The sequence below is a fragment of the Pseudomonas sp. NPDC087626 genome (assembly GCF_044743405.1).
GTDB lineage: Bacteria > Pseudomonadota > Gammaproteobacteria > Pseudomonadales > Pseudomonadaceae > Aquipseudomonas.
This window is the reverse complement of record NZ_JBIUWJ010000006.1, coordinates 114,614-198,041: the sequence shown is the minus strand read 5'-3', so window position 1 is coordinate 198,041 and position 83,428 is coordinate 114,614. Positions and strand designations below refer to the sequence as shown.

75 protein-coding genes (1 of these 75 only partly in view) are annotated in these 83,428 nt (G+C 63.6%); 32 read left to right on the top strand and 43 right to left on the bottom strand.

Features of this window, described 5'->3' with window-relative positions; genetic code table 11:
- Nucleotides 1–369 precede the first annotated feature (369 nt).
- The 8 genes from ACIOVD_RS07780 to ACIOVD_RS07745 form a co-directional block, all read right to left on the bottom strand.
- Complete coding sequence (locus ACIOVD_RS07780; RefSeq protein WP_095169932.1) at nucleotides 370–1,638, bottom strand: OprD family porin; 1,269 nt, start codon at nucleotides 1,636–1,638, stop codon at nucleotides 370–372.
- Between the two features lie 86 nt (nucleotides 1,639–1,724).
- Complete coding sequence (locus ACIOVD_RS07775; protein WP_095169931.1) at nucleotides 1,725–2,729, bottom strand: branched-chain amino acid ABC transporter permease; 1,005 nt, start codon at nucleotides 2,727–2,729, stop codon at nucleotides 1,725–1,727.
- Nucleotides 2,730–2,731: 2 nt separating this feature from the next.
- Nucleotides 2,732–3,619 (bottom strand): branched-chain amino acid ABC transporter permease, encoded by an 888-nt coding sequence (locus tag ACIOVD_RS07770; protein WP_095169930.1) that lies wholly within the window; start codon nucleotides 3,617–3,619, stop codon nucleotides 2,732–2,734.
- A 73-nt stretch (nucleotides 3,620–3,692) separates the two neighbouring features.
- Complete coding sequence (locus ACIOVD_RS07765; RefSeq protein ID WP_095169929.1) at nucleotides 3,693–4,907, bottom strand: ABC transporter substrate-binding protein; 1,215 nt, start codon at nucleotides 4,905–4,907, stop codon at nucleotides 3,693–3,695.
- Nucleotides 4,908–5,015: 108 nt separating this feature from the next.
- Nucleotides 5,016–5,738, bottom strand: coding sequence for an ABC transporter ATP-binding protein (locus tag ACIOVD_RS07760; protein ID WP_401126996.1), 723 nt, complete (start codon nucleotides 5,736–5,738; stop codon nucleotides 5,016–5,018).
- The gene (locus tag ACIOVD_RS07755) at nucleotides 5,735–6,511 is read right to left on the bottom strand and encodes an ABC transporter ATP-binding protein (protein WP_159995314.1); all 777 of its coding nucleotides are present in this window, start codon (nucleotides 6,509–6,511) and stop codon (nucleotides 5,735–5,737) included. Before ACIOVD_RS07755 ends, ACIOVD_RS07760 begins: the two co-directional genes overlap by 4 nt.
- Before the next feature lie 230 nt (nucleotides 6,512–6,741).
- Entirely contained in the window at nucleotides 6,742–7,338 is a 597-nt protein-coding gene (locus ACIOVD_RS07750) for a peroxidase-related enzyme (protein ID WP_401126994.1), read from the bottom strand.
- Between the two features lie 140 nt (nucleotides 7,339–7,478).
- Nucleotides 7,479–8,552 carry a sigma-54 interaction domain-containing protein gene (locus tag ACIOVD_RS07745; RefSeq protein WP_401126992.1) on the bottom strand — a complete coding sequence of 358 codons (1,074 nt, stop codon included), beginning with the start codon at nucleotides 8,550–8,552 and terminating at the stop codon, nucleotides 7,479–7,481.
- A gap of 332 nt (nucleotides 8,553–8,884) precedes the next feature.
- Between ACIOVD_RS07745 and ACIOVD_RS07740 the strand changes: the two genes are divergently transcribed.
- The 6 genes from ACIOVD_RS07740 (at nucleotide 8,885) to ACIOVD_RS07715 (ending at nucleotide 17,927) form a co-directional block, all read left to right on the top strand.
- Nucleotides 8,885–9,958, top strand: a complete 1,074-nt coding sequence (locus ACIOVD_RS07740) for an ABC transporter substrate-binding protein (RefSeq protein WP_095169923.1) — start codon at nucleotides 8,885–8,887, stop codon at nucleotides 9,956–9,958.
- 21 nt (nucleotides 9,959–9,979) lie between these two features.
- The gene (locus tag ACIOVD_RS07735) at nucleotides 9,980–11,203 is read left to right on the top strand and encodes a lipase family protein (RefSeq protein WP_401126990.1); all 1,224 of its coding nucleotides are present in this window, start codon (nucleotides 9,980–9,982) and stop codon (nucleotides 11,201–11,203) included.
- Between the two features lie 15 nt (nucleotides 11,204–11,218).
- A complete protein-coding gene (locus tag ACIOVD_RS07730) occupies nucleotides 11,219–12,427 on the top strand; it encodes an LLM class flavin-dependent oxidoreductase (RefSeq protein ID WP_401126988.1) in 1,209 nt (402 codons plus the stop codon).
- Nucleotides 12,428–12,431: 4 nt separating this feature from the next.
- Entirely contained in the window at nucleotides 12,432–14,015 is a 1,584-nt protein-coding gene (locus ACIOVD_RS07725; RefSeq protein WP_401126986.1) for an ABC transporter substrate-binding protein, read from the top strand.
- Nucleotides 14,016–14,232: 217 nt separating this feature from the next.
- The gene (locus ACIOVD_RS07720) at nucleotides 14,233–16,815 is read left to right on the top strand and encodes a TonB-dependent receptor (protein WP_401126984.1); all 2,583 of its coding nucleotides are present in this window, start codon (nucleotides 14,233–14,235) and stop codon (nucleotides 16,813–16,815) included.
- Nucleotides 16,816–16,835: 20 nt separating this feature from the next.
- Nucleotides 16,836–17,927 carry an LLM class flavin-dependent oxidoreductase gene (locus ACIOVD_RS07715; protein ID WP_401126982.1) on the top strand — a complete coding sequence of 364 codons (1,092 nt, stop codon included), beginning with the start codon at nucleotides 16,836–16,838 and terminating at the stop codon, nucleotides 17,925–17,927.
- Nucleotides 17,928–18,392: 465 nt separating this feature from the next.
- Here ACIOVD_RS07715 and ACIOVD_RS07710 read toward each other — a convergent pair whose 3' ends face one another.
- The 4 genes from ACIOVD_RS07710 to ACIOVD_RS07695 are packed head-to-tail and all read right to left on the bottom strand — an operon-like array spanning nucleotide 18,393 to nucleotide 21,386.
- Nucleotides 18,393–18,572, bottom strand: a complete 180-nt coding sequence (locus tag ACIOVD_RS07710) for a DUF1289 domain-containing protein (protein WP_095169917.1) — start codon at nucleotides 18,570–18,572, stop codon at nucleotides 18,393–18,395.
- A 3-nt stretch (nucleotides 18,573–18,575) separates the two neighbouring features.
- Nucleotides 18,576–18,890: a hypothetical protein gene (locus ACIOVD_RS07705; protein WP_401126980.1), complete on the bottom strand. Its 315-nt coding sequence runs from the start codon at nucleotides 18,888–18,890 to the stop codon at nucleotides 18,576–18,578.
- Nucleotides 18,891–18,947: 57 nt separating this feature from the next.
- Nucleotides 18,948–20,036 carry a polyamine ABC transporter substrate-binding protein gene (locus ACIOVD_RS07700; protein ID WP_095169915.1) on the bottom strand — a complete coding sequence of 363 codons (1,089 nt, stop codon included), beginning with the start codon at nucleotides 20,034–20,036 and terminating at the stop codon, nucleotides 18,948–18,950.
- 45 nt (nucleotides 20,037–20,081) lie between these two features.
- Nucleotides 20,082–21,386 carry an NAD(P)/FAD-dependent oxidoreductase gene (locus tag ACIOVD_RS07695; protein ID WP_401126978.1) on the bottom strand — a complete coding sequence of 435 codons (1,305 nt, stop codon included), beginning with the start codon at nucleotides 21,384–21,386 and terminating at the stop codon, nucleotides 20,082–20,084.
- 154 nt (nucleotides 21,387–21,540) lie between these two features.
- On the opposite strand from ACIOVD_RS07695, the gene ACIOVD_RS07690 reads away from it, so the two are divergent.
- Nucleotides 21,541–22,425 (top strand): LysR substrate-binding domain-containing protein, encoded by an 885-nt coding sequence (locus ACIOVD_RS07690; RefSeq protein WP_401126976.1) that lies wholly within the window; start codon nucleotides 21,541–21,543, stop codon nucleotides 22,423–22,425.
- A gap of 94 nt (nucleotides 22,426–22,519) precedes the next feature.
- Here the strand turns inward: ACIOVD_RS07690 and mqo are convergent, their stop codons facing one another.
- The gene (gene mqo, locus ACIOVD_RS07685; RefSeq protein WP_095169912.1) at nucleotides 22,520–24,166 is read right to left on the bottom strand and encodes a malate dehydrogenase (quinone); all 1,647 of its coding nucleotides are present in this window, start codon (nucleotides 24,164–24,166) and stop codon (nucleotides 22,520–22,522) included.
- 455 nt (nucleotides 24,167–24,621) lie between these two features.
- Nucleotides 24,622–25,245: a cell wall hydrolase gene (locus ACIOVD_RS07680; RefSeq protein ID WP_159996515.1), complete on the bottom strand. Its 624-nt coding sequence runs from the start codon at nucleotides 25,243–25,245 to the stop codon at nucleotides 24,622–24,624.
- 152 nt (nucleotides 25,246–25,397) lie between these two features.
- Here ACIOVD_RS07680 and ACIOVD_RS07675 point away from each other — a divergent pair, with 152 nt between their 5' ends.
- The gene (locus ACIOVD_RS07675) at nucleotides 25,398–26,252 is read left to right on the top strand and encodes a CAP domain-containing protein (protein ID WP_401126973.1); all 855 of its coding nucleotides are present in this window, start codon (nucleotides 25,398–25,400) and stop codon (nucleotides 26,250–26,252) included.
- A 10-nt stretch (nucleotides 26,253–26,262) separates the two neighbouring features.
- Here ACIOVD_RS07675 and ACIOVD_RS07670 read toward each other — a convergent pair whose 3' ends face one another.
- Together ACIOVD_RS07670 and ACIOVD_RS07665 are read right to left on the bottom strand one after the other, a co-directional pair.
- A complete protein-coding gene (locus ACIOVD_RS07670) occupies nucleotides 26,263–26,472 on the bottom strand; it encodes a hypothetical protein (protein ID WP_401126971.1) in 210 nt (69 codons plus the stop codon).
- A gap of 75 nt (nucleotides 26,473–26,547) precedes the next feature.
- Nucleotides 26,548–26,751, bottom strand: a complete 204-nt coding sequence (locus ACIOVD_RS07665; RefSeq protein WP_095169908.1) for a hypothetical protein — start codon at nucleotides 26,749–26,751, stop codon at nucleotides 26,548–26,550.
- Between the two features lie 171 nt (nucleotides 26,752–26,922).
- Between ACIOVD_RS07665 and ACIOVD_RS07660 the strand changes: the two genes are divergently transcribed.
- The gene (locus ACIOVD_RS07660) at nucleotides 26,923–27,576 is read left to right on the top strand and encodes a peroxiredoxin (RefSeq protein WP_095169907.1); all 654 of its coding nucleotides are present in this window, start codon (nucleotides 26,923–26,925) and stop codon (nucleotides 27,574–27,576) included.
- A gap of 48 nt (nucleotides 27,577–27,624) precedes the next feature.
- On the opposite strand, the gene ACIOVD_RS07655 is transcribed toward ACIOVD_RS07660, so the two are convergent.
- The 4 genes from ACIOVD_RS07655 to ACIOVD_RS07640 all read right to left on the bottom strand — a co-directional run bounded on the left by ACIOVD_RS07655 (nucleotide 27,625) and on the right by ACIOVD_RS07640 (nucleotide 31,434).
- Nucleotides 27,625–28,983 (bottom strand): MATE family efflux transporter, encoded by a 1,359-nt coding sequence (locus ACIOVD_RS07655; RefSeq protein WP_320332446.1) that lies wholly within the window; start codon nucleotides 28,981–28,983, stop codon nucleotides 27,625–27,627.
- Nucleotides 28,984–29,836: 853 nt separating this feature from the next.
- Complete coding sequence (locus ACIOVD_RS07650) at nucleotides 29,837–30,289, bottom strand: GNAT family N-acetyltransferase (RefSeq protein ID WP_401126969.1); 453 nt, start codon at nucleotides 30,287–30,289, stop codon at nucleotides 29,837–29,839.
- A 90-nt stretch (nucleotides 30,290–30,379) separates the two neighbouring features.
- Nucleotides 30,380–31,171 (bottom strand): type I methionyl aminopeptidase, encoded by a 792-nt coding sequence (gene map / locus ACIOVD_RS07645; protein WP_159996525.1) that lies wholly within the window; start codon nucleotides 31,169–31,171, stop codon nucleotides 30,380–30,382.
- Complete coding sequence (locus ACIOVD_RS07640; RefSeq protein ID WP_095169903.1) at nucleotides 31,168–31,434, bottom strand: ParD-like family protein; 267 nt, start codon at nucleotides 31,432–31,434, stop codon at nucleotides 31,168–31,170. Before ACIOVD_RS07640 ends, map begins: the two co-directional genes overlap by 4 nt.
- A gap of 221 nt (nucleotides 31,435–31,655) precedes the next feature.
- On the opposite strand from ACIOVD_RS07640, the gene ACIOVD_RS07635 reads away from it, so the two are divergent.
- Nucleotides 31,656–33,365: an amidase gene (locus ACIOVD_RS07635; protein WP_401126967.1), complete on the top strand. Its 1,710-nt coding sequence runs from the start codon at nucleotides 31,656–31,658 to the stop codon at nucleotides 33,363–33,365.
- A gap of 48 nt (nucleotides 33,366–33,413) precedes the next feature.
- On the opposite strand, the gene ACIOVD_RS07630 is transcribed toward ACIOVD_RS07635, so the two are convergent.
- From ACIOVD_RS07630 to ACIOVD_RS07610, 5 genes are all read right to left on the bottom strand, one after another.
- Nucleotides 33,414–34,235 (bottom strand): energy transducer TonB, encoded by an 822-nt coding sequence (locus tag ACIOVD_RS07630; RefSeq protein WP_401126965.1) that lies wholly within the window; start codon nucleotides 34,233–34,235, stop codon nucleotides 33,414–33,416.
- Nucleotides 34,232–34,678 carry a protein TolR gene (gene tolR, locus ACIOVD_RS07625; protein ID WP_095169900.1) on the bottom strand — a complete coding sequence of 149 codons (447 nt, stop codon included), beginning with the start codon at nucleotides 34,676–34,678 and terminating at the stop codon, nucleotides 34,232–34,234. Before tolR ends, ACIOVD_RS07630 begins: the two co-directional genes overlap by 4 nt.
- Before the next feature lie 14 nt (nucleotides 34,679–34,692).
- Nucleotides 34,693–35,403, bottom strand: coding sequence for a protein TolQ (tolQ, locus tag ACIOVD_RS07620; protein WP_095169899.1), 711 nt, complete (start codon nucleotides 35,401–35,403; stop codon nucleotides 34,693–34,695).
- 96 nt (nucleotides 35,404–35,499) lie between these two features.
- The gene (locus tag ACIOVD_RS07615; RefSeq protein WP_401126963.1) at nucleotides 35,500–37,413 is read right to left on the bottom strand and encodes a phytase; all 1,914 of its coding nucleotides are present in this window, start codon (nucleotides 37,411–37,413) and stop codon (nucleotides 35,500–35,502) included.
- Between the two features lie 46 nt (nucleotides 37,414–37,459).
- Nucleotides 37,460–40,003, bottom strand: coding sequence for a TonB-dependent receptor (locus tag ACIOVD_RS07610; RefSeq protein WP_320332451.1), 2,544 nt, complete (start codon nucleotides 40,001–40,003; stop codon nucleotides 37,460–37,462).
- Nucleotides 40,004–40,460: 457 nt separating this feature from the next.
- On the opposite strand from ACIOVD_RS07610, the gene ACIOVD_RS07605 reads away from it, so the two are divergent.
- The 4 genes from ACIOVD_RS07605 (at nucleotide 40,461) to ACIOVD_RS07590 (ending at nucleotide 44,137) form a co-directional block, all read left to right on the top strand.
- Entirely contained in the window at nucleotides 40,461–41,375 is a 915-nt protein-coding gene (locus tag ACIOVD_RS07605; protein WP_401126961.1) for a GGDEF domain-containing protein, read from the top strand.
- Between the two features lie 9 nt (nucleotides 41,376–41,384).
- Nucleotides 41,385–42,422, top strand: coding sequence for an AraC family transcriptional regulator (locus ACIOVD_RS07600; RefSeq protein WP_095169895.1), 1,038 nt, complete (start codon nucleotides 41,385–41,387; stop codon nucleotides 42,420–42,422).
- Between the two features lie 78 nt (nucleotides 42,423–42,500).
- Nucleotides 42,501–43,706 (top strand): chromate efflux transporter, encoded by a 1,206-nt coding sequence (gene chrA / locus ACIOVD_RS07595; RefSeq protein WP_401126959.1) that lies wholly within the window; start codon nucleotides 42,501–42,503, stop codon nucleotides 43,704–43,706.
- Nucleotides 43,707–43,738: 32 nt separating this feature from the next.
- Nucleotides 43,739–44,137 (top strand): GFA family protein, encoded by a 399-nt coding sequence (locus ACIOVD_RS07590; RefSeq protein WP_401126957.1) that lies wholly within the window; start codon nucleotides 43,739–43,741, stop codon nucleotides 44,135–44,137.
- On the opposite strand, the gene ACIOVD_RS07585 is transcribed toward ACIOVD_RS07590, so the two are convergent.
- Both ACIOVD_RS07585 and ACIOVD_RS07580 read right to left on the bottom strand, forming a co-directional pair.
- On the bottom strand, nucleotides 44,107–45,099 hold the full coding sequence (locus ACIOVD_RS07585; protein ID WP_401126955.1) for an NAD-dependent epimerase/dehydratase family protein: 993 nt from the start codon (nucleotides 45,097–45,099) through the stop codon (nucleotides 44,107–44,109). The genes ACIOVD_RS07590 and ACIOVD_RS07585 overlap by 31 nt on opposite strands.
- Nucleotides 45,100–45,220: 121 nt before the next feature.
- Nucleotides 45,221–46,666: a SulP family inorganic anion transporter gene (locus ACIOVD_RS07580; protein WP_095169891.1), complete on the bottom strand. Its 1,446-nt coding sequence runs from the start codon at nucleotides 46,664–46,666 to the stop codon at nucleotides 45,221–45,223.
- A gap of 203 nt (nucleotides 46,667–46,869) precedes the next feature.
- Here ACIOVD_RS07580 and ACIOVD_RS07575 point away from each other — a divergent pair, with 203 nt between their 5' ends.
- From ACIOVD_RS07575 to ACIOVD_RS07555, 5 genes are all read left to right on the top strand, one after another.
- Nucleotides 46,870–47,769: a bile acid:sodium symporter family protein gene (locus ACIOVD_RS07575; protein ID WP_095169890.1), complete on the top strand. Its 900-nt coding sequence runs from the start codon at nucleotides 46,870–46,872 to the stop codon at nucleotides 47,767–47,769.
- Between the two features lie 212 nt (nucleotides 47,770–47,981).
- Nucleotides 47,982–48,494 (top strand): sigma-70 family RNA polymerase sigma factor, encoded by a 513-nt coding sequence (locus ACIOVD_RS07570; RefSeq protein ID WP_095169889.1) that lies wholly within the window; start codon nucleotides 47,982–47,984, stop codon nucleotides 48,492–48,494.
- The gene (locus tag ACIOVD_RS07565; protein ID WP_401126952.1) at nucleotides 48,491–49,459 is read left to right on the top strand and encodes a FecR domain-containing protein; all 969 of its coding nucleotides are present in this window, start codon (nucleotides 48,491–48,493) and stop codon (nucleotides 49,457–49,459) included. The genes ACIOVD_RS07570 and ACIOVD_RS07565 overlap by 4 nt, the downstream gene beginning before the upstream one ends.
- 97 nt (nucleotides 49,460–49,556) lie before the next feature.
- Nucleotides 49,557–51,980, top strand: a complete 2,424-nt coding sequence (locus ACIOVD_RS07560; RefSeq protein ID WP_401126950.1) for a TonB-dependent siderophore receptor — start codon at nucleotides 49,557–49,559, stop codon at nucleotides 51,978–51,980.
- Nucleotides 51,981–52,586: 606 nt separating this feature from the next.
- Nucleotides 52,587–53,033 (top strand): NUDIX hydrolase, encoded by a 447-nt coding sequence (locus ACIOVD_RS07555; RefSeq protein ID WP_095169886.1) that lies wholly within the window; start codon nucleotides 52,587–52,589, stop codon nucleotides 53,031–53,033.
- Between the two features lie 88 nt (nucleotides 53,034–53,121).
- On the opposite strand, the gene ACIOVD_RS07550 is transcribed toward ACIOVD_RS07555, so the two are convergent.
- Nucleotides 53,122–55,278, bottom strand: coding sequence for an LTA synthase family protein (locus ACIOVD_RS07550; protein ID WP_401127010.1), 2,157 nt, complete (start codon nucleotides 55,276–55,278; stop codon nucleotides 53,122–53,124).
- A 396-nt stretch (nucleotides 55,279–55,674) separates the two neighbouring features.
- Here ACIOVD_RS07550 and ACIOVD_RS07545 point away from each other — a divergent pair, with 396 nt between their 5' ends.
- From ACIOVD_RS07545 to ACIOVD_RS07525, 5 genes are all read left to right on the top strand, one after another.
- Nucleotides 55,675–56,217: a DUF3455 domain-containing protein gene (locus ACIOVD_RS07545; protein ID WP_401126948.1), complete on the top strand. Its 543-nt coding sequence runs from the start codon at nucleotides 55,675–55,677 to the stop codon at nucleotides 56,215–56,217.
- 93 nt (nucleotides 56,218–56,310) lie between these two features.
- Entirely contained in the window at nucleotides 56,311–56,850 is a 540-nt protein-coding gene (locus ACIOVD_RS07540; RefSeq protein ID WP_401127008.1) for a sigma-70 family RNA polymerase sigma factor, read from the top strand.
- A complete protein-coding gene (locus tag ACIOVD_RS07535; RefSeq protein ID WP_401126946.1) occupies nucleotides 56,847–57,563 on the top strand; it encodes an anti-sigma factor domain-containing protein in 717 nt (238 codons plus the stop codon). The genes ACIOVD_RS07540 and ACIOVD_RS07535 overlap by 4 nt, the downstream gene beginning before the upstream one ends.
- A 121-nt stretch (nucleotides 57,564–57,684) precedes the next feature.
- Nucleotides 57,685–58,080 (top strand): hypothetical protein, encoded by a 396-nt coding sequence (locus tag ACIOVD_RS07530; RefSeq protein WP_095169881.1) that lies wholly within the window; start codon nucleotides 57,685–57,687, stop codon nucleotides 58,078–58,080.
- 236 nt (nucleotides 58,081–58,316) lie between these two features.
- The gene (locus tag ACIOVD_RS07525) at nucleotides 58,317–58,991 is read left to right on the top strand and encodes a DUF3313 domain-containing protein (RefSeq protein WP_095169880.1); all 675 of its coding nucleotides are present in this window, start codon (nucleotides 58,317–58,319) and stop codon (nucleotides 58,989–58,991) included.
- A 46-nt stretch (nucleotides 58,992–59,037) separates the two neighbouring features.
- On the opposite strand, the gene ACIOVD_RS07520 is transcribed toward ACIOVD_RS07525, so the two are convergent.
- On the bottom strand, nucleotides 59,038–59,943 hold the full coding sequence (locus tag ACIOVD_RS07520) for an alpha/beta fold hydrolase (protein WP_401127006.1): 906 nt from the start codon (nucleotides 59,941–59,943) through the stop codon (nucleotides 59,038–59,040).
- Nucleotides 59,944–59,945: 2 nt separating this feature from the next.
- Complete coding sequence (locus tag ACIOVD_RS07515; protein ID WP_401126944.1) at nucleotides 59,946–61,025, bottom strand: sugar phosphate isomerase/epimerase family protein; 1,080 nt, start codon at nucleotides 61,023–61,025, stop codon at nucleotides 59,946–59,948.
- Between the two features lie 140 nt (nucleotides 61,026–61,165).
- Here ACIOVD_RS07515 and ACIOVD_RS07510 point away from each other — a divergent pair, with 140 nt between their 5' ends.
- From ACIOVD_RS07510 to ACIOVD_RS07485, 6 genes are all read left to right on the top strand, one after another.
- Nucleotides 61,166–61,774, top strand: a complete 609-nt coding sequence (locus ACIOVD_RS07510) for a TetR/AcrR family transcriptional regulator (RefSeq protein ID WP_401126942.1) — start codon at nucleotides 61,166–61,168, stop codon at nucleotides 61,772–61,774.
- 218 nt (nucleotides 61,775–61,992) lie between these two features.
- The gene (locus tag ACIOVD_RS07505) at nucleotides 61,993–62,535 is read left to right on the top strand and encodes a cysteine hydrolase family protein (RefSeq protein ID WP_401126940.1); all 543 of its coding nucleotides are present in this window, start codon (nucleotides 61,993–61,995) and stop codon (nucleotides 62,533–62,535) included.
- Complete coding sequence (locus ACIOVD_RS07500) at nucleotides 62,532–62,984, top strand: GNAT family N-acetyltransferase (protein WP_401126938.1); 453 nt, start codon at nucleotides 62,532–62,534, stop codon at nucleotides 62,982–62,984. The genes ACIOVD_RS07505 and ACIOVD_RS07500 overlap by 4 nt, the downstream gene beginning before the upstream one ends.
- 109 nt (nucleotides 62,985–63,093) lie before the next feature.
- Nucleotides 63,094–63,609 (top strand): sigma-70 family RNA polymerase sigma factor, encoded by a 516-nt coding sequence (locus tag ACIOVD_RS07495; protein ID WP_320332466.1) that lies wholly within the window; start codon nucleotides 63,094–63,096, stop codon nucleotides 63,607–63,609.
- Nucleotides 63,606–64,562: a FecR family protein gene (locus tag ACIOVD_RS07490; RefSeq protein WP_401126935.1), complete on the top strand. Its 957-nt coding sequence runs from the start codon at nucleotides 63,606–63,608 to the stop codon at nucleotides 64,560–64,562. The genes ACIOVD_RS07495 and ACIOVD_RS07490 overlap by 4 nt, the downstream gene beginning before the upstream one ends.
- 76 nt (nucleotides 64,563–64,638) lie before the next feature.
- Nucleotides 64,639–67,044 carry a TonB-dependent siderophore receptor gene (locus ACIOVD_RS07485; RefSeq protein ID WP_401126933.1) on the top strand — a complete coding sequence of 802 codons (2,406 nt, stop codon included), beginning with the start codon at nucleotides 64,639–64,641 and terminating at the stop codon, nucleotides 67,042–67,044.
- Between the two features lie 73 nt (nucleotides 67,045–67,117).
- On the opposite strand, the gene ACIOVD_RS07480 is transcribed toward ACIOVD_RS07485, so the two are convergent.
- A complete protein-coding gene (locus tag ACIOVD_RS07480; protein WP_095169871.1) occupies nucleotides 67,118–67,714 on the bottom strand; it encodes a DJ-1/PfpI family protein in 597 nt (198 codons plus the stop codon).
- 110 nt (nucleotides 67,715–67,824) lie between these two features.
- Between ACIOVD_RS07480 and ACIOVD_RS07475 the strand changes: the two genes are divergently transcribed.
- A complete protein-coding gene (locus ACIOVD_RS07475; protein ID WP_401126931.1) occupies nucleotides 67,825–69,159 on the top strand; it encodes a PLP-dependent aminotransferase family protein in 1,335 nt (444 codons plus the stop codon).
- Here ACIOVD_RS07475 and ACIOVD_RS07470 read toward each other — a convergent pair.
- Nucleotides 69,156–70,052, bottom strand: a complete 897-nt coding sequence (locus tag ACIOVD_RS07470; protein WP_401126929.1) for a LysR substrate-binding domain-containing protein — start codon at nucleotides 70,050–70,052, stop codon at nucleotides 69,156–69,158. The genes ACIOVD_RS07475 and ACIOVD_RS07470 overlap by 4 nt on opposite strands.
- Before the next feature lie 100 nt (nucleotides 70,053–70,152).
- Between ACIOVD_RS07470 and ACIOVD_RS07465 the strand changes: the two genes are divergently transcribed.
- Nucleotides 70,153–71,544: an aldehyde dehydrogenase family protein gene (locus ACIOVD_RS07465; RefSeq protein ID WP_401126927.1), complete on the top strand. Its 1,392-nt coding sequence runs from the start codon at nucleotides 70,153–70,155 to the stop codon at nucleotides 71,542–71,544.
- 62 nt (nucleotides 71,545–71,606) lie between these two features.
- On the opposite strand, the gene ACIOVD_RS07460 is transcribed toward ACIOVD_RS07465, so the two are convergent.
- From ACIOVD_RS07460 to thrC, 11 genes are all read right to left on the bottom strand, one after another.
- Nucleotides 71,607–73,958 carry a trypsin-like serine peptidase gene (locus ACIOVD_RS07460; RefSeq protein WP_401126925.1) on the bottom strand — a complete coding sequence of 784 codons (2,352 nt, stop codon included), beginning with the start codon at nucleotides 73,956–73,958 and terminating at the stop codon, nucleotides 71,607–71,609.
- A gap of 149 nt (nucleotides 73,959–74,107) precedes the next feature.
- A complete protein-coding gene (locus ACIOVD_RS07455) occupies nucleotides 74,108–74,431 on the bottom strand; it encodes a helix-turn-helix transcriptional regulator (RefSeq protein ID WP_095169866.1) in 324 nt (107 codons plus the stop codon).
- A 492-nt stretch (nucleotides 74,432–74,923) separates the two neighbouring features.
- The gene (locus ACIOVD_RS07450) at nucleotides 74,924–75,652 is read right to left on the bottom strand and encodes an amino acid ABC transporter ATP-binding protein (protein ID WP_095169864.1); all 729 of its coding nucleotides are present in this window, start codon (nucleotides 75,650–75,652) and stop codon (nucleotides 74,924–74,926) included.
- The gene (locus ACIOVD_RS07445; RefSeq protein WP_095169863.1) at nucleotides 75,649–76,335 is read right to left on the bottom strand and encodes an amino acid ABC transporter permease; all 687 of its coding nucleotides are present in this window, start codon (nucleotides 76,333–76,335) and stop codon (nucleotides 75,649–75,651) included. Before ACIOVD_RS07445 ends, ACIOVD_RS07450 begins: the two co-directional genes overlap by 4 nt.
- A 2-nt stretch (nucleotides 76,336–76,337) precedes the next feature.
- Nucleotides 76,338–77,066: an amino acid ABC transporter permease gene (locus tag ACIOVD_RS07440; RefSeq protein ID WP_159996577.1), complete on the bottom strand. Its 729-nt coding sequence runs from the start codon at nucleotides 77,064–77,066 to the stop codon at nucleotides 76,338–76,340.
- Nucleotides 77,067–77,188: 122 nt separating this feature from the next.
- Entirely contained in the window at nucleotides 77,189–78,088 is a 900-nt protein-coding gene (locus ACIOVD_RS07435; protein ID WP_401126923.1) for a transporter substrate-binding domain-containing protein, read from the bottom strand.
- A gap of 55 nt (nucleotides 78,089–78,143) precedes the next feature.
- Nucleotides 78,144–79,346: a pyridoxal phosphate-dependent aminotransferase gene (locus ACIOVD_RS07430; RefSeq protein WP_401126921.1), complete on the bottom strand. Its 1,203-nt coding sequence runs from the start codon at nucleotides 79,344–79,346 to the stop codon at nucleotides 78,144–78,146.
- A gap of 317 nt (nucleotides 79,347–79,663) precedes the next feature.
- Nucleotides 79,664–81,076 carry an aldehyde dehydrogenase family protein gene (locus tag ACIOVD_RS07425; RefSeq protein ID WP_159996581.1) on the bottom strand — a complete coding sequence of 471 codons (1,413 nt, stop codon included), beginning with the start codon at nucleotides 81,074–81,076 and terminating at the stop codon, nucleotides 79,664–79,666.
- A 10-nt stretch (nucleotides 81,077–81,086) separates the two neighbouring features.
- Complete coding sequence (locus tag ACIOVD_RS07420) at nucleotides 81,087–82,130, bottom strand: homoserine dehydrogenase (RefSeq protein ID WP_401126919.1); 1,044 nt, start codon at nucleotides 82,128–82,130, stop codon at nucleotides 81,087–81,089.
- A 635-nt stretch (nucleotides 82,131–82,765) separates the two neighbouring features.
- Nucleotides 82,766–83,203 (bottom strand): Lrp/AsnC family transcriptional regulator, encoded by a 438-nt coding sequence (locus tag ACIOVD_RS07415; protein ID WP_095169858.1) that lies wholly within the window; start codon nucleotides 83,201–83,203, stop codon nucleotides 82,766–82,768.
- A protein-coding gene (gene thrC, locus ACIOVD_RS07410) for a threonine synthase (protein WP_401126917.1) crosses the window boundary here: on the bottom strand, nucleotides 83,200–83,428 show its final stretch. It continues 1,166 nt past the right edge of the window; the window shows 229 of its 1,395 coding nt (coding positions 1,167–1,395); its start codon lies off the right edge, out of view; the stop codon is at nucleotides 83,200–83,202. The genes ACIOVD_RS07415 and thrC overlap by 4 nt, the downstream gene beginning before the upstream one ends.

Below are 83,428 nucleotides of genomic sequence, written 5' to 3'. Positions count from 1 at the left end.
ATCCTGAGCGCCCCGTTAACCACGCTGGCCGGAGTCCGATATTGATTTGGGGGGTAAACCGGCAGGACGCCGGTTTAGCCGCACTGGGCCAGGGATGGCCCATTGCGGCGACCCCCCAAATCAATTTCGGAGTACGGGCATGCCGAGCCTAAGCGAGGCACCGAGTGGTGGGGGTAGAGCCTTTTGCTTACTTTTGGGCTCCTCCAAAAGTGAGCCGCTGTAAAAGCGGAACCATAGGTGGCCGTTACCGCAGAAATGGATATGTACGCGGTCTAATCCAACACCCCAGAGGCCCAGAGGCCGCCACGCGAGCAAGCTTTGCTCCTACAGGGCCAAATATACGCAAGGCCCTGCAGGCGCCAGCCTCTGTTACCAAAGCGCCAGGGTATAACTGACGATCAACCGGTTCTCGTCGATGTCGCTGGCAAAGCTGGACCGGTAAGTCGCGTTACGCCATTTGAGCCCGACGTTCTTCAGCGCGCCACTCTGGATCACATAACCGATGTCGGTGTTGCGCTCCCACTCCTTGCCTTGCCCTGGGGCGGCGCCCAGGTTGATTTCATCACCCTTGACGTAACGGGTCATGAAGGTCAGGCCGGGAATGCCGAGGCCGGCGAAGTTGAAGTCATAACGCGCCTGCCACGACTGTTCGTCCTGGTTGGCGAAGTCGTTGATCTGCAGCAGGTTGACCAGGTAAGGGTCAGTACCGTTGACGTTGGCAAAGCCGGTGTCGCCGCTCATGTCCTGATAGGAGAGGCCAAACGCATGGGCCCCCAGCGAGTAGGTGAACATGGCACCCAGCATGCGGTTGTCGACGTTGCTGTTGCCGTCATCGGTGGCGCTGGACCAGCGCAGGTCGGACTTCAACGACTGCCCCTCCGTCACCGGCAAGGTGTGGGTCAGCGTCAGGTAGTGCTGTTTGTACAAATCGTCCAGGTGCGCATAGTGGTACCCGGTGGTCAGCGCGCTGTTCCATTTGTAGTCGGCGCCGATGAAGTCGAACTGGTCGGTAAAGGGGTTGGCACCGGTGATGATGTTGCGCCGCGGCCCCTTCATCAGCGTCATGTCTTCGCGGTTGCTGGAGTTGCGCTGGCTGACCTGGGTCAGGCGGCCGCCGTTGAACGACAGGTTCTCCACGTCCAGCGAGCTCAACTGCCCGCCCTGGAAGGTCTGGGGCAACAAGCGCGATTCGTTGGGTACCAGCACCGGCAACTTGGGCATCAGGGTGCCCAGCTTGAGGGTGGTTTTCGAAACCTTGAGTTTGCCGGTCAGACCCAGCTCGCTGTAATCATCCGGGGCCCGCTTGGACACCGGTCCCTGGGGCAGCAGCCCGGTGACCCCGGCACGATCCGGGCTGGAATCGAGCTTGATCCCCAACTGCCCAAGGGCATCGATCCCGACGCCCACCGGCCCTTCGGTGTACCCCGACTCCATGCGCAGGATAAACCCCTGGGCCCACTCCTCGCCCTTGCTTTGCGGAGCGCCGGACTGGCGGAAATCCCGGTTCATGTAGAAGTTGCGGGTTTCCACGCTGGCCTTGCTGTCGTCGACAAAGGCCGCCGACGCTGGCGCGCACACCCCGATGACCCCAGCAATACCAGACAACTGAACGATACGGACAGAACGTTTGACGTACATAAGGCTCTCTTTTTTATTGTTGTTGTGAAGCGCACCCGCGCACCCTGCGCGGGCTCCAGACAGCAATCGCGGCGAATCAGCTACTACTAGAAGTTGCGGCGGCTGAGCTTGAGTACCCAGCCGACAATGCCGACCCGGAACAGCAGCACGCAGATGACAAAAATCAGCCCCAGGATCACGTGCACCCATTCCCCCAGCGGGCCGTTGGACAGATAGCTCTGCAGCGTCACCACCACAGTGGCGCCCACCAGCGGCCCGAGCACCGTGCCGACACCGCCCAGCAAGGTCATCAGGATCACCTCGCCGGACATGTGCCAGTGCGCATCGGTCAACGACGCCAGCTGGAACACCACCGTCTTGGTCGAGCCAGCCAGGCCGGTCAGCGCCGCCGAGATGACGAACGCCAGCAGCTTGTGGGCATCGACGTTGTAGCCCAGGGAAATCGCCCGTGGCTCGTTCTCGCGGATCGCCTTGAGCACCTGGCCGTAGGGCGAATGAATGGTGCGCTGGATCACCGCGTAGCCGAACACGAACACCGCCAGCACGAAGTAGTACAGGGTCAGGTTGTTGTTCAGGTCGAACAGCCCGAACAACTGGCCGCGCGGTACCCCGTGCAGGCCGTTCTCGCCGCCGGTGAACGGCGCCTGGACGTAGATGAAGAACACCAACTGGGCCAATGCCAGGGTGATCATCGCGAAGTAGATCCCCTGTCGGCGGATCGCCAGCAAGCCGAACAGCAGCCCCAGCACCGCCGAGGTCAGGGTGCCGGCGAGAATCCCCAGCTCGGTGCCCAGGCCACTGTAGTGACTGAGCAAAAAGCCGGTGACATAGCCACCCGTGGCGAGAAACGCCGCATGCCCGAACGACAGCAGGCCGGCATAGCCCAGCAGCAGGTTGAAGGCACAGGCGAACAGGGCAAAACACAGCAGTTTCATCAGGAACACCGGGTAGATCGCCATCGGCGCCACCAGTGCCACGGCGAACAGGGCCAGGTAGAACCAGCGCTTACGGCGAGTCGCCGCCTGCTGCCGCTCCAGTACCACCTGGGGTTGCAGGCGCGTTGCGCCCGTCTTGATCTGCAGACTCGTCATCTTCACGCCTCCTTACCGAACAGTCCTGCCGGACGTACCAGCAGCACCAGCACCATCACCAGGAACACCACGGTGTTGGCCGCCTCTGGATAAAACACCTTGGTCAGCCCTTCGATCAGGCCCATCGCCAGGCCCGTGACGATGGCGCCCATGATCGAGCCCATCCCGCCGATCACCACCACCGCAAACACCACGATCAACAGGTTGGCGCCCATGGTCGGGGTCACCGAATAGATTGGCGCCGCCAGCACTCCGGCGAAGGCCGCCAGGGCCGCACCGTAGCCATAGGTCAGGGTGATCAGCAGCGGCACGTTGATGCCGAAGGCCTGCATCAGCTTGGGGTTCTCGGTGCCGGCGCGCAGGTAGGAACCCAAACGCGTGCGCTCGATCATGAACCAGGTCACCAGGCACACCGCCAGCGCCGCGACAATCACCCACGCGCGGTAAGTCGGCAGGAACATGAAGCCCAGGTTGTAGCCGCCCTTGAGTTGCTCCGGCATCGGGTAGGACGAACCGGACACCCCGAACAGCTTGACGAAAGAACCTTCGAGGATCAGCGCCAGGCCGAAGGTCAGCAGCAAGCCGTACAGGTGATCCTCCCCGGCGATGCGCCGCAGCAGGAAGCGCTCGATCAGCACCCCGACCACCCCCACCAGCAACGGCGCCAGTACCAGCGCCATCCAATAGTTGACGCCCAGGTAGTTGAGCCCCATCACCGCGGCGAAGGCGCCGAGCATGTACTGCGCGCCGTGGGCGAAGTTGATGATGCGCAGCAGGCCAAAAATGATCGCCAGGCCAAGGCTGAGCAAGGCGTAGAACGCACCGTTGATCAGCCCCAGGAGCAACTGCCCGGACATGACGCTCAGGGGGATACCAAAAATCAAAGTCATGATTCACCACTCGCAGGAAATCCGTGACACCCGGCTGCCAGCAGCCGGGCAACAAGCGTGTGCAGCGCCGCGGTCAACCTTTGGTCAGCAGCTTGCACTTGCTTTCGGATTCCGGGCGATAGGCCTCATCGCCAGGAATGGTGCGCACGATCTTGTACAGGTCCCACTCGCCCTTGGACTCGGCCGGGGTCTTGACCTGGGCCAGGTACATGTCGTGGACCATGCGGCCATCGGCGCGGACCTTGCCGTTCTTGGCGAACATGTCGTTGACCGGCGTCGCCATCATTTGCTTGCGTACAGCCTGGGCTTCGTCGGTGCCGGTGGCCTTGATCGCATTGAGGTAGTTGGTGGTGGCCGAATAGATGCCCGCCGGTACCATGCCCGGCATTTTGCCGAAGCGTTTGTGGTAGCGCTGCGCCCAGGCACGGCTATCGTCGTTCATGTCCCAGTACCAGCCGGTGGTCAGCATCAGGCCCTTGGTGACATCCAGGCCCATGGCATGGATATCGTTGAGAAACACCACCATGCCGGCCAGCTTCTGCCCAGACTGCGCGACGCCGAATTGGCTGGCGGTCATCAGCGAGTTGACGGTATCGGAGCCGGCGTTGGCGAAGGCGATCACGTCCGCACCGGAGCCCTGGGCCTGGAGAATGTAGGAGGAAAAATCGCTGCTTGGGAACGGGTGGCGGACCTTGCCGACCACCTGGCCGCCATCGGCTTCGACCACCTTGGTGATGTCCGCTTCCATCGCATGGCCGAAGGCATAGTCGGCGGTGAGGATGAACCACTTCTTGCCACCTTCGGCCAGCACCGACTTGGCCGTACCGTTGGCCAGCGCGTAGGAGTCATAGGTCCAGTGGATGTGGTTCGGCGAGCAGTACTCATTGGTCAGGCTCGAAGCCGCTGCGCCGGAAATCAGCGCCAGCTTGCCGGACTGCTCGACCACCTTGCTGGCAGCCAGCACCACCGAGGACGCCACCATGCCGGTGACCATGTCGACGTTGCGCTCATCGACCCACTGGCGCACGGTGTTGGCGCCGACGTCCGGCTTGTTCAGGTCATCGGCGCTGAACACCACGATCTTCTTGCCGTTGACCTGCCCACCGAAATCCTCGATGGCCATGTTCAGGGCTTCCAGGCCACCGGGGCCGGACAGGTCGCGATAGGTGCCTGACATGTCCGCCAGGTAACCGATGCGAATTTCGTCGTCACTGATCTGCGCCTGCGCCGCACCGGCGATCAGGCTGGAAACCAGGATGGCGCTTGCTGTGTGCTGAAAAACCTTCATGTAGTTCACCCACTGTCCGAAGTTATTTTTATTGTTCCAGGCAAAGCGGCCCCGTGCCGTCGAGCCGTGAGACTCGGCGGCCTGCGTGATGCGCGGGGTAAAACGGGTTCAGACGCCCAGGCAGCGGTGCAGCAGTTCCTGCTTGGTGTCCAGTTCAGCGGCACTGATCTGCTCGATGATCTGACCGTGCTCCATCAAGTAATGGCGGTCAGCCAACGGCGCAGCAAAACGGAAATTCTGTTCCACCAGGACGATGGTCAGGCCCTTGTTCTTGAGCTTGATCAACACCTCGGCGAGTTTCTGCACGATCACCGGGGCCAGGCCTTCGGTGATCTCGTCCAACAGCAACAGGTTGGCGCCGGTGCGCAGGATCCGCGCCATGGCCAGCATCTGCTGCTCGCCGCCAGACAGGCGCGTGCCCTGGCTGAAACGGCGCTCATAGAGGTTGGGGAACATCTCGTAGATTTCATCGAGGCTCATGCCGTCGCTGCGCACGTTCGGCGGCAACAGCAGGTTTTCCTCGACATTGAGACTGGCGAAAATGCCCCGTTCCTCCGGGCAGAAACCGACACCCAGGCGCGGGATCAAGTGGGCCGACAGGCCGATGGTTTCGGTGCCGTTGACCACGATGGAACCGGTACGGCGCCCGACCATGTTCATGATCGCCCGCAGCGTGGTCGAGCGGCCGGAGCCGTTGCGCCCCAGCAGCGTGACCAACTCGCCACGGCGCACTTGCAGGTCGATGCCATGCAGGATGTGCGACTCGCCGTAGAAAGCATGCAGGTCATTGACCCGCAGTTGTTCGAACTCAGGACTGTGCAGCGCGTTCATGCTTGCGCCCCTTCAACCGCCACCGCCTCGCTGCCCAGGTACGCCTCGCGCACCTGCGGGTTGGCGGAGACACTGGCGTAGTCGCCCTCGGCCAGAATCGCGCCACGGGCCAGCACGGTAATGCGGTCGGACAGTTCACTGACCACGCTCAGGTTGTGCTCGACCATCAACACCGTACGCCCCACCGCTGCGCGCCGCACCAGCTCAATCACCATGTTCACATCCTCGTGCCCCATGCCCTGGGTCGGTTCGTCGAGCAACAGCACACTGGGGTCCAGCGCCAGGGTGGTGGCCAGTTCCAGCGCGCGTTTACGGCCATAAGGCAGTTCGATGGTCTGGGTGTGGGCGTAGTCGAGCAGGCCCACCTCGTCGAGCATTTGCATGGCCCGTTCATTGAGGGAGTCGAGGCTGCTTTCGGCTTTCCAGAAATGGTAGGAGTCGCCGCGCTTGCGTTGCAGGGCCACGCGCACGTTTTCCACCACACTCATGTGGCCGAACACCGCGGAGATCTGGAACGAGCGCACCAGGCCCAGGCGCGCAATCTCGTTGGGCTTGAGGCGGGTGATGGGTTGGCCCAGGTAGAGGATCTCACCGCGAGTCGGCGGGAGAAACTTGGTGAGCAGATTAAACACTGTGGTTTTACCGGCCCCGTTAGGACCGATCAAGGCGTGGATGTGGCCCTTCTGCACACGCAGATCAACTGAGTCTACGGCGGTAAAACCGCGAAACTCCTTGGTCAGGCCGCGTGTTTCCAAGACAAACTCTGGTGACATGTGGAGCCCTCTAACCTTGATTGTTTTTATTGGTTATGGCGCTGCTGGCACACTCTACTGCTTGTTTACGCTTACGTAAACGTTACGGAATATACAAAAGTCCTACAGGGACTACAGAAACAACTTGTGAGCAAATGTATCAGCGCTCCAACAGGTACTGGCCAGAGGCTCAAGCGCGGGCCTCAGCGGGCTGATCGAGGCCCTATAAACGCGTTTATAAAGGCCTTGTACTACGTGCATTTCGCACTTCTTGGCACACGGCCCATCAGGTAGAACTCCGGGTTGGGTGGCGTTCCGGCCAAGGACACCAGGCGGTTGGAAAGGCTGAAAAAGGCCGTCACCGCGCCGATGTCCCAGATGTCCTCGTCACTGAAGCCCACTGCCTGCAGGCGCTCGCGCCAGCTATCGTCGAGCGCGCCGCCAGCGGCGCCGAGGTGAAAGGCAAAATCGAGCATCAGCCGCTGGCGCTCGCCAATCGGCGCGGTGCGATGGTTGATCGCCAACTGATCGGCCAACAGCGGGTCCTTGCTGTAGATGCGCAGGATCGCGCCATGGGCCACCACGCAATACAGGCAACCGTGGCGCGCGCTGGTGGCGACCACGATCATCTCCTTCTCCGCCGCCGTGAGGCTCTCGGACTCACGATCCATCAGGGCATCGTGGTAGGCAAAAAACGCGCGAAATTCCGCCGGCCGGTGGGCCAGCATCAGGAACACGTTTGGCACAAAACCGGCTTTCTCCTGCACCGCGAGAATACGCTCGCGCAGGTCGGCGGGGAGTTGCTCGAGGGTATGTGGAACCGGGAAATGACTGATGCCAGAAGACATGGGACGTCCTTGATCGATGACCACGATGAGCGAAAGACTCAGGCGCACAACGAACATCAGAACCCGAGCCGGGTGTTACGCGACATTTACGTTAACGTAAAGGTAACGCAGCCACAACCGGCTTTTTCTTCGGCGCAGGGTTACTCCTCCAAGGTCACCGGCTTGTTCAGTTCGCCGATCTTCTCCAGCCGCGCGCGCACGATGTTGCGGCTGATGTTCAGCAGGCGTCCGGTCTGCAACTGGTTGCCGTGGCAGTAACGGTAAGCGGCGCGAAAGATGGTCTCTTCGATGTGCTCGTAAAGATCAGGGATGTTCTGCTCGAACAGCGCCTGCAAGGCCGACTCCAGGTCCACCGGGCCGCTGAGCGCAGAGTGGGCATGGCTCGCCTGCTCCTGGCGAATGCCCGAAGAGCGCATGTCCACCAGGTGCAGGTCGGCCGGCGCCACGCGCTGGTTGCGGCACACCAGCAAGGCATGGTGGATGGAGTTTTCCAGCTCGCGGATGTTGCCAGGCCAACTGTGATCCAGCAGCTTGCGTTCGGCCTCGATACTCAGGGTCGCGCGGTTGTAGCCCAGGCGCTGGCAGTGCTCCTCGAGGAAAAACTCGGCCAGCGGCAGGATGTCGCCGGGACGTTCGCGCAGCGGTGGCAGGCGGATGGTCGCCACGTGCAACCGGTAGAACAGGTCTTCGCGAAAGTGCCCCGCCACCACCGCGTCCGCGAGGTTGACGTTGGTCGCTGCCACCAGGCGCACATTGATCGGTATCGGTGTGCGCGAACCCAGGCGCACCACTTCGCGCTCCTGCAATACCCGCAGCAATTTCACCTGCATGTTCAGCGGCAAGTCACCAATCTCGTCGAGAAACAGCGTGCCGCCGTTGGCCGCTTCGAACCAACCTGCCTTGTTGCTGGTGGCGCCGGTGAACGCGCCCTTTTCATGGCCGAACAGTTCGCTCTCCACCAGGGTTTCGGCAAAGGCACCGCAGTTCACCGCCACGAACGGTTCGCGGCCACGGCGGCTGAGGTTATGGATGTGGCGGGCGACCAACTCCTTGCCGGTGCCGGTCTCGCCGATGATCAGCGTGTTGGCTTCACTGGGCGCCAGGCGCTCGATGCGGCTGAGCAACTCCTGGGAGCGCGGGTCCTTGAAGACCAGCACGGTGGCGCGCACCGACTTGGTCAATTCGCGTGCGTGGGGATGAGTGATCAGCGACATGGTGCATTCCTGGCAGTAAAAGCGCGGGTTCAATAGTGCACGAAGATAGTTAGACTAAAAAATTATTAATTAATCTTTATATATTCCATAAAAACATATACCGCAGCATTGCTCCTACCCTGCTGCTGGAGCAGCAACAGGCACGCACCGACCTGTTGGTGCATCAGCAACGCGCCGGCGCCCGAACCTTTCGCCAAACCGCGAAAGCCTTGCCCAGCAAGGGCTGCAGAGCATTTCTCCGACAGTGGCATGCTATCTGCTCTGTCCCTCCAGACATCCGGCCAGCAACCGCCAGGCGCTGTTGCTGGCGCGGTCATTCAGGGGGAAATTCAATGAAACGTTTATGGCGCAACAGCCTGGTCGCCTTGACCGGATTACTACTCACCGCCACGGCCTTGGCCGAACAGGCGCCGGCTTCGGTGAAGATCGCCATCGTCGCGTTCACCCAGGGTGGCAAGCCGGTGTTCGGTGGCATCGCCGGGCGAGTCATCGAGGACGGCTGGCTTGAGCAGCAGCTGAGCCAACGCGGGATCAAGCTGGAGTGGATCGCCCTGCCCCACGCCGGCGCCGGCCCGCAGATCAACGAAGGCTTCAGCAACAACAGCATCGACTTCGCCGTGCGCGGTGACCTGCCCTCGGTGATCGCCGGTGCGGGCGGCGTGCCGGGCAAATTGATCGTGCCCGGCGGCAGCGGCAACAACATCTACCTGGTGGTGCCGGCCAACTCGCCCGCCAAGAGCATCGAGGACCTCAAGGGCAAGCGCCTGGCCCTGCATCGTGGCCGTCCGTGGGAGTTCGCCTTCAGCAACTTCCTCGCCAGCCAGGACCTCAAGCTCAACGACTTCAAGATCGCCAACCTCAACCCGCAAGTCGGCGCGGCCGCGGTCTCCGCCGGCAAAGTGGATGCGGCGGTCCTGCTCAGCGAAGCCTATGCCCTGGAAGACAAGGGCGTCGGCAGGATTCTCTGGTCGAGCAAACAAGGCGCCAACGACTGGCGGCTGATCTCCGACCTCTGGGGCACCGAACTGTTCGTGCAGCAGCACCCGGACCTCACCCAACTGCTCGCCACCGCCTGGGTCAAGGCCGCTTGGTGGATCTCCCAGACCCAGAACCAGGACGCCTACTACCAGCTCTCGTCCCGCGCCGGCACTGCCGAAAGTGTGTTGCGCCGCGACGACCAGGACGACCCGGTGGCCTGGAAAGAGCGCTGGGCGCCGAAAAGCGACCAGCAACTCAAGGCCCACTACCAGGCCCTCACCGCCTACGCCCTGGCCAACCAGCTGATTCGCGACAACTACGACATCAGCTCATCGCTGGCCACCGGCTTCACCAACCAGGCGCTGATCGACCTGCAACTCACCGACTACTGGCCAGCGCTGCGCGGCCAGGTCACCCGTAATCCTTGAACCTTCGATAAGGACATCCCGATGAAACTCAGCCACCGCTTCACCTTCGGCCTCAGCGTCCTGGCGCTGTCCATGAGCGCCCTCGCCGCCGGCACCCATGTGCCCAAGCCCGATCCACTGCAAGGCGACGGCCGCGTCTCGGCGTTCTACACCTGGCAGGAAGTGATCCCGGCCACGCCCGGCAAGTTACTGCGCAGCGAGCCGCTGGAAAAAACCCTGAGCCTGCCCAATGCCGCCAGCGCCCAGCGCATTCTCTACAGCTCCACCGACGGTATCGACAACAAGACCCCGATCGTGGTCTCCGGCACCCTGTTCCTGCCCAAGGGCAAGGCCCCGGCCGGTGGTTGGCCGGTGGCCAGTTGGGGCCACGGCACCGTGGGCATCGCCGATGTCTGCGCGCCGTCCTGGCAGGGCCGTTCCTACCGCGACGTGCAATACCTGAGCCGCTGGCTGGATGAGGGCTACGCGATTGTCGCCACCGACTATCAGGGCCTCGGCGTGCCTGGCGGGCATCCGCTGCTGAACAACCGCATGGCCGCCTACGGCATCCTCGACGCCGCCAAAGCGGTGGTCGCCGGCGTGCCGGGGCTGGCCAACAAGGTGTTGATCGTCGGCCAATCCCAGGGTGGCGCCGGGGCCTTTGCCTCGGCCGCCTATGCGCCGACCTACGCCCCGGACCTGGGGGTCAAGGGCAGCATCGGTACCGGGGTGATCTACACCGTCGGCGCGAAAAACGTCGGCGAGCAGGACCTCAACAAAGTCGATGCGTCCCTGGCCTACGGCTTCTACACCCTGCTGGCGGCCCAGCAATACGACCCGACCATCAACCCCAAGGACTTCTACACCGACAAGGCCCTGCCGCTGTTCGAACAGGCGCGCACCAGTTGCCTGGCGTCCCTGGTCAGCGACGTGGTCGGCGTCGGCCTGACCCCGGCCAATGCGAAGAAGGACTACCAGGGCGATCAACTCGCCGCCTGGCAAAAGCAAGTGTCCTACCCGACCTTGAAACTGGCCCAGCCGATCTTCATTGGCACCGGCGCCGAGGACAAGACCCCGGCAGCCGCGACCCAGGTGGCACTGATGCAAGACGCCTGCAAGACCGGCTCGGTAGTCGAGGGCCATCTGTACAAGGGCCTGGGCCACAGCGAAACAGTCAACGCGTCGCTCAAGGACTCGGTGCCCTTCGCCCACAAGGTGATCAACGACCAGCCTGTCACCCCGATCTGCAACCCCAGCGTGCAGTAAGCCGGAGCCTTCGTCATGAGCATTGAATTCTTCACCCGCCTGCCCCTGCATGGCGAAACCCAATACCTCCCCGGCGACCCGCGCAACCGTGGCGACTGGCATCGCGGCGGTCCGAGCACCGGTGCCGTGTCGGCGTTCAGCGTCGGTGATCACTTCACCTACATCGACTACCTCGGGCAGATCGCCAAGGCCGCCGAGATCAACGGCTTTGGCGGCGCACTGATGGTCAACGCACCGTCCGGCGAAGAGCCATGGACAGTCTGCTCGCTGCTGGCCCGCGAGACCCGTACGTTGAAATTCGTCACCGCGTTCCAGCCCTATCACTACACGCCCTGGGTCGCGGTGCAGCAGGCCGCGACCTACCAGCGCGCCACCGGCAATCGCCTGGTGTGGAACATCATCAATGGCGGCTCGGATGCGATCCAGCGCCAGGTCGGCGACTTCAGCGATCACGATGAGCGTTATGCACGGGCCATCGAGTTCATGGACGTGGTCAAGGGCTATTGGCACAACGAGAACTTCCACTACGACGGGCGCTTCTACAAGGCCGAGGGTGGTGGCCTGCGCGGACCTTTGAAGAAAGCCGAACTGCCGCTGATCTGCACCGCCGGCTCGTCGATTGCCGCGCGGGAATTTGCCGCCAAACACGCGGACTTCTACCTGATGCGGGCCGAGCATCCGGATGAAATCGCCGCGCTGATCGCCGACATTCGCCAGCGCGCACTGCAGTACGGACGCAGCGACATTCGCTTCGGCTTGTCGATCGACGTGATCACCCGCGAAACCGAGGAACTGGCGCGCACCGAGGCCAAGCGCTTCTTCGACGAAGGCCTGGCCAAGGGTGCGGTCAAGGCCGTGGCCGCCCATGCCGGGCTGCGCACCGCGCGCAAGCTGAGCTATGAAAGTGACTTCGCAGAGAAAGCCCAGACCCAGGACTTCGAGGACTTCTTCATTCACCCCAACGTCTGGACCGGCTTTGGCTACATCGGCATCCCGCCGGGCTGCGCGCTGGTCGGCAGCTACGAAAACGTGGTGGCGCGGATCCGCGAGTACCACGCGCTGGGCATCGACCTGTTCTTCCTCGCAGGCTACCCGCACCTGGAAGAAACCTATCGCCTGGGCGAGCACATCCTTCCGCACTTTCGCAACGAACGCGCCGCCCTGAGCCGCACGCCCGAACCACTGCTGCAACTGCGCTCGGCCAACGGCCCGACGGGAGCCTGAGGCCATGGACAACGATCATGCATGGCTCAGCCGCCGCGACTTTCTCGGCCACAGCGCCCTGCTCGGCGGCGGTCTGCTGCTGGGCGGTGGCCTGCTGAGCGGCTGCGGCCCGGACAGTCAACCCGCCGCCACAACCACCGCCAGTGACCAACCGCGCTATGGCGGTCGCCTGCGCCTGGGCATTCTCGACGGCAACCAGAGCGGCAATCTCGACGCCCATAAACCCATCGGCAGCGGCATCGTTCGCGGCTTTGCCCTGTACAGCAAGTTGTGGGAGTGGGACGAACAGATGCAGCCACGCCTGGCCCTGGCCGAGTTCGCCGAACCGAATGCCGACGCCAGCAGCTGGACCCTGCGCCTGCGCCCGGGCCTGGAGTTCCACCACGGCAAGACCATCGATGCCGACGACCTGATCTTCTCCATCCGCCGCCTCACCGATCCGCAGCTGGCGTCGCCCTACGCCGCGCTGCTGCACTGGGTCGACCGCGACAACCTGGTCAAGCTCGACCAGCGCACCGTGCGCCTGAATTTTCGTGAAGGCCGCAGCTACATGCCGTTGGCCGAAACCTGGGTCAACTTCGGCGGCATCGTGCCCGTGGACTATCACCCGGTCAGCAACCCGGTGGGCGCCGGCCCCTACAAACTGAAAAGCTTCACCCCCGGCCAGCGCTCGTTGTTCACCCGCTTCGAGAACTACTACAAGGAGGGCAAGCCCTACGCCGACGAACTGGAGATCATCGACTTCAAGGACCAGGTCTCACGCCTGGCGGCCCTGCGATCCGGGCAGATCGACATGGCCAACGTGATGCCCACCGAACAGTTGCAAGTGCTGCAGCGCGACCCGCGACTCAGGGTGCTGAAATCGGTGACCGGCAACTGGTTGTCGTTCGACATGAACCTCGACAAGCCGCCGTTCAACGACCCCAGGGTGCGCGAGGCGTTTCGCCTGCTGGCCGATCGCGAAGAACTGGTGCGCCGCGCCCTCAACGGACAGGGCCGGGTGGCCAACGACCTGTACGCGCCGAGCGATCCGACCTTCAACCACAGCCTCGGCCCGCGCCCCTACGACCCGCAACGCGCGGCGCAATTGCTCAAGGAAGCCGGCCATGAACACCTGGAACTGGAACTGGTGACCACCCCGGGACCGGGGCTGACCTCGGCACTGGTGCTGGCCGAACAGGCCAAGCGCATAGGCGTCACCTTGAAGGTCAGGCAGGTCGACCTGGCCACCTTCCAGGGGCCCCAGCGCAGCGACTGGACCCTGAGCACCGGCGGCAGCATCGGCGCGCCGTTCCTGGCCAGCGCGATCCACACCGACGCGCCCTTTGCCGTGGGGAACAAGACCCACTTCAACGACCCGCAGTTCAGCGCGCTGTTCCTGCAGGCCATGGCCCAGCCCGACCTGGAGAAGCGCAAGGTCCTGGTGCACCAGGTCCAGCAGATCCAGTACGAGCGTGGCGGCATGCTGATCTGGGGTTATGCCGACCTGCTCGACAGCGTCTCGACCCGGGTCGGTGGCGCCACGCCGGAAGAGTCACTGTTCAGCACCTGGCGCTTTGAACGGCTGTGGTTGAACGACACGGCCTGACCCCCAGTGTAGGAGCCGGCTTGCCGGCGATGGAATTGATGCGGTGTGGCTGATGGCCTCATCGCTAGCAAGCTAGCTAGCTCCCACAGGGTTCTGCAGCCACCACAGAATTTGTGACCAACACGAAACCTGTGGGAGCCAGCCTGCTGGCGATGGCGGTAGTTCAGTCACCCCAGGTTTTTCCCTATTCCCGATTACCTTTCGAGGCCCATGCCCTATGCCCTCTATCGCCTTTCGTTTGCCCTTGAAACCCTCCGCACTGGCCGTGGCGGTGGTGTCCGCATTGGCCCTGCCCGCCTTCGCCGCCGACACCCAGTTGCAAACCGTCACCGTGCAGGCCAGCGCCAGTGACCCCGAGGACGATGCCCTGCCCACCCGGCCGTCGACCTCGGTGTACGGTGGCACCGAAACCAAAATCATCGACACCCCGCGCTCGGTCACCCAGATCAACCCCGAGCAACTGGCCAACGACCCGATCCGCAGCGCCGACGACCTGGTCAAGTACGCCCCGGGCATCACCCGCGGTGGCGGGCAGAACGCCGGGATCGCCCCGCAGTTCCGAGCCCAGGGCTCCGAGGTATTCCAGGACGGCCAGCGCGCCTACGGCGTGCGCCACCCAGCCAACTTCAACGCCTACGAAGGTGCCGACATCGTTGCCGGGCCCTCCTCGGTGACCTACGGCTCGGTGTCCGGCAGCGGGGGCTACGTCAACTACCTGAGCAAAAAACCCAACTTCAACGAATTCAAGACCCGCCTCAGTGGTGAACTGGGCAGTTGGGTGCCGGACGGCGAGTCCCGCGACTCAAGCAAGTTCAGCGTCGACAACACCGGCCCCCTCGCCGACAACCTGGCCTACCGGCTGAGTATCACCAAACAGCGCCAGGAAGATTTCTACGACAACGTCGACAACAATTTCGACGCCTTCTATGGCGCCCTCGCCTGGCGCAACGACAACGTGCGGGTGGACTGGAACGCCAGCTACGACGACTACTACGACTACAACATCACCCACGGCTGGAACCGCGCCAACCAGGCCCTGGTGGACCACGGCAAGTACTCTGCCGGCCGGGCGACGCCGATCATCCAGAACGGCAGCAATTTGTGGTCGCCGGTGCTGGCGTCCGGCGCGGCCGATGCGCCGACCCTCGGCTGGGTCAAGCGCCAGCGTAACGCCCAAGGGCAGTACAACGTGGTCGACGGCAGCTTCCAGGCTGCCTCGCCCAACACCCAGGCCAACCCCGGCAGCCTGCGCGGCTGGGTCTATGACCCGAACCTGGCGGGCAACGGCCGCCAGTCGCTGTCGTCGCAGACCGGACAACGCGACGAAGACCAAAGCAGCTCGCGACGCTTCACCACCCAGTTGCATGTCGAGGCCGACCTGTCGCCGACCGTGACCCTGGCCAACAGCAGCTTCTATCAGCGCTCGCGGGACAATACCGATGCCGTCGGCGCGTTCCAGGTGCAATCCAAGGACAACCTGTTCGACAACCGCTTCGAGTTACGCTCGCGCAACGAGCTCAGCCTCGGTGGCTGGACCCTCAGCGACGAGAGCAACAGCGGGCTGATCTACCGCCGCGAGTTCAACCAGTCGATCGCCGCCAACAACAGCTTCGGCTCGACCATCAACGCCTTCGACCTGACCCAGGACCCCTCCGGGAAAAACCCCGGCGACCTGCTCGGCCTGGACAACCGCAACCCCGCCGGCGGCAACGCAGCGTGGATCGGCCAGCCGGGGGTAGCGCAGTTCTCCAACTACTACGGCTGGCTCAACCTGCCGCCGATGTACCCGGCCGGGCATGGCCTGTACGCAGAATCGGTGGCGCCCTACACCGCCGAAAGCACCTGGACCACCCAGACCCTGTTCAGCCAGCACAACCTGCGCTTGGGCGACCGTGTGGGCTTGAACATCGGTGCCAGCCGTAGCTGGATCGACGCCGAGATCGACAACCCCTTCGTCCTCGCCGGCGGCAACTCGCGCAAGGACAGCGACAACTACCGGCTGTTCTCGTTCCAGGTCAGCCCCTACGTCAAGCCCACTGAAAACAGCACCCTGTACTACACCTTCGACCGCTCGCTGGCAGTCAACACCGGGTTCTTCTCCAACGGCCTGGGCTGGGGCAGTGGCACCGGGGCCAACCAGCTCAATCCGCTGGCGTTCGAAAGCCTCAGCGTGCTGCATGAAGTGGGGCTGAAAGTCGAGGCTGTGCCCGACCAACTGTTCGTGACCCTGGCGGCCTTCAAGCAGGAACGTGACCAGTCCCCCGACAGCAACAACAACATCGCGCGACTGGTGATCAAGGGCGTCGAGTCGACCCTGCGCTACCAGCCGGACGATCACCTGCGCAGCGCCTTGAACCTGACCAAGCTCACCGCCTACAACGAGTTCACCACCCAGACCGGCTTCGCCTCGGCCGGTTTCGTGGCCGACAACGGCACCGTATTCGGCGACAACAACAGCCTCAACCAGCGGCCGTCCGGGCGTTTCGATGCGGTGCAGATTCCCGAGTACACCGCCAGCGGCTATCTCGACTACCGCTTCGATTCCGGCTTCGGCGCCGAACTGTCCGGCTGGTGGACCAGCAGTTGGTACCTGAACCTGAGCAAGACCGTAAAGATCCCCGACGAATACAACCTCGACCTCGCGGTGTATTACCGCCAGCCGCAATGGAGCACCACGCTACGGGTGCTCAACCTCACCGACGAGCTGAATTTTGTCAGTGGCCTGGCCGGCTCCACCAACACCTTCCTGCAACCGATGCCTGGCCGCACCCTGCTGGCCCAGGTCGACTACCAGTTCTGACCTCACCTTGGAGTAACCCTATGTCCATTGAATTTGTCGGCATGATTTTCCCCCGCCAGTGGTCCGAGACCCGCGGTGTGCGCAGTGCCGATTTCGACCTGGAATTCATCCGCCATCACGCCCGTGCCCACGAACACGCGGGGTTTGACCGGGTACTGATCGCCAGCGGACCCGGCAGCGCCGACAGCCTGCAGATCGCCGCCTACGCTGCCGCCCACACTGAGCGCCTGGGGTTCATGATCGCCCACCGCCCCGCCCTGAGCGCCCCCACGGTGGCGGCGCGCGCGTTTGCCACCCTCGACCACACCACCGGTGGCGGGCGCATCCGCCTGCACGCGATCACCGGCATCACCGCCGAGCCCCAGGAAGGCGACACCCTGCTGGACAAGACCGCGCGCTACCGGCGCACCGATGAGTACCTGGAGATTGTGCGGCGCACCTGGACCTCGCAAGAGCCCTTCGACTTCGTTGGCGAGTACTTCAACATCCAGGGTGCGTTCTCGCCGGTCAAACCGCTGCAACAGCCACACATTCCGATTTCCTTTGGCGGCTCTTCCGATATCGCCTACCAGATCGCGGTCAAGCATGCGGACTTGTACGCCTTGTGGGGTGAGCCGCTGAGTGGCGTGGCCGAGCAGATTGCCAAATTGAAGGCCGCGGCCCGGTTGGCAGGTGTGACGGCGCCGCGGGTGAGCCTGTCGGTGCGCCTGATTCTCGGCGCCACCGAAGCGCTGGCCTGGCAACGGGCCGAGCAGATCCTGGCGCAGATCAAGGCCAACCCGCAATTCGCCGCCGGCAGCCCCTGGCAAAAGCGCCTCAAGGGCACCGGCTCCGAACGCCTGCTGGCCGCCGCCGCCCTGGGCGACCGCCACGACCGCGCCCTGTGGATGCCCACCGCCACCGCCGTCGGCGCCTATGGCGACACCACCGCCCTGGTCGGCACCCCGGAAACCGTGGCCCAGGCCCTGCTCGACTACGTCGACCTGGGCGTCACCACCTTCCTCAACCGCGGCTACGACCCGCTCTACGACACCGTCGACTACGGCCGCTGGATCATCCCCGCCGTCCGCGAAGCTGCCGCCCGCCGCAATCCAGCAGCGAACAGCGCATAACCCAAGCCCCCCCGTAGAAATTGCGCCAACCTTGGTGGGAGCGAGCGCCCGCTTGCGGCCTGCTCGCGAAAAGCCGGAGGGCGCCGCTGGGCATCAGATTGTACGCGTCATCGTTGACGACCATCGCGGGCAAGCCCGCTCCCACAGTACTTTGCAGTGTGCAGATCCCGCATGCACCCACAGAACCTGTAGGAGCGAGCCTGCTCGCGAAAAGCCTGAGGGCGCCGCTGGGTGTCAGACTGCACGCGTCATCGTTGACGACCATCGCGGGCAAGCCCGCTCCCACCGTTATTTGCGGTGCTTGCAAATCCTGCATGCACCCACTGAACCTGTGGGAGCGGGCTTGCCCGCGAAAAGCCTGAGGGCGCTGCTGGATGTCAGACTGTACGCGTCATCGTTGACGACCATCGCGGGCAGACGGAGCGCCGCCCGACTCTCTCCCACCAAAAAGAGCGGGTAGTCAGTTCAGCTGGATTTTTTTAGTTTCTTCAAACGCAGCGTTGCCCGTTGCACCGCCGCCATCTTTTCCGGGCGCTTCATGCGTTTCCATTGGCGGATGTCGTCCTTGGTCCGGCCGCAGCTGACACACAACTCGCCGCTCAACTGGCAGACGGCAATGCACGGGTTCTCGATGTCCTTGGCCATGGTTCAACCCCGCAGCGCTTCGCAGGCGAACTGCACGTGAGTCGCGATCTGCTGGAACGCCACCTCGGCCTCCCGCAAGGCCACTGCCGTCAGCTCGAGCATGCGCTCGCCCTCACTGCTGGCCAGTGCCCGATCCAATTGGGCTTGGTCCTGGAACACCCAGGTCACCCGCAGGCTGGCGGGGAACCGTTGATAATCGACCTCGTGGGTCAACCAGCAGAAGCCGACAATCTCGGCCTTGGCCGTTTCGCAAGCCTCGGTCAGGGTAGCGATCAGGCGGCGCTCGATGTGCGCCTGTTCGCGTTTACTCAGTGCCATGGGGGTTCCTTGAATGACGGGCGGCTAAAGCGCCCATCATACGTGACCGGCGCCCACTCAGCGGCCGCTGGTGACTTTGGTCCACAGGCGGGTGGCCTGGCGCATGACCTTGGGTGGCATCGCCTTGAGCGCAAACAGGGTACTCATGACCTCGGGCGACGGATAGACCGCCGGATCGTTACGCAGCGCCGGGTCGAGAAACGGCGTCGACGCGCTGTTGCCGTTCGGGTAGTGGATCGCATTGCTGATGTCGGCGATCACCTTGGGCTCCATCAGGTAGTTCATATAGGCATAGCCGTTCGCCTGGTTGGGGGCGTTGCGCGGCATGACCACCATGTCGACGGCCAGGGTCGAGCCTTCCCTGGGAATCGAGTACCCCAGTTCGACGCCGTTTTTCGCATCACGGGCGATCGAAGTGGCCTGGGCAATGTCGCCGCTGAAGCCGATGGCCACGCAGATGTTGCCGTTGGCCAGGTCGCTGACGTACTTCGATTGATGGAAGTACTGCACGTAGGGCTTGACCTTGAGCAAGGCGGCTTCGGCCTTGAGGTAGTCGGCCGGATCCTGGCTGTCGTGCTTGAGCCCCAGATAATTGAGGGTGATGGGCAACATCTGCGTCGAGTTATCGAGGAAGGCCACGCCGCACTGCTTGAGCTTTTCGATATTCTGCGGCTCGAGCAGCAGGCTCCAGCTCTGGGTGACCTCGGTGCTACCGAAGATTTCCTTGATCTTCTGCACGTTGTAGCCGATGCCCACGGTCACCCACATGTAGGGGAAGCCGTACGCGTTGCCAGGGTCATTGACCTCGATCATCTTCAGCAGTTGCGGGTCGAGGTTCTTCCAGTTCGGCAACTGCTCCTTGTCGAGTTTCTGCAGGGCACCCGACTTGATCAACTGCGCCAGGAAGTGGTTCGACGGGCTGACCACGTCGTAACCGCTGCTGCCGGTGATCAGCTTGGCCTCGAGCATCTCGTTGCTGTCGATCAGGTCATAGGTGGTCTGGACCCCAGTCTGCTGGGTGAAGTTGCTCAGGGTGTCGCTGGCGATGTAGCTGCTCCAGTTGGAGATCCGCACAGTTTCAGCCGCCATGGCCGCCCCGCTGGAGGCGACGCAAAGGGCAAGCAGGCAGTGTCTAAAAGTGTTCATTATTATTGTTCCCGGCTAGAAAACCACGTTGGCGGTTGGGGTGGATCAAGACTCTGATTGGGCACGGCAGGCTTCGTAACGCAGGCGCACCGAGGCGCCAACGGCGAAAAACGGTGCCGGCGGCAGCCAGCCGGGCTCGGCCTGGCTGAGGACTTTTTCCAGCAACGGCGACTGGCTGTCCGAGGCCATCTCGGCCAGCAAACGCCCCCACAAGGTGCCGCGCGCCACTCCGGAACCGTTGCATCCGGCCACCGTATGAAGGCCCCGTTCCAGGCGGGCAAAACGCGGCTCACCGGAGCGGGTGGCGCTCAAGTGCCCGGTCCAGCTGTGTTGCAAATGTTCCTCGGTGATCCACGGGAAACGCCGTTGCAGGCCCCCCAAGTGGGTGTTGCGCCGTACTCCCAGCGCGGCGCCATCGAGATCGCGCCGACGCAGTTCCACAGTGTTGCGAATCAACAGCCGCCGATCCGGCGTCAGGCGCACGGTCGCACCGGCCGGCCGGGTCGACAGCACACCCCAGGGCTGGGGACTGCCCATTTGGGCGAATTCGTCATCGCTCAGCGGATGCGTCAGGCTGGCGCTCAGCTCAAGGGGGAACACCGCCCGCTCGCGGACCCCGACCCGAGGCAGGAAGGGCCCGACGCAGACCAGCACCTGCGGCGCCTCGACACTGCCCAGGGCCGATGTGGCGCGCAGGTTGCCGTTGGCCTGCCGGGCAAGACCGCTGATCTCGGTGGACTCATACAGGGTCACCGACTCTGGCAAGGCATCGCGCAAACCCTTGGCGTACTTCGCCGGCTGCAACAACGCGTTGCCGCCGCGACACCAGATCCCTGCCTGATAGAAGTCGGTGCCCAGTTGTTGGCTCAGGGCCTTGCCCATTAACAGCTGCGCATCGGCCCCACTGTTGCGCAGGGTCTGGACCCGCAACTCGGCGTCTTCAAGCTTGGCGGGATCGTGCACGGCAAAAAAATAACCCTGTTCACGCCAATCGCAATCGATGCTCAGGCTGCTGATGCGCTGACGCACTTCTGCACTGGCGGCACGGCTGATCTCGGTGCTGGCCTGGTAATAGGCGTTGCCCGAGCGACCGAGCAGGTCGGCACCCGAGGGGTTTTCATGGGCCACCACAAAACCCGAGTTTCGCGCGCTGGCACCCTGCGCCGCACGCTGGCGATCGACGAGCACGATACGTGCATGGGGGTGCATGTGCGCCAACGTGTGGGCAGCCGAGAGCCCGGTGAACCCGCCACCGATGATCAGCCAATCGGCCTTTTGCGCACCGTGCAATGGCGGTTGCGCTACCGACGGCGGCGTCTGCGCGATCCAGCCACATATGTTTTCAGTCATTTACCCACCTCACACCGCACAAATCTGTTGATGGCTTTTGTCATGAGCAATTAGCATGCTTTGACGCTGTTCACTCGATCGCCTTATCCAGAATTTATGGGGATATTGATGGCTAATCCAACGCTATTAATGCATTCAAGCATTCATATTTCGCATGGATAGAATATTCCGCGCGCCCTCATTGCAAGCGCTGCAAGCCTTTGTCGAAGTAGCCGCTGCCAGCAACTTCACCCAGGCCGCAGAGCGCCTGTGCCTGACCCAGAGCGCGGTCAGCCGCAAGGTCCAGCAACTGGAAAGCCATTACGGGGCGACGTTATTGGTGCGCAGCAGCCGTAGCGTGACGCTGACCGCCGAAGGCAAGGAAGTGCTGGCCAGTGCCCAACGGGTAATCGATGAGTTGCAAGCCCTGGAGAGTCGCCTGGCCCCCAGGGACGCGGCCTTTCGTATCCGCATCCATGTGTCGCTGGCGGTGCGCTGGTTGCTGCCACGGTTGACCGATTTCTATGCGCGCCATCCCGACCTGACGCTGGCGATCGAGACTGTCGCCACTGAGCGCGTCGACCCCACGGGAGATTGCGATGCGTGCATCCTCTACCTGCCAAGCGTGCCGGATGACCAGGCGCACCACCTGTTGTTCGAAGAGTTGCTGGTGCCGGTCTGCGCCCCTGGCTCGGTCGCCGGCAAAGCACCGCCGGCCAACCTCGCCGAACTGGGCAACTACCCGCTGATCCACGGCTCCACCGGCCAGCTGGAATGGACCCGCTGGCTGCACGCGCAACAACAGGCGCCGGCCAGGGACTGCAAGCACATCACCTTCAACCTCGACGAACTGGCCCTTGATGCAGCCACACGCGGCCTGGGCATTGCCATGACCGACCAGACCCTGGCGCAGGAGCTGATAGACCGCGGTGACCTGATCATCCCCTTCGGCCCGGCCCTGAAAACCGCCGGTGCCTATAGCTTGTGGCTGCAGCCATCGAGTGCCCGGCACCCGGCACGCCAGGTGATCGTGGACTGGTTGTTCCGCCAGTCGGCGTAGGCCAAACGCAAAAAAGCCCAGCACTAAGCTGGGCTTTTTCACATCGTTTGAAAACCTGCGCGCCCCTCAAACGGGTTGAAGGGCGCCCAAGGTCTTACAGCGCCATGTCGGCCGCTGGGTTGCTCGGCACAGGCTTGGCCGGGGCGGCCGGGGTTGCAGCCGGCGCCAGGGCCGGGTTGATCGCCGGCGGCGGATCCAGTTGCAGGACCTCGCTGGTGTAAGCCCATTCCTGGGCTACACGGGCTGGATCATCGTTGAGCTTGGTACCGTAGCTCGGCACGATCTGGTGCAGTTTTTCCTGCCAGGCCGGGGTCGCTACCTTGTCCTTGAAGACCTTCTCCAGCACGCTGAGCATGATCGGTGCTGCGGTCGAAGCGCCTGGCGATGCGCCCAGCAAACCGGCGATGCTGCCGTCTTGCGAAGCCACGATCTCGGTGCCCAACTTCAGCACGCCGCCCTTCTCTTCGTCACGCTTGATGATCTGCACGCGCTGACCGGCCTGCCACAGACGCCAGTCTTCAGCCTTGGCGTTCGGGAAGTATTCCTTCAGGGCGTTCATGCGGTCGGCGTCCGACAGCATCAACTGACCGGCCAGGTATTCAACCAGTGGGTACTGCTCGATGCCCACCTTGGTCATTGGCCAGAAGTTGTGGGTGGTGGTGCTGGTCAGCAGGTCGAAGTACGAGCCTTCCTTGAGGAACTTGGTGGAGAAGGTCGCGAATGGGCCAAACAGGATCACGCGCTTGCCATCCAGCACGCGGGTATCCAGGTGCGGAACCGACATCGGCGGTGCGCCAACCGACGCCTTGCCGTAGGCCTTGGCCAGGTGTTGCTGGGCAATGGTCGGGTTCTCGGTGACCAGGAACGAACCACCCACCGGGAAACCGGCATATTCCTTGGCTTCCGGGATACCGGACTTCTGCAGCAGGTGCAGGGCACCGCCGCCAGCGCCGATGAACACGAACTTGGCGTCGGTCTGGGTTTCGCTACCGTCTTTCAGGTTCTTGTAGGACACACGCCAGGTGCCGTCCTCGTTGCGCGCGATGTCTTCGACTTCGCTCGACACTTTCAGCGAGAAGTTCGGCTTGGTCTGCAGATAACCGGCGAACTGGCGGGTGATCTCGCCGAAGTTGACGTCGGTGCCCAGGGGCGACCAGGTGGCGGCGATCTTCTGGTTCGGATCACGGCCTTCCATCATCAGCGGGACCCATTGCTTGATCTGGGCCGGGTCTTCGGAGTACTGCATGCCAGCGAACAGCGGGCTAGCCTGCAGGGCTTCGTAGCGCTTCTTGAGGAACTTGATGTTGTCGTCGCCCCACACAAAGCTCATGTGTGGCGTGGAGTTGATGAACGAACGAGGATCTTTCAGGACGCCGTTCTTGACCTGCCAGGCCCAGAACTGACGGGAAATCTGGAAGGCTTCATTGATTTCAATGGCCTTGGGGATTTCGACCTTGCCGTTCTTGTCTTCCGGCGTGTAGTTCAGCTCAGCCAGGGCGGAGTGGCCGGTACCGGCGTTGTTCCAGCCGTTGGAGCTTTCCAGGGCGACGCCGTCGAGACGCTCGACCATCTCCATCGACAGGCCAGGCTCGAGTTCGTTGAGCCAGACACCCAGGGTGGAACTCATGATGCCGCCACCGATCAGCAGCACATCGACTTTTTTGGTTTCAGCTGCATGCACAGGCATCAGGGCCATCGACATGGCCAGGCCAAGTAGCCCCTTGTTCATTTTTTTTAACATTCGGTAATACCTAGGATAGAACGCCATTCACCCCGTTCACGATCATGAGGCGCCCTGGCTGGCAACATGCACTGGCGCATGCCGACGAACCCCGCACTCAGGAAGATCGGTGGGTGAACATATAAGGCCGACAAACACTGTCGACTTCACGTTTAGGCCCCTCCCGCGCTGACTTTCTTGTAAGTCATTGGCTTCAGCTACATGGGTGACACTAATTTCGGATACAACTTCAAGCGCAGTGATTAAACAGAGTAGACCCGCTTGCTCAAATACGCCCGTCAACCGCTTCGCGGCACTCACACCCAACGCCTGAAGACGCCGGATGCCCATGATCCCCGAGGCCGCGAGCCTCCGTGCCGCGGCATTCTACCTCAGGTGCGGCGCTCAACGAACCCGCAAAACCGCTTGATTACCGTCTGCAGCGGCCATCGGCAAAAACCGTTTAAATTGGCCCCTTACTGCGCCGTGCCATTACGCGGCTTGTAGAACAGAAACTTACCGGTCTCCGCGGTCTTGATGTACGTGCGCGACCAGTCGGGTTTCACATTGCGATCATGGAAATACAAGGCGCCCAGGGTGCGGTCCTTGAGTTGCTGGTTGAGGGCCTTGCGCGCGATCTCCTTGGCCTCGGTGTACTCGCCCTCCTCCCGGACCTGATCCGAGCGCCCATCGCACCACCAGGAAAACTGGCAGGCGCGGGTCTCGACGCCCTGCTTGACCACGCCACACACGGTGTCGGGAAAACCTTCATGGCCCAGGCGGTTCATCACCACGCTGGCCACCGCTTCCATGTCGGCCGTGGAGATACCTTTAGCCTCCCAGTAGATCGTCCGCGACAGGCAGGTGATGGCATCATCCAGCGGCGCCTTGCCTACCGGATCGACCACCTGCACCTCGCTGGGGGTGATGGCCTGGGTCTTGGGCACCGGAGCCGTCCCGGCCTTGTCGACGACTTTCTGCTCGAGGACCTCGGCCTTGTCCTCGACCACCGCGGCCGGTTTTTGCGCCGTTTGTGCCGCGACTGCCTGGCTACCCAGGAGCGCAAATAGCAAACCACTGACCATCCAGATGCAACGCATGAGCGCACCCTGCTGATTGATTGGCGACGGGCCCAAACAGTCGACACTGCGGCCGATTGACAGGCTTAAGCGTAGCTGCGAAGTAAAAACCCATTGCGCGACCCGGGGCAAGATCGCGCATCATGTGCCCAGTCAGTTCAAGGGAGACTTCCATGCGCGTCCTGTCATCCATTTTGCGTCTTGCCACGTTGTCGCTGGCAATCGGCTTTGCCAACAGCGCGGCGGCCACCGAGGAAAGCCAACTGGTGGAGTCGATCAACACCTATCGCAGCCAGATCCAGCGCTGCGCGGGCCAGGCCGCCGGCGAACTGCCTGCGCTGGCGGCCGACCCGCGACTGGTACTGTCCCCCGACAGCAATCTCGGCGACCTGCAACAGGCCATGGCCCGCGCGGCGTACCCGATGGTCAACGTGCAGGCGATCACCCTCAAGGGCCCACTCAATGCCCAGGCGGCGATGAAAGCGGTGCAGGAAAGTTTTTGCCAGGTGGTGCTCGACCCGCAGTTCGTCGATATCGGGGTCAGCCGCGCTGGCCCGGCATGGCGCATCGTCCTGGCGCGGCCGCTATTGAGTGGACGCCTGGGGGATTGGCAAACCGAAGGCCAGAAGCTCCTGGAGTTGATCAACAGCGCCCGCGCCCAACCGCGCCAGTGCGGCACCCAGGCCTTCAGCGCCACCACGCCCCTGGCCTGGAACGCCACGCTCGCCACTGCCGCCCAGGATCACAGCCGGTCGATGGCCAACAATAATTTCTTCGATCACAAGGACCGCGACGGCCGCACTCCCGGCGACCGCGCGGAACTGGCCGGCTACAGCGGCCAACTGGTGGGCGAGAACATCGCCGCCGGCCAGGACACCCCGCGCAAAGTGCTCGACGGCTGGCTGTCCAGCCCCGGGCACTGCGCCAACCTGATGAACCCGCAATTCAGCGAGCTGGGCGCGGCCTATGCGGTGGACCCGAAAAGTGACGCCGGCATCTACTGGACCAGCCTGTTCGGCACGCCATAAACCACGCGCCTTAACGCCGGTCATCCGACAACGGCGTCGGCTCGTCAGGTGGTGGTACCTGGGGGTTGGCGCCGGGCGCATCCGGGTCCATCGGACGCTCGACATCAGTGCCCTGGTCCTGGCGATCGGGATCGCCATTGACGTTAGGGTCAGTCACCGGATCGTGTTGCCGGGCCGGATCCGGTGGATCACTGGGGCTGGGTTCATTCGGGGTAAACATGGACATCATCGTGCACCTCATTCAAGACGCCTGAGGGGGCACCAGGCCCCGCCAGGCGTTTGGTTCAAGGGGTAATCAGTCATTGGGCAGCGGCATATCCTTGTCACTGGGAATGCCATCGCCCTCGCTGGGTTCGTTCCAGTCCTCAGGCCGTTTGCGGGGTACCACATCCGGACGCGCCAGCGGATCGGATAGGCGTGGATCATCCTCCGGTGCCGGATCGGCAGTGGAAGGATCATCGTCCAGGGGTTCGTCCTGGAAACTCGAGTCAGTAGACATAGTCACCTCACCGATTGAGGTCCAGAAAGCCTGGGCCGTACTCGTTGGAAGGCGGCCATGCGCCGGGGTGCGGGCGAGATGACGAACGGTTTGCGGCTGCCGGGCCAGGTGGCAAATCCCGACTAGGCTGAGTCAGGCCTGTACCTCATCCCACGACTCAAGGAGACTCCCATGGCATTGCGCATCAACGACCTCGTCCCCGACTTCAGCGCCGACACGGACCAGGGCCCGATCCAGTTCCATGACTGGATCGGCTCGGGCTGGGCGATCCTGTTTTCTCATCCCAAGGATTTCACCCCGGTATGCACCACCGAATTCGGCGCGGTGGCGCAACTGGCCGCCGAATGGGCCAAGCGTGGTACCCAGGTGATCGGCGTGTCCGTGGACAGTGCCGACTCGCACACCCAGTGGAAGACCGACATCGAAGGCTTCTGCCGCGCCAGGGCCGACTTCCCGATCATTGCCGACGAGGGCCTGGCTGTCTCCAAGGCGTTCGACATGCTGCCCGCCGAAGCCTACCTGCCCGATGGCCGGACGGCCGCCGACACCGCCACGGTGCGTTCGGTATTCATCATCGGCCCGGACAAGAAACTCAAGTTGTCGATGACCTACCCGATGTCCGTCGGGCGTAACTTTGCCGAGGTGCTGCGCGCCCTGGATGCCTTGCAGTTGACCTACAACGTACCGCTGGCGACGCCGGCCAATTGGCAGGCGGGACAGGATGTAATCGTCGCCCTGGCGCTCAACGATGAGCAGGCCCGGGACAAGTACGGCAGCCTGGACATCCACCTGCCGTATCTGCGCACCACCGCGGCGCCGAAGTAAGCGCAAACGACAGCCGCCCGGGCCGTAGCGACGGCACGGGCGCTTGCCCTACACCAGGCGTTCGATCTTCTGATGGCGCCACACCAGCCGGTAGTAGGCAGTCTGCAGTGCCAGCATGCTCAGGTAGGCGACTGGAAAGGCCATCCACACCCCGGGCAGACCGAAACGTGCATTGAGCAGGTAGGCCACCGGCAACTCGACACCGAGGATGCAAAACAGCGAGATCGCCACCGGCACCAGCACCGTACCGCTGGCCCGCATGATCCCACCGATCACCGACTGGAAGCCGAACACCAACATGCTCCAGAGCATGATGTGCAACAGATGCTGGGCCTGCGCCTGGGTCGCCGGTTCCGTGATGAACAACCCCAGCAGCCAGTGCGACAACAGGTAGCCCAGCAGCACCAGGCCGCCAGTCAACCAGACGTTGATCAACAGGCCCGTGCGCAGGATCGCGCCAATGCGCTCGACGCGTCCGGCACCAATGGCCTGGGCCCCGAGGATCGAGGCGGTGATGGCGATCGACAGCGCGGGAAACTGCACGTAGTTGACGATCTGCGTGACCGCACCGTACGCCGCCGTGGCCTGGGAGCCGTGCTGGTTGACCAGCGCCAGGATCACCAGTTCGGACAGCGAAATCACCACCATCTGCAGCCCCGTGGGCAAGCCGATCCGCAGCACCTTGGCCAGGATCACCCGGTCCAGGCGCATCGCGGCCAGCAACGCACGATCCGGGGCCAGCACATGAGCCTTGCGGTTCAAGTGCCAGACCAACCACAGCATCGCCGCCAGGTTACCCGCCAGCCCGGCCCACGCCGCACTCTGAATCCCCATCTCGGGCAAGCCGAACCAGCCGCGAATCAACGCCGGCGTCAGCAACAGGCCAATGCAGGTCGACACCACCAGCGCCAACAGCGGCGACAGCGTATCGCTGACCCCGCGCAACAACTGGGTGAACAGCACAAACACCAACAGCAGCGGCATGGTCCACATCATCACCCGGGCGTAGGCGACCGCATCCTCCAGCACGTCCGCCGGGGTGCCCAAGCCCTGCAATGCCTGCCGGGCGAACACACTGCCGAGCAGCGCCGCGACCAGGCCGATCAGCGCTCCCAGCAGCAGCGTGGTGCCGGCGATGGCCTTGACCATCGCCGGCTCCCGCGCGCCCCAGGCCTGCCCAATCAACACCCCGGCGCCGGCGCCCAGGCCGATCACCAGGGCAATGAAGAAAAACACGATGGGGAACATCCCGGACACCGCCGCCAGCGCCTGGGTACCGAGCATTTGACCGATGTAAATACTGTTGACCGTGCCCGACATCGACTGCAGGAAATTCGACAGCACCATCGGGGCGAGGAACAACAGGTAGGTTTTCCAGAGGGGGCGCGGCGAAACCGGGTTGTGCATGGAGGATCCATCTCGGACAGGCAAGAGAATGTGCTCGCCGCAGTCTACGCCAAATCGCTTCTAGCTGGCCTGGTGGAGGGAAGCGAGGTGACTAGGGAATGGGTATAGCGGTGCCATAATCCTGGTCCAAGCGTTCTGAGGCTAAGGCAGCACGCATTTTTTGGTCACTTCGTTCATCCAGGCAGTGTGCGGCATCGTTGACGACCATCGCGAGCAAGCCGCAAGCGGGCGCCCGCTCCACAGTGTCCGGTATATGCAGGGACCTGTGGGAGCTGGCTTGCCAGCGATAATCGCAAGGACGGCGCGGTGCATCAGGCAGTGCGCGTCATCGTTGACGACCATCGCGAGCAAGCCGCAAGCGGGCACCCGCTCCCACAGGATTTACGGCGTGCCCATAGATTGCAGCAATCCGGGATGGCCCCATCGCGAGCAGGCCGCAAGCGGGCGCCCGCTCCACAGTGTCCGGTATATGCAGGGACCTGTGGGAGCTGGCTTGCCAGCGATGATCGCAAGGACGACGCGGTGCATCAGGCAGTGTGCGGCATCGTTGACGACCATCGCGAGCAGGCTCGCTCCCACAGGATTTACGGCGTGCCCATAGATTGCGGTAATCCGGGATGGCCCCATCGCGGGCAAGCCCGCTCCCACAAGGGAGATTCATACACCAGGGAAAAGCAGGTCGGTAGGCCGCCTCGCCCGCCCTTGCCACTCAACAGGCCGAGCGTTAGCTCGCCTGCAGCTCTTGATCCACCTGCCCCATCGGCAGGCTGAGCGAAGGTATGCATCCGGATTTTGGTTACCACCATGGAGGCCTTGAGCGAGTAGCGCAGTGCCGGATGGGCCCGGTGCCGGGTTATTTCAGGTCCAGGCAATAGGTGTAGTAGTCCGGGTCGCGGACGTAGCCCAGCGATTCGTAGAGGCGCTGCGCAGTGTGGTTGTCCGTGGCAGTTTCCAGGACCAAACCCTTGGCCCCGGTGGCCACGGCGAACTCCCGGGCGGCGTTCATCAACAAGCTCCCTACTCCGCGCCCGCGGGCCTGGGAGGCGGTGAACAGGTCGCTGAGCAGCCAGGTGCGATGGGCATCGATCGAGGAAAAACTGGGGTACAACTGCACGAAACCCAGCGCCTGGCCGGACGCATCCTGCACATAGAAGATCACCGACTCGTCGCGGGCCAGGCGCTCGGCGAGGAACTGCCGCGATTGAGGCAGGTTCGCTGGCTGGCCGTAGAAACCTCGGTAGGCATCGAACAGGTCGGCAACTTGATCCACACGGGAAGCATCGGCGCGCAGCAGTTCAAGGGTCATGGGCAACTCGGATCAGGTCAGGGCTCGATCCTGAAGTCTAGCCAAGCCCGCCAGCCACGCACGGGCTTTTCTGAGCGCCAGGCCCCGCGATCAAACAATCGGGGCAAACCCGGCCGGGGTGTCCGGCCAGGGGCTCAGCACCTCGAAGCCATCGGCGGTCACCGCCACCATGTGCTCCCACTGTGCCGAAAGTGAGTGATCCTTGGTCACCACCGTCCAGCGATCGCCCAGGGTGCGGGTGTGGGGTTTGCCGGCGTTGAGCATCGGCTCAATGGTGAAGATCATCCCCGGCTTGAGGATCAGGCCCTGGCCGGGATGGCCGTAGTGCAGCACCTGCGGCTCGTCGTGATAGACCTTGCCGATACCGTGGCCGCAGTACTCGCGCACCACGCTGTAGCCCTCGCGGTGGGCCACGGTCTGGATCGCATGACCGATGTCACCCAGGGTCGAGCCCGGGCGCACGGTGCGGATCCCCGCACACATGGCTTCATAGGTGGTCTCGACCAGGCGCCGGGCGTCCGCGCTGGGTTCGCCGACGAAGTACATGCGGCTGGTGTCGCCGTACCAGCCGTCCTTGACCACCGCGATGTCGATGTTGAGGATGTCGCCGTCCTGCAAGGCCTTGCCCGAGGGAATGCCATGGCAGACCACCTGGTTGACCGAGGTGCATACGGTTTTCGGGAAGCCGTGATAACCGACGTTGCCGGGAATGGCTTGCTGCACGTTGACGATGTAGTCGTGGCAGATTTTATCCAGTTGGTCGGTGGTGACCCCCGCCTTGACGTGCGGGGTGATCATCGCCAGCACTTCGGCGGCGAGCATCCCGGCCGTACGCGACTGGGCGATCTGCGCCGGGGTATTGAGCGGGACTTTCGCACTCATCGCGAGGTCCCCCCGACCGCCCGCACTGCCGGGCTCAAGGCCTGGTCCGCCGGTGCGCACAGTTGGTTCAAGTCGAGGCCACCGGCCTGTTCGGCACGAATCAGCAAACGGCAGATATCGCTGTGGTCGAGGTTGGGATGCAACTCACTCAACATGCCGATACGCATCCAGTGCTCGGCCTGGGCGTTGATCGAGCGACTGAGCGCATCACTGGCGACACGCAGGTTCTCATGCATGCCTTCGGAAATTTTTACGATACCCATGGCGTCACTCAATATGAAATGTATACGTTTCGTATATTAAGCCAATCCAGGGCGCGATCGCAATTGGCGGATTGCACAGGTGGTGAAGGCGGCCTTCCCTTGGCGTGACAAGCCGCGAAAAAACCTTGGCCTGCTTCTTTTAGCCGCGCCTTGGTGTTAAATAGCCCGCTCAGGGCGCAAGCCCGGACCCTGGCGGGTAATACAGTGCAACGAGAGCCGATATGAAACAGCAGTTTGAGGTCACCGAGGTATCCATTGCGCAGCTGCGGGCTGCGCTCGAATCCGGCCGGACAACTTCGGTTGAGCTGGTCCAGGCCTATCTTGCGCGAATCGCCGCCTACGATGGCGCCGACACCCCCACCGCGCTGAATGCCGTGGTGGTGGCCAACCCGGACGCGCTGCGGGAAGCCCGGGCCAGCGATGAGCGGCGCGCCAAGGGCCAGACACTCGGACCGCTGGATGGCATCCCCTACACCGCCAAGGACAGCTACCTGGTCAAGGGCCTCACCGCCGCCTCCGGCAGCCCGGCCTTCGCCAATTTGATCGCCTACCGCGATGCGTTCACCATCGAACGGCTGCGCGGCGCCGGCGCAATCTGCCTGGGCAAGACCAACATGCCGCCCATGGCCAACGGCGGCATGCAGCGTGGGGTCTACGGCCGCGCCGAAAGCCCGTACAACGCCGCCTACCTCACCGCGCCCTTCGCCTCCGGCTCCTCCAACGGTGCCGGTACCGCGACCGCCGCCAGTTTTGCCGCGTTCGGCCTGGCCGAGGAAACCTGGTCGAGCGGTCGTGGGCCGGCGTCGAACAATGGCTTGTGTGCCTACACGCCATCGCGCGGGGTGATCTCGGTGCGCGGCAACTGGCCGCTGACCCCGACCATGGACGTGGTGGTGCCCTTTGCCCGCACCATGGCCGACCTGCTGGAAGTCCTCGACATCGTGGTCGCCGAGGACCCCGATACCCGTGGCGACCTGTGGCGCCTGCAACCCTGGGTGCCGATCCCCAGCGTGGCCTCGGTGCGTCCGGCGTCCTACCCGGCACTGGCCGCCAACGCCACAGCCCTCGCCGGCAAACGCTTCGGCGTGCCCCGTATGTTCATCAATGCCGACCCGGATGCCGGCACCAGCGCCGCGCCGGGAATCGGTGGCCCGACCGGGCAGCGCATCCACACCCGCGAGTCGGTGATCGGTCTCTGGCAAGAGGCACGCCAGGCCCTCGAAGCGGCTGGTGCAGAAGTCCTCGATGTGGACTTCCCGCTGGTCTCCAACTGCGAAGGCGATCGTCCCGGCGCGCCGACCGTGTTTACCCGCGGCCTGGTGTCCAAGGAGTTCCTCCATCACGAACTGTGGGACCTGACAGCCTGGGCCTTCGACGATTTCCTGCAGGCCAACGGCGATCCGCAGTTGCAGCGCCTGGTGGACGTCGACGGTGCGCTGATTTTCCCCCACGACCCCGGCACCCTGCCCAACCGCGAAGGTGACCTGGTCGCCGGCATGGACGAATACGTGCGCATGGCCGAACGCGGCATCACCCCCTGGCACCAGATCAGCACGGTGCCTGACGGCCTGCGCGGCCTGGAGCAGACCCGGCGCATCGACCTCGAGGAGTGGATGGACCGCCTGGGGCTCGACGCCGTGCTGTTCCCCACCGTCGCCGACGTGGCGCCTGCCAATGCCGATGTCGATCCGGCGGCCGCGGATATCGCCTGGAGCAACGGCGTGTGGGTAGCCAACGGCAACCTCGCGATCCGCCACCTGGGCGTGCCGACCGTCACCGTGCCCATGGGCGTCATGCAGGACATCGGCATGCCCGTCGGGCTGACCTTTGCCGGTCGGGCCTATGACGACTCGGCGCTGCTGCGGTTTGCCTCGGCGTTCGAGTCCACAGGTTCCAAGCGCCAGGTCCCGCCACGCACCCCGCCACTGTGACCTGCGCGGGACTGGCGCCGCCCTGGCGCCAGTCCCCTGCCCCGCGTCTCACTTGATCCGGTAATGAAAGGTATTGCGCACCGCTGGTACAGCCACCGCGCGACCGTCCACCATGCGTGGCTGATAGCGAAAGGTGTTGGCCGCCGCCAGTGACGGACGCATGAACAACGGATGGCAGCCGTCGAGCACCCGCGGGTTTTCCACTTTGCCCTGGGGGTTGACGGTGTATTCCACCGAGCAGTCGCCCTCGATGTTCTTGTCCAGGGCTCGCTGCGGATAATCCGGCGCCTCCTTGCTCAACGGCAGGTACTGACGACTGTCGGCCGCCGCCTGCTGGCGCGTGCGTTCGGCTGCCTGGCGCGCCTGGTCGGCACGCTGCGCCTGGTCTGCCTGCTGCTGGGCCAGGCGTTGCTGCTCGGCTTCGCGGCTGCGCTGCTCCTGGGCCACGCGCTGGCGTTGTTGCTCGGCCTCGCGAGTGCGCTGCTCTTCGACCCGCTTGCGAGCGAGGCTCGCCTGTTCCAATTTGCGGGCCTGGATCTGCGGGTCGACTGCCGGTTTGACCGCTGCCGGAGCCGCTGGTACCGGCGCGGCCACTACCGGCGCAGGCGGTGCAGGCTCGACCACCGTCGGCAGCGGTTCAGCGGCGGGGGCCGGGGCTGGCGGCGCCGGGGACAACATCACCAATTGGGTCCGCAGCACCGCAGCCGGCGCTGGCGCTGGTGGCGCCACCGACCAAGTGTGCACCAGCAACGCCAGGACCAGCACATGCAGCGCCACTGCCAGGCCCGCCGCCAGGCTATTGCGCCAGAACCCCGACTGATCGGCGCGTGGCAACACCAGGGCTGGGTGGGCCATGCTCATGCTGGTCATTGCGGCGCCTCGGTAACCAGTCCGAGGTTGCTCACCCCGCCCTGCTGCAACGCCGCCATGGCCGCCACCACCGTGCCGTAGCCAGCGTCCTTGTCGGCGCGGATATAGACCTGGGTCTGGCTGTTGGCCGCAACGATGTCCGTGACCTTGGCCCGCATCTCGTCCAGGGTCAGCGCGCTGTCGGTCTGCTGCTGGGTGTCGAGTTCACCCCCCAGGTTCCAGGAATAACCGCCCCCGGCCTGCACCGACAGCGTGAGGATCTGTTGGCGGCTGTCAGTGGCCAGGGCTTCGCTGGCGACCTTGGGCAGCTCGATCTTCACGCCCTGGGTGAGCATCGGCGCGGTGACCATGAAGATCACCAACAGCACCAGCATCACGTCGATATAGGGCACGACGTTCATTTCGGCCTTGGGCCCGTGTTTGCGTTGCGGCCTGACTAACATTGGCTCTCTCCTGCTCAGGCGGCTACGGCCAGGTTGATGGAGCCGCCGTGCAACGTGCGATGCAGGCGTACTTGCAGCTCATTGCCGAAGGCGTAGTAACGGGTCAGCAGGGTCTGGCTGCGTGCAGAAAAACGGTTGTAGGCGATCACCGCGGGAATCGCCGCAAACAGGCCGATAGCGGTGGCAATCAGCGCTTCGGCGATGCCCGGCGCCACCGTGGACAAGGTTGCCTGCTGCACCTGGGACAGGCCGAGGAAGGAGTTCATGATCCCCCACACGGTGCCGAACAGGCCGATGTAAGGGCTGACCGAACCGACCGTGGCGAGAAACTGCAGGCCCTTTTCCAGCTTGATCTCCTGCTCGCTGAGGGCCACGAACATGGCTCGCTCCACGCCCTCGAGCACCACCTCGGGATTGTTGCCGGGGTGCTGGCGCAGTTGGCTGAAGGCCTGTAGGCCGCTATGAAACACCGGCTCGATGCCGGCCTCGGGATCGCTGCTCTGCGCGGTCTCGCGGTACAACGGCTGCAAGTCCGGGGCACTGCGAAAGCGCTGGATAAACGCGTTGGCCTGGCGCTCGCGCTGGCGCAGCACACGGCTGCGGGCAATGATCAGGTACCAGCTGAGTACGGACGCCAGCAACAACGTGAGCATGACGGCTTTGACCAACAGACTGGCGTCGCTGATCAGCCCCCAGACGGTCATGTGTTCCAGTGTGGCCTGCATGGTGAAGCTCCTTGGTGGGTGCCCGGTGGCGGTTGCCGTGCAACGGCCGCCAGGCTATTCGATGAAAAACCGATGACAGGTTGATGACAGCCGCGGTCAGGGCAATTGCAGCGCCTGGGTGACCTCGGCCCAGGGCACAAACTTGAAGTTCTGGGTCTGTTCGGGCATCCGCTTGCGCCCGTCCTGCACCACCAGCATGCCCTTGCTCCAGGCCCCGCCGAGGTTGACCGCGGTGACCTCCAGGCCGTCGGTTTCTGCGGCACCGTCGATGCCGGCCGGCGCATTCAGGCCGACCCGAAAGGCCCCGCGGGAGGCGAAGGGCGGCTCGGCGTCCAGCACCAGGTAGCTGTCGTTGCCTTGGCTGGAGATCACCAGGTAGTCATGGCCCGGGCTTTGATACAGCGCCAGGCCCTCGACATCGGCGTGCAGTTGCGGGCCGACCTTGATCACGCTGGTCAACTGCGCCGGCTGATCGGCACGAGCATCCACCGCCCAGACCCCCACGTCCTCTTCGCCGAGGAACAGGCGCTGGCGTTGATCGTCGGCCACACAGCCTTCGGGCTGGCTGTCGACCTTGAACTGGCGCACCAACTCACCCTGCACCACACCACTGGGTGCACTCAGGCGGTATTGCAGGAAGGTGCCATCCTTGCCGTTGGCAATTGCATACAGCTCGCCACTGGCGGGCTGGAACAGGCAGATGCCATAGATGTCCTTGAGCGGCGTGGCGATCTCGCCGGCCTCGCGCAACTCACCGCTGCTGCGGTCGATGCTGAACAGGCTGAGGCTGTTGTGATCGCGATTACTCGCCACTGCGAGGTCGACCGTCTGCTGGCCGAGCTTGAAGTTGGGCCGCACGTCGACATTGTTCAGACGCCCCACCGGCAACTCCTGAAGCAGCTTGCCTTGCAGGTCATAGGCCAACAGGCCCTGCTTTTTGTTGGTGCCCAGGACCCGGCTCAAGGCCGGTTGTTGCGGGTGAATCCAGATCGCCGGATCGTCCGCCGCATCGCCCTGGCGCCCGACCGGGTCACTCTGGGCCAGTGCGCCGACGCTCGGCAGCACCGGTGCCAAGGGCACAGGCTTGGCCTGCCAGTCCAGTTCGCCCTGGTACAGACGCCCGTCGTCGTCATCACGCAGCAACAGCTGCAGGCCGTTGGCGGTGGTCCGCAGGGCGAGGTTCTGCGGTTCTTTCAACTCACTCACCGGCAGTTTTGCCACGGTGCTCCAGGCAGCGTCCTGCTGCTGATACAGGTGCAGCTGGGCCGCCTTGGGGTCGAGCCCGACCACGCCGCCCGGCACCAGCGCCATGGCCCCGGCCTCCTGGCTGATATCGCCAAAGGGCTTGCGCAGGGCCACCGGCACCCGCAACACCTCGGCCTCAGGGTGGGCCGGATAGGCCCACCAGCCGACGTTTTCCTCGTTGACCAGTAACTGGTTGGCACCATCGTCGACCTGGCAGAACTGCGCCGAAGGCGGCAGCGGCAAACCTCGAACCCGCTGCGGTTGCGGGTTCAACTGTGCACCGTGGCCCACCAGCCACTGTTCACCCTTGCCCTCCTCGCCCACCAGGAACAGGAACAGGTTGCTGGCGTCGTCGCGGTACAGGCACAGGCCATTGACCGCAAAGTCCCGCGTTGGCAGATACACCGGCTGGCCAAAACGCCGCTGGCGCGGATCAAGGCTGACCAGCAGTGCCTGCTGCCGACTGTTGTCGAGACTGGCCAGCAGCACCTGCTGGCCGGCAGCCCGGCGGTCCAGGCCACTGAAAGTGCCAGCCAGGTTGGCCAGCGGCGCACCTTGTTCGTCGAGCAACAGCAAGCCATCGCGCTCACTGGCCGCCAGGCGCTGCGGGCCGAGGTCGGCCGGCAAGAACGCCAGTGCATCCACAGTGAGACCGGGGGCCCAGGGGCTGAGAGTCAACTTCGGCCCGGCGGCCAACGCCTGGCCCGTGCCCAGGCAGATCAAGGCGGCCAACAGGCAGCGCTTGGGGGAAAACGAAATAGTCATGGAAGTCCTTGGTGATGTATTGCCCGAATCTGTGGCTCGCAGGGAATCAAAAATGGGTAAAGGTCAGGCCGAGCTTGAAGGTCGGGCCGTACTCTTCGTATTGGGCGTTGTAGGCGCCGTGGCCGGTGTAGACGTAGTACGACTCGTCCGTGAGGTTCTGCGCCTCGAAGTTGACCTGCAGGTTCTTGGTCAGCGAGTAACGCGCACTGAAGTCAACGAAGGTCTGGGCATCCACGTGCAGGTCGTGGGCCTTGTCGTTGATCGCGGCCAGCTCATAGAGGTAATCGGACTTGTAGTTGGCCGACAGGCGCAGGCTGAGCTTGTCGTCTTCCCAGCCGAGCATCAGGTTGCCGACGGTGTCCGACTGGCTCGGCAGGTCGATGCTGCGCTTGCGGTTGCTGCCGCTGGCGGCGTCGAAGCCTTCAATCTGCGCGTCAGAACGGCTGAAAGTGGCGTTGGCGCCCAGCAGCAGGCCGTTCCAGGGGGCGGGCAACCAGTCGTATTTCTGCGAGTAGGCCAGTTCCAGCCCGTAGAGCTTGGCGCTGTCACCGTTGGTGAAGGTGTGGGCCTCGGAGAAATCGACCCAGGCACCGCTGCCGGCGACGTCGGTGTTGTAGACGAAGTTCTGGATGTCCTTGTAGAACACGAACGCCGAGACCGTGCCGGCACGGCCCATGTAGTGCTCGATGCCCAGGTCCAGGTTGCTCGACTCCAGGGGCTTGAGGTTGGGGTTGCCAAAGGTTGCCTCGTCATCGTCGATGACAAACCCCGGCGCCAGTTGACCGAAGGTCGGCCGCACCACGGACTTGGTCCAGGCCGCGCGCACCTGGGTGTTCTTGTCCAGTTGGTAGCGCGCGTGTAGGCCGGGCAACCAGTGGTGGTAGCTGCTCTTGCTGTCGCTGGCCTCGAACTCGCCGTCGTTGACCCCGGTGCCCTTGGCCGCGAACTCGGTGCCTTCGTAGCGCATGCCGGCAATGAAGCGCCAATCGTCGATGTCCAGGGTGTTCATCAGGTAGCCGGCGTTGATGTCCTCGCTCATCTTGAAGTCGTTGACCCGTGACTCGGTCTCGTCATAGAAGTCCGCCCGGTCGAGGCCGCCGATCAGGTCCTTGATCGCGCTGCCACTGATGCCCGGACCGAACTCGCCGAGACGGTAGTGCACCTTGCCCTTCTGGAACTGGCTGAGGTTGAGCTGTTCATCACTGAACCCCAGGTCGTCGAAGTCCTCATAGACCCAGGCGTCGAGGTCGTTGTCTTTGTTGCGCCGGCTGACCTTGCCGCCGAACTTGACCTGCGACGCATACCCGCTGAGGTCATAGTCACGGGCCAGGTCCAGGCGCAGGTTTTTCTCGGTGTCGGTGGTTTTCTGCTGTTCCCAGTCGACCTTGTCGAGGCTGAAGTTGTCGGGGTTGTAGAAGTCCTGGCCGATGATCAGCCGCGGCTTTTCGCTGTCGTAGAAACCACTGCCGGCAAAGTCCTCGGCGCCGCTGAAGGCGGCATTGGCGATGTGCCCCGGGCTGTCTTCGCTGGAGCGGCTGTAACCGGCCTGGCCGCTGAGGGTCCACAGGCCCAGCAGGCGCTCGCCACCCAGCACGTAGGATTGGATTTCCTGGGTTTCCTCGCGCTGCTTGAGCTTGCGCTTGCCATCGGCGTCCCCCAGTTCACCGGCGGCCTGGGGCTCGGCGAACTCGATGCTGGTGGAGTTGCGCGTCTCGCTGTCCTTGTAGCGGCTGTAGAGGGTGCGCAGGTAATAGCTGCTCAGGTCGTCGGGCTTGTAATCGAAGTTCAGGCCGCCGCCGCTGCGCTCCCGGCTGATGTCGTAGTCACGCTGCTCGAACTCCTCGAGCCGTGCGCCCCGCTCGAAGTCCCAGGCGCCGCCGGTCTCGACGTTGTCCGAAGCGAAGTCACGCTTCTGCCAGCTCAGCGCCGCGGCCACGCCGAAGTTGTCGATGCCATCGCCGAGGCTGAAGCGGTCGCTGATCGCCCCGGAAAATTTCGGGCTGGTCTGATGGCTGTTCTGGTCATAGCTGGCCTCGCTGCTGCCGGTATAGAACAGGCCCTGATGATCGAAGGCCGACAGGCTCTGCACATCCACGGTGCCACCGAGGGAGTTGGCATCCATGTCCGGGGTCAGGGTCTTGATCACCGAGAGCGATTGCACCAGCTCCGCCGGCAATACATCGAGGGCTACGGCGCGGCGCTCGCTTTCCGGCGAGGGCACCAGGGTGCCGTTGATGGTCACGCTGTTGAGGTCCGGTCCCAGGCCCCGCACGCTGACAAACCGGCCTTCGCCCTGGTCGCGTTCGACGCTGATCCCCGGCAGGCGTTGCACCGCCTCGGCCACGTTCTCGTCCGGCAATTGCGCCACGCCGTCGGCATGCACCACGCTCTTGATGCTGTCGGAGCGGCGCTGTTCCTTGAGCGCCTGATCGATACTGGCAGCCTGGCCGACCACTTCGATGTGCTCGGTCTGGCCGGCGGTTTCGGCGGCGTGCAAGCGGTCGCTGGCTATCGCCAGGGCCAGGGCGGTCAGCGTGAAACTGACAAGCCCGGCGGTGCCGCTGCGCGGGTGGCTGCTGCGCTGGTACATGGTGGTCCCCCCCAAGAGTCCGATAACGCCAGGCAAGACGCCCGGCAACTGGGAGGGCACGCTAGGGGTGGGGAATGACGGTTCTGTGACAGCCACTGCCAGATGGCCCGGTAAACAGGGGGTTTAGCGCGGTTTTCCTGGGACAGTGAGCTGATTTGACCTCTGATACGAGGGGGCCGATCAGCATTTTGCTCTGACTTGAGAGCATCGCGAGCAAGCTCGCTCCCACAGGTTTAGTGGCCGTACGCAAGATTTGCAGGCAACCAGATTTACTGTGGGAGAGGCCGGGCGGCGCTCCGCTTGCTCGCGATGGCGATTTTCCAGGCACCACGCGCTGGGTGGCGCAAAAATCGCGTGTCCCAAGCTGAGCTGATTCGACCTCCCTGCCCTGTCACCCAACTGTCACAGACATCTGCTGTGCTGGCGCGCACTGCTCGTTCGCCAAAGGATCACGGCCATGTTCTCGGTACTCAAACCCCACCGCTGGAAACTGCTCCTGCTGCTGTTGGCCGCCAACCTGGGGCTGCTCCTGCATCTGGCCTGCGGCGAGTTGAAAAGCGTCGGCGAATGGGTCTGGCTGGATATCGTCGGTGAAGGCGGCTCGGCCCTGCTGGCCCTGGTCTGGCTGGGCCTGGTGCTGAAAAGTCGGCCCGCCGGGCGGGTCACCAATTACCTGGCGCTGGGCCTGGGCTGCATCTTTTTCTCCTGGTGGATCGACAGCCTCGACGAGTTTATCCGCCTGCCCGACAGCATCACCTGGGATCACTGGCTGGAGTCCGGGCCGATGCCGGTGGGCATGCTCCTGCTGACTCTTGGCATCTACCACTGGCACCGCGAACAACTGGCGATCAGCGCGCAGATGGAAAAACGCGAGCGGCTGTTTCGCGAACACCGGCTGTTCGACAAGCTCACACCCTTGGGCGGTGCCGACTATCTCAAGCGCCAACTGGCCAGCAGCCTCGCGGAAAGCCTGGAGCAGCAGCAACCGCTGTCGCTGCTGGCCCTGGACCTGGACAACTTCGCCGCCATCAACCAGGCCTGTGGTCACGCTGAAGGCGACGCCGTGCTGCAGGCGGTGAGTCACTTGCTGCTGCTCAACCTGCGGCGCCAGGACCTGCTCTGCCGCCTGGCCGGCGATCGTTTTGTGGTGGTGCTGGCCAACACCGGCGAAAGCCAGGCGCGGTTACTGGCACTGGAGCTGCAACAGGCGGTGCACGGCCTGGCCCACAAAACCCGCCAGCACGGCGAACGCTTGCACCTGTCGGCAAGCACCGCGGTGGTGATGGCCATGGACGAATCCCCCGAGCAGTTGCTCAAACGCCTGAACCTGGCGCTGGCCCGGGCCAAGCAGCCGCTGGCCAAGACGGCCTGAGGCGCGCACATGACCTGCAAAACCCTGTGGTACGAAAACGACAGTCGCTTCATTCCCGGGCACTACCAGCCGGCGACCCTGATCGACCTGGCCCTCTCGCGGGATATCGACAGCCATCGCCTGTTGCGCGGCACCGGGCTGTTCCATGAGGACATCCTGGCCGGCCAGACCCGCCTCAGTCCCCAGCAGTTCTTCGCCTTGATTGGCAACAGCAAGCGGCTGCTCGACGCCGACGACAGCAGCTTCCTGTTTGGCCAGCGTCTGTTGCCGGGGCATTACGGTGCCGCCAGCCATGCCCTGCGCCACGCGCAGAACCTGCACCAGGCTCTCGACACCCTGGTCCAGCAGCAGGCGCTGCTCAGTCCCTTGGTCACCCCGCAACTGGTGCTGGATGAGCAGTACGCCTACTTCTACTGGCTCGACAGCTGCGGCGCGGGCGAGCAGTGGCGCTTCCTACTGGAAGCGAGCATGACCTCGCTGGTCGCCATGAGCCAATGGCTCAGTGGCCAGCGCCTGCCCTGGCAATGCAGTTTAAGCTACGACGAGCCCCGTTATGTCGAACAGTACTGGGTGCACCTGGGCGAGCAAACCCAGTTCCAGCGCCCGCTGGACATGATGCGCATTCCCCGCCAGTACCTGACGCAAGCCTGGCCCGGCGCCTCCGCCACGGCCGGCCAGGTCGCACGCCAGGAAGCCCAGCAGCAGTTGGACCAGTTGGGCCATGCCAGCAGTTTTCTCGCCTGCCTGTACCGTTACCTGCAAAGCCAAGTCCGCCAGGCGCCGAGCCTGGAGCAGGCGGCTCACGCCTTCGCCATGAGCCCGGCCACCCTCAAGCGCAAGTTGCACAAGCACGACACCGGCTTTCAGCAGCAGGTCGACCTGGTGCGCAAACATGTGGCGCTCTACCTGTACCAGGTCAAGGGTATGAACAACGAGGAAGTGGCGGCCTACTTGAACTTCAACGACCCGGCGAACTTTCGGCGCTCGTTCAAGCGCTGGACCGGCAGCACCCCCAACCTGATCCGCCAGTTGTTCTGTGGAGCTTGAAACGCCGCAGGCTATCGAAAGCGCAACCGGGCATTGTTATGCTCGGCGCCTGTCCCCGTCTTTTGCGCAGAGCCCCGAATGCCCCCATCCCTGAACGCAGACCGCAGTCCCTGGCAGGTGTTCTGGGTGTTCCTGCGCCTGGGCCTGACTTCCTTCGGCGGCCCGATTGCCCATCTGGGCTACTTTCGCCAGGAGTTCGTGGTGCGTCGGCGCTGGTTGAGTGAGCGCAGCTACGCCGAGCTGGTCACGCTCTGCCAATTCCTGCCCGGCCCGGCCAGCAGCCAGGTCGGCATCGCCCTGGGCCTGTCACGGGCCGGCTACCGTGGCGCGCTTGCCGCCTGGTGCGGCTTCACCCTGCCCTCGGCCCTGGTGTTGATCCTGTTCGCCCTCGGCCTGCACGACTACGGCGACGTGTTGCCCGGCGGCATTGTGCATGGCTTGAAAGTGCTGGCGGTGGCGGTAGTCGCCCAGGCGGTCTGGGGCATGGCGCGTTGGTTGTGCCCGGACTTGCCGCGCATCCTGCTGATGATCTGCGCCGCTTGTCTGGTGCTGATGCTGCCAACTGCCTGGGCCCAGGTCGGGGTGATTGCCACGGCCGGTTGTGCCGGGCTGTTGCTGTTCAAGCCGGCACCCACCCTCGAGCACGAGCCGTTGCCGATCACCGTCAGCCCGCGCGCCGGGCTGTTTTGGCTGGTGCTGTTTGCGGTGCTGCTGGTGGGCCTGCCGATCCTCGCCCAACTGCTGGCGAGCCCGACCCTGAGCATGCTCGATGCCTTCTACCGCACCGGCTCGCTGGTGTTCGGCGGCGGCCACGTGATGCTGCCGTTGCTGCAGGCCGAAGTGGTGCCCAACGGCTGGGTCAGCAATCAGACTTTCCTCGCCGGCTATGGCGCGACGCAGGCGGTACCTGGGCCGCTGTTCACCTTCGCGGCCTTTCTCGGTGCGTCGATGCAGGGCCCACAGTCGGGTTGGCTCGGTGGCCTGCTGGGACTGCTGGCGATCTTCGCGCCGTCGTTCCTGCTGGTGGTCGGCGCACTGCCGTTCTGGGAGCGGCTGCGGCGCAACCTGCGCATGCAGGCGGCAATGCTCGGGATCAACGCCGCGGTGGTCGGCCTGCTGCTGGCAGCGCTGTATCAGCCAGTCTGGACCAGCGCCATCCTCACCCCGGCAGACTTTGTCCTGGCCCTGGTGGCACTGCTGGCGCTGATGTTCGCCAAGGTCGCGCCGTGGAAGGTGGTGCTGGGGTGCGGCTTGGCGGGCTGGGGCCTGGATGTCATCCTGTGAGCCATTCGACGACTATGCAGGAACCTCGGGACATGGATCAGTCACACCGCGGCAGTTGCCTGTGCGGCGCCGTCAGCTACCAGCTCAGCAGCCCACTCAAGGCCTTCACCCATTGCCATTGCCGCAAATGCCAGAAAGCCCATGGCGCGGCATTCGCCACCTATGCCAGTGCGCCCAGGTCGGCGCTGGCGATCACGGCCGAGGCGTCGCTGCTCAAGGCCTACGAATCCTCCCCCGGGGTCACCCGCCAGTTCTGCGGGCACTGCGGTTCATCGCTGTTCTGGTCGAATGCCCGGGGCGCGTTCCCGGACTGGATCTCGATTGCCGTCGCGACCCTGGACACCCCGTTCCAACCCGCCAAGCAAAGCCACAGTTGCCTCGAGGCGAAGGCCTGCTGGTATCAGCTCGACGACGCGCGGTTACCCAGGTAGCTGAAGGCTGATTGCAGCGCGGCCTCGGGCGTGCGCGGGGCATAACCCAGTTGCTGCCTGGCCTTGTCGATGCAGTATTGCTGGCGCACTTGATGGAACATCCGCACCTGACTTTGCAACAGCTGCGCCGGCCGCCCGGTCAGCCGCGCCCGCGCCTCCTCAATCCATGCCAGCGCCAGCAATAGCCAGCGCGGCGCCGGCGCGGGCAGCCGATAGCCCGGAGCGACCGCGTTGGCCGCGTCGATGATCTGCGCCAGGGACGAGCAATGTTCGTTGGCCAGAATATAACGCTGCCCAGGCTGGCCCTTCTGCGCGGCCAGGATCATGCCCGCGGCCACGTCCCGCACATCGACAAAATTGAAATGAAAGCCCGGGTCCAGCGGCAGTTTGCGCTGCCTGACCGACTCGATGAACCCCATGGTGTCAGTCAGGCGCGTCGCGTTCGGGCCGATCATGGCCGAAGGCAAGACCGCGACCATCCACAGGTCCAGGGCTCGCGCCGTGTCCCAGGCAACTTGCTCGGCGAGGATCTTCGAGCGGTAGTAGGCGTTGTCCGGCTCGACGTTCCACTGCTGCTCATCCAGCGCCTGCCCGTTGTGACCGATAGCCGCCACGGAGCTGACGTAGACCACCCGCTTGACCCCGGCGCGCTTCGCTGCGTGCAAGACCCGGCGAGTGCCCTCGACATTCGGCTGGACAATCTCGGCCTGGGGATCGCGGGCCCAGTGCTTGAACACCGCCGCCACCTGGAACAACAGCTCGACGCCCTGTAGCGCCTGGAACAACGTCTCTTCGTCGAGCAGTTCGACGTACACCAGTTCGCAATCCAGGCCCTGGAACGCCGCGCGGTTGTCGATATCGCGAACCCCGGCCCGGACCCGATAGCCCTGCCCGAGCAAGGCCCGGACCAGGGTATTGCCCAGGTGCCCGTTGGCCCCGGTGACCAGACATGACTGACTCATAGCGCCTCGTTGTTCCCTGTTGTGGCGGCCAGCATAGACTCTGCCCCTGGGGGGAGAGTCAAGGACACCGGGGACACCATCAACGCGATCGAGAACGAACGCTACGACCCGAGCCTGCCTCTCAGTCGTGAGCCACTCGGGCGCGCTTGAGCAGTTTCTTGCAGCGCTCGGACAGGTGCAGCACGCGCAGGTGCTTGCCGGCCTTGGCGTAGCGCTCGCGCAAGGTGTCCAGGGCGGCGATGGCCGAGTAGTCGACGAAGCTCAGGTGCCGGCAGTCGAGAGTCACCTGGGGTGGGTCGCCGGCACTGTCGAACTGGTTGAGAAACGGCGTGGTCGAGGCGAAGAACAGCGTGCCATGCACCCGGTAGAGTTTGCTGCCGTCGGGTTCCAGATGGCTGTCGGCATACAGCTGGCGAGCTTGCTGCCAGGCAAAGTTGAGCGCGGCAATGATAATCCCGCACAACACCGCAGTGGCCAGGTCAGTGAAAACCGTGACCAGGGTCACCGCGACAATCACCAACACATCGTTCAGCGGCACCTTGTTCAGCACCCGCAGGGAGGCCCAGGCGAAGGTCTGCTGCGAGACCACGAACATCACCCCGACCAAAGCCGCCAGGGGAATACGCTCGATCAGCGGTGACAGGAACAGCACGAACAGCAGGATCATCACCCCGGCCACCACGCCGCTGAGCCGCCCGCGCCCACCGGAGCTGAGGTTGATCACAGTCTGGCCAATCATCGCGCAGCCGCCCATGCCCCCGAACACCCCAGACACCATATTGGCCGCGCCCAGCGCCACACACTCACGGTCCGGGTAACCACGGCTCTCGGTGATCTCATCGGTCAGGTTCAGGGTCAGCAGGGTTTCCAGCAGCCCCACCAGCGCCATCAACACCGCGTAGGGAGCAATGATGCGCAGGGTCTCGAGGGTCCAGGGCAAGTCGGGGAATGCCAACACCGGCAAGCCGCCGGCAATGTGCGCCATGTCCCCGAGGGTACGGGTCGGCAGGCCCAGCAGGTAGACCGCCGCACCGACACCGAGAATCGCCACCAGGGCCGGCGGCACCGCCCGGGTCAGGCGTGGCATCAGGTAGACAATCGCCATGGTCGCGGCCACGAGGCCAAGCATCAGGTACAGCGGCGTCCCGCTGAGCCAGGCTTCCCCGCTCTTGAAATGCTCCAGTTGCGCCAGGGCAATGATAATCGCCAGGCCGTTGACGAACCCCAGCATCACCGAATGCGGCACCATGCGCACCAGCTTGCCCAGGCGCAACAGGCCGAACGCAAGCATGATCAGCCCGCCCAGCAGCACGGTGGCGAGCAAGTACTGCACGCCGTGCTGGACCACCAGCGCGACAATCACCACCGCCATCGAACCGGCCGCACCGGAGACCATGCCCGGGCGGCCGCCGAACAGCGCGGTCAGGGTGCAAATGATGAAGGCGCCGTAGAGCCCCATCAACGGATTGAGGTGGGCCACCAGGGCGAAGGCGATGCACTCGGGCAACAGGGCGAAAGACGTGGTGAGTCCGGCCAGGACATCGGCGCGCAGACGTTGAGGTTTCATGGCTTACCTGAAAATGGCGACCGGGGCAGCCGGCCGTGGAGGATTGCGGGAAAAGGCGCTGAATGTTACGCAATTGCCGGCGGACGAACCAGTCGTGGCGGGGGCCAGCCGTCAATGGGGATTTTGTAACAACTGGCGACCTGTGCATTTCCAGACTGCGTGCTACACCTTGGTGAGCCTCCTTACCCTCGAGCCGACCGCCCATGACCGCCACACCCCTGTTGACCGCGTTCCTGCCCATTGCACTGGGCATCATCATGCTGGGCCTGGGGTTGTCACTGACCCTGGCCGACTTCACCCGCGTGGTGAAATACCCCAAGCCTGTGCTGATCGGCCTGGTCTGCCAGTTGTTGGTGTTGCCGTTCCTGTGCTTCCTGATCGTCCAGGGTTTTCGCCTGGAGCCGGCACTGGCCGTCGGCCTGATGCTGCTGGCCGCCTCCCCCGGCGGCACCACTGCCAACCTCTACAGCCACCTGGCCCACGGCGACGTCGCGTTGAACGTGACGCTGACGGCGGTCAACTCGATGATCGCGATCCTCAGCATGCCGTTGCTGGTGAACCTGTCGCTGCTGTATTTCATGTCCGCCGATCAGGCCATCCCCCTGCAATTTGCCAAGGTGCTGCAGGTGTTCGCGATTGTCCTGTTGCCGGTCGGCCTGGGCATGCTGGTGCGGCGCTACTGGCCACGCTTTGCCAACCGCATGGAAAAACCGATGAAAATCGTCTCCGCCCTATTCCTCGTGGGCACGGTGACCATCGCCTTCATCAAGGACTGGCAGACCGTGGTCGACTACGCGCCGGTCGTGGGCCTGGCCGCCCTGCTGTTCAACCTGCTCAGCCTGGCCATCGGCTACGGCGTCCCCCGCCTACTCCGCCTACCCCAGCGCCAGGCGGTGGCCATCGGCATGGAAATCGGCATCCACAACGGCACCCTGGCCATCGCCCTGGCACTCAGCCCGAGCCTGCTGAACAACTCCACCATGGCCATCCCGGCCGCCATCTACAGCTTCATCATGTTCTTCACCGCCGCAGGATTCGGCTGGTGGGTCAACCGCGTGCACGGCAAGCAGTTGGCGTTGGAGGAACGGGAGTTGGCTGGGTGAGTCAGCGAAACGCGGCGAGACCGCCATCGCGGGCAAACGGAGCGCCGCCCGGCCCTCTCCCACAAGGGATATTCCAGTGCGGGAAAGCAGGCCGGCCGGTAGGCCGCCTCGCCCGCCCGTACCACTCACCCACCATCGCACCGCTCTTGCCGTAGACATTCCCGCCCCGTTACTATTGCTAATAATTCTCACTAACAAAAAACACCAACGCGATGAGCGACTCTCCAACCGCCACTCACCAGCAGCACGTCGAAGCCCTGTACGTGGGCCATCAAGGCTGGCTATACGCCTGGCTGCAGCGAAAACTGGGAAACCGGGTAGAGGCCGCAGACCTGATGCACGACACCTTCATCCGCATCCTGGCCGCCAAGTCAGTGCCAGACCTGGTCGAACCCAGGGCCTACCTGACCTGCGTAGCCAAGGGCATCCTGATCAACTGGTACCAACGCCAGGCACTGGAACGCGCCTACCTTTCGGCACTGGCCCAACTGCCAGAGTCCCAGGCGCCCTCACCCGAACTGCGCTACCTGATCCTGGAAACCCTGCATGAGGTCGATGCCCTGCTCAACACCTTGCCGCCGCTGGTGAAGCGCGCCTTCCTGCTCGCCCAGATCAGCGCCGTGAAGTACGAAGACATTGCCCAACAACTCGACGTGTCGCTGACCACGGTCAAGCGCTACATCAAACAGGCGTTCCTGCAATGCCTGACGTTGATGCCCGAATGAGCAGCCCGACAAGCATTAACCCGGCCGTCCTGGAACAGGCCGCCGAATGGCTGATGCGCCTGGGGGAAGGCAACCTCAGCGCCCAGGAACTCGCGCAATGGCAGCAATGGCGCACCAGCAACGTCGAGTGCGAGCGGGCCTGGCGACGCGCCGAATCCCTGCTCGGCACCCTCGGCGGCCTACCCGCGGACCTGGCCCTGTCGGCGCTCGACCGCCCGGCCAATCCCCAGCGCCGGACACAGCTCGCGCGCCTGGCCGCACTGTTGGCGCTGGCGCCGGCCTCCTGGCTGGGCTGGCAACTGGACCAACGCCAGGGCTGGAGCGCCGACTACCACTCGCCGATTGGTGAACGTCGGCACCTGACCCTCGCCGACGGCACCCGGGTGACCCTCAATACCGATACTTCGATCGATGTGAATTTCGACCCGCTGCAGCGCCTGATCCGGGTTCGCAAAGGTGAAATCCTGGTGCAGACCGCACCCGATCTCCAGGTGCCTGCCCGACCGTTGCGGGTCAGCACCGAGCAGGGTCGCCTGGAAGCTTTGGGCACGCTCTTCAACGTGCGCGAAGAAACCGGCATCACGCGCCTGGCCGTGCTCGACGGGCGGGTGCGAATCGAGCTGAACCAACAGCCCCAGGCAACCCCGACCATCGTGCTGGCCGGTCAACAGACCGCATTCTCGGCCTCAGCGATCGGTGCCATGCGCGCCACCGACAGCTCTCGCACCGCCTGGACCCAAGGCATGCTGGTAGCCGACCGCATGCGCCTGGGCGACTTCGCCGCCGAACTGGCGCGCTATCGCCCTGGAGTACTGCGCTGCGATCCGGCCGTGGCCCAGGTGCGGATCTCCGGCGCGTTCCCCCTGGACGACAGCCGTCGCGCCCTGAGCATGCTGAGCCAAACCTACCCGGTGCGGGTGACCTCACGCCTGGGCGGTTACTGGGTGACGATTGCCCAGGCGTAGCCGCGGAAAATATTTTCACCCAACCCTGGCACTTTTTTCGCGCTCGGCTGGCAAGGGAAGAATCCACCTTCTCCCTTGCCCACAGGATCACCTCTCAATGTCCGTTGTCCGCCCCCAAGGATCCACCCCGCCGTTTCGCCGCACGGCCTGCCATGCGCTGTTCAGTCTGCTGCTCAGTGGCACCTGCGTCCAGGCCTGGGCTGCCGAGCCACAGCCATTGGCCAACACCCAGGCGCGCAGCTACCAGATTCCCGCCGGCACCCTGGGGCAGACCTTGTCGCGCTTCGCCGCCGCCAGTCACATCGCCCTGTCGTTCGACCCCAGTCTCACCGATGGCCTGCAAAGCCCCGGCCTGAACGGCAACTACTCACCACTGGAAGCCCTCAGCCACCTGTTGTACGGCAGTGGCCTGGACCTGCAGCAGCGCGCCGATACCAGCTTCACCCTGGTGCGCTCGGCGAACGGCGATGCCCTGCAACTCGCGCCGACCGCGATTACCGGCCAGGGCCTGGGCGTCACCACCGAAGACACCCACTCCTACACCACCAGTGAGGTGAGCATCGGCAAGGGCAACATCAAGCTCAAGGACATCCCGCAGTCGGTGTCGGTGGTCACGCGCCAGCGCATGGACGACCAGAACATGAACAGCCTGCAGGACGCCATGCGCCAGGTCACCGGGGCCACCATCAAGACCTACAACTCAGGTTCCAGCCTCAACGACGTGTACATGCGCGGCTTCCTCGTCGACCAGGTGCAGGTCGACGGAGTCTCCCAACCCACCGGCCAGGGCGACATGGCCACCAGCTTCGACCTGGCGATGTACGACCGAGTCGAGGTGCTGCGTGGTCCATCGGGCCTGTACCAGGGGGCCGGTGAGCCCGGCGGCACCATCAACGTGGTGCGCAAGCGCGCCCTGGGCCGGTTTGCCCTGGGTGGCGAACTGGGCGCAGGCTCCTATGATCACTACCGTTCCTCGGTGGACGTCACCGGCCCGCTGAACGAACAGGGCAGCGTGCGCGGCCGTTTCATCACTGCCTACGAGAACAACCAGTCCTTCGTCGACTATGCCCAGAACGAACGGCCGATGGTCTATGGCCGCCTGGAGTTCGACCTCGACCCGTCCACCACCCTGTCGGTTGGCGGTGCCTACCAGCAGAACCACTCCACCCCGGCATTCGGTTTGCCGGCCTACGCCGACGGGCGCTTGCTCGACGTGCCACGCTCGACTTTCGTCGATGCCAAGTGGAACGAACTGAACGAAAAAGTCTGGGAGAGCTTCGCCGAAGTCGACCACGCCCTGGACAACGGCGGCCAGTTCAAGACCACCCTGACCTACCGTGACGCCGAACCCCCCAAGCGCAACTTCACCTGGGCCGATGGCGCCGTCGACCCGGCCACCGGTGACAGCTGGGCCGTGGCCTACAACTACTACACCCACATCAAGACCATTGGCGTGGACAGCTTCGTCACCACCCCGTTCGAAGCGTTCGAGCGCAGCCATGAGTTCACCGTGGGCGGCGAGTACCAGCACCTGGACAAGGACTTCACCTACGGCGGCGGCGACTACTTCCCGATCAACGTGTTCGATCCGGGCAGCATCGACATCCCCAAGCAGGATTACGAGCGCAACAATGGCAACTGGTCCAAATCCGATCAGTACGGCTTTTATACCCGCGCCAAGCTCAACGTCAGCGACTGGCTCGACGTGGTCGGCGGCAGCCGCGTGAGCTGGTACGAAAGCGACGCGCAAAATGCCAACGCGTTTTTCAACAATTTCAGCAGCGCCCACACCAGCATCAACCGCAAGGTGGTGCCCTACGGTGCGCTCATCGCCAAGCTGACTCCCGAGCTGTCGGCCTACGCCAGCTACACCGGGGTGTTCAAGCCGCAAAGCGAGATCGGCAGCGACAGCTCGCCCATCGGCCCACGCAAGGGCAAGCAGTATGAAGTGGGCCTCAAGCGCGAGTTCTACGACGGGCGCCTGAATGCCAGCGTGGCAGTGTTCCGCATCTATGACGAAAACCGCGCCGAATACGACAACCTCACAGCGGCCTACGAGGCCCAGGGCAAAGCCCGCAGCCAGGGTTGGGAAACCGAGTTGAGCGGCAACCTGAGCGACAACTGGAGCCTGGTCACCGGCTACGCCTTCACCACCACCAAGACCCTGGAGGCCGATGACGGCAACGAAGGCAAGACCTTCAGCACCATCACCCCCAAACACAACTTCAATCTGTGGACCAAGTACCAGTTCACCGACGGCCCGCTCAAGGATTTCAACGTCGGTGGTGGTGTACGAGTCGTCAGCAAGACGTACTTCCAGCGTGAAGTGCGTTTCGAACAGAGCGGCTATGGCATCACCACGGCGCAGGTCGGCTACAAGATCAACGACAACCTGTCGACGACCCTGACCGCCAACAACCTGTTCGATCGCAAGTACTACGACCGAGTGGATGCATCCTGGGGCACCAACTTCTACGGCGACCCGCGCAACCTCACGCTGACCCTGCGCGCCCAGTACTGAGCATGACGCACCACGCTTGACGGACCAGGCAGCGGTGCCGGCAACGAGCTTGCTCGCGAAGGACGCAAGAGCGCCGCGGTGAATCAGGCTTTGCGCGTCATCGTTGACGACCATCGCGAGCAGGCTCGCTCCTACAGTGGTTTTGTGGTGCCCACAGGTCCCAAAATCCCTGTGGGAGCGAGCTTGCTCGCGATGAGGCCGACACATTCAACATCATTGCTGCCTGACCCACCGCCATCGTCGGAACGCCGCCCGGAGCAAGCTCGCTCCCACAGGTTTGATGGGTATATGCAAAATCTGCGGGCACCACAAAACCACTAATGTGGGAGCGAGCCTGCTCGCGATGGACGCAAGAGCACCGCGGTGGATCAGGCTCGGCGCGTCATCGTTGACGACCATCGCGAGCAAGCCGCAAGCGGGCACCCGCTCCTACAGTGATATTAGGTGCCCACAGGTTCCGTATACGGCTTGCTCGCGATGGTCTGGAGAACGCCACGCATACCCGGACTCACGCTATTGGCCCATGGTTTCAAGCCCGGTCGCCGCGTTATCATGCCCTGGGACCTGGTGCTATCTCGCGCATCACCTGCAAAAGGACTTCAGCTCATGACAACGCCCCGTATCCGCGCGCTCGCGCTTTGTGTGTTCCATCACCAGGGAAAAATCCTGGTCCATCGCTTCGTCGACCCCGTCACCGGACAGAGCCTGTTCCGGCCAGTCGGCGGTGGTATCGAGTTCGGTGAAACCAGTGCCCAGGCGATCGAGCGTGAAGTCCAGGAAGAGCTCGACCTGGCGATCGACAACCTGCGCCTGGTCGGCACGCTGGAAAGCCTGTTCACGTACAACAACATCCCGGGGCATGAAATCGTCCAGGTCTACGATGGACAATTTCGCGATCAGCACCTGTACCAAATGCCCTACCTCGACGGTCACGAAAGCGACGGCATGGCCTTTCAGGTCACCTGGCAAGACAGCTCGGCTTTCACCGCCACGTCGCCCCTGGTACCCGAAGGCCTCTACCCACTGCTGAAGAACGCCGGCCTGCTTGCCTGATCCCAATCCCACCGCGCCCAGACCACCGTCACCAAGGATGTCCGGGAGTTGAAGTGCCTGCGCGACAACCCGGGGCGAGCTGCAGGCTTCAGCTCGAATGCACAATCGCCTCGTCCGGAATATCGTCCAACGATTCCGGTTGCCCCGGATCTTCGGTGATCACCGTGAAATCACTGACCTCGACCGCGCCCACCCCGTACCCCAGCAGATGGAAGGAAAAGGCCTTGCGTGACTCGGGGTTGTCGAAGCTGAAGTTCATTTCCAGCGGTTGATCGCCGGTCACCAGCATTTCTTGCGGCAGGCCCAGCGGCACGTCCTGTTCCAGCTCCTTGGCCTTGAGCAGGATGTAGACCTTCTCTTGCGGGTCCAGCGAGCGCACTGTCAGGCGCACGCGGGTCTGGGAGCCCTTGGGCATTTCCAGGTACTGCGCGCCGATCAGGTTATCGGCCCAGTCGTCCTTGATCTGTGCCTGCAGCGGGATGATCGCCGGGCTGCCGAACTGGTAGCGCTGGTTCAGCGGGGTGCGCAGCAGTGTGCGGTCCAGGGCCTCGGCGCGGGCGCTGATCTGACGGGCCCGCAGGCCGCCGTACTGGCCGGCGAAGGTCGCGCGGTCGGCAATGAACCCCGCGCTGTTGTAATAGCGGCAGCGCTGCTGGAAATCGCACTCGGTGAGGGTGCCCTGGCCGTCGTGATAACGCAGCTTGCCGTTGGTGTAGGACATGATTTCACGGCCGCTGGCATAGTCGCGAAACAACGAGCGGCCACTCAGGCTCGGCGGCACCGGCAAGGAGAAATAGTCGAGGATCGAGGTACTCAGGTCGACGTGCCCATAGACCCCTTGCTTGACCCGGGGCAGTTGTTCCTGCTCGGGGGCCAGTGTCAGGTTGAAGCCCCAGGACGAGGCCAGGCGCACGCCATCGATGCCGTGGGATTCGTCGGAAGTGATCACCACCAGGGTGTCCTTGAGAATGCCCTGGCGTTCCAGACCATCGAGGAATTGCCCAAGGGCGTCGTCCAGATAACCGACGGCGGCCTGTTTGGCCGTGTCATAGCGCTGCAGGTACTCCTCCGGTGCCGAGTACGGCTGGTGCGTGCCCACAGTCAGCAGGGTCAGCATCCATGGCTGTTTCTGTTTCTTCAGTTGGCCGACGTAATCCAGCGCGCCTTCGAAGAAGGCCTTGTCGTCCTTGCCCCAGGGGAATTCCAGGTAGTTGCTGTTGCTGAACCACTCCAGGCCATGGGTCGCATCAAAGCCGATGTGCGGCATGATCTTGTCCTTGGCCATGAAGCGCAGGCCGGCACCCTGCAGGTAATGGGTGGCGAAGCCGTGCTGGCGCAGTTGGGCCGGCAGGCAGGCCTGGTTGCGTTCGGTCTGGGTAAGCATCTCCACGCCCTTGGGCGTGCCGTTGTCGAGCTTGTCGTAGTCACCGCACAGCATCGCGTACAGGCCACGGATGGTCTGGTGACTGTGCAGCACATAGTCCGGGGTGTTCATGCCGCGCTCGGCCCAGCGGCTGAGGTTGGGCATCAGGTTTTCCTGATAGCTGCTGTGCAAGGCCTGGCGATTGACCCCGACATACGCCCCGGGTATGCCCTCAAGGGTGATGATCAGCACATTGCGCGCACGACCCGGCGCACCCAGCAGTTGCTGCCCGTCCAGGTCCAATTGAGTGAGGCCGGCCATCTGCGGCGGCACATCGACCACATCCCCTTCCAGCCATTCTTCGGCGCGCATCTGCACCTCGCCGACGCCGGCTGCCAGCAGCTGGTGCGGCAGGTTGAACAGCTGCCATTGATCAGCCTCCGTCGGGTGCAGGTACTGGGCACCCCAGTGCGCGACCAGCAGCAACGCCGGGGCGGCCCAGGCGCTGCGCGGCAGGCGCGTCGCGGGTTGGCCGCGACCTGCCCATTGGCAGAGCAGCCACACCAGCAGCCCCGACATCAGGCTGGCGGCCAGCCACGGCTGGGCAAAACTGCCGCTGGTGGATTTGTCGAGAAACTGCGGATCGATCAGGTAGTTAAGGTCGGCTGCATTGGGCAAGCGGCCGACTGCGCTGACCAACTCGGCCGTGGCCACGGTAAACAGGCCCCAGACCAGCAACACCGGCAGCGCCAACCACCAGGGACGGCGATGCAACAGCAGCACCAGCAGGCTGCCGATGCCCAGGTCCGACAGATAACCCAACGGGTCCGACCAGCCCATGGCCGCTCGCAGGCACAGGGGCGCCACCAGGACCAGGCCCATCAGGGCAATCAGGCGCGCGCGCGGGTGCTGCAACCAGTGACGAATGATGTTCACAAAAATATGCTTCCAGACATTAAATCTTCATATAGATATGCCCGATGGTACCAAGGGATGCACAGGATGTGCCGTGATATTCCCCGTCGGCGCCGCGATTAAACAAACGTAGGACAAAGGCTACCGCGCCGTGGCCCCGCGATATGGGGCATAAACCCGGCGCCAGAGCGCTGCACCGCCTCGACGAAACGGCGTCCTGAGGCCTGCAACAAGTTGTTTCAGGCTGTTTAATCAGGCGGTCATTTATTTTTTCCGGCGCCTGCATCCAAAACCCTGCCTGGCGGGTAGTACAGGTAGCAGCCCCTGCGCTGCCGAGCTGTTCAACCTGCTGGAGAGACCTCAATGAACACCAGACAATTGCTCTGCCACCTCGGTACTGCGATATCCGCGACTTGCCTGATGAGCGCGCTGTCGCTCGCCCACGCGCAAACGAATCTGCCGGACCCGATCAAAGTGCCGTCGGGACACAAGTTGGTGCTGGAAAGCGTGGGGGTTGGCGAAATCACCTACGAGTGCCGCGACAAAGCCAACGCGCCCGGCCAGACCGAGTGGTTTTTTGTCGGCCCCAAAGCCACGCTCAATGGTCGCGACGGGCAAATGCTGGGCAGCTACTTTGGCCCGCCCGCCACCTGGCAGGCCAAGGATGGTTCGACCATCACCGGTACCCAACTGGCGGTCGCGCCCTCGTCCAGCGGCAACCTGCCCTATCAACTGGTCAAGGCCAACCCGGCACAAGGCAAAGGTGCCATGACCGGCGTCAGCTACATCCAGCGCGTGGCCACTCGCGGCGGTGTCGCGCCCAGCCTCGCCTGCACCGCCGCCAACAAGGGGCAGCGTGAGGTCGTGAGCTATCAGGCCGACTACCTGTTCTGGGCGGCCAACTAACAGCGCGGGGCAAAAACACCCGCCGCAGGGAAACTCGTCTAACCTGCTGCAATGGCACCCCAGCCTCAGGGCTGGGGCGGTTTCACCTTGTCGATGGCGGATCCATTGTCCTTGCCCGAGCCCGGTTTTGATTATGAAGCGTGCCTGACAGCGTGCGCGCAAGGCGACCGCCAGGCCCTGCGCGACCTGTACACGCAGGAGAGCGCCCGCCTGTTGGGGGTGGCCCGGCGCATTGCCGGGGACACCGCCCTGGCCGAAGACATCGTGCACGACGCGTTTATCCGGATCTGGACCAAAGCCGCCAGTTTCGATCCGGCACTGGGGACCGCGCGCGGCTGGATTTTCAGTGTCACCCGGCATCTGGCCCTTAACTTCATGCGTAACAGCGCCAGGCTGGTGCCCATCGACCAAAACCACGAAGACGCCTCGCCGGGCTTCGACCTGCACGGGCATTCGGGACGGATCTATGACTGCCTTGAGCAACTGCAGCCGGCCCGCCGCGATTGCCTGTTGCATGCCTATGTCGATGGTTACTCCCATGGGCAGATTGCCGAAAAACTGGGCACGCCCCTGGGCACCGTCAAAGCCTGGATCAAACGCAGCCTGGCGGCATTACGCGAGTGCATGGGATGAACACGAGCCCCGACGACAATGACCAACTGGCAGGTGAATACGTGCTGGGCACCTTGGCGGCCGAACAACGGCGCGAGGTTGAGCAACGCCTGGCCGTGGACGCGGACCTGCGCCTGGCGGTCGCCAGTTGGGAGCGGCGCTTGCTGGAGTTGACCGACCTGGCCCCACCCCACCCGCCTGGCACACGCCTATGGGGCCGCATCGAACGTAGCCTCGACGCTCTTGATCGACCTGAGGCAACTGCGCCTGCCCCGACAACAGCGCCGACCTGGTGGGACCGTCTGGCACTGTGGCGCGGCCTCGCCGGCGCCGGCCTTGCCGCGACCCTGGTGCTGGGTAGCGTGCTGCTGACGCGGACCACGCCCCAGCCGGTGACCTCCTACCTGGTGGTGCTGGTGGCCCCACAGAGTCAGGCCCCAGGCTGGGTCATCCAGGCAAGCGATTCCCGGGAGATGCAACTGATTCCATTGGGCGTGGCCCAGGTGCCTGCCGACAAGGCCCTGCAGTTCTGGACCAAGGCCGAGGGTTGGCAGGCGCCGGTGTCCCTGGGCCTGGTCAAGCCCGGGCAACGCCTGCAGGTGCCCCTGGACCAACTGCCTCCTCTGACCCCCGACCAGTTGTTCGAACTGACCCTGGAAAACCCCGGTGGCTCGCCGACCGGTAAACCCACCGGGCCCATCCAGTTCATCGGCCGGGCGGTCAAGGTCCTCTGAGCGTGCTCGGCGGGCACCCTTTCGCAGTCCGCAGCGGCGCGCGGAAAACCTTGTGCTAGGCTTTTTTTCACATGAAGAACGGCGATTGAACCCTCCCATTTCTGGATGACGGAGTTGTGCAATGAAAAACACGCTTTCCTGGCTGACAATTACCCTGATCAGCCTGCTGCTCGGTGCCTGCGCCAGCATCGATGCCCAGACCACCGCCTACGTCGGCGGGCCGCATCCCGGCCCGACCCTGGCGGCCAACGTCCAGGTACTGCGGGTTGAGCCAACGCGCCCCCATGTGCGCCTGGGTGAAATACTGGTCGATGCCAGTGTCGACCCTGCCCCGCCTATCACCGACGTCGAGCAGAAACTCAAGGATGAAGCGGCGAAGATCGGCGGAGATGCCGTGGTGGTGGTCTACGACCATATCCAGCCCGTGGCCGCCTACGTCAGCGGACCACTGTGGAGCCGCGATATCGAGACCATCCAGGGCCGCAAACTCAAAGGCATCGTAATCCGCTACCAGTAACTGTCTCGCCCGCGCAGCCTGGCGATTGGCCTATAACCGCGGCGTGGAATACCGATGGCAGAATCCTGGCGCATTGCCACAGGAGCCCTATGCTGTAGACGATCAGAGCAAATCCCAGTCAGGCGAGCGAGTTTTGGGGCAATTCGATAACGCCTGAATACCAGCCCTGGCCGGCAACATGAACTGGCAGTTTTGAGACCCTGCAACCCGAACTTAAATACATGGAGTAACACCCTATGAGCTTGACGCGAAAAATGATCTTCGGCGCCGCATTGGCCAGCCTGTTGCTGGGTGGTTGCACCTCGAAAGTCACTGAGCGGGAGCAGTACTCCGGCTTCCTGTCCAACTACAACAACATGGAAGAAGTCACCACCACCAGCGGCGAGAAAGCCATGCGCTGGGTCAGCCCGTCCTGGAACGCAAACGCTTACGACACCGTGGCGTTCAACAAGCTGGAACTGTACCCGGCGCCCAAGCCTGATGAACGGGTCAACCGCCAGACCCTGGATGAGTTGCAGCGCTACATGACCAGCTCGGCCAAAGCCACCCTGGGCACGAAGTACCGCATCGTGCCCACCCCGCAAGCGGCGCCTGCCGGTTCCCGCGTATTGATCCTGCGTGCGGCGATCACCGGCGTCAGCGCCTCCAACGAAGGCATGAAATGGTATGAAGTGGTGCCCATCGCCGCTGTCGTCGGCGGGGTCAGCGCGGCCACCGGGCATCGTGACCAGGACACCGAACTGTTCATCGAGGCCGAACTGGTCGACGCCCGCACCAACCAGACTGTGGCCCGGGTAGTGCGCAAACTCTTCGGCAAGACCCTGGAAAACTCCAGCCAGAAGATCACCACCAACGACTTCAAGGCGGCGATCGCCAAACTCAACAGCGACTTGCAAGCCTTCATCCGTTAATCCGCCAAGCCTGCCAGCGCCTGTCCATGGCGCTGGCAGCAGCCCATCAACGCTGCGCAGCGACCCGCGATGCAGATGACTCCAGCAGAAACGGCAACAGATGCGCGACAAACGCCTCGGGCGCCTCCTCCGTAATGAAGTGACCACAACCTGGCACAATCGCGCCTTGCAGATTCAGCGCGTTGCCTTGCATCGTCAGCAGCGGCGCATCGTTGGTCGCATGTTCCGCGCCGATAGCCAACACCGGCATTTCCAGCGGTCTGGCGGCTCGCCGCTGGTTCTGCGCGATGGTCTCAGGGATCGCCCGGTAATAGCCGAACCCACCCCGTAGCCCACCCGGCGTCGCATAGGCGTTGATATAGCTTTGCACCGCGACTCGCTCCTGGCGCACCGACCATTGCGCAAACATGTAGGCCAGGTACTGGGCTTCCCGTCCCGCGATCAACACCTCGGGCAAGTCGAGCAACTGGTTGAACATGAAGTGCCAGAGAAAGATGTTCTGCCCCGCTGGCGCAAAAATCGACGGCGCCGGCGCCAATCCGGGTATCACTGCCTCCGTCAGTACCAGGCATTCAACCGCCTGCGGATAATCGCTCGCCAGGGCGTACGCCACCCACATGCCGACATCATGGCCAACCACCGCGTAATGCTCGTAGCCGAGAACCTGCATCAAGCCGTGCAAACGCCTGGCCGTGGCCCCGGTGTCATACCCCTCTTGCGGTTTATCGGAGAGCCCGGTGCCCGGCAGATCCACCGCGATCGCCTGGAATCCGTTCGCCGCCAGTGCCTGCATCACATGCCGCCAGGTCAACCAGGTTTGCGGCCAACCGGGAATCAACAGTACCGGCGCCCCCTGACCCTCGGTCACATAATGAATGCGGCTGCCGTCGACCTCGGCGTAACCATGCTCGTGTGCGCGCCCGGCGAACGCCTGCTGTTCGAAGAGATCCATGTTCATGCCCGCCCTTGAAGTGCAGGTCGGGCCAGGCCGAGCATGGCGTCCAGTTGAGCCTGGTCGACGGCGGCGCCGGCAAAGTCGTCGAACACCTTGTCCGTGACTCGGATGATATGTTCATTGATAAACGCCACGCCTTGCCTGGCGCCGTCATCCTGGTCTTTCAGGCAGCACTCCCACTCCAGCGTCGCCCAGCCGGCATAGTCATGGAGTGCCAGCTTGGAAAAGATCCCCTTGAAATCGACCTGGCCATCGCCCAGGGAACGAAACCGCCCTGCGCGATCGGCCCATCCCTGGTAACCACCGTAGATGCCCTGGCGCCCGGTCGGATTGAACTCGGCATCCTTGACGTGAAACATCCGAATGAAATCGCGGTAGATGTCCAGATAGTCCAGGTAGTTGAGTTGCTGCAGCACGAAGTGACTGGGGTCGAAGAGGATCTTGCAGCGCGGATGATTGCCCACCCGCTGCAAAAACATCTCGAACGTCACACCGTCGTGCAGGTCTTCGCCGGGGTGAATTTCGTAGCACAGGTTCACGCCCTCCTCGTCACAGGCATTGAGGATCGGCAACCAGCGCTTGGCCAACTCGTCGAATGCCGAGTCGATCAGGCCCGCGGGGCGCTGCGGGAACGGGAACAGATAGGGCCAGGCAAACGAGCCGGAGAACGTGCCCATGTCCGTCAACCCCAATCGGCGGGAAGCCTTGGCCGACAACAACAAGCGCTCCAGCGCCCACTCGGTCTTGCCGGCTGCATTGCCCTGTAGCGCTGGCGGGGCGAACCCGTCGCACAAGCTGTCATAGGCCGGATGCACCGCCACCAGTTGCCCGAACAGGTGGGTGGTCAACTCGCTGATCACCAGGCCGTGCTCTGCCAAGGTCCCGCTGATCTCATCGCAATAATCCTGGCTGTGTGCCGCCAGGCTCACATCGAACAGGCGCTCATCCCAGGCCGGAATCTGCAGCGCCTTGAATCCACGGTCCGCAGCCCAGGCCGCGATGGCTGGCAGGCTATTGAACGGCGGCGCGACGTCACTGAATTGCGCCAGGTGCAAGCTCGGTCCCTTGAGGGTTTTCATCGTTCACTCCATTTCTTTGTCGATTGACAAAGAATAGAGACGTTGAACAAAGTCCGTCAATACGTCGACTTGCTTTTTTTGTCGATCGACCAATAATAGCGCCAACCCCACGACCCTTCCCCCATTGAGACCCCCACCCCATGGCTGGCAGACCCCGAGAGTTCGACCGCGATCAAGCCTTGCGCAACGCCCGCGATGTATTTTGGCGGCGCGGCTTCGAAGCCACGTCCATGTCCGACCTGGTCGAGGCGCTAGGCATCGCGTCGGCGCGGATCTACGCCGCGTTCGGCTCCAAGGAAGCACTGTTTCGAGAAGCCGTCGCCCTCTACGAGTCCGCCGATGGAGCCTTTGCCGACGCCGCCCTGACCGGGGAAAGCAGTGCTCGCGACGCTATCGAGCGCATGCTCAGGGACGCCGTCGAGCTGTACACCCTGCCCGGTCGGCCACAAGGTTGCATGGTGGTCTCGTCGGCCACCAACTGCTCGCCCGACAACGACGGCATCCGCGAGTGGCTGGCCGGGCATCGGCGCAACCGGACCCAGTCGATCATCGAACGCCTGGAGCAGGCAGTGCGTAGTGGCGAGTTGCCCGCGCGCACCGACGTGACGTCCCTGGGTGACTGCTACGCGACCCTGCTGCACGGGTTGTCGGTCCAGGCACGAGACGGGATCGCCAAGGCCCGCCTGCTGGCGATGATTCCCATGGCGTTGGCGGCCCTGGATGCGGCGGTCGATAAAGCGCAGCGCTGATCTCGCTACAACTCACTTGCCAACCCCGCACGGTGACGCTAGTGTCAGGACCATGAACCAGCCCCGCACGACCTCGACCACCTTTACCACGACCGCCCAGGGCGGGTCGTGAGAGGTGCCGTGAGCGGCTAAGCACACGTTACCCCAAAGGCCCCGCCAGCAATGGACGGGGCCTTTTTTTGCGCCGCTGTCGCTGGTTTACGACAAGGAAATGCAGCATGCACGCACTGTTGATTCTCGATATGCAAGTTGGCCTGTTCCACGGCCCGGACCCGCTTTGGCGCAGTGCCGCGCTGCTGGACGCGGTCAATCTGCTGCTGGACAAGGCCCACCAGGCCGGCGCGCCGGTGTTCCTGGCCCGGCACGTTGGCCCGCCCGGGTCGCCGATCGAACCGGGCAGCCCGCTGACCCACCTGATTGATGAACTGCGGCTACAGGGCGATGAAGTGATCTTCGAAAAGTACCGTCCCAGCGCCTTTGCCGCCACGCCCCTGGCCGTCTGGCTACGGGAGCGTGGCGCAGAGGGCGTGGTGATCGCCGGACTGAAGACTCAGTACTGCGTCGACAGCACCTGCCGTGTCGCCCGCGACCTGGGCCTGGACGCCGTGCTGATCGAGGACGCCCACAGTTGCAGCGACACCGAGGTGTTGAGCGCCGAGCAGATAGTCGCCCACCACAATGCGACGCTGGCGGGGCCTTTCTGCCGGCTGGTACGGGCCGCGGACTGGAACTTCCAGCCATTAAGGACAAGCGCACCATGAACAGCCAGGTACGCCGCGCCCGTGCCGAAGACGCCAGCGCTATCAGCCAGGTGGTGATCGCCGCGCTGCGCCACTCCAATGCCCAGGACTACCCGCCGACGGTCATTGCCCAGGTGGTGGAGCATTTTTCCCCGGCAGCGATCCGGCAATTCCTGGCGCAACGCCAGGTCTACGTGGCGACCCTGCAACAGCAGATCGTCGCCACGGCCAGCCTCGATCAGGACGTGGTGCGCAGCGTGTTCGTCGAGCCGGGTCATCAAGGCCGTGGTATTGGCCAGCAATTGATGGCGGTGATTCACGCAGCGGCCACCGAGGCCGGCCTCGAACAGTTGCGTGTGCCCTCCTCGCTCACCGCCGAGGGGTTTTATCGCCGGCTCGGCTATGCAAAGGTTCGCGACCAGCTGCAGGGCGCCGAACGCACCATCATCATGCACAAGCGGCTGGTCTGAACCGCTGAGTGTCGGTGTTCCTCAGGTGGAGAATCCGAGATGTTAAGCATTGCGGATTCTCCATCCGACGCAATAGAATGCGAAACATTACCACTTGCTAGATTTTCTCATGAAGCCCTCCCCCGCAGCCGAGTCGTCGACGCTTGAAGCCCTGTACCGTGGCTATCATGGATGGTTGCTCGGCTGGTTGCGCCGCCGCGTGCAGTGTTCGCACCACGCTTCGGACCTGGCGCAGGACACCTTCATTCGCCTGCTGGCGGCCGGCCCTTACGTCGCCCCGCGTGAACCCCGGGCCTTCCTGGCCACTGTGGCCCGGCGCCTGTTGATCGACAATGGCCGACGCCTGCGCCTGGAGCTGGCGTTTCGCGAGGAGCTTGAACGCTGCGCTGCCTACCTCGATCAAGCGCCGTCGCCGGAGCAGATCCTCCAGGCCATCCAGATCCTCGAAGCCATCGACCGGGCATTGGCCCGGATGAAACCCCGGGTGCGCGAAACCTTCATCCTGCGTCATCTCGATGGCCTGGGACAGGCGCAGATTGCCGAGCGCCTGGGGGTGACCGTGCGCACGGTGCAACATGACCTGGTGGAAGCGCTGCTGGCCTGCGACGCATGTGCCCAGGCATGAAACCCGCAATCGCCCCCCAGGTATTGCGCCAGGCCGCTGAATGGCTGGTGCGCCTGGATCACGGCAGCGATGCCGATGCGCAGACCGAACAACAGTTCCGCGCCTGGCTGGCGGCAGACCCGCAGCACCACGAGGCGATCACGCGGCTGCAGGGCCACATTGCGCCCCTGCAGGAACTCCCTGCGCGGGCGGCCCTGCGCCGAGCACAGCCACCGCGGCGCCGGGCGTCGGGGGTCAAGGGCCTGGCGTTGTTGGCAGTACTGGGGCTGACGGGAGCACCCGGCTACCAGTATTGGCAGAACGGTTACCTGCTGGCCGATCACAGCACCGACAGCCGCCAGTGGCGGCACGAATACCTCGCCGATGGCAGTCAACTGCAGCTGGACAGCAGCTCCGCCGTCGACCTCGACTTCCACTCCGCGCAGCGTCGTGTGCGATTGCTCGAAGGCGAGATCCTGATCGACGTGGCCAAGGACGCCCAGCGGCCGTTCTACGTCGACACCCCCCACGGCACAATTCGCGCCCTGGGTACGCGGTTTATCGTCGAGCGCATCGGCGACGCAACCCAGGTGAGCATGCTGGAATCCTCGACCCGCATCGACAGCGGCGGACGCAGCCTGACCCTCAATCCGGGCCAGCGCGTGCGCTTCGACGCCCAGGGGTTGGGCGCCGTCAGCCAGGTCGATGGCCCTGCTTTGCAAGCCGCGTGGAGTGCCCACCAGTTACTCGCCCACGACCAATCCCTGGCCGATGTGCTGGCACGAGTTGCGCGCCATCGCCCGGGGCTGTTGATCTTCGACCGTCAGGCCCTGCAGGCCTTGCGCGTGACGGTGATGCTGCCGGCCGACGACAGCGACCGCGCCCTGCGCCTGCTGGCGCGCACCCTGCCGATCGAGGTGAAAAGCTACAGCCCGTGGATCACCCGGGTGTCGCTGAAACGCGAAAGCGAATAATTTTTCGCGGTTATTTCATGTTTGCGATTCTGCTGCGTCCTTCCTTTGGCCAACATTGATAAGGAGCACACAGAAGATGGCTTCAACGTCGTTCACCCGCAGCGGTTTGCTGCTCGCCAGCCACATGCTGCTGGGCAGCCTGCCGCTGGCCCTGCCCACCCTGGCGTATGCCCAACAGCAAACCCAGGCCTTCGATATCGCGCCCGGCCCGCTCGGCGAAGTGCTCGGCCGCTACGCCCAGGCCGCCGGCGTGCCGATCGCGTTCGCCTCGCACCAGGTCGAGGGACTGCGCAGCGAGGGTGTACGCGGCAGCTACAGCGTCGCCGAAGGATTCGCGCAGATCCTGCGTAACAGCGGCATGGACGCCAGCGCCAGCAACGACGGCTATCAGTTGGTGAGTCGGCCACTGTCCACGGGATCGATTGCGCTGGAGGCGACAGAAGTCACTGCCAACCAGTTGGGAACCATCACCGAAGGCACCGGTTCCTACACCCCGGGCACCATCGCCACGGCCACCCGCCTGGTCCTGACGCCGCGGGAAACCCCGCAGTCGATTTCAGTGGTGACCCGCCAGACCATGGATGACTTCGGCCTGGTCTCCATCGACGACGTGATGCGCCATACACCGGGGATCACGGTCTCGACCTACGACAGCGAGCGCACCAACTACTACGCCCGTGGTTTCTCGATTCAGAACTTCCAGTACGACGGCATTCCGACCCTGCGCAACGATGCCTTCTCGGCCGGCCAGACCTTGACCGACATGGCCGTCTACGACCGTGTCGAAGTGCTCAAGGGGGCTACCGGGTTACTCACTGGCGCAGGTGGCCCCGGCGGCACCATCAACCTGATCCGCAAGAAACCGACCGCCGAGTTCAAGGGCAACGTGGAGCTGGGCGCTGGCAGCTGGGACAACTACCGCTCGCAGATCGACCTCAGCGGGCCGTTGACCGAAACCGGCAATGTGCGGGCACGGGCGGTCGCCGCCTACCAGGACAAGCATTCGTTCATGGACCATTACCAGCGCAAGACCAGCGTCTACTTTGGTACCGTGGAAATCGACCTCAACCCCGACACCCTGCTGACCCTGGGTGCCGATTACCAGGACAACGACCCCAAAGGCTCGGGCTGGTCCGGCAGCCGCCCACTGTTCGATTCCAATGGTGATCGGATCAGCCTGCCACGCGCCTTCAACAATGGGGCGAAATGGAGTGGCTGGGAGCAGTACACCCGCACGGTATTCGCCACCCTGGAACACAGCTTTGCCAATGAGTGGGTCGCCAAGGGCCAGTACAACCACCAGATCAATGGCTATCACGCCGAGATCGGTTCGGTGCAGAGCAGCCCCAATGCGCTGACCGGAACCTCCAGCGTGTACGCCAACAAGTTCACCGGGGAAACCACCAGCGACAGCGGCGACTTTTACCTGTCCGGGCCCTTCAGCCTGCTGGGTCGCGAGCATCAGTTGGTGGTGGGCACCTCGGCCTCCAACTCCCACTGGAAAGCCAAGAGCTACTACAGCCCGACCTACACCAACAACGTGATCGACTTCTACCACTGGGACGGCGACAGCATCAAGCCGGACTGGGGCGTGGCCACCCCGACGGATGAAACCACGCGCCAGACTGCCGGCTACACCACGGCACGTTTTAACCTGACCGATGAGCTCAACCTGATGCTCGGCGCACGCGTGGCGAATTATTGGCTGACGGGCACCAGCGACACCCGGGAAACCGGCAAGCTGGTACCGTACGCCGGCGTCACCTACGACCTCAGCCAGAACCTGTCGTTGTACGCCAGCTACACCAGCATCTTCATGCCACAGCTCTACTACATCGACAGCCAGAACAAAGTCCTGGAACCGGATGAGGGCAAGAACTACGAGCTGGGCATCAAGGGCGAGTATTTCGATGGCCAGCTCAACACCAGCCTGGCGTACTTCGAGATCCACGAGACCAACCGTGCCGAGGCCGACAACGCCTACAACGCGGCCCCGACCAACCCCGCCGTGGAGTACGCCTACCAGGGCATCAAGGCCAAGACCAAAGGCTACGAAGCAGAAATCTCCGGGCAGTTGGCCCCTGGCTGGCAATTGCAGGCCGGCTATACCCACAAGGTCGTGCGTGACGAGCACGGCAACAAGGTGTCCACCTGGGAACCCGAGGACCAGTTGAGCTTCTACAGCAGCTACAAACTCCAGGGCAACCTCGACAAGTTGACCCTCGGCGGCGGTGCACGCTGGCAGGGACAAGGCTGGCAGGTCCTGACCAACCGGGCCAAGTCCAGCGAGGAGAAGTTCTCCCAGGATGCTTACTGGCTGGTGGACCTGATGGGCCGCTATCAGTTCACCGAACACCTGTCGGCCACGGTCAACGTCAACAACCTGTTCGACAAGTACTACTACACCAACATCGGCTTCTATAACTCCTCGTACTACGGCGACCCACGCAATGTGATGGTGACCAGCCGCTACGACTTTTAAGCCATGGCCCACACGCCGAGCAGACACTGGCGGTCAGCTCGGCTCAAGCACCGGAACCAGGCACCGGGCACCGCTACAAGTAAGGTTGGATATTGGCCAGGGTGCGCTCGACATACAGCTGTTTTTCTCCCACCGGGGCCACGTAGTGCACCGCATTGCTGGCCGCCTCCAGGCCCTGCAGGCGGGCGATGATCCAAGCCGCCAGGTAGGTTGACGCCAGGCAGCCGCCGGCGGTCGCCACGTTGCCCCTGGCGAAGAACGCCTGGTTCAGTACGTCCACCCCCGCGGCCTGGACCCAGGGTTTGGTGGTCAGGTCGGTGCAGGCCGGCACCCCTTCCAGCAGCCCCAGCTTGGCCAGCACCAGGGTCCCGGAGCACTGCGCCGCCAGCAGTTGCCGCCTCGGGTCCAGGCGCAATTGACCCATCAGTTGACTGTCCTCGACCACTTCACGGGTCAGCGCACCGCTGCCGACAATCACCGCATCCGCCTCGTTCGCCTCCTGCAGCGTGGCCTGGGACTCGATCACCAACCCGTTCATCGAGCGCACGCGCAACGTCGGGCTGGCAATCGACACGCGCCAGCCCGGGGTCTTGATCCGGTTGAGCAGCCCCAGGGCAATCAAGGAGTCGAGTTCGTTGAAACCGTCAAAAGTCAGGATCGCGATATGCATGACCGGGTCGTCCGCTGAGTGGGCTGGCGTCCGCCTGTTGGGGCGGTTGTGCGGTCTCAGGCTAGGGCCAATAATCAGTACAATCAAATTATTGTACTGGATACAAGCCCATGGCCCGTTCCCGCTACAAGTACCTGGTGGACGCCTTCGCCGCCGACATCCGTGCCGGCCGCCTGACACCCGGCACCCGCCTGCCCACCCATCGCCAACTGGCCACCCGCGAAGGCCTGGCCTTGGCCACCGCGACCCGGGTGTATGGCGAACTCGAAGCCATGGGCCTGATCAGCGGCGAAGCCGGCCGGGGCACTTTTGTCCGTGAGACTGCGCTGCCCGCCGGGCTGGGAGTCGACCAGCACGCCGTCGCCGCGGGCCTGCTCGACCTCAACTTCAACTATCCCGCACTCCCCGGTCAGGCCGAACTGCTGCGCGGCGCCTTGCGGCAACTGGCGAACAGCGGTGACCTGGAAGCCCTGCTGCGTTATCAGCCCCACGGTGGTCGCCCCCATGAGCGGGTCAGCGTCGCCCGGCACCTGCACTGTCGCGGTCTTGCGGTCAGTGAAGAGCAGGTGCTGATTGTCAGCGGCGCCCAGCACGGCCTGGCCGTCGCCCTGATGGGGTTATTGCGGGCCGGAGATGTGGTCGCCACCGACGCCCTCACCTACCCCGGGGTCAAAGTCCTCGCCGAGAGCCAGCGCCTGGAACTGGCGCCGATTGCTGCCGCCAACCAGCAACCGGACCTCGACGCCCTGGCGCGCCTATGCCAGCAACGCAAGGTACGTGCCGTGTACTGCATGCCGACCCTGCACAACCCGCTGGGCTGGGTGGCCAGTGCCGACTGGCGTCAGCGCCTGGTGCAGATCGCCCGCCAGCACGACCTGCTGATCATCGAAGACGCCGCCTACGCCTTTCTTGCCGATGACCCGCCAGCGCCCCTGGCTGCCCTGGCGCCGGAGCGCACCGTGTACGTCTCGGGGCTGTCGAAAAATGTCGCCACCGGCCTGCGGGTCGGTTTTGTCGCGGCGCCCCTGCCCTGGATCCCGGCCCTGGAACGGAGCATCCGGGCCACCGTGTGGAACACCCCCGGCGTGATGACCTCGATCGCCTGCAACTGGCTCGACGACGGCACCGTGCTACGCCTGGAACAACACAAGCGCGAGGATGCCAGACAGCGCCAAGCCCTGGCCCGCGCCGTCCTGCGCGGCCTGCCGTTCATCAGTCACCCCAACGCCTACTTCCTCTGGCTGCCCCTGGGTGAAGAAGTGCGCGCCGACCAGATCGCCATGGCCCTGCTGCGCGAGAACGTCTCGGTGTCGACCGCCGAACCCTTTGCCACCTCCAGCCACGTGCCCCACGCCATCCGCCTGGCACTGGGCTCCCTGGACCTGGCTAGCTTGCAGGTGGCCCTGGAAACGGTGAAGCGGGTGGTGGACAGGCATACGTATTAAGCCGGCTTGCGCCCGGTTGCCTCTGATCCCACCACCCCACGCGCCTCGAGCATCCGCACAAACATGCTCAGGCTTTGCGACACCGTGCCCCGGCGCCACACCAGCCAGGTGCGCAGGTAGCGGAACGACTCCGACAGCGGCCAGATGCTCACCGTGCTGCAACCGGGCATGCTCTCGAGCATGCTGCGGGGCATCAGGGCCAGGCCGGCACCGGCGCTGACGCAGGCGAGCATGCCGTGGTAGGACTCCATCTCGTGGATCCGCCCCGGCACTGCCGCGTCCTTGGCGAACCAGCTTTCGAAGTGGTGCCGGTAGGAACAGTTGGCGCGAAACGCATAAATGCTCTCGCCGTTGACCTCCCGCGCGCGGTGGATCGGCGGGTGATTGAGGGGGGCGATCAACACCATCTCCTCCTCGAACGCCGGCACTCCCTCCAGTGCCGGGTGCAGCACCGGTCCGTCGACGAAGGCCGCCGCCAGGCGCCCGGACAATACGCCGTCGATCATGGTCCCGGAGGGCCCGGTGGACAGGTCCAGCGCCACCTTGGCGTACTGTTGGTTATAGGCCGCCAGCAGTCCGGGAATGCGCACCGCCGCCGTGCTCTCCAGTGAGGCCAGGGAGAACGAGCCTTGGGGTTCTTCCCCGGCAACCGTCGCCCGGGCCTCCCCGACCAGGTCGAGAATCCGTCGCGCGTAGTCGAGAAAACTCCAGCCGGCCGGCGACAGGCGCAAGCGGCTTTTCTCGCGGATAAACAGATCCACCCCCAGGTCCTGCTCCAGTTGCTTGATCCGCGTCGTCAGGTTCGAGGGCACCCGGTGGATGTGCTGCGCGGCGGCACTGATGCTGCCATGCTCGGCCACGGCCTTGAAAATCTCCAGCTGGACCAGATCCAAGTCATTCTCCATTCGTGAACGATAGGCTCAGCATTATTCAGTTTTCAGCAGCCAAGCGCCAGCGTAGCCTGCATCCATTCCCACCCAGCAGGACGGTGCCATGACCCAGATTTCCAGCCTCACCCATGCCCTTTCGATCAACCCCGCCACCGCCGAGCAGATCGGCCACTACCCTTATGAGTCCGCGACTGAACTGGATGCGGCGCTGGCCCGGGCCAGTGCCGGGTTCGCCACCTGGCGCCGTACCCCGCTCGCCCAGCGAGCCCAGGCCTTGATTGCCCTGGCCCAGGCGCTACGCGACAACGCCACGAGCATGGCCCGGATGATCACCCTGGAAATGGGCAAGCCGCTGACCCAGGCCCGTGGTGAAATCGAAAAATGCGCCCAGCTCTGCCTGTGGTACGCCGAACACGGCCCGGCCATGCTCGCTGCCGAGCCGACCCAGGTGGAAGGCGCCAAGGCGCGCATCGAGTACCGCCCGCTGGGGCCGATTCTCGCGGTGATGCCGTGGAACTTCCCGATCTGGCAAGTCCTGCGCGGCGCGGTTCCAGCCCTGATCGCCGGCAACACCTACGTACTCAAACATGCACCGAACGTGATGGGCAGCGCCTACCTGCTGCGCGATGCCTTGCGCCAGGCCGGGTTTGCCGAGGGTGTGTTCGAAGTCATCAACGTCACGCCAGACGGCGTCTCCAGTGCGATTGCCGATCCACGGATCGCCGCCGTGACCCTGACCGGCAGCGTGCGCGCCGGCATGGCCATCGGCGCCCAGGCCGGTGCGGCCTTGAAAAAATGCGTGCTGGAACTGGGGGGCAGCGATCCGTTCATCGTGCTCAACGACGCCGACCTCGATGAAGCGGTCAAGGCCGCAGTGCTCGGCCGCTACCAGAACACCGGGCAAGTCTGCGCAGCCGCCAAGCGCCTGATCATCGAACAGGGCGTGGTCGAGGAATTCACCCGCAAGTTCGTCGAGCTGACTCGCCAACTGGTGGTCGGCGACCCCTTGGCCGACGCAACCTACATCGGCCCGATGGCACGTGTTGACCTGCGCGACGAGCTGCACGAGCAGGTGCGCGAGACCCTGGAGCAAGGCGCGACCTTGCTGCTGGGTGGCGCCAAGGCCGAAGGCCCGGGCAACTACTATCCGCCGACGATTCTGGCCGACGTCACCGACCAGATGACCGCCTTCCGCCAGGAACTGTTTGGCCCGGTGGCGTCGATCATCACCGCCCGCGATGCCGCCCATGCACTGGCGCTGGCCAACGACAGCGAGTTCGGGCTGACGGCGACTGTCATCAGCCGCAACCTGGAACTGGCCCGGCAACTGGCGGACGAACTGCAAACCGGTGGCGTGTTCATCAACGGCTACAGCGCCTCCGACCCTCGTGTGAGCTTCGGCGGCGTGAAGAAAAGTGGTTTTGGCCGCGAACTGTCGCACTTCGGCGTCCGCGAATTCTGCAACGTCCAGACCGTGTGGCTGGATCGCCGCTGAGGGCAGCAAAAAACCCGGGAGCACCAGGTTCCCGGGTTTTTAGCGGTGCAAGGGGCTAACGATCAGTCCTGATCCTGGTTCAAGGCTGAGCCAAACACCCCGTGGTAGAACTCCCCGACCCAAGGACCGAACTCCGGTCCGTAGTTCTGTTGCAGGTCGATGTTGTACTGGCTGAACACACCATTGACCAACTGCGGCTCATTGATCATGAACCAGGGTCCGCCGCTGCCACCCGCCGTCAACTCATCGTGCTTGACCACGATAGACGGCGCGGCACTGGCCACCTGACTGCCAATGCTCTGCCATGGCACTTGACCGTCGAACGGGAACAGCACCGTGGCTTGCCCCGGATAACCGGTGTTCCTCCAGCAACCGGCAACCATGCCCCACTGCAAGCCCACCCAGCCGACCACATCCCCTACTCCGCGGCCATCGGGGCCGGGTTTGACCTTACAGAAACCCAGGTCCCAGGCCGGGCTCTGGGTGCTCTCCCAGGCTGTCGGCCAATTCCAGTTCTCCACTTGCCAGCCACCGTAAGGGGCGTTGCCGTTTTCATAGGCGGGGACGAAATAGAGATTGCTGGCTTGATGCCCATCGAGCAGCAGGCAGTGGGCCGCCGTCAAAATCCCGGATCGATGCACCACCACCGCCGACGCGGTGCACGGCCTGCCATTCATATCGAAGAACAGCTTGCCGACGGTACGCTGCGGGTACTCATGCAGGTGCTGAACCCGCGAAGTATCTGGCCCCAGGTGCACACTCAAGCTGCCCGCAGACGGCGGTGTCCCCCCGGCCAACAGACTGTTGGCGTCGCCGCCGACGATCGACCGGCCAGCCTCCGGCAGCGGGTATTCATCCAGCGCGTGAGTGGAGCGATCCAGTGGCTGTGCGCTGGCCATGCGTTCGGCGGTCCACAGCGCGGCAAGGTCTTCGAGCGATGTGGTAACGCTCGCGGAAAAGTCCTGGGCATGCACGGCGGTGGCCAGCCATGGGCCCACCGGGTAGAGGTTGGCCTCCACCAGGTACCAGACGATGTTCCAGCTGTAGCCTCGGTCGTAGTCGCTCTTGACGAACACATCGCCGCTACTGCGACCGATTACCTGCTCGCTGACTTTGTGCCAGTCGCCGCCCGTGCCATCGTCCCAGTTGCAGATGATGTCCCAGCCGACAATCACCTTGGTCGAATCACGGAAGGAGAACACGTGTTTGTTCCAGCCGATCCGCCATTTCGCCTCGACATGGTCCGAGACGCTCTGGATGTTGATCCCCGGCAGGTCGCCTTTCTGGAACCCGAAGCTCCAGCGCACCGTGCCCTTGTCGGCGTCGAAGTTCTGGTCCTTCTTCGGCTCGTTTTTTCCCGCCGCGACCACCTGGGTGTAGAACACCTGGCGGTTGTTGATCTCGCGCAGGCCGTTGAGCAGGCGATTGGTTTCATCGGCTAACAACTCGATCATTTTCGAGTCTTTGGGCAAGGAGGCTTGCTGCGCCTGGATTTTCGATTCCAGCCGGTGGTACGGCTCCTCGACCAGGCGTCGGCCGAAGTCCGGGCAGCTACTGAACAAGGCGCGCGCCAGCCAGAAACGGTTGTAGAGAAAGCTCAGCTCGGAAAACACCACCGGGCTGACCGGCACTTCGCCGGAAATCGACGGGTCGATCACTCGATAGTGCTGCAGGTAGGTTTCCAACTGATTGGCTTGCAGCGACTGGTTGAACCACGGCAGCAACTCGGTGACGATGGTCTCGGCGGTCCAGCCCGTTTTCGGTGGCGAGGGGATCGCGCTGTTGACCCCGGTGGCCTTGATCCGCACTGAGACGCTGGCGTTGTGTTCCTTGGAGATTCTCTCGAAGCTGGCGCTGCCCTCGGTACTGAACACCTGGGGCACATCGGCGGCCATCGCGGCGGTGAACTTGTTGCGTTGCTCGGCGCTGGAAAAACGGCACTGGTAGATCGCATACAAGGATGAACCGGCCCTGTAGCCTGCGACAAAATAGTCGCCGTACTTGCTGCGAAAATCCTCGCCTGGAGTCACGTTCAGTTCGTTCTTCTGCGCTAGCGCGTACTGGCTCTCCTCGATCGACACCTGGGCCACCAGTGTCACACTCAGCTCGGAAACCGCCATCTCGTTGAGGAACGAGGTACTGGCCGAGACATTCACCCCCTCAAGGTTGTAGGCGGCCTTCACCGAGCCGGAAATCATGCTCTGCAGGTCGCTCTCGGACTGCACCAGTGAATAGATGAATTCCGTCGACTTCTGCCCCGCCGGGGTCACCGTGAACGGCTTGACCGCCGAGGCACGCAATTGACCGGTGATGGCATCGACACCCAACCCGAGCTGGTAGCTCTTTTGCCACGGCTGGCCCACCACTGTGGTGTTGAGCAGGGAGGTCACCGGATTGCTTGAGATCTGTTTCATGGGTCGTTCTCCTTAACAGTTTGAACCGCACAATCGTCACTGGCGCCCGACACCCTTGCGGTGCACTTAGCGCGTCACCACCCTGGCAAGCTTGTGCCAGGCCCACAAGCAATGGCGCATGCGTGCTGCGCACTTCGCGTGCGTGGTGCTCAGTAGCCGCTGGCAGGGTCTTGAAGAACACGGATCAGGTGCGCACGTGCCCGGTCACACAGATCGGGGAAAGGCTGCTCGACCGGCCATGGTGCCGGCTCTCGGTGCTGCTCCATGCCACCGCGCCCCAGCAGCAGCCAGTCCGCCGATACGTCCAGGTACTCGCACAGGGCGATGACATTGGCCAGGGTCATGGGACCGCCCTGGCACCAGCGCGATACCGCGCTTTCGCTAACCCCCATGGCGGCAGCCAGCGCGTAGTGTTTGTTGATGTGGCGTTGCCCCATCGCCTTGCGGATACGTCGTCCTCGATTCAGTGGCATGTCAGCCCCTCTGCAATGAATATCCTGTAGGGAAATCTGGCACAAAAGCCAAGCACCAGTGAGCGATCGCAGGGGGAACTGTGCGGCAGCTAGCAAAGCGCGGGGGGAGACAGCAAAAAAACCGAGGGGTATCAGCTAATTTCGAGCAGTTAAACGATGCCGGGCCTTGTGGGAGCAGCCGGGCGGCGTTCCGTTTGCTCGCGAAAAACGTCAACGATAACGCGTGCATTCAGAATAACCGCGGCGCTCTCCAGACCATCGCGAGCAGGCCGCAAGCGGGCGCTCGCTCCTACATTAAATTTGCTGAGTGTCTGCAAAACCTGCGGGCGGCCAAGCTCACTGTAGGAGCGAGCTCGCGAAAAACGTCAACGATAACGCGCACATCCAGAATAACCGCGGCGTTCTCCAGACCATCGCGAGCAGGCCGCAAGCGGGCGCTCGCTCCTACAGGGATTGCGCCGGGCCTTGTGGGAGCGGCCGGCGTGCAACGCCTTAGTGCTGGAGGATTTTCGAGAGGAAACTGCGGGCCCGGTCCGAGCGTGGGGCGCCGAAGAACTCCTCGGACTTCACGTCCTCGATGATCTCACCGCCATCCATGAACACGATGCGGTCGGCCACTTTGCGCGCGAAGCCCATTTCATGGGTCACGCACATCATGGTCATGCCCTCGCGGGCCAACTGGACCATGACGTCCAGCACTTCGTTGACCATTTCCGGGTCAAGCGCCGAGGTCGGTTCATCGAACAGCATGGCGATCGGGTCCATGGCCAGGGCCCGGGCAATGGCCACCCGCTGTTGCTGGCCGCCGGACAACTGGATCGGGTACTTGTGCGCATGGCTCTTGAGCCCGACGCGTTCCAGCAGGGCCATGCCCTTTTTGGTCGCCGTGTCACGGTCGCGACCCAGCACCTTGATCTGCGCCAGGTTGAGGTTGTCGATGATGCTCAGGTGCGGGAACAGTTCGAAATGCTGGAACACCATGCCAACCCGCGCACGCAGTTTCGGCAGGTCGACACCCTTGCCCGTGACAGGCTGATTCTCGATAAAGATCTCGCCTTCCTGCACCGGCTCCAAGCCGTTGACGCATTTGATCAGGGTGCTCTTGCCGGAACCGGATGGCCCGCACACCACCATCACTTCACCACGCGAGAGCTCGGTGGTGCAGTTCTTCAGGACCTGGAAGTTGCCGTACCATTTGCTCAGGTTTTTCATCTGGATCATGCGGTTCTCCCTACATTTCTTTTCAAGCGCTTGGTCAGGCTGGAGAGCAAGTAGCAGATCACCAGGTAGACCAGGGCCACGAACAGGTACAGCTCCACCAGGCGCCCGTCACGCTGGGCGAACTTGCTGGCCGCGCCGGTAAAGTCGGCGATGGACAGCACGTACACCAGTGAGGTGTCCTGGAACAGGATGATGGTCTGGGTCAGCAGCAAGGGGGTCATGCGACGCAACGCCTGGGGCAGGATCACGTAGATCATCGATTGCGCCGGACGCAGGCCGAGGGCGGCCGCGGCCTGTCGCTGGCCGCCAGTGATGCTCTGGATACCGCCACGAATGATCTCGCTGTAGTAGGCCGCCTCGAACATGCAGAAGGTCACGAAGGCGGTGACCACCGGGCCGATCTGCACCGGGCGTTCGGTGCCGAAGGCCATCTGCAGGAGCAAGGGCATCAGGAAGTAGAACCAGAAGATCACCAGCACCAACGGGATGCTGCGCATCACCGTCACATAGCCCAGGGCAAAGCCGCGCAATACGCGGTTGTGCGACAGGCGCATGAGGGCCAGGAAGGTACCGGCGACGATGCCGACCGACATTGCCACCAGGGTCAGCAGCAGGGTGAATTTCAGGCCATTCCACAGGGCCGGCATGGCCCGGACAATGACGCTTGGGTCTAGATCAAACATGACTACCTCGTCGCGCCGCGAATGGCCAGGGAACGTTCGATGTGACCCATGACAAAGGTCACCAGCAGCGAAATCACCACGTAGATCACGGTTGCGGCGGTGAACGCCTCAAAGGTGTTGAACGAGTACTCGCTGACGTTGCGCGCCTGCGCGGTCAACTCCATCAAGCCGATGGTCAGGGCCACCGATGAGTTCTTCAGGGTGTTCAGGGCCTCGGAGGTCAGCGGCGGGAATACCACGCGGATCGCCTGGGGCAACAACACCTGCAGGTACATCTGGGTCGGGCGCAGGCCCAGCGCCAGGGCCGCGCCCCGCTGCCCGCCGGCGACCGACTCGATACCGGCCTTGAACAGCTCCGACAATTTGGCCGAGGTGAACAGGGTCAGCGCCACCACGGCACTGAAGAACGAGGGATAGGGCAAATCCTGCTTGAGGTAATCACCCATCGACACCGGGAGTAACTCGGGCACCACGAAGAAGCAGATGAACATTTGCACCAGCAGCGGGATGTTGCGAAACACCTCGGTGTACAGGTTGCACAGCCATACCAGTGGCCGCAGCGTACTGGTGCGCAGGGTGCCGACCAGGCCACCGATCAACAACGCGAGGATGAACGCGACCAGGGTGGTCGCCAGGGTCCAGCTGGTGCCGGTGACCAGCCAGTGCAGATACGACGAAGTTTCTCCGGGAGCGAAATCCCAGAACACGCTCCAGTTCCAGTTGTAATCCATCAACCACCAACCTTTAAGAAAAAGCACAACGCTTGCACGCTGGACACGCTCTCCCCTGCGCAGGAGCTGGCAAGCCAGCGCCCGCGCCTTGAAAAGCGCCTCAGCTCATTGGCAAACCGGCATCAGACGCCGGTGTCGTTCGGGTGCGCGATGGCTTGTTTCAGCGCGTCGCTCATCGGCAGGTTGATCACGGCATTCTTCGGCGGGATCGGCTGCTCGAACCATTTCGGGTACTGGGTATCGATCACGCCAGTGCTGTAGAGGTTGCGCAACACGTCATCGGCAAAGGACTTGAACTGCGGGTCGTTCTTGCGGATGCCGATGGCATAGGGTTCGGCGGACATCGGCTCGGGCAGCAAGGTGTAGGCATCCGGGCTGCGGCTTTGGGCGATGGTTGCCATCAACTGCACGTCGTCGTTGATGTAGGCCACGGCGCGCCCGGTTTCCAGCATCAGGAAGGCTTCGCCACCGTCCTTGGCATTGAGGATTTTCAGGCCCAGCTGTTTTTCCCGGTCCAGGTTCTTGGTGATCCACTCGCCGCTGCCCCCGGTAATCACCACCACCGCCTTGCCCTTGAGGTCGGCGACGCTGTTGATGCCGGCGGTCTTCTTCACCGCGTACTTGGCGCTGGCCACATAGCTGGTGAGCAGGAAGCCGATCTGTTTCTGGCGCTCGACGGTGTTGGTGGTCACCCCACATTCCAGGTCGATGGTGCCATTGATCAACAGTGGCGTACGGGTCGCCGCGACAACCGAGACGTACTCGGTCTTGAGGCCCGGCTCGCCCACCTTGACCTTGATCTGGTCGACGATTTTCTGGCACAGCTCGATGCTGTAGCCGATCGGTTGCTGGGCATCGTTGAGGTAGGAAAACGGCAACGAGGCGTCGCGGTAGCCGAGGGTGACGGTGCCCGATTCCTTGATTTTCTTCAGGGTTCCTGTGAGGTCGTCAGCCTGTGCAACGCTGGTGCCCAGACAAGCAGCGACGACTAGGGCAAGCAGCTGTTTCTTTTTATCGAGCATGGGGATCTCCGACTATTGTTATGGCAGCTTTGGCACAGCGAAAGGGCGAAGAACTTCAGCGCAAGGCATCCAGCGCTTCGCGGATACGAACGACAGCTTTTTGTAGGTTTTCCCGGGAGGTGGCGAACGACAGCCGGAAGTACCCCGGCAACCCGAACGCCAACCCCGGCACGACGGCGACACCGGCATGGTTGAGCAGATAGGCCGACAACTCGACGTCATCGCTGATCACCTGCCCGTCCGGGCTGACCCGACCGAGCAGTTGGCTGCACTCGGGGAAGGCATAAAAGGCCCCTGCCGGTGCGCTCAGGCGCAAGCCGGCGCACTGGCTCAGACCGTCCACCAACAGACGACCGCGCGCGGCGTACTCGGTGGCGCTGTGCTTGACGAAATCCTGCGGGCCTTGCAGCGCGGCGCGCGATGCCTCCTGGGAAATCGCGCTGGCGCCTGAGGTGCTTTGCGACTGGATCTTGCTGATCGCGGCGATCAGCGCCTTGGGGCCGGCGGCGTAGCCGATACGCCAGCCGGTCATGGCATAGGCCTTGGCCACGCCATTGATCAGCAGGGTGCGCTCACGCAGCTGCGGGCAGGCATTGGCGAAGGACACGAACGGTTGGTCGGCGAGCAGCACGTGCTCGTAGATTTCGTCGGACATCACCAGCACATTGGGAAAGTCTTCCAGCACCTTGCCCAGCGCTTGCAGCTCGGCGAGGGAGTAGATCGCGCCGCTGGGATTGGACGGCGAGTTGAGGACCAGCCAGCGGCTCTTCTCGGTCAGCGCGGCCTGCAGCGCCTCGGCGGTCAGCTTGAAGCCGACCTCGATGCCACAGGCAATCACCTGCGGGCTGCCGCCATTCAAGGTGACGATATCGGAATAGGAGACCCAGTACGGCGCGGGGATGATCACCTCGTCACCGGCTTCCAGGGTGGCCATGAAGGTGTTGAAGATCACCTGCTTGGCGCCATTGCCCACGGTGATCTCGTCGACGCTGTAGTCCAGGCCATTCTCGCGCTGGAACTTGCTGACGATCGCCTGGCGCAAGGCCAGGGTGCCCTGGGGCGCGGTGTAGCGGGTATGGCCGTCACGCATGGCCTGGCAGGCCGCGTCGATGATGTGGGCCGGGGTATCGAAATCCGGCTCACCCAGGCTCATGTCGACAATGTCGCGACCCTGGCTGGCCAGCTCCTTGGCACGCATGGAGATAATCATGCTCGGAGAAGAAGAGATCTGCTTGACGCGTTGACTTTCAAAACTCATGAAATGCCCGCCTTCCATGGAGGTCCGCTGAAGATCATGGAGGATCGTCAAGCGCCTCGCTGTTGTTGTACGACGTAGTATGACATGCGTTTTTCTGATTTCGCAATCGCCAAGTGCCAGTGTTTTTTTTCCACGCAAAAAAGCCCGTCATCCCACGATAACCAGTGGTTATCGTGGGATGACGGGCTTGATGGGTCTAGATGAGGGTGATGGCAGCGCTAGGTTCAAGCAGAAAAAAATCGCTGCCTGGGTTGCTTAACCCCGAAAGAGGTACGATGACTTAACGACCTCTTCCGGGAACTGAGACCTTCCAGCACCTAGGCCGGCGTATTGAGGCACACCACCTTGGGCTGGGTCATTTCCTCATAGGCAAAGCGCACCCCTTCGCGTCCCAGGCTGCCGTACTTGGAGCCGCCGAACGGCATCGCATCGAAGCGGTAATCGGAGGAGTCGTTGATCATCACCCCCCCCGCCTCGATCCGCCGAGCAGCGCTCATGGCCGTGGCCAGGTTACCGGTGAAGATCCCTGCGTGCAGGCTGTACTCCGGCTCGTTGGCCAGCGCGATGGCCTCATCGAAACTGTCGAAGGGTTGCAGGACCACCACCGGGGCAAACACTTCATCGCGCCACAACCGGCTGGCGTGATCGACATTCTCCAGCACCGTTGCCGCGTAGCAGGAACCTTGGCGGCGATGACCGCAGAGCAGCGTGGCGCCCTCGCGCAAGGCTTCGTTGACTACCTGCTCGGCATTCTGTGCGGCCTGCGGGGTGATCATCGGCCCGATATCAGTGCTCGCCAAGGCAGGATCACCGGCGACCAGCGCCTCGGCCTGGCGCACGAAGCCTTCGCGAAAGGCCTCATAGACCGACGCCTGGACCAACAGGCGCTGGGTGCCGATGCAGTTCTGCCCGGCCGCCCAGAACGCCCCGGACACACAACTGTCGATCGCCGCCGGCAAGTCGCAGTCGCCCATCACGATCACCGGCGCATTGCCGCCCAGGTCCATGGCCAGCTTCTTCAGGCCGGCGGTGCGGGCAATCTTTTCGCCGGTGACGAAGCCGCCGGTGAAGGAAATCATCCGCACCTCGCGGGCGGCCACCAGCGCGCGGCCCAACTCGGCCCCACCGGTAGCGACCGTGACGACCGCCTCCGGCAGCCCGGCTTGCACCAGGTAATCCACCAGGCGCAGGGCCGACAAGGGCGCCAGCTCCGAGGGCTTGAGGATCACCGCATTGCCCCCGGCAATCGCCGGGCCGAGCTTGTGCGCCACCAGGTTCAGTGGATCGTTGTACGGGGTAATCGCGACGATCAGGCCCAACGGCTCACGGGTGAACCAGCCCTGGCGTGACTCGGAGCCTTCATAGGCATCGAACGGCACCACTTCGCCGGCGTTGCGCTTGGCCTCCTCGGCCGACAACTTGAGGGTATTGACGCAGCGCTTGACCTCTTTTTGCGCCTGCACTTGGGTCTTGCCGGCTTCCTCGACAATCAGCCGGGCAAAGCCCTGGGCGTCGCGCTCGATGGCCAGCGCGGCCTGCTCGAGAATCCGTGCGCGACGATGGCGCGGCAGCGCGGCGCAGAGGCGCGCGCCATGCCGGCCCTGCTCCAGCAGCTGCGGGACCTGGGCCGCATCCACCTTGACAACCGTGCCGACGACGCTGCCGTCAAACGGGTTCAACACATCGATGTGCGGTTCAACAACCGCCAGGGCCAGACGCGATAGGTTCACAGGCTTTCTCCTAGTGGGTGACCACGGATTGGTGCAGGCTGATGATGTCCGACAACAACGCGTACGCAGTTTCCATGCGCCCGGCGCCCGGCCCCGAGACCGTCACTGCACCGAGCAATGGGCTGGTGAACGACACGGCGTTAGTGGCGCCGCTGATCGCGGCCAATGGGTGGTCGTTGCGCAACAAGCGCGGTTCGACCCGGGCACTGACCGAGCCGTCGGCCTGACGCGTGGCGGCGCCAATCAGCTTCCAGCGCGCACCCTCCTGGCGAGCCTTGGCGATGTCGTCCAGGGTCAGGGCGCTGATGCCCTGGCAACTGACATCGCTGACCTGCAGCTTGGCGTCCAGCAGTTCATTGGCCAGGATCACCACCTTGAGGCGCACGTCGTAACCTTCGACATCGGCGCTCGGATCGGCTTCGGCGTAACCCAGTTCCTGTGCCTGGCGCACCGCCTCGGAAAACCCCAGGCCGCCCTCCATACAGGTCAGGACGAAGTTGGAAGTACCGTTGAGAATGCCCTCGAAGCCGTTGATCGCACTGCCGGCCAGGGTCTGTTTGGCCAGGCGGATCACCGGTGTGCCGCTCATCACCGAACCTTCGTATTCAAACGCCACCTTGTTGCGCAGGGCCAGGGCCTTGAGCTCGGCACCGTGCAGGGCAATCGGCCCCTTGTTGGTGGTCACCACATGCTTGCCGGCCTCCAGGGCCCAACGGCAGAACGAGGTAGCAGGCTCGCCATCCACTGGATTGGTAAAGGTCGCCTCGGCAATGATGTCTGCCCCCGAATCCTTGATCACCGCCTCATTCAACGCCTCGACCGTGCCACCAGGCAACTGGGCCAAAGCCCCCTTGACCGCCGGCAACCGGGCCAGCACTCCAGCGTCCAGGCCTTCACGGCCAATCAACGAACCCAGGAACAAGTCAGTCACCCCGACAATCTTGAGGCTGAAACCCAGCTCGGTTTTCCAGTCTTCATTACGCTCGGCAATCAGTTGGGCCAACGCCCGGTTGACACCACCGAAGCCGACCAGCGCCAGTTTGTATTCAGTCATTTTGTTATTGCCCTTGATCCGGAAGATGGGTTGTTGGGCACTAGATTAGGCGGCGGGCCTGGGCAGTGAAATAGGCCAATTTGCTCTATTTCCTGAGCGTTTTGCCCAGGGTTTGCGCAATTTCACACGCCGTTGCGGGGGGCTCCCAGAGTGTGGTTTTGGGTGTTCGCAGATTTTGTGTACTGCCACTTATTTTGTGGGAGCGAGCCTGCCCGCGATGGCGGTGGGTCAGGCAGTATCGAGGTTGGATGGGGCGGCCTCATCGCGGGCAAGCCGCAAGCGGGCGCCCGCTCCCACAATGATTTTGGCTGTTCACAGATTCTGTATGCACCACATCAAACCTGTGGGAGCGGGCTTGCCCGCGATGGCGGTGGGTCAGGCAGTATCGCGGTTGGATGGGCCGGCCTCATCGCGGGCAAGCCGCAAGCGGGCGCCCGCTCCCACAGTGGTTTTGGCTGTTCACAGATTCTGTATACACCACATCAAACCTGTGGGAGCGGGCTTGCCCGCGATGGCGGTGGGTCAGGCAGTATCAAGGTTGGAGGCCGGCCTCATCGCGGGCAAGCGGAGCGCCGCCCGGCCCGCTCCCACAATGACTCCAGGGGTTCGCAGAGTTTGCATACCCCCGACTCGCCCTAAACCACCGAAGACAACACAAACGAGGTCACGGTGTTTTCCACCCCAGGCAGTGCCGAAATCTGCTTCCAGACCTTGTGCACCCGCTCGGGGCTGGCGGCGCCGACGCGGAGCATCAGGTCGAACTCACCGCTCATCACATCGCACTGGATGACTTCCGGGATCGCTCGCAGCGCCTGCAGCACCTCGGCCCCGCGCATGCGGTCGTAGCGGTAGACAAAGATCACCGCATTGATGTGCGAGGCGCCGGAATGCCCCTCGCCCGTGCGTACCGTATACCCCTGGATCGCACCGTCGCGCTCGAGTCGTTCGATGCGCTGGCGCACGGCATTGCGCGACAGGTTGACCTTGGCCGCCAGCTCCGCATGGGCGGCCCGGGCATTGAGCCGCAGCTCGGCGATGATGCGCTCATCGAGGGGATCGAGAATACGTTTCACCGGGCCTCCCAGGGCAGCGCGCCCAGGCGCTGGCGAAGTGTTTGCAAATCATCCGCCTCGATCCGAGACGCCCCGCCGCCGCCCTGCTCCACCACCGGGGCAGGCATCATGGGCAGGACGATCCCCAGCTCGGCGAGCAACTGCGCCGACTTGCCGGGAGCGATCTCGCCCAGGGTCACCATCGGCGCCACCAGGCTGCGGCGATAGAGCCGGGCCGCGAGCACC

Coding starts and splice junctions, on each gene's coding strand:
- ACIOVD_RS07740 (WP_095169923.1), top strand. CDS start 8,885: ATGAAACGTTTATGGCGCAACAGCCTGGTCGCCTTGACCGGATTACTA.
- ACIOVD_RS07560 (WP_401126950.1), top strand. CDS start 49,557: ATGTCCGTTGTCCGCCCCCAAGGATCCACCCCGCCGTTTCGCCGCACG.
- ACIOVD_RS07490 (WP_401126935.1), top strand. CDS start 63,606: ATGAAACCCGCAATCGCCCCCCAGGTATTGCGCCAGGCCGCTGAATGG.
- ACIOVD_RS07585 (WP_401126955.1), bottom strand. CDS start 45,099: ATGAGTCAGTCATGTCTGGTCACCGGGGCCAACGGGCACCTGGGCAAT.
- ACIOVD_RS07760 (WP_401126996.1), bottom strand. CDS start 5,738: ATGAACGCGCTGCACAGTCCTGAGTTCGAACAACTGCGGGTCAATGAC.
- ACIOVD_RS07690 (WP_401126976.1), top strand. CDS start 21,541: ATGGATAGAATATTCCGCGCGCCCTCATTGCAAGCGCTGCAAGCCTTT.
- ACIOVD_RS07730 (WP_401126988.1), top strand. CDS start 11,219: ATGAGCATTGAATTCTTCACCCGCCTGCCCCTGCATGGCGAAACCCAA.
- ACIOVD_RS07610 (WP_320332451.1), bottom strand. CDS start 40,003: ATGTACCAGCGCAGCAGCCACCCGCGCAGCGGCACCGCCGGGCTTGTC.
- tolR (WP_095169900.1), bottom strand. CDS start 34,678: ATGTTAGTCAGGCCGCAACGCAAACACGGGCCCAAGGCCGAAATGAAC.
- ACIOVD_RS07735 (WP_401126990.1), top strand. CDS start 9,980: ATGAAACTCAGCCACCGCTTCACCTTCGGCCTCAGCGTCCTGGCGCTG.
- ACIOVD_RS07440 (WP_159996577.1), bottom strand. CDS start 77,066: ATGGATTACAACTGGAACTGGAGCGTGTTCTGGGATTTCGCTCCCGGA.
- ACIOVD_RS07720 (WP_401126984.1), top strand. CDS start 14,233: ATGCCCTCTATCGCCTTTCGTTTGCCCTTGAAACCCTCCGCACTGGCC.
- ACIOVD_RS07445 (WP_095169863.1), bottom strand. CDS start 76,335: ATGTTTGATCTAGACCCAAGCGTCATTGTCCGGGCCATGCCGGCCCTG.
- ACIOVD_RS07535 (WP_401126946.1), top strand. CDS start 56,847: ATGAACACGAGCCCCGACGACAATGACCAACTGGCAGGTGAATACGTG.
- ACIOVD_RS07770 (WP_095169930.1), bottom strand. CDS start 3,619: ATGACTTTGATTTTTGGTATCCCCCTGAGCGTCATGTCCGGGCAGTTG.
- ACIOVD_RS07775 (WP_095169931.1), bottom strand. CDS start 2,729: ATGACGAGTCTGCAGATCAAGACGGGCGCAACGCGCCTGCAACCCCAG.
- ACIOVD_RS07435 (WP_401126923.1), bottom strand. CDS start 78,088: ATGCTCGATAAAAAGAAACAGCTGCTTGCCCTAGTCGTCGCTGCTTGT.
- ACIOVD_RS07550 (WP_401127010.1), bottom strand. CDS start 55,278: ATGGGCCTGGTCCTGGTGGCGCCCCTGTGCCTGCGAGCGGCCATGGGC.
- ACIOVD_RS07545 (WP_401126948.1), top strand. CDS start 55,675: ATGAACACCAGACAATTGCTCTGCCACCTCGGTACTGCGATATCCGCG.
- chrA (WP_401126959.1), top strand. CDS start 42,501: ATGCCCCCATCCCTGAACGCAGACCGCAGTCCCTGGCAGGTGTTCTGG.
- ACIOVD_RS07505 (WP_401126940.1), top strand. CDS start 61,993: ATGCACGCACTGTTGATTCTCGATATGCAAGTTGGCCTGTTCCACGGC.
- ACIOVD_RS07590 (WP_401126957.1), top strand. CDS start 43,739: ATGGATCAGTCACACCGCGGCAGTTGCCTGTGCGGCGCCGTCAGCTAC.
- tolQ (WP_095169899.1), bottom strand. CDS start 35,403: ATGCAGGCCACACTGGAACACATGACCGTCTGGGGGCTGATCAGCGAC.
- ACIOVD_RS07745 (WP_401126992.1), bottom strand. CDS start 8,552: ATGTCGCTGATCACTCATCCCCACGCACGCGAATTGACCAAGTCGGTG.
- ACIOVD_RS07750 (WP_401126994.1), bottom strand. CDS start 7,338: ATGTCTTCTGGCATCAGTCATTTCCCGGTTCCACATACCCTCGAGCAA.
- ACIOVD_RS07725 (WP_401126986.1), top strand. CDS start 12,432: ATGGACAACGATCATGCATGGCTCAGCCGCCGCGACTTTCTCGGCCAC.
- ACIOVD_RS07715 (WP_401126982.1), top strand. CDS start 16,836: ATGTCCATTGAATTTGTCGGCATGATTTTCCCCCGCCAGTGGTCCGAG.
- ACIOVD_RS07655 (WP_320332446.1), bottom strand. CDS start 28,983: ATGCACAACCCGGTTTCGCCGCGCCCCCTCTGGAAAACCTACCTGTTG.
- map (WP_159996525.1), bottom strand. CDS start 31,171: ATGAGTGCGAAAGTCCCGCTCAATACCCCGGCGCAGATCGCCCAGTCG.
- ACIOVD_RS07630 (WP_401126965.1), bottom strand. CDS start 34,235: ATGACCAGCATGAGCATGGCCCACCCAGCCCTGGTGTTGCCACGCGCC.
- ACIOVD_RS07600 (WP_095169895.1), top strand. CDS start 41,385: ATGACCTGCAAAACCCTGTGGTACGAAAACGACAGTCGCTTCATTCCC.
- ACIOVD_RS07665 (WP_095169908.1), bottom strand. CDS start 26,751: ATGTCTACTGACTCGAGTTTCCAGGACGAACCCCTGGACGATGATCCT.
- ACIOVD_RS07680 (WP_159996515.1), bottom strand. CDS start 25,245: ATGCGTTGCATCTGGATGGTCAGTGGTTTGCTATTTGCGCTCCTGGGT.
- ACIOVD_RS07540 (WP_401127008.1), top strand. CDS start 56,311: ATGGCGGATCCATTGTCCTTGCCCGAGCCCGGTTTTGATTATGAAGCG.
- ACIOVD_RS07755 (WP_159995314.1), bottom strand. CDS start 6,511: ATGTCACCAGAGTTTGTCTTGGAAACACGCGGCCTGACCAAGGAGTTT.
- ACIOVD_RS07515 (WP_401126944.1), bottom strand. CDS start 61,025: ATGAAAACCCTCAAGGGACCGAGCTTGCACCTGGCGCAATTCAGTGAC.
- ACIOVD_RS07510 (WP_401126942.1), top strand. CDS start 61,166: ATGGCTGGCAGACCCCGAGAGTTCGACCGCGATCAAGCCTTGCGCAAC.
- ACIOVD_RS07480 (WP_095169871.1), bottom strand. CDS start 67,714: ATGCATATCGCGATCCTGACTTTTGACGGTTTCAACGAACTCGACTCC.
- ACIOVD_RS07465 (WP_401126927.1), top strand. CDS start 70,153: ATGACCCAGATTTCCAGCCTCACCCATGCCCTTTCGATCAACCCCGCC.
- ACIOVD_RS07460 (WP_401126925.1), bottom strand. CDS start 73,958: ATGAAACAGATCTCAAGCAATCCGGTGACCTCCCTGCTCAACACCACA.
- ACIOVD_RS07765 (WP_095169929.1), bottom strand. CDS start 4,907: ATGAAGGTTTTTCAGCACACAGCAAGCGCCATCCTGGTTTCCAGCCTG.
- ACIOVD_RS07670 (WP_401126971.1), bottom strand. CDS start 26,472: ATGTTTACCCCGAATGAACCCAGCCCCAGTGATCCACCGGATCCGGCC.
- ACIOVD_RS07580 (WP_095169891.1), bottom strand. CDS start 46,666: ATGAAACCTCAACGTCTGCGCGCCGATGTCCTGGCCGGACTCACCACG.
- ACIOVD_RS07575 (WP_095169890.1), top strand. CDS start 46,870: ATGACCGCCACACCCCTGTTGACCGCGTTCCTGCCCATTGCACTGGGC.
- ACIOVD_RS07495 (WP_320332466.1), top strand. CDS start 63,094: ATGAAGCCCTCCCCCGCAGCCGAGTCGTCGACGCTTGAAGCCCTGTAC.
- ACIOVD_RS07485 (WP_401126933.1), top strand. CDS start 64,639: ATGGCTTCAACGTCGTTCACCCGCAGCGGTTTGCTGCTCGCCAGCCAC.
- ACIOVD_RS07530 (WP_095169881.1), top strand. CDS start 57,685: ATGAAAAACACGCTTTCCTGGCTGACAATTACCCTGATCAGCCTGCTG.
- ACIOVD_RS07705 (WP_401126980.1), bottom strand. CDS start 18,890: ATGGCACTGAGTAAACGCGAACAGGCGCACATCGAGCGCCGCCTGATC.
- ACIOVD_RS07710 (WP_095169917.1), bottom strand. CDS start 18,572: ATGGCCAAGGACATCGAGAACCCGTGCATTGCCGTCTGCCAGTTGAGC.
- mqo (WP_095169912.1), bottom strand. CDS start 24,166: ATGTTAAAAAAAATGAACAAGGGGCTACTTGGCCTGGCCATGTCGATG.
- ACIOVD_RS07525 (WP_095169880.1), top strand. CDS start 58,317: ATGAGCTTGACGCGAAAAATGATCTTCGGCGCCGCATTGGCCAGCCTG.
- ACIOVD_RS07475 (WP_401126931.1), top strand. CDS start 67,825: ATGGCCCGTTCCCGCTACAAGTACCTGGTGGACGCCTTCGCCGCCGAC.
- ACIOVD_RS07640 (WP_095169903.1), bottom strand. CDS start 31,434: ATGGGTATCGTAAAAATTTCCGAAGGCATGCATGAGAACCTGCGTGTC.
- ACIOVD_RS07455 (WP_095169866.1), bottom strand. CDS start 74,431: ATGCCACTGAATCGAGGACGACGTATCCGCAAGGCGATGGGGCAACGC.
- ACIOVD_RS07500 (WP_401126938.1), top strand. CDS start 62,532: ATGAACAGCCAGGTACGCCGCGCCCGTGCCGAAGACGCCAGCGCTATC.
- ACIOVD_RS07430 (WP_401126921.1), bottom strand. CDS start 79,346: ATGAGTTTTGAAAGTCAACGCGTCAAGCAGATCTCTTCTTCTCCGAGC.
- ACIOVD_RS07615 (WP_401126963.1), bottom strand. CDS start 37,413: ATGACTATTTCGTTTTCCCCCAAGCGCTGCCTGTTGGCCGCCTTGATC.
- ACIOVD_RS07635 (WP_401126967.1), top strand. CDS start 31,656: ATGAAACAGCAGTTTGAGGTCACCGAGGTATCCATTGCGCAGCTGCGG.
- ACIOVD_RS07605 (WP_401126961.1), top strand. CDS start 40,461: ATGTTCTCGGTACTCAAACCCCACCGCTGGAAACTGCTCCTGCTGCTG.
- ACIOVD_RS07660 (WP_095169907.1), top strand. CDS start 26,923: ATGGCATTGCGCATCAACGACCTCGTCCCCGACTTCAGCGCCGACACG.
- ACIOVD_RS07675 (WP_401126973.1), top strand. CDS start 25,398: ATGCGCGTCCTGTCATCCATTTTGCGTCTTGCCACGTTGTCGCTGGCA.
- ACIOVD_RS07695 (WP_401126978.1), bottom strand. CDS start 21,386: ATGACTGAAAACATATGTGGCTGGATCGCGCAGACGCCGCCGTCGGTA.
- ACIOVD_RS07520 (WP_401127006.1), bottom strand. CDS start 59,943: ATGGATCTCTTCGAACAGCAGGCGTTCGCCGGGCGCGCACACGAGCAT.
- ACIOVD_RS07780 (WP_095169932.1), bottom strand. CDS start 1,638: ATGTACGTCAAACGTTCTGTCCGTATCGTTCAGTTGTCTGGTATTGCT.
- ACIOVD_RS07555 (WP_095169886.1), top strand. CDS start 52,587: ATGACAACGCCCCGTATCCGCGCGCTCGCGCTTTGTGTGTTCCATCAC.
- ACIOVD_RS07650 (WP_401126969.1), bottom strand. CDS start 30,289: ATGACCCTTGAACTGCTGCGCGCCGATGCTTCCCGTGTGGATCAAGTT.
- ACIOVD_RS07570 (WP_095169889.1), top strand. CDS start 47,982: ATGAGCGACTCTCCAACCGCCACTCACCAGCAGCACGTCGAAGCCCTG.
- ACIOVD_RS07450 (WP_095169864.1), bottom strand. CDS start 75,652: ATGATCCAGATGAAAAACCTGAGCAAATGGTACGGCAACTTCCAGGTC.
- ACIOVD_RS07700 (WP_095169915.1), bottom strand. CDS start 20,036: ATGAACACTTTTAGACACTGCCTGCTTGCCCTTTGCGTCGCCTCCAGC.
- ACIOVD_RS07420 (WP_401126919.1), bottom strand. CDS start 82,130: ATGACTGAATACAAACTGGCGCTGGTCGGCTTCGGTGGTGTCAACCGG.
- ACIOVD_RS07565 (WP_401126952.1), top strand. CDS start 48,491: ATGAGCAGCCCGACAAGCATTAACCCGGCCGTCCTGGAACAGGCCGCC.